Below are 112,877 nucleotides of genomic sequence, written 5' to 3' on the forward strand. Positions count from 1 at the left end.
TCTGGCATCGGTTTTGCTGTACTTGAGGCCGGGTTCATGGCCGGCCCTCGAGTGATTCGGAATAGAGCGTCTTCACTCTGGCCGGCAGCGGACCGTCCTTGCCCGGTGGCGGTAGCGGCTGCACACGCAGGAACATCACGGCGTGTACCGGTCGTTCGGCTGCTGTAGTCATCTCGCGGACGACCCAGTGCACGAGGCCTGCCCGAGGTTCGGGTGAGCGGATGACCTGCTCTTTGAGTTTCTGCCATCGGTACCAGGAGAACGGACCCAGGACCTTGTCGCCGGGCTGCCATCTCCAGACGCGGTCGGATGCGTCGGCCATGCGGATTCTGATCTGGATGTCTTCGAGACCGGCGATCGGTTCCGGCGCATACATCTGCCAGTTCTGCTGCATGCCGGCGGCCGCGGCTACGGGTCGCAACGCGGGGGTCATCGCCCGCTTCAGCTCGGAGTTCGGCAGGTTCCACAGCACACCGATGAGGACGACGACGGTGACCAGTGCGCTGATGGCGACCTCGCCGGCGAAGGAGCGCTCGAATCGTCTGCCCAGGGCCGAAAGTCGAGCGTGCACCGAGCGGCGCTTACCGCTCGGTGCACGATGCTTCAGAACCACCAGCCACCGTCGCGGCGCGACAGGCCGAACAGACCGAGGAAGGTGCTGAACAGGCCGGCGAGGAAGGTGACAGTCCGTGAGAACAGGTCACTGAAGATCTCGAAGATCGCGCCGACTGCACCCGTCGAGCCTTCGCCGCTCGTGCCGGACGTGCCGGAGGTACCCGTCGTGCCGGACGTACCGGAGGTGCCAGTCGTGCCGGTCGTGCCCGAGGTGCCGGACGTGCCGGTCGTGCCAGACGTACCTGAAGTCCCTGACGTTCCGCTCGTGCCAGACGTACCTGACGTGCCGCTCGTTCCCGAAGTGCCCGACGTGCCGCTGGTGCCCGAGGTGCCGGATGTACCCGAAGTGCCAGTCGTACCGGAGGTTCCGCTGGTGCCCGATGTACCCGACGTACCGCTCGTGCCGGAGGTCCCTGATGTACCAGAGGTTCCGCTCGTACCGGACGTCCCTGAAGTACCGCTTGTGCCGGACGTACCCGAAGTGCCACTCGTGCCGGAGGTTCCGCTGGTGCCCGATGTACCCGACGTACCGCTGGTACCCGATGTACCGGACGTACCCGAAGTTCCACTCGTACCCGACGTACCGCTGGTACCCGACGTCCCAGACGTGCCGCTGGTGCCGGAGGTCCCGGATGTACCAGAGGTGCCGCTCGTACCGGACGTACCAGACGTGCCGCTCGTACCGGACGTCCCTGATGTACCAGAGGTTCCGCTCGTACCCGAAGTGCCAGACGTACCCGAAGTGCCGGACGTACCGCTGGTACCGGACGTGCCGGAGGTCCCTGATGTACCAGAGGTTCCGCTCGTGCCACCACCGTCGGTGGGGTCCGTACCTACATAGACTTCTTCGCCATCGGAGACCCCGTCGCCATCGCTATCCGGGTTGGCCGGGTCGGTCCCGTAGAAGCCGGACTCGTCATCGTCGTAGAGTCCGTCGCCATCGCTGTCCACTCGACCATCTGACGGATCAGTGGGGTCGTTGTCGTTGAAGACTTCGGCGCCGTCACTGATGCCGTCGCCATCGCTGTCCGGGTTGTCCGGGTCGGTCCCGTATACGTCTGTCTCGTCATCGTCGTAAAGACCGTCGCCGTCACGATCTGGCCGATCCTCACCGCTCGAGCCACTCGACTGACCGCTACTACCACTTGTTCCCGACGTACCGCTCGTTCCCGACGTCCCGCTCGTACCCGACGACGTGCCCGAGGTACCCGACGTACCGCTCGTGCCCGACGACGTGCCGGACGACGTGCTCGAGGTTCCGCTCGACCCACCGTCGGTGGGATCGGACCCTACGAAAACCTCTTCACCGTCGCTTATCCCGTCACCATCACTGTCGGGACTATCGGGATCGGTTCCATAAACATCGGTCTCGTCATCGTCATACAACCCGTCGCCGTCGCGGTCCGGGCGGACCTCGCCGCTTGAACCACTCGACTGCCCACTCGTGCCACTGGTCCCACTACTGGTCCCACTCGAGCCACTCGACTGGCCGCTCGAGCCGCTACTGGTTCCGCTAGAACCTCCACTGCTCGTCCCGCTCGAACCACTACTGGTTCCACTTGAGCCGCCGCTGGAGGTCCCACCATCAGTGGGATCGGACCCTACGAAAACCTCTTCACCGTCGCTGATCCCGTCACCATCACTGTCGGGACTATCGGGATCGGTTCCATAAACATCGGTCTCGTCATCGTCATACAACCCGTCGCCGTCGCGGTCCGGGCGGACCTCGCCGCTTGAACCACTCGACTGCCCACTCGTGCCACTGGTCCCACTACTGGTCCCACTCGAGCCACTCGACTGGCCGCTCGAGCCGCTACTGGTTCCGCTAGAACCTCCACTGCTCGTCCCGCTCGAACCACTACTGGTTCCACTTGAGCCGCCGCTGGAGGTCCCACCATCAGTGGGATCGGACCCTACGAAAACCTCTTCACCGTCGCTGATCCCGTCACCATCGCTGTCGGGGCTATCGGGATCGGTTCCATAAACATCGGTCTCGTCATCGTCATACAACCCGTCGCCGTCGCGGTCCGGGCGGACCTCGCCGCTTGAACCACTCGACTGCCCACTCGTGCCACTGGTCCCACTACTGGTCCCACTCGAGCCACTCGACTGGCCGCTCGAGCCGCTACTGGTTCCGCTGGAACCGCTACTCGTCCCGCTTGAACCACTCGTGCCACCCGACGTGTTCCCACTTGTGCCACCGGAAGTGTTCCCGCTCGAACCCGTCGACCCACTCGACTGCCCGCTCGAGCCCGTCGAACCATCACCAGTCGTCCCACCCGAGGTGTCACCACTCGTGCCGCCCGAGGTGTTCCCGCTCGTCCCACCCGACGTGTTGCCGCTCGTCCCACCTGACGTGTTGCCACTTGTGCCGCCAGACGTGTTCCCGCTCGAACCCGTCGACCCACTCGACTGCCCGCTCGAGCCCGTCGAACCATCACCAGTCGTCCCACCCGAGGTGTTTCCGCTCGTGCCGCCCGAGGTGTTCCCGCTTGTGCCGCCCGAGGTGTTCCCGCTTGTGCCGCCGGACGTGTTGCCGCTCGAACCCGTCGACCCACTCGACTGTCCACTCGAACCGGTCGAACCCGTCGAACCCCCGCTCGAACCTGTCGGCCCAGAGGTGTCACCACTCGACCCGCTCGACGCATCCCCGGTCGTTGCGTTGGCAAGCGCCACCGGCGACGGCGGGTCGGCCGGCTGATAAAGCGTCAGGCCGCACACGGCGAGGCCGCCGGCGAACAACACCGCGCTGCCTTTACGACGCGTGCCCTCCCAATCGCGCTTGGACTCAAGAACCCGTCCATAGGGATCAAGACCTGACACATTGCGGATAGGCATCGTCATCCCCCGATGAACGCTCGGAATCCTGCGGGTTGACGCTAGTGACAGTTCAGATCGCTTGAATCGGGTGTTTCCCTATGTTTCGGACCAGAACTGCGCCTCAGCCGCGGCAGTCACCCGCTGCGCCGGGCATCCTGCCATCTGGCAAACATCGAGCACACCACGCTCCGACGACGATCCGAAGACCGCAAAGACCACCTCGTCGGTCGGGACCGACAACGTCGCCAACAGGGTCACGGGCGCACCCGCCGACGACACCGACGTCGCGCAGTCCTTCAATCTTGCGACGACGCGGTCGAGCGGCTCGTCAGCGATCGCAGGCCGGAACCACTCGACGAGGTAGCGGCCGACCGTGTTCCCGGTCTCCATGGCGTCACCTTAAGGCGGTGATCCTCACCGCGAATCGGGTGTTTCCCTATTCCTCGCCGCCAACATCGGCGTCACGCATCGCTCGGCCCAGCTCCGCTCGCGACCGGATATTGAGCTTCCGGTAGATGCGAGAAAGGTTCGCCTCCACGGTCTTCGGGCTGATGAACAACGCGGCGGCCATCTCCCGGTTCGTGCTTCCGGTTGCGGCGAGCTCCGCTACCCGACGCTCGGAGGCCGTCAATTCGAGTCGGGCCCGGACGCCGCTGGCGCGCTGCAGTTCGGCTCGCACGCGCTCGGCCCACAACGGCGTCCCGATCGCCTCGAACGCCGCCATCGCTGTACGCAATGTCTCAGATGCCAGCTCCCGTCGACGCTGCCGGCGCTGCAGCTGGCCGAGGACAAGCTGCGTACGTGCGAGTTCGAATGGCATAGGAACTCGCGCATGCACGTCGATGGCCTGTTCTGCCTTCTGCAACGCACGAGTGACATCACCCTGCGCTGCCAAAAGCATTGCCCGACAACGCGCTGCGACGGCCACCATCCACGGACGATCGAGCCGCTCTCCGTTTGTCTCCAGCGCCGCCACCATCGGCTCGGCCTCGTCGACACGTCCCAGTGCGATGAGCGCCTCGACCGCATCGGGGATGAACGACGCAGCCGGGATCTCGGTCGCCCTAGGTGCCATTTCGAGGCTGAGCCGCAGGGGCGCGAGCGCCGACAGCGCCGCCTCGTAATTACCCAGCGATACCTCGAGGAAACCGAGCGTCGTAATAGGCCATACCACCAGGAGATTCGCTCCGCACCGCTGGCTCGCATCGAGTGCTGATGCCACAGCGCTGCGCGCACTGTCCTCATGCCCACGATGAGCTTCCACCGTTGCGTGCAGTGTCATCGCGACGAACTCCGGGACGTTGCCGCCGAGCTGTAGTGCCCGCTCCATGGTGTCGTCCGCGATGCGCCGCGCCTCCCCGAGATCCGCTCGCCAGATTTCGACAAGCACGCTGTGCACGGCGACGAACATCAGCTCGTTCTCCTCGCCACGCTCGATGCAGCGGTGACGGATCTGTGCGAGCTCAACGTGCGCGCGATCGAGAGTTCCTGCCCACCCGAGAAGCATCGCGTTCTGCATCCGGGGCCTGAAGCCCATCGGCATTTCGGCGTCGGGATCGTCCAATTCGACTGCTCGCCGCATGCTTTCGTCGTCGAGACCGTCACCCTTCAAGAAGCGCAGCGTCGTCCTCATGCTCAGCGCCTGGCTGATCGGTGAGGCTGATCCCAGCCGCTCCGCGCAGGTGACTGCCTCCTCGATGCTGCGGGTGGCGGAACCGAATTGCCCCGCGTTGTAGCGCGCATACGACAGCGAGATGAGGAGCGTGGTGCGCAGTGCGAGGTCGTCGGCGGCCTCCTCGATCGCCGCCGCCAGGACATCGGCAGCTTCGAGGAAACCGTCGTCGAAGAGATGAACGAAGCCCAATAGACTCGCAGCTTCGGCGCGCAATCGCCCGGGTTCGAGCTCCGCGATGATGTTACGCAACAACTCTCGGGCGTGTGCCGTGTCGCCGGCGGCGAAGTGGTGGCCCGCCGATCGTATGCGACGTTGCGCCGTTTCGCCGCCGAGGCCGATCGCCAACTCGCACAGCTCGGCCGCCGCGGCGGGCGCTCCGCGTGCCCGTGCCGACTCCGCGGCGGAGTCGAGCGCCGCCAAGGTTTGCGCATCCGCGGTGACAGCGGCCAGAGCGAGGTGGCGCGCCTTCAGTTCGGGCTCATCGATGATGCGCGCCAACCGCCGGTGCATACCCCGCCGGTGTGCATTCGACGCGTCGGCGTAGACACCTTTGGTCAACAGTGGATGACTGAACCTCACTGTGTCACCGACAAGTTCGGTGATGCCCTTCTCGTTGGTTTCTTCGAGCAAATGCCGTACCCGGGATTCCGGCATCTCGGTCGCGTCCGCTACCAGTGTCACCGTGGGCTCGGGAAGGCACGCAGCGGCCAGCAGCACCTCGCGGGTGTCTGCGGGTAGGGATTCAATCCTGGTTCGCACGAGCTGGGTGAGGTTGGTGGGCAGTCGTGTCGCCGATGTCGACTGTTGGTCGCCCATCGCTCGGGCCAACTCGATGGCGTAGAACGGGTTTCCGGCAGAGACAGTGAAGATCTCGGTCATTTTCGGCCGCGAGAACGAACGGCCCAGGCGGTCCTGCAGAAGGCGATGGAGCGCACCGATGCTCATCGGCTCCACGTCAACACGAAACAGTCTGTCCGACCGACGCAACGGCAGGTCGACCGCATCGGATCGCATGTCGGGCGATGTCCTCAGGGTCGCCAGGAATCCGACCGCACCGGTCACCCGGCGGGCAGCCGATGCGATGATCCGGGCGCTCGGCGGGTCCAGCCACTGAAGATCGTCGATCGCCACCAGCACTCCGGTCTGTCCCGCGAGGTGCTCCAGCACCGAGACGAAACCCGCGGCGACGGCGCGCTGATCCGTTCCGGGTCCGTCATCTTCGGCCCGTAATAACACCCGGTCAAGGGCCACTGTCTGCGGCACCGGCAGACCCGCGAACACGTCCTTGCCCAGCTTTTCCATCAGAACGCTCAGCGCTGAGTACGCCAGGACGGATTCGGCGGCCGCGGCGCGCGCCGAGAGAACCTCGAACCCGAGCGAAGCGGCCTTTTCCAACGCCGCTCGCCACAGCGTGGTCTTACCGATTCCGGCCTCTCCCTGCAGCACCAGGGCACACGGTTCCTCGCGGACGGCAGCAAGGAACCGGTCGACCGAAGGCGACGCCTGGTGTGGGATCACCTACTGTCCGCTTTCGCCCATCACCCGTCCCAGCTCCGCGCGGGATCGGATGTTGAGTTTGCGGTAGACCCTGGCGAGGTTGGCCTCAACCGTCTTCGGGCTGATGAACAACGCCGCGGCCATCTCCCGGTTGGTGATGCCGGTGATGGCGAGTTCGGCGACGCGGCGCTCCGAAGCGGTGAGTTCCGCCCGCGTGCGGGTACCGCTTGCGCGGGCCAGTTCCGCGCGGGCTCGGTCGGCCCACACCTGCGTGCCGAGGCGTTCGAAGGTGGCCAGCGCATCTTTCATGGTCGCCGATCCGGATTCGCGATGGCGCTGTCTACGTTGCAGTTGCCCGTGGACCAGTTGCGTGCGGGCGAGTTCGAACGGCATCGGCAACCGAGCGTGTTCGGCCAATGCCCGCTCCGCCTCGACGTTCGCTGTTTCCAGGTCGCCTTGCGCAGCATGCAGCAGTGCCCGGCACCTGGCGCCGGTGGCCAGCATCCATGGTCGGTCGAGGCGTCGGCCGTTGCTCTCGAAGATGTCGAGCAGCTCGCCAGCCTCGGCGAAAAGGGCAAGCTGGACCAGCGATTCGACCGCATCGGGTAGGAACGGGGCGATGAAGATCTCGGTGGCGCTCGGCCGCCTCCGAACCTCTGCCAGCCATGGCTTCAGAGCGTCGAGCGCGGCTGCATAGTGACCCAGCGATAAGTCGAGAAAGCCGAGAATGGTGTCGGGCCAGACCGTCACCAAGTCGGGTGAGTCGCATCGCCGGCAGATCTCGGCTGCCTCCTTGGCGTCGTGACGGGCGTCGTCTTCATGGCCCGCGTAGGCAGCGACCGCGGCCCGAAGCATCAGTGCGACCGACAACGGCAGGTCGCGGTCGAGTTGCACTGCTCGCTCCATGGCGTCTTCGGAGGTGGCTTTCGCCGACGTGAAGTCGGCCCGCCAGATCTCGTTCAGTCCGCTGTGGAACGCGAGAATCATCAACTCGCTCTCTTCACCGCGTTCCAGGTAGCCACGCCGGATGCGTTCGAATCGCGTCCGTGCCTCGTCTAGATTGCCCGTAGCAGAGAGTATTTCGGCATTGTGGATACTCGGGCTGAGGAGCGCGGGTAGCGGGCTTGCAGTGTCCTCAACCTCGAGTGCCCGTGCCAGCACCTGCTCATCCAGCCCGTCCCCGAGGAGGAAGTGCACGAGGGCCTGCATACTCAGGGCTTGGCTCAGCACCTGGTGCCGGTCGACGTTTTCGGCGGCGCTGACGGCTTCGTCCGCGCTACGCGCCGCGTCGGCAGGATGCCGCGCGTTGACCTCGGCGAAGGCCAGCGGGATCAAGATGCCCGCCCGCAACGCGTCATCGTCACCGACGTGCTCCAGTGCGTCGGTGAGAAGCTCAGCGGCTTCCCGCGAACTCCCGTCGAGCAGACTCCACAACCCGAGCAGCCGCAGCGCCTCAGCCTTCAGCCGCGTGGGTCCGCTTCCCGCGATGACCGTCTCGAGGATGGTGCGTGCCCGCCCGGCGTCACCGGAGTTGAAATGGTATGAGGCGGAGAGCAACTGACGTTGGGGCGTGTCGCCGCCAAGGTCGATGGCCATGTCGAGCAGTTCAGCCGCGCCGGCCGGTGCGCCCCGGATTCGGAGCGTGCCGGCCGCTTCGTCGAGCGCACGCAGGGTCTGTTCGTCCCCACGTTCCGCCGCCAGCGCGAGATGTCGTGCTTTCAACTCCTGCTCCTCGACGAGCGCGGCGAGGCGCTGATGCATGCCGCGGCGCCGGCCGGCGGCGGCGGCACTGTAGACGCCGTGCGCCAGGATCGGATGAGTGAAAGCGACGCGACCGCCGGAGATTTCGATGATTCCATCGTCGACGGCCGAATCCAGTGCGGCGACGATGGCGTCGGTATCGACACCACAGGCTCGTGACGCCATCTCGATGGTGGGCTGAGCCAGGCAGGCGACGGCCAGCAGAGCTTGTTGGGCATCTTCTGCCAGGTTGGCCAGCCGCGCTCGAACCAGTTCGGTCAGGGATCTCGGCAGGATCGATGGGTCGCGGGCGCCGTCCCCCGTCGCTCGTGCCAGTTCGAGTGCGTAGAACGGGTTTCCACCGGATATCTGGTGAATGCGCAGCAGCCGTGGCCGGGCGAATGACCGGCCGAGTCGCTGTGAAATGACGGCGTGCAGGGCCCCCGGGCTCAACGGTGGAAGATGGATGTTGCGCAGTTCGTCCGGTTCCTGCAACCGCAGCAGATCGGGTTCGGCCTCGGCCTGGGGGTCCGTTCGTACTGTGGCGAGAAAGCCGATCGGACCGACGACGCGGCGCACCGCCGACGACACGATGAGCCTGCTCGGTTGGTCGAGCCACTGGAGGTCGTCGATCGCGAGCAGGACGGGTCTGCGCTGCGCCAGGTATTCGGTCACCGCGACGAACGCGGCGGCGACCGCCCGCTGGTCGGACACGGGCCCCCGGGGCGTCGCCCGGGACAGCACCCGGTCGATCGCCAGGCGTTGCGGCGACGGCAGACCGGCGAAGGCGTCATCGTCGACACCATCGAGCAGCGCGGCGAGTGCGCCGTAGGTCAGCACCGAGTCCGCCGACGAGGCGCGTGCCGACAGCACCTGGAAGCCGGCCTCCCGCGCCTGCTGCAGCGCCGCGAGCCACACCGTGGTCTTTCCGATGCCCGCCTCGCCCCGCAGCACCAGTGCTGCGGGTTTGATGGCCGCGGCAGCAAGAAAGTCCGCGACCGCCCGCACTTCCCCCGCGCGGCTCACCACGTGGGTGGCCATCCGTCAATACTCGCAGTCAGCTAAGCGTTGCGCGACTCGATTGCCTCGACTGCACGGTCAAAATGTGCCAAACGACAGAATTGGCAACGTCTACACCGTCTCCTGCTCGCCGTAGCGACCGGGGTTGAACAGGGAGGCGACCGCGCCGACAGCCATCATGGCCGCGGCGGCGACGAACACCACCACCAGACCGGAGTGAAACGGCTCGGTGATCAGATGGGGGAAGAACGTCTGGCCGGTGAGCGCCTCGGCGTTGACTCCGGGTTGCTGCAGCGCATGGGACGGCTCCAGTAATTCGGCCATCGGGTTGTAACCGAGGAAGGCGGCGAACAGGCTACCGACCGGCGGCAGGTTCGCGACGTCGTGGGCCACCGACGCCGATACACCCTGCGCTTGCAAACCGGCGCTCATGGCGGTCGGCAAGGTGTTGGCCAACCCGACGATCATCAACGAGAAGAAGATGCCGATCGACAGCGAGGATCCGGCGTTGAAGAACGTCGCCCGCACGCCCGAGGCGGCACCGCGTTCGGCCGCGGGGACACTCGACATGATGGCGGCGGTGTTGGGTGCGGTGAAGATGCCGCCGCCGAGTCCGTTGAGGAAGACCAGCACCGCGAACACCCAGTAGTTGAAGTCGACCGGGATCATCACCAGCGCGATGAAGGTGAGTCCCATCAGCAGCATCCCGCCGACGGTGAAGGCCCGCGCGCCGAAGCGGTCGGCCAGCGATCCCGCCAGCGGCGCGGACGCGAGGAACCCGAACGTCATCGGCAGCAGATAGATGCCCGCCCACAATGGTGTCGACTCGAAGCTGTAGCCGTGCAACGGAAGCCAGATGCCCTGCAGCCAGATGATGAGCATGAACTGCAGCCCGCCTCGGCCCACCGACGACATCAGTCCGGCGAGGTTGCCCATGCCGAACGACGCCGACCGGAACAGTCGGATGTTGACCATCGGCTGGGCCACCCGCAGTTCAATGATGCAGAACCCAACCAACAACAGCAGCCCGCCGACGATGCCCCCGAGCACCCACGGGTTCGTCCACCCCGTCGTCGAATTCCCGTACGGCTGAATGCCGTAGGTGATGCCGGTCAGCAGGGCGGTCAGCCCGATGCCGAAGGTGAGAGTGCCCGCCCAGTCCAGCTTGCCCGGAGTGCGCACGCCGACTTCCCGCAGCGACCGGTAGCTCCAGATTGTGCCGAGCACCCCGATCGGCACCCCGACCCAGAAGATGGCCTGCCAGTGGATCTCGGACAGCACGCCGCCGATGAGCAGGCCGAGGAACGAGCCTGCCACCGCGGCGACCATGTTGACGCCCAACGCCATTCCGCGCTGGTTCGACGGGAACGCATCGGTCAGGATGGCCCCCGACGACGCCATCAGCATCGCCCCGCCGACCCCTTGCACCACGCGCCAGCCGATCAGCCACAGCGCGCCGGCGTCGAGGTGGAACGGGTCGACCGACAGGGCGATCGCCGCGACCGTGAACACCACGAAGCCGAGGTTGTAGATGCGCACCCGGCCGAACATGTCGCCGAGCCGGCCGAAGAACACCACGAGCACAGCGGTCACCACGAGGTAGCCCATCAGCATCCACAGCAGATAGCTGACGTTCGCCGGGGCCAGTGGGTTCAGCCCGATGCCGCGGAAGATGGCCGGCAGCGAGATCAACACGATCGAGGCGTTGATCGACGCCAGCAGCATGCCCAGCGTCGTGTTCGACAGCGCGACCCACTTGTATCGCGGATGGTCGTGGTCGATGCGCATGCGGCGGCGCGCAGTTGTGGCGAGTGCCGTGTCCGCCGCAGTGGCGGGAATGCCCGTATCGAGTTCAGCCATTTGCCTTATCTGCCCTATGCCAATCGGAGCGCCCCGGAGGGCACAAAACACATATATTACCTATGTAAACCTTGGACGGGCAATTCGTGTTCGGCCTCCCCATCAGGGGTCTGCTGCGCTAACGTGACCAACGTCCACACACGGGAGCGCGCACCAGTGCGCTGAGAGGACGGGTGGGCCCGTCGACCGTACGAACCTGACCGGGTAATGCCGGCGTAGGGAGATGCTCGAATGACCGATGTTGTCGTCAATCCGTCTGTGACCACCGGCCCCGTCGAGGGCAGCGTCAAGCACTACCGCGACCTCGACGGCGTGCCCGGCGCGAAGGTGCCGTTCCGGCGGGTGAACCTGTCGAACGGCGAACACCTCGACCTGTACGACACCTCGGGGCCGTACACCGATTCGACGGCCCACTTCGACCTGCACGCCGGCCTGCCGCCGCGCCCGGGCGTGGTGCGCGAGCGCGGCACCCAGTTGCAGCGGGCGCGCGCCGGCGAGATCACCGCCGAGATGGCGTTCATCGCCGCGCGCGAGGGCGTGCCTGCGGAACTGGTCCGCGACGAGGTGGCCCGCGGCCGTGCGGTCATCCCCGCCAACCACAACCATCCCGAGTCCGAGCCGATGATCATCGGCAAGGCGTTCGCGGTGAAAGTCAATGCCAATATCGGCAATTCGGCCGTCACCAGTTCGATCGCCGAAGAGGTGGACAAGATGGTCTGGGCGACGCGCTGGGGTGCCGACACGATCATGGACCTGTCCACCGGCCGCGACATCCACACCACCCGGGAGTGGATATTGCGCAACTCCCCGGTTCCCGTCGGAACCGTGCCGATCTACCAGGCCCTGGAGAAGGTCAACGGCGATCCCGTCGCGCTGACGTGGGAGCTGTACCGCGACACCGTGATCGAGCAGTGTGAGCAGGGCGTCGACTACATGACCGTGCACGCCGGGGTGCTGCTGCGCTATGTGCCGCTGACCGCCAAGCGCGTCACCGGCATCGTCAGTCGCGGCGGGTCGATCATGGCGGCGTGGTGCCTGGCGCATCACCGTGAATCGTTCCTCTACACGCACTTCGACGAGCTGTGCGAGATCCTGCAGCGCTACGACGTGACGTTCTCACTCGGCGACGGCCTGCGGCCGGGTTCGATCGCCGACGCCAACGATGCCGCCCAGTTCGCGGAGTTGAGAACGTTGGGCGAATTGACGAAGGTCGCGAAATCCCATGGCGTGCAGGTGATGATCGAGGGACCGGGTCACGTCCCGATGCACAAGATCGTCGAGAACGTCCGCCTCGAAGAAGAGCTGTGCGAAGAGGCCCCGTTCTACACCCTGGGCCCGCTGACCACCGACATAGCGCCGGCCTATGACCACATCACCAGCGCCATCGGCGCGGCGATCATCGCGCAGGCCGGCACCGCGATGCTCTGTTACGTCACGCCCAAGGAGCATCTGGGCCTGCCCGACCGCAAGGACGTCAAGGAAGGGGTGATCGCCTACAAGATCGCCGCGCACGCCGCAGATCTGGCCAAGGGACACCCCCGAGCGCAGGAACGCGACGACGCATTGTCGCGGGCGCGCTTCGAGTTCCGGTGGAACGACCAGTTCGCTCTGTCGCTCGACCCCGACACCGCACGGGACTTCCACGACGAGACTCTGCCCGCCGCGCCGGCCAAGACCGCGCACTTCTGCTCGATGTGCGGCCCGAAGTTCTGCTCCATGCGCATCACGCAGGATGTCCGGGACTACGCCGCCAAGCACGGCCTCGACAGTGAGGAGGCGATCGAAGCCGCGATGGAACAGGGAATGGTCGAGAAGTCCCGGGAGTTCGCCGAACACGGCAACCGCGTCTATCTTCCAATGGCATGAGCTACCTGCCACTGCCCGAACCCGGCAGCACACCGGTGCGCGTCATGACCATCGCCGGCTCCGACTCCGGCGGCGGCGCAGGCATCCAGGCCGACATGCGCACCTTTGCGCTGCTCGGGGTGCACAGCTTGGTCGCGGTGACGGCGGTGACCGTACAGAACTCGATGGGCGTCAAGGGGTTCCATGAGATCCCGGTCGACGTGATCGCCGGACAGATCGAGGCCGTCGCCTCCGACATCGGTGTGCAGGCCGCCAAGACCGGGATGCTGGCGTCCTCGGAGATCATCGACACCATCGCCCGGACGTGGCGCGGGCATGGTCTGGCGGGCACCGTCCCCCTGGTCGTCGATCCGGTGTGCGCGTCCATGCACGGCGACCCGCTGCTGCATCCCAGCGCGCTCGATTCGCTGCGCACGCAACTGTTCCCGCTGGCCACACTGGTGACGCCGAACCTCGACGAGGTGCGCCTGCTCACCGGCATAGAGGTCGTCGATTCGTCATCCCAGCGCGACGCGGCGCGCGCACTGCATGCGCTCGGGCCGCAGTGGGCGCTGGTCAAGGGCGGGCACCTGCGGGCATCACCGCACAGCCCGGACCTGTTGTTCGACGGCACCGACTTCCACGAGTTCGACGCCACCCGCATCGACACCGGACACGACCACGGCGCCGGCGACACCTTGGCGGCGGCGACCGCCAGCGCGCTGGCTCACGGCTACACCGTGCCCGACGCCGTCGCGTTCGGGAAGCGATGGGTCACCGAATGTCTGCGCGCCGCATACCCATTGGGTCACGGCCACGGTCCGGTGTCGGCGCTGTTCCGGCTCGCCGAATGAACCTCGAGCAGATCGCGGGTATCGCCCACCGCCCCGATGCCGCACCAGCCGGTGTCGTCGTGCTGACGCACGGCGCGGGTGGCAGCCGAGACGCGCCGCTCCTCACCCGGATCTGCGACGAGTGGGCCCGCCGCGGTTGGCTCGCGGTGCGCTACAACCTCCCGTACCGGCGGCGCCGGCCCAAAGGCCCGCCGTCCGGCTCGGCGGCCGCGGACCAGGCCGGCGTCGCCGAAGTGATTGCCGTCGCCAAGACGCTGGCCGACGGGCCCGTCGTCGCCGGCGGGCATTCCTACGGCGGCCGGATGACCTCGATGGTCGCCGCCGGGGAGAATCCGGGCATCGACGTGCTCACGCTGTTCTCCTATCCCCTGCACCCGCCCGGCAAGCCGGAACGCGCCCGCACCGAGCACCTGCCGCAGATCGCGGCGCCGACCGTGTTCACTCACGGCACCGCCGACCCGTTCGGCACGATCGACGAGCTGCGGGCGGCCGCCACGCTGCTCACCGTGCCTACCGAGATCGTCGAAATCACCGGCGCGCGACACGATCTGGGCTCCAAGAAGCTCGACGTGCCCGCCCTCGCGGTGGATGCAGCGCTACGGCTGCTCGACGAGCGCTGACAGATTGGTCAGCTAACCGGCATTCGCCGCGATACGGTGACTCGCGTGACCACTCCGCCGGGCCCGCCACCACCGCCGCCACCACCGCCGGGGTCCTACCCCGGGCCGCCGCAGGGCTCCTACCCGCCCCCACCGCAGGGCTCTTACCCGCCCCCACCGCCCCCGCCGCCCGCGCCGTACTCCGACCCCTCGGCCGCCTACTACGCACCGCCGCCGAAAAAGTCCCGCAAGGCTCTCTACACCGTGCTCGGCGTAGTGGCCGCGCTCGTCCTGGTCCTCGTCGGCGGCGGGACACTGCTGTACCTCCTCGTCGGCAAGGGCACCGTCACCGCGACCGATGTCAAGGTGGGCGACTGCCTGCGCGACATCCCGGGCGACACCAAGGTGCTGACCGTGCAGACCGTCGCATGCGACCAGACGCACGCGGGCGAGGTGTTCGCCGTGCTGCTGATGCCCGAAGGCGACTTCCCCGGCCAGCCCGCGATCGACGACTACGCCGACAAGTGCAGTCCCGAACTGGCCGCGTACTCCCCCGAGGCGATGCTCGATGACTCGGTGCAGATGTACGTGCTCTACCCCACCGCCGAGACGTGGGCGGAGGGCGACCGGGCCGTGACCTGCATCGCGACGCTCGACCCGCCGCGCAGCGGGTCGCTCAAAGGGTGACGCCGCGACCGGAGCCGTGCGGGCCCTAACCGGTACCTGAGGTACCGTTTCGGCATGACTTCGGAACAATTCGACGCCGTCATCGTGGGCGCCGGTTTCGGGGGGATCGGCGCCGCCATCCAGCTCAAACGGATGGGGTACGAGAACTTCGTCATTCTCGACCGCGAGGACGACCTGGGCGGGACCTGGCACGTCAACCACTACCCCGGCCTGGCGGTCGACGTGCCCACCACCACCTACTCCTACTTCTTCGAGCCGAACCCGAACTGGTCGCGGCTGTTCTCCACCGGCAACGAGATCAAGCAGTACGCCGGCGACGTCGCCGACAAGTACGACGTGCGCAGGCACATGCGGTTCAACACGTCGGTCGAAAGCGCTCGCTGGGACGAGGAGTCCGAGGTCTGGCGGGTGACCCTGGCCAACGGTGACACGCTGAGCACCCGCTACCTGATCACCGCGACGGGCTTCCTGTCGCAGCCGCACATGCCCGACATCCCGGGGATCACCGGCTTCGCCGGCAAGATCATCCACACCACCGACTGGGACGACTCCTACGATCCGCAGGGGCGCCGCGTGGCGATCATCGGCACCGGCGCGACGGCGGTGCAGCTGATCCCCGAACTGGCGAAGAAGGCCGCCGACCTGACGGTCTACCAGCGCACGCCGATCTGGGTGGTGCCGAAGCTGGACTTCCGGTTCTCCGCGCGCGCCAAGCGGCTCTTCGCTCGGATCCCGTTGACGCAGCGGGTGGTTCGTGCCGTCACCGACATGCTGTATGAGTTCTTCGTCTACGTCGGCCTGCACCACCGGCAGACCCTGTTCCGCCGGCTCAACATCGCGGCGTCGGACCTGGCGAAGATGCACCGGTTCTTCTCGATACGCGATCCCGAGTTGCGCAGAAAACTCACCCCGGACTACGACTTCGGCTGCAAGCGCCCGACGTTCTCCAACAGCTATTACCGCGTCTTCACCAAACCCCATGTGCACCTGCAGAGCTCGGGTATCCAGCGTGTCGATGCAGACGGCATCGTCAACAACGACGGCACCAAGACCGAGATCGACACGCTGGTGCTGGCGACCGGCTTCGACCTGTGGGAGGCGAACTTCCCCGCGATCGAGATCATCGGCCGCGACGGGCGCAACCTCGGAAAGTGGTGGCGCGAGACGCGGTTCCAGGCCTACCAGGGCATCACCGTGCCGTACTTCCCGAACTACCTCAGTCTGGCCAGCCCCTACGCCTTCCTCGGGTTGAACTTCTTCAACACGATGGAGTACCAGATGCGCCACATGGAGCGGCTCTTCGGCGAGGTGAAGCGGCGCGGCGCGGCCACGTTCGAGATCACCGAGGAAGCCAACACCCGCTACCTGGACCGGATGACGGAGTTGATCGGCGACTCGGTGTTCACCGTGGGCAACTGCGCGACATCGCGGTCGTACTATTTCAACCCGAGCGGCGAGGCCACTCTGCTGCGGCCGATGTCCACGCGCACCGCCATCAAAGAAGCCTCGCAGTACCCGTTGAGCGACTATCGCATTGCGTGATCAGAAGGGAACATCAGTGTCATCTCAGGAATCGGGCGGCGGTTCGCGAATTGCCACGCTGGCGGGTCTGGGCGTCGCCGGCGTCGGCCTGTCGCATTTCGTCAAGCCGGAACTGTTCGAATCGGTGACCGCGCAGCCCTTTCCACGCAACACCCGCCAGTTCATCTACGTCAACGGCGGCATCGAGACCGCACTCGGTCTCGGGCTGGCCGCCCGCAAGACCCGCAAGCTCGCACTGCTGGGGACCGTCGGGTACCTGGCCTACTTGGCGGGCAACGCGGCACGCAACCGGTAACGGCCCAACAGCGTCACGTCGAGTATCCGCTGCAGCACCGCACGGTTCTGCGGCGAGTTCGTGTACCGCATCAGCCGACCGAGGTCGATCACCAGCGACATCGCGGCATGCACGGCGAAACGTGCTTGTGCGGGCGTCCATTCGGGTCGCACGGCGACGACCAGATCGACGATGGACTCGACGGTCGAGCGCTGCATGTTGCGCAGGATCTTCTGATCCGTCGGCGACATGTTGAGCCGCTCGGTGTAGTAGACGTAATCGAGTTCCGGTTGGGCGAACGACCGCGCCACGTACGCGTCGATGACGGCGGTCAGCGCGTCCTCGCTGTCGGGGATCGCGGTGGTGATCGCGGTCAGTTCGTCTGAGAGGCGGTCGGCTGCGCGCCGGAACGCGGCGGCGAGGATGTCACTCTTGCCGGCGAAGTACCGGTAGATCCCTGAGGCGGGCATGCCGACCGCGGCGGCGATGTCCTCCATACCGGTGTCCCGGTAGCCCTTGTTGTTGAACAGCCGCATCGACTCGGTGAGCAGCGCCTCGTACTTCGACGACTCGACACTCGCCGTCGACACCGGCGCGGCCGGCTCGCCGACGGTGTCAGTGCTGCCCGGCAGTTCGGTGGCCATCAACGCCGTCGCCAGCTCGGCGAGCAGCGCCCGCACCTGAACGGCCGGCAGCTTGGCGCGATGGTCGACGATGCTGCCGATCACCGAGAGCACCGAGATCGACAGCGTCCACCGCTGCCGCGACGTCAGGTCCGGGCGCAGCGCGCGAAGCGGGCGTTGCAGCCGGTGGTTGACCGTGCGCATCTGCGCGATGAGCGACGCCTGGTCGTCGCCGCGCAGATACCGGCCCTCCCAGCGGTACAGGCCGCCGGATTCCCGGTTGGCCATCGCGGTGTCGATGAGTCCCGACACCAGCCGGCGCAGCTCGTCGTGCGGATCGTCGAACTCGGTGCCGTCGGCGAACGCGGTGCAGTCCACCAGCTGTTGGCCCAGGTTCAGCACCGCGTCGCGAAAGAGGTCGTACTTGCTGGCGTAGTGCCGGTACAGCGCGGCCGCTGAGATCCCCACCCTCGAGGCGATGGCCTCCATGCTCACGCCGTGAAAGCCCAGCGCACTGAACGCCTCGGCCGATGCCCGGGCGATCTGCGCTTTGCGGTCCTTCGGCCGGCGCCGAACCGCGTCACCACTCGCCGGCCGGGTGCGCGACATGGCAACACGATAACGGACCGGGCCGCCGCACAACGGCCGGCTGCGGTTGCCGATAATCGTCAAACCCGTCACACTCGACGGAATCACTATTAACATATTGTCGTGTCCGGCACGTTGAGGAAGGTCCTGAGCTTTCAGGTCGCGATCGGCGAGTTGATCGCGGTGGCGCTCATCGTCGGCACCCCGTATCTGCTCGTCGGAGTCTTCTGGTCGACGACACACACCGACCACCTACGCGACATGGACGGCGCTGACCTGGTTGTTTCGTACCTCGGGTCGATCGTGTCGTGGCCCGTGCTGCTGGTTGCGGACGTTTGTATGACATGAATGGGGGTCTGTCTTGTCCCAACGCCACCACCGCCTCGCCTACACCGGGATCATCGCCGCCGTCGTCCTGATCATCGGGCTGCTCGCCATGAACTTCCCGGTCTTCCTCGACAGCTATGACCAGTACGGCTGGCAGATCAGGTGCGGGACCGGCTATCTCACCGATCTCACGCAGGCCGCCGCCGCGGTCGGCGACGCCGACTACGTCGATCAGTGCGAAAGCGCGTTGCTCATCCGCCGGATGTGGACGATGCCGATGACCGTCATCGGCGGCACCGTACTGCTCGCGGTGCTCGTCGCCTCCGCGACCACGTCGGCCCGTGATTCCTTGATGCCGCACCACGACGACGCCCCGCACCACCACAACGCCTGAAATACGATTCCGGCGTGAGCACGCCGGACGGCCCCGCCCTGAACCGGCGGCTCGGCACCGTCGACGCGGTCGTCATCGGTCTGGGTTCGATGATCGGCGCGGGCATCTTCGTCGCGCTTCCGCCCGCTGCGGCGGCGGCCGGTTCGGGTCTGCTCCTCGGACTGGCGGTCGCAGCCGTCGTCGCCTACTGCAACGCAACCTCGTCGGCGCGGCTGGCGGCGCGCTACCCGCAGTCCGGCGGCACCTACGTCTACGGGCGTGAACGCCTCGGCGCGTTCTGGGGACACACGGCGGGCTGGAGCTTCATCGTCGGCAAAACCGCCTCGTGCGCAGCGATGGCACTCACAGTCGGCTACTACCTGTGGCCCGAGTGGGCGCGCGGAATCGCCGTGGCGGCGGTGGTACTGCTGACCGCCGTCAACTACGCCGGGATCCAGAAGTCGGCCGTGTTGACGCGCGCCATCGTCGCCGTCGTCCTCGCCGTCCTGGCGGGCGTCGTGGTGACGGTGCTGGGATTCGGCGACGTCGACCCCGAACGGCTGTCGTTGAGTTCGGACACCACCGTCGGCGGAGTCCTGCAGGCCGCCGGGTTACTGTTCTTCGCCTTCGCCGGCTATGCGCGCATCGCGACGCTCGGCGAGGAGGTCCGCGACCCCGCCCGCACGATTCCGCGGGCCATACCGATCGCTCTGGCCATCGCGCTGGCGGTGTACGCCGTGGTCGCGCTGGCCGTGTTGAGCGAATTGGGAAGCGCTGCACTGGCTTCGGCGACCGCGCCGCTGGCCGACGCCGTCACCGCGGCCGGTGTCCCCGACATGGCGCCGGTGGTGCGGGTGGGTGCGGCGGTGGCCGCGCTGGGATCGCTGCTCGCGCTCATCCTCGGGGTGTCGCGCACGACGCTCGCGATGGCCCGCGACCGGCACCTGCCCCACGCGCTGGCGGCCGTGCATCCGCGGTTCGGCAGCCCGCACCGAGCCGAGGTCGCGGTCGGGGTGGTGGTCGCGGCGGTGGCCGCGCTGGTCGACGTGCGGGGCGCCATCGGGTTCTCGTCGTTCGCGGTGTTGCTCTACTACGCGATCGCCAACGCGTCGGCGTGGACGCTGGGGCGGCGCACGGTGCCGACGCTCGGGTTCATCGGATGCCTGCTGCTGGCGGCGCTGCTGCCGCCGGCGTCGGTGGTGGCCGGCGCCTGCGTGGTGCTGGTGGGCGCTCTGGCATACCGTCTAACACCGTGATCGAGCTGACCTGGCGGCGCGTCGACGCCCGACCCGATGAAGATTTCGTCGTCGCCCCTGACGAACGGCTCGGCTGGGGCCGCACCATCGGGCTCGGCGCCCAGCACGTGGTGGCGATGTTCGGGGCCACCTTCCTGGTGCCGGTACTCACCGGGTTCCCGCCGGCGACGACGTTGTTGTTCTCCGGGATCGGGACGGTGCTGTTCCTGCTCATCACCGGCAACCGGCTGCCCAGCTATCTGGGCTCGAGCTTCTCGGTGATCGCACCGGTGACCGCCGCGGTGGCGTCGCAGGGCACCGGCAGCGCACTGGGCGGGCTGGTGGCGGTGGGGCTCGCGTTGATCGTCATCGGCGCCGTCGTGCACCTGGTCGGCACCCACTGGATCGACGTGACACTGCCGCCGGTGGTCACCGGGGCGATCGTCGCGCTGATCGGGTTCAACCTGGCGCCGGCGGCCAAGGCGAACTTCGAGGAGGGCCCGCTGGTCGGGCTGGTGACGCTCGTGCTGCTGGTGGCGACGCTGGCGTTCTTCCGCGGGATCATCGGCCGGTTGGCCATCTTCCTCGCGGTGGTCGTCGGATACGTGTTGGCGTTGATCATCGGCGACGTCGACACGTCGGCGATCGCCGAGGCGCCGTGGCTCGGCCTGCCGGAGTTCCAGACCCCGACGTTCACGCTCGCGGTGCTGCCGATGTTCCTGCCCGCCGTGATCGCGCTGGTGGCCGAGAACATCGGCCATGTGAAGTCGGTCGGACAGATGACCAACACCGACGTCGATCCCGTGATGGGCCGGGCGCTGGCCGCCGACGGTGTGGCCACCACCCTGGCCGGATTCGGCGGCGGCTCGGCGACCACGACCTACGCCGAGAACATCGGTGTGATGGCCGCGACGCGGGTGTATTCGACTGCGGCGTATTGGGTTGCGGCCGCGGTGGCCATCGCGCTGTCGTTGTGCCCGAAGGTCGGTGCGGTGATTTCCGCGGTGCCCGCCGGCGTGCTGGGCGGCGCCACGGTCGTGCTCTACGGCCTCGTCGGCGTGCTCGGCATCCGGATCTGGCTGACCAACCGCGTCGACTTTTCCAAGCCGGTGAACCAGATGACCGCGGCGATCCCATTGATCATCGGGATCGCCGACTTCACCTGGAACGCAGGAAGTCTGACGTTCACCGGGATCGCGTTGGGCTCGATTGCGGCGCTGGCCGTCTATCACGGCATGCGGCTGCTCGGGTTTCGGTCGGCTACGGAGCGGTCCGATGCCGTTGATCCCGAACCGGAACACCGTTGACCCCGTCGACGGCCTGCGCATACGCGGCCACGGCGTAGGCAGCGGCCGATCCGAGGGTGGACAGCGCGTCCCGGTTGACCGCGTCGATCTTGTCCCGCGCAGTGCGGTAGTTCGGGTCGTACGGGATCCCGGCGCGACCGCCCCAAAGCCGTGCCTGCACTTCGCTTTTGCGTTGTGACGAACCCGCGGTCAGGCCGCCGACGGGAACACCGGCCGCCAGGAACGGGTAGTAGTCGGTGAACCGGGTCAGCGGCATGTCGGCCGGTCGGACTCCGGCGGTGTTCAGGTATCCGGCCAGTGTCCGCTCGATGCCCGCGGAGCCGTCGGGCACCGACTGCAACGGGATGTCGGGGTTGGGCTGAGCCGACTGGTCACCGTCGTAGGTGAAGTACCCGGCGTTGGGCGAGCCGAGCATGTCGAAGCCCAGATACAGTGCGATGTCGGCGAGTTCCTCCCGCGACAGCCCCTGCACATAGCGTGTCGGCCCGGCGGGCCCGTTCTCCTCGGACGCCCAGAACGCGAAGCGGACCGCGTTGGCGACCTGGGGTTCGGACCCGAGCGCGGCCGCGGTCTCCAGCAGCGCGGCGACACCGGTGCCGTCGTCGTTGATTCCCGGACTGCCCCGCGAGCTGTCCAGATGTGCGCCGGCCACCACGACGTTGCGGGTGTCCCCGGTCTTGGTTTGCGCTAGCACGTTTCGCGTCTTGCGCATGACCGGCTTGCTGTCGAGGACCAGGCGCACGGAGGCGCTGGTGCGTCGCAGCGCGGCGTCGGCGGCGCTGTCGATGACGGCCACCGGAACGGTCAACCCGCGGTAGTACCCCGGGGTGAACAGCCCGGGCGGGGCCCCGGTGTTGCCGGGGTTGCTGACGACGAGGAGCCCGACGGCGCCCTGATTCACGGCCGCGTTCTGCTTGTCGACGACCGAGCATCCGGTGTCGTCGACGATCGCGATCGCGCCGCGCATCGACCTGCCGCCGTAGTCGGCGGTACGGCAGCCGGCGGCCCGCTGCGGCCGCAGCGTGACGGCGTTCAGCCCGCCCCGAGGCGTGGTGATCAGCAGGGACGCCTGATCGACCGGGAAGTCGCGGCCGCCGACCCGCAGCGTGGGTTTACCACCCTCGGTGCGGTCGAGCAATTCGAATTCCGGCGTGGTCACGTCGAAACCCTTGTCGCGCAGGAACTGCGCCACGTAGTCGATGGAGGCGTCGTATCCGCGGGTGCCGTCGGCGCGGCTACCGGCGTTGGTGTCGGCGATGTCCTGCAACTTCTGCAGGTGGGTGTACATCCCGTCGGCGGTGACCGAGTCGGCGATGTGCTGCGCCTGGTCCGCCGGCGGCGCCTGCTCCGACGAACACGACGTCAAGCCGGCGAGGACACCGAGGACGCCGATGAGGGCCGCCCACCTGGTCATGATGCGAGCGGGTGGCGGGTGCGGAGGTCGCGGGCGGGCACACCGTTCTGGCCGCCCTGGTCCTGCGAGTAGATCCCGATGGCGTATGCGACGCCCGCGCCGTGGATTCCGAGGGCGGTGCGGTCGATGTTGTCCACCGTGTCGGAGGCCTTGTGGTAGTTGGGGTCGTGCGGCTCACCGGCCCGGCCGCCCCATCGGTCGGCCTCCTCGGAAGTCATGTCGGAGTCCGCTCCGGCGAAGGTTCCGCCGGCCGGAATGCCGGCGAGGGTGAAGCCGTCGTAGTCGGAGCGGCCATCGAAAGTGGTGTCCTGCGCGGGCTTTCCGGCGGCGTCGAGATACGCCGCCAGGGTGCGCTCGACACCGGCGGACCCTTCGGGGATGCGGCGGACCACGCCGTTGCGGTCGGGCGGCAGCGACTGGTCGCCGTCATAGGTGAAGTAGCCGGGGTTCGGCGAGGCCACCATGTCGTAGTTCAGGTACAGCGAGATGTCCTTGAGTCCTTCGGTGTCGAGGGACTGCACGTAGTTGTTGGACCCGTACAACCCGACCTCCTCTGCGCCCCAGAAGCCGAAGCGCACCGCGTAGTTCACCTCAGGGGAAGCTCCCAGTTGCAGCGCCGTCTCGAGGATGGCGGCGACGCCGGATCCATTGTCGTTGATGCCGGGGCCTTCCGGAACACTGTCGAGGTGCGCGCCGGCCATCACGACGTTGTGGGTGTCGCCGGTCTTGGTCTGGGCGATGACGTTGCGGGCCTTCTCGGTGCGCACGCCGGCGTTGAGTTTGATGGCGGTGTCGCCGGGTTCGGCGCGCAGCCGTTCGCCGTCGGCCTTGTTGACACTGATGACCGGTATCCGCACGGCGGTGTTCTCGCCGAGCGTTCCGCCCATCTCGTCGTTGTCCTCGTTGTTGGCGACGATCAGGGCGACGGCGCCGCGGTCGGCGGCGGCCTTCTCTTTCTCCGAGAACGGGCACTTACCGCGATCGACGAGCACCACCGCTCCGTCGACGGGCAGACCGTCATAGTCGGCGGCGGTGCAGCCCGGGGTGTCCTCGACGCGGGCGGGCACCAACGGACCCGACACCCCGTCGGGCGGGGTGCCGATGGTGAAGTTCAGCGGACGGGCCTCGACCGAGGTGCCGTCGACCGTCAACGACGGTTCCTCAGCGAACGGCAGGCGCACCTCGAACTCCGGCGTCTGGACGTCGAAACCCTTGTCACGCAGTGTGTTCGCTACGTAGTCGACGCTGGCGTCGTAACCGGGCGTGCCGAGAGCGCGATTACCGCCGTGCTCGTCGGCAATCTCCTGCAGCCGCGACAGATGCGCGTACATCGCGTCGGCGGTGGTGCGCCGGGCCAGCGAGCCGGCGAACTCGGTGGCGGCCGGCGCGACGCCGGGCTGGGTGGACGGCGGCTGCACGGTGGGCTGCGGCTGGGTGTCGCTGCCGCAACCGGCAAGCACGACGACGATCGTGGCCAGCAGCCCAACAGCTCTCGACATCGAAGTGAGGGTCATCGCCCACTACGTTAGCGCCGACTGGCCGGCACTCAGTTCCTGTGGCCGGTGAGCTCCCCGTTTCGGCGGGCATGGCGACCCGCTGGAGCGTCGGACAAGTGCTCGGCCCCGGGGATGGGAAGCGGTATCGACAACGCGTCCGGGTTGCGGCGACCGCCGGGGATCGGACTGCTGATGTCGGTGTGACCGTTACCGTTGCGGGCCCGTCCGGCCTCGACGATCCGTTGCTGACGCGGGTCCCCGTGACGGTCGACGAAGATCTCGGTCGGCAACTTGACCCGCAGCGGGCGCTGCGGCGGGCGGTGCCCGTTGGTTGCGGCGGGGCGCGACGCAGTAACCGGAACGTCGTCGCGGTCGGGTGACTCGGTGTGGTCTGCCGGACTGGGCTCCTCACGCGGCGCCGCGGGTACGAACGCGGCCTCGTCGTCTTCCTCGTCGTCGTCCTCGTCGGAGAACCTGTCGAGGACGCGCGCCTTGAGCGCGGCGAGTCGGGTTTGCGTGCCTTTCGCGAGTGCTTCGGCCCGCTCGGGCGGAATGAACGCGAGGTAGAGCACGAACATGGCGCAGGAGAAGAAGCCGACCTCCAGGAACAGGCTGATGGACAGGTGCAGGACCACGCCGCCGGCCAGCACCCAGGGCCGCCATGACCGCTTCCAGACCAGGATTCCGATCGCCAGTTCGATGACGAGCGTGCCCCATGTCAGGGCGTTGGAGAACAGCAGATTGTGTGACAGCCAGTCCGGGGTGGGGACGATGAGCAGGTCCCGTTGGCGCAGCGAGTATCCGACCGCGGTGCCGTTCTGCCAGGTTTCGCCGGCCAGCTTGTGGATGACCGTCGTCACGTAGATGATCGTCAGCTGGATCTGGAGCAGGCGCAGCGCCCACGGGCGGATGTCGCGGGCCGAGAAGAACGACCCGGTCCGCCGGCGTTGATCCATCGACAGGGCGGCACCGCACGGCGCCAGGGCGAGATAGAGCGCCGTGATGCGGATGACGGTGTCGCCGGAGTTGAAGATCACCGGATTACGTCGCTCGAAGGACATGATCAGGACGAACACGACGATCGCTGCGATTCGGCTCTGCCATCCCACGGTCAGCGCGATCGCGGCGATCAGCAGGACGAGCCACCCGATGAGGACTGCGCTCTCGCTGGCGTAGACATGAAAGACACCCCAGGTGAAGGTCCTCGACGGCGGACGCGGAACGACGCCGTCGGTACCGAACGCGACGTTGAGGTCGGACGCCAGCAGCAGCGTCCAGCCGATCATCAGCAGTCCGAACACCATTCGCACGATGCCGAGGGTGTAGCCGGGTTCCTTGCCGAACCAGAAAGACTGCCAGGCGTTCACCGCGCGCCGGCCGCGGTCCTGGACGGCGGACATGGCTTTCACTTCGGCGCTCCCGGGTTGATGGTCTGCTGCGGATCGCGCTTCGGCTGGGGAATGCGCACGTCGTAGATGATGTTCTTCGCCCGCTTGGGTTCGCCCTTGAACGGGAGTGTTTCGGTCTTCACGACCATCGCGACGCGTGCCGGGCGCTCACCTTTGTCGGTCATCTTGCGCACGACCCAGGCGGCCAACCCGTCCCGGAACTCCTTGTGCTTGATGACTTCCTCTTTGATCTTGCGCCAGTACAACCCGGGCATCGACGGGTCGTCACTGATGAGCCAGACGCGGTCCTGCCCGTCGCGCATGACCACGTGCACCTCGAGCACGGAGAACGTGCGGGGCGGGTTAGGGGCGAACATGCCCCAGTTCTGGTCGAGCCCGGTGGCCCGGGCCACCGGTGTAAGTATCGGAGCGGCAGTCTGTTTGAGCACCGAGTTGGGTAGCGATGACAGCAGTGCGGTAGCGAGTATCCCGATGATCAGCAGGCTGACGCCGATGTCGCGGACCCGCCGGAACAGCACCAACGATTTCTTCGCGCGGACTTTCTTCGCGCGGCGACTCTTTGCGTGCGACGTTCGCGCGGGCTGCGAGTTCTCCTGCTTGGTGACCGTGCTCATGTCTACAGCTCCCACCATCCGTTGCCGCCACTGGTCCCGAACGGCGGTTGTCCGAAGACGAGTTCGACGGCCGTGCGGATGAGCTGAACGAAGAAGTTGATGACCCCTTGGATCAGACCGCCGAGCCAGTGGAAGAAGCTGGCGAGCGCATCCGGCCGGCCCGGGTTGCCGTCGGTGGAATCGGTGGCGCCGTCGAGTCCGCCGGTGACGTCGCCCGTGACGTCGCCGAGTGTGTCGGTCAAGTTGCCGGTCACGTCGCCGAGCGTGTCGGTGACATCGCCCAGCGTGTCGGTCAAGCCGTTGGTGATGCCGCCGAGCGTGTCGGTGACATCACCGAGGGTGTCGGTCACGTTGCCGAGGACATCGCCGACGGTGTCGGTCAGGCCCAGAGTGTTTGTCACATCATTGGTTACATCACCGACGGTGTCGGTGACATCGCCGAGGGTGTTGGTCACGCCGCCGGTCACGTCGCCGACCGTGTCGGTGACATCACCCAGCGTGTCGGTCACGCCGCCGAGCACATCGCCCAGGGTGTCGGTCACATCGCCGACGACGCCGGTGACGTCAGCGGTGGTAAGCCCGTCGGTCACATCGCCGACGGTGTTCGTCACGTCGTTGGTGATCCCACCGACGGTGTCGGTGACGTCGCCCACGGTGTCGGTGACGCCGTCGGTCACGTCGCCGACCGTGTCGGTGACATCACCGAGGGTGTCGGTCACGTTGCCGAGCACGTCGCCGACGGTGTCGGTCAGGCCCAGAGTGTTTGTCACATCATTGGTTACATCACCGACGGTGTCGGTGACATCGCCGAGGGTGTTGGTCACGCCGCCGGTCACGTCGCCGACCGTGTCGGTGACATCACCCAGCGTGTCGGTCACGCCGCCGAGCACATCGCCCAGGGTGTCGGTCACATCGCCGACGACGCCGGTGACGTCAGCGGTGGTAAGCCCGTCGGTCACATCGCCGACGGTGTTCGTCACGTCGTTGGTGATCCCACCGACGGTGTCGGTCACGTCTCCGAGTGTCCCGGTCACGTCGTTGGTGATCCCGCCGACGGTGTCGGTCACGTCGCCCAGGGTGTCGGTGACGTTGCCGAGCGTGTCGGTCAACCCCAGCGTGTTGGTCACATCGCCGACCGTGTCGGTGACATCGCCGACCGTATTCGTCACGTCGTTGGTGATCCCACCAACGGTGTCGGTGACGTCGCCCAGGGTATCGGTCACCCCACCGGTGACATCACCGAGCGTGTCGGTGACGTCGCCCAAAGTGCCTGTCACATCAGCAGTCGTGAGCCCATCGGTCACATCACCGACGGTGTTCGTCACGTCGTTGGTGATCCCGCCGACCGTGTCGGTCACGTCTCCGAGTGTCCCGGTCACGTCGTTGGTGATCCCGCCGACGGTGTCGGTCACGTCGCCCAGGGTGTCGGTGACGTTGCCGAGCGTGTCGGTCAACCCCAGCGTGTTGGTCACATCGCCGACCGTGTCGGTGACATCGCCGACCGTATTCGTCACGTCGTTGGTGATCCCACCAACGGTGTCGGTGACGTCGCCCAGGGTATCGGTCACCCCACCGGTGACATCACCGAGCGTGTCGGTGACGTCGCCCAAAGTGCCTGTCACATCAGCAGTCGTGAGCCCATCGGTCACATCACCGACGGTGTTCGTCACGTCGTTGGTGATCCCGCCGACCGTGTCGGTCACGTCCCCGACAGTGTCGGTGACGCCGTTGGTGATCCCGCCGACAGTGTCGGTCACGTCGCCGAGGGTGTCGGTCACCCCACCCAACGTGTCGGTCAAACCGACGGTGTTGGTCACATCGCCGACCGTGTCGGTGACATCACCGACCGTATTCGTCACGTCGTTGGTGATCCCACCAACGGTGTCGGTGACATCGCCCAGGGTATCGGTCACCCCACCGGTGACATCACCCAAGGTGTCGGTGACATCACCCAAAGTGCCTGTCACATCAGCAGTCGTGAGCCCATCGGTCACATCACCGACGGTGTTCGTCACGTCGTTGGTGATCCCGCCGACAGTGTCGGTCACGTCCCCGACAGTGTCGGTGACGCCGTTGGTGATCCCGCCGACAGTGTCGGTCACGTCGCCGAGGGTGTCGGTCACCCCACCCAACGTGTCGGTCAAACCGACGGTGTTGGTCACATCGCCGACCGTGTCAGTGACATCACCGAGCGTGTCCGTCACTCCACCCGTGACGTCGCCGACCGTGTCGGTGACATCGCCCAGGGTATCGGTCACCCCACCGGTGACATCACCCAAGGTGTCGGTGACATCACCCAAAGTGCCTGTCACATCAGCAGTCGTGAGGCCATCGGTGACACCGCCGACGGTGTTCGTCACATCGCTGGTGATCCCGCCGACGGTGTCGGTGACGTCTCCAACGGTGTCGGTGACGCCGTTGGTGATCCCGCCGACCGTGTCGGTCACGTCACCCAAAGTGTCGGTCACCCCACCCAACGTGTCGGTCAAACCGACGGTGTTGGTCACATCGCCGACCGTGTCGGTGACATCACCGAGCGTGTCCGTCACGTCGTTGGTGATCCCACCAACGGTGTCGGTGACATCGCCCAGGGTGTCGGTCACGCCGCCGGTGACATCACCCAAGGTGTCGGTCACGTCGCCCAAAGTGCCTGTCACATCGGCAGTCGTGAGCCCGTCGGTGACATCACCGAGAGTCCCGGTCACGTCGTTGGTGATCCCACCAACAGTGTCGGTCACGTCGCCGAGCGTGTCGGTCACCCCGCCCGTGGCGTCACCGACCGTGTCGGTGACATCGCCGAGGGTGTCCGTCACCCCACCCAACGTGTCGGTCAAACCGACGGTGTTGGTCACATCGCCCACGGTGTCGGTGACATCACCGAGCGTGTCCGTCACTCCACCCGTCACGTTGCCGACTGTGTCCGTGACATCGCCCAGGGTGTCGGTCACGCCGCCGGTGACATCACCCAAGGTGTCGGTGACATCGCCCAAAGTGCCTGTCACATCGGCAGTCGTGAGCCCGTCGGTGACATCGCCGAGAGTCCCGGTCACGTCATTGGTGATCCCGCCGACCGTGTCGGTGACATCGCCGACCGTGCCGGTCACGCCGTTGGTCACGTCGCCGACGGTGTCGGTCACGTCGCCGAGGGTGTCGGTCACCCCACCCAACGTGTCGGTCAAACCGACAGTGTTGGTCACATCGCCGACCGTGTCAGTGACATCACCGAGCGTATCCGTCACTCCACCCGTCAGGTCGTCGACACCGCCGGTGACGTCACCCACGGTGTTGGTGACGCTTCCTGTCACGTCGCCCAGCGTGTCGGTGACACTGCCGAGCGACCCGGTGACATCGGCGGTGGTGAGTCCGTCCGTGACGCCACCGACCGTGTCGGTCAGCCCGTTCGTCACGCCACCGACCGTGTCGGTGAGGCCGTTCGTCACCCCGCCGACCGTGTCCGTGAGTCCGCCGACGAGCCCACCAAGCAGGGCGGTCGGGCCGAACGCCCTCTCCGGGTCCGAGGAGGTTGTCCGGCGACTGGAGTCCGACTCCGACTCCTCCTCGTCGCCGCCAGAAGTCGTGCCGATCGCGCCGCCGGTCGTCGTGCCGGCGCCTACCCGGGTTTTCGGGCGACTGTCGCCGCCGGTGCTTCCGCCGTCGGCACCGCCGTCCGTGTCGCCGCCGCTGCCGGTGTTGCCGTCGTCATCGCTGCCACCTGAAGTGCTGTCGGCGCCGCCGTCGTCATCGGCTGGCGCGAGCGGCACCTGTCCGGACCCGAGCGCGCCGGGGGCATTCACCAGTTGGATCGAGACCGTCGGCGGCGCCTGGTACTGAGCCAGCGTGAGCGCCATACCGCCGGCGAACAGGCTGAAGCCGACCGTGCGGGGCTTGACCAGAGGATTCTGCGTCGCGCGATGGCGGCCGCCCGACATCGACGCTGCCTCGACTTGGCCGCTGCCGCCCGGCTTCCTCTTCGAAGCGCGGTGGCGTCCCCGCGCCGGCGTATCACCCATCGACCCGACCCTTCTCACCGCAGAACCAGGCGGTTCTGCTTCAACCCCGGATGGGGCATATGTCCCAAAAATGGGACTAATGGCCCTTGCGGCGGGATTTTGCCACACCGTCAGCAAAATTCGCTAGCTTCTTTCGCTAAGCGAACTATTTAGCGTCACGAACGGTACGAAGTCCGGTCGGGAACGGTTGCTCCCTCCGTAGCGGGCAACCCCCTCGAGCGCGGCCACGGCGCGCTAGTCGCTTCAAAGGCCCTCGTCAACCCGGTAGTTCGCTGATTGGGATCGGCTACGTGCGGCAGTCGGCCTGATCTAGCCACAGTTGTCACTCAGCGCCCCCCCCGGAAGTCAGCAAACAAATTACACTAGCGCTGATGCTTGGCAGGTAGTTTGCTGGCCGCCCTGACGGATTCCTGCGTTTCCGCCCGTCAAGGGACCTGATACAACACCTCCGGTCATTGCAAAAGCACAGATCAGAGCATCAAGATCGCCGTCGCGGGCACGTTCGACCTCCGAAGAACAGCCCAAGATTTTTGACGTGCGCGTCAACCGCGGGCTTTGCCATGAATTCATCGCACCGACAAGTTGCTGCATCGGTGGCATCGTGACGCCGGGGCTGGGCGCCGCGTTCGATGCCGGGTGTGCCGGGCTCTCAGGCGTCACGCATGTTGACCACCGCGACCGCCCCGGCGAACAGCGCGGCGACCAACGCGACAAAGAACACGAGCGACCCCGCCGGCCCCCACGGCATGTCGTACACCGGATACAACCAGGGCACCTCGGTAACCAGGAAGATGTTGGCGAACGGTAGATACGGGCCGACGCGCGGTCCCACGTCGGGCAGGTTTCCGAGCATGGGCTCCACCACCAGCGGCCACAGCAGCAACACCGCCACCGCACCGGGTCCCGCCCGCAGCAGCGCGCCGACGGCGACCCCGAGCACCGCGGCGAGCGCCGCGTAGAGCCCGACCGCGCCGGCGACCCGCCAGACCGCCGGCGACGACGCCGAAAGCTCCGCTCCCGCGGGCACCGCCGCGACCGCGCGGGCGACCAGGACGGAACAGATGACCAGCACGGCCGCGTATACGGCTGAAAACAGCGCCACCACAAGCGCTTTGCACATCAGCACCAAGCTCCGGTTCGGCGCCGCGATGAACGTCGTGCGGATCATCCCGCTGCGGTATTCGGCTGTGACCGTCATCGACGCGAGCACCGTCAGCACCGGCACACCGAAGACCGCGATTCCCAGGGCGGCCCGTTGCGGTTCCAGCGGCGAGGAGGCCAGGCCCCCCTGCAGGGCGGCCAGCGCCAGGCTCAACGCCGCGACCCCGACGGCGATCCACACCGACGACCGCGTGGTCGCCAGTTTGATCCGCTCGGCGTCGAACACCGCTACCGCGTTCATGCGCCCGACGTCCGATACTCGACGGCTCCGTCGGTGAGCGCCATGTACGCCTCCTCCAGTGAGGCTTGCCGGGCGCTCAATTCGTGCAGCGTGATCCCGTTGCGGGCGGCCAGATCCCCGATCACGTCGGTCGTCGTCCCGGTCACCACAAGGGCCGAGCCCGTGGCATCGGACTGCGCCGCCAGACCGGCCTCGGCCAGCACGCGCTGCAGTGAGCTCGCCTGCGGGCTGCGTACCCGCACCGCCCCTGCGCCGGAGCGCCCGACGAACTCGCTGACCGTCGTCGACGCGATCAGCCGGCCCCGGCCGATCACCACCAGGCGGTCGGCCGTGTTGGCCATCTCGGCCAGTAGGTGGCTGGACACGAACACCGTGCGCCCCTCGGCGGCCAGGCTGCGCATGAGCGTGCGGACCCACCGGATGCCCTCTGGATCCAGGCCGTTGACCGGTTCGTCGAACAACAGCACCGGCGGGTCGCCGAGCAGCGCCGCCGCGATGCCCAACCGCTGACTCATGCCCAGCGACAAAGTGCCGACCCGTTTCCCGGCGACGGTGCCGAGGCCCACCATCTCCAGCACCTCGTCGACCCGCTTGGTCGGAATGCGGTTACTCGCCGCGATCCAGCGCAGGTGGTTGCGCGCCGACCGGTTGGGGTGGGCCTGCCGCGCGTCGAGCAGCGCGCCGACGCTGCGCAGCGGATCGGCCAGCCGACGGTAGGCACGCCCGTTGATCGTCGCGGTGCCCGACGTCGGGTGGTCCAGCCCGAGGATCATCCGCATGGTGGTGGACTTCCCCGCGCCGTTCGGGCCGAGGAAGCCGGTCACCAGCCCTGGTTCGATCGTGCAGGTGAGGTCGTCGACGGCCCGGGTCCGGCCGAACACCTTGGTGAGACCGGCCAATTCGATCATCGGCCCACTATTTCAGCTCACCTGCGCCACAACCAGGTCCGCCACGGCACTCATCCCCGCGGCGTTCGGGTGCAACGGCGCTGGGCGCCCCGGAAGCGGCAGCCCGGTCGTCGTGGTCCAGGGGTCCTGCGACCAGGCGTGGTGCGCACGACTCGGTTCGGCGACCTTCACGACCTGGCAGCCGGTCGCCGCGGCCGCTTCGGCGGTGGCGCGTTCGAGCGCGTCGGCGATGTGCCGGCCGGTGTCGGCGTCGGCGTCGGACAGCGGCGGCGCCGGGGTGCCGGCCGGCGGCAGCAGCGTGAGGTAGTCGACGAAGCACACCCGCGCGTGCGGCGACCGCGCCCGCACCTCCCGTCCGACCGTCTCGAGCGCCGCGCCAACCTGGCGCAGCGCCGCGTCACGGGCACTGCGGTCGACCTGTGCGCGCAGCAGGCCGCCGATCAGCGGCACGGCGCGCAGCATGTGCGGCAGGCCGGCGACCGCCAGCATCGGCACATAGCCGACGTCGTTGCCGCCGATTGTGATCGTCACGAGCTCCTCGGTGCCGTCGAGCGCCGAAATCTGCGGCGGCTCACCGTGTTGCGGTTCGGTCAGTATATGGGCGGTGGTGGCCCCGGAGTACGTGACGTCGACGAGGTCGAGACCCAACCGGGCGGCGACCAGATGGGGGTAGTTGCGCTGCGAGCGACCCGCCCGCCGCGGTGACCCGGTGGCACGCGGCCGGATACCCGGACCGGCGGCCATCGAACTGCCCAGCGCCACATAGCGACTCATAGGGCGGGGCTGGAGGCCTGCGCCCAGAACCGCTTCGGGATGCGGCCCGCCCGCCGTGCGAGGTGCCCGGCGGTGACCGCGGCGGCCATCGCTGCGGCCATGGTCGGCGGGTCCGCGGCCCGCGTGACCGCCGTCGCGAGAAGCACTGCGTCGCAACCCAGTTCCATCGCCATCGCGGCGTCGCTGGCGGTGCCGATGCCCGCGTCGAGGATCACCGGCACCGAGGCGGCGTCGACGATCATCTCGATGTTGTGCGGGTTCGCGATGCCCAACCCGGTGCCGATCGGCGACCCCAACGGCATCACCGCGGCGCACCCGGTGTCCTGAAGACGACGGGCCAGCACCGGATCGTCGTTGGTGTACGGCAGCACGGTGAACCCGTCGTCGACCAATTGCTCTGCGGCCCTGACGAGTTCGACGGCGTCGGGAAGCAGTGTGCGATCGTCGGCGATGACCTCCAGCTTCACCCAGTCGGTGTTCAGCGCCTCGCGGGCGAGCTGTGCGGTCATCACCGCCTCGGCGGCGCCGCGACAGCCCGCCGTGTTGGGCAGCGGGGTGATCCCGAGCCGGTTGAGCAAGTCGAGCACGCCGGTGCCGCCGTCGGCGTCCACCCGTCGCATCGCGACCGTCGTCAACTCGGTGCCGGACGCGACCAGCGCCTCCTCGAGGACGGCCAGGTTGGCCGCGCCGCCGGTGCCCAGGATCAGTCGCGACCCGAACTCGCGCCCGGCGATCGTAAGCTTCGAGTCAGCCACCCTGCACCGCCGTCACGACCTCCACGCGGGCCCCGTCGGCCAGCGCGGTGTGCCACTCCGACTTGGGCAGCACCGACCAGTCGACCGCGACCGCGATGCCCTTCTCCGGAAAGCCGAGCTGTTCCAACAGCCCGGCGACGGTGATGGCGGAATCCACTTCCACCGCTTCATCATTGACGGTGACCTTCATCGACCTACTCCAACTGTCACATCGAGCTCCGCCGCGATCCGCTGCGCGGTCCACGGCGCGAGCAGGAACCCGTTACGTCCATGGCCCGCGGCCACCAGTGTGCGCTCATCGAGCCGCCGGACGATCGGTAACCCGTCCGGCGTCATCGGCCGCAGTCCCGCGGCACACTCGGCGAGTTCGTACTCGCCGAGCGCGGGCAGCACCGCGCACGCGTCGTCGAGCAATTCGCGCACGCCCGTCACCGCCGGCGCGGTGTCGCGGCCGTGTTCGTACTGGGTGGCGCCGACGACGACGCCGTCGGCCCGCGGCACCAGATACACCTGTCTGCCGTGCACGCGTGCGCGGATCACCCGCTGCGGCACCGGCATGCACCCGCGGCGCCACCGCAACCGCAGCACCTCACCCTTGACCGGCCGAATCGGCAGATCCGGCCACAGGGTGGGCGCGTCGATCCCGTTGGCGATCACCACCGTGTCCGCCTCGGCGTCGGCGAGGTCGGCCACCGGCGGCGCCCACTGCACCCCGAGCCGCTCACAGTGCGAGGACAAGGCCTGAACGACCGCGCGATTGTCAACGGCCAGTTCGGTTTCCGCGCGGAACCCATGCCGGATTCCCTGGGCGAGCAGCGGCTCGATGTCGCGCGCGCTGGAGGTCATCGTCACCGGATGCCCTTGCGCGGCGAGCCATTCGCCGACCGTCTTGAGGTCGGCGGCGTCGGCGCGGTCGACCGCGACGACCAGCGACTCGCGCGCGGTGACCACGTCAGCGGGCAGGCCGTCGAGAAACCCGCTGTGCCACAGCCGCAGCGACTCCAGGCCGACGTTCAGCAGCTTTTCCTCGCCCGGCCAGCCCTCGCTGTGCGGGGCGAGCATGCCCCCGGCGACCCACGACGCACCGCGGTCCTCGGTGCGGTGTACACGAACCGTCCAGCCGTCGAGCAGCGCGCGGCGTGCGACCGCGAGCCCGATGACACCACCGCCGATGACGGCGAGACTATTTCCGGTCACCTTCCTCTCCCTTCGCCGGCATGATCCGGATCAGGTGTGACGGTAAGGGCGGCGCGCCCACTCTCAGCCCCCGTCCCGGGACTCCCGTGTCGACGTCCCACGGTAGTCGCTAGCGTCGCGGTGTGCACAAACCTCGGGAACGCCTGGCCTCCGCATCGCTGTACCTGTGCACCGACGCCCGCCGCGAGCGCGGTGACCTGGCTGAATTCGTCGACGCGGCGTTGGCCGGCGGCGTGGACATCGTCCAGCTGCGCGACAAGGGTTCGCCCGGCGAGCAGCGGTTCGGGCCGCTGGAGGCCCGCCAGGAACTCGACGCGCTCGAGGTGCTGGCTGACGCCGCACGACGGCACGGCGCGCTGCTGGCCGTCAACGACCGCGCCGATATCGCGCTGGCCGCCGGCGCCGACGTCCTGCACCTGGGCCAGGACGACCTGCCGCTGTCCGTCGCGCGCGGCATCGTCGGAGCCGAGCCGGTGATCGGCCGGTCCACGCACGACGCCGCGCAGGTGGATGCCGCGGTCGCCGAAGCCGTCGACTATTTCTGTGTCGGTCCGTGCTGGCCGACCCCGACCAAACCGGGCCGCCCCGCTCCCGGCCTCGACCTGGTCCGCTACGCCGCCGGACTGCACACCGACAAGCCGTGGTTCGCGATCGGCGGCGTCGACGCCCAGCGGCTCCCGGAGGTGCTGGCCGCGGGCGCGCGCCGCGTCGTCGTGGTGCGGGCGATCACGGCGGCCGACGATCCGCGGGCGGCCGGGCAGCAGCTGAAGGACGCGCTTACGACTGACGGTTGACCAGCAGCGGGATCGCGGCGGACTCCTGCCGCAACAGCTGCCAGCTCGCGGCGAACCCCGGATGCAGCGGCAGCTCGGCGACCTCGTCGACCGAGACCCAGCGCAGTTCGGCGCTCTCGCGGTTGGGCACGGTGGCCAGCATCTCGGGCGCGTCTGCGATCACGGTCGTGTAGCTCCAGCGCGCGCCGTCGGACGCGACGACCTCCTTGGTCACCACGACTTTGCGGACCGTCACCTGGTCCTCGGCCAGGCCGGCCTCCTCGTGGGCCTCCCGGATCGCGGCCTGTTCGGCCGTCTCGTGGCTGTCCCGCGCGCCGCCCGGCAGTCCCCAGGTGCCGCCCTGATGACTCCACGCCGCCCGGTGCTGCAGCAGCACGGCCGGCGCACCGTTGTGGCCCGGCGCCCGCAACATCAGCCCCGCCGCCCCGAACCGTCCCCAGAAAGCCTGACGGCTGTCGGACACCACCCAGCCGTCACCATCGCCACGCACGCGTCAACAATAGGGCCGCCCGCGCTGCCGGAAGCTCTTAGACTTCTTTCATAGAGTGAGAGCGGTCGGAACAACGAGCCGGAAAGCGATGCTGATGAGGTCCGCGCGCACGTGACTGTGGAGTTGGCGCACCCGTCGACGGAGCCGCTCGCATCGCGGTCACCGAGCACCCCGGCGCACCCGCGCTGGTGGTTCCTGTGGACGACGCCCGGCCGCATCCTGACGATCGGTGTGGTGCTGTCGGCGCTGGTCATTGCCAGCGCGTTCGCCACCTCGACCACGATCAACGACCGCCAGCAGGCGCTGACCACGGTGCTCAACCACACCGAGCCGCTGGCGTTCGCCGCCGGCCAGCTGTACACGACATTGTCGGTCGCCGACGCCGCCGCGGCGACGGCGTTCATCGCCGGCGCCGAACCCCGCGACGTCCGGCAACGCTACGAACAGGCCATCACCGACGCGTCGGTCGCCGTCACCCGCGCGTCCAGCGGACTCACCGACGAGGACCTCGTCCAGTTGCTGGGCCGGGTCAACGCCCAGCTGTCGGTCTACACCGGGTTGGTCGAGACCGCGCGCACCAACAACCGTTCCGGCAACCCTGTCGGTTCGTCGTACCTGTCCGAGGCGTCGGCGTTGATGCAGAGCCAGATCCTGCCCGGCGCACAGCGGCTCTACGAGCTGACCTCCGCGCGGGTGGACGCCGAAACCACGGCGTCGACCCGCATCCCCGGCCCGGTGATCCTGGTCGTGCTGGCGACGCTGTTGTTCGGGGCGTTCGCCAGCCGCTGGCTGGCCCGGCGCACCCGCAGACGGATCAACATCGGTTTCGTCGCCGGTGGGCTGGCGGTGCTGATCATGCTGATCTGGGTCGGCACCGCGCTGATCATCTCGACCGCCGACAGCCGCAGCGCCAAGGGCACCGCCGCCGAATCGCTCAAGACCGTCACCAACCTGGCGATCACCGCGCAGCAGGCGCGCGCCGACGAGACGCTGTCGCTGATCCGCCGCGGTGACGAGACGGTGCGCAAGCAGTCCTACTACCAGCGCATCGACATGATGCAGCAGCAGCTGTCGGACTACCTGGCGCGCGAGGATGCGATCGACAAAACCGACCTCGCCGACGCCGAGGAACTGTTGCGGCGGTGGCGCGCGGCCGACGACCGGATCAACGCCTACATCGGCGTCGGCAACTATCAGGCCGCCACACAGGTGGCGCTGGGCACCGGTGAGGACGACTCCACGCCGGCGTTCAACAAGCTCGACGCGGCGCTGAGCAAGGGTATTGAGGAAAGCCGCACGCAGCTGCGCAACGACATCGTCAATGCGCACCGCGTGCTGTCTGGCGCGACGGTGGGCGCCGCGGTGCTCAGCGTGGTGGCGGCGATCGCGGTGGCGCTGGGGTTGTGGCCGAGGCTGAGTGAGTACAGGTGATGAGGCTTTTCGGGATCCTGCTTACCGCGGCGCTGCTGTTGACCGGGTGCACGCAGGCGGCGTCGATGACGTCGACGCCCGGCGTCACGTTGGCGCCGCCGACCCCGGCGGGGATGGAGGAGATCGCGCCGGAGCCGGTGCGGGTCCCCGAGGAGGCCACCGAGGACTGCAACCGCACGGAGAGCTTGCGCCCGTTCCCGACCAAGGCCCAGGCCGACAGGGCAGTCGAGAACATCCGGACCCGGGGCCGGCTGATCGTCGGGTTGGACATCGGCAGCAACCTGTTCTCGTTCCGCGATCCGATCACCGGTCAGATCACCGGCTTCGACGTCGACATCGCCGGTGAGATCGCCCGCGACATCTTCGGCACCCCGTCGCAGGTCGAGTATCGGATCATGTCGTCGGCCGACCGGATCGCCGCGCTGCAGAACAACCAGGTGGACGTCGTCGTCAAGACCATGACCATCACCTGCGAGCGCAAGAAGCACGTCGGGTTCTCCACGGTGTACCTGACCGCCAATCAACGCATCCTGGCCCAGCGCGACTCGACGATCCGGCAGGCCACCGATCTGTCGGGCCGGCGGGTGTGTGTCGCCAAGGGCACCACGTCGCTGCAGCGGATCCAGCAGATCACCCCGCCGCCGATCATCGTCGGTGTGGTGACGTGGGCCGACTGCCTGGTGGCGTTGCAGCAGCGCCAGGTCGAGGCGGTCAGCACCGACGACTCCATCCTGGCCGGGCTGGTGTCCCAGGATCCGTATCTACACATCGTCGGGCCGAGCCTCAACGAGGAGCCGTACGGCATCGGGGTGAACTTGCAGAACACGGGCCTGGTGCGGTTCGTCAACGGCACGCTCGAGCGGATCCGCCGCGACGGCACGTGGAACACGTTGTACCGCAAGTGGCTCACGGTGCTCGGCCCGGCGCCCGCGCCCCCGGTCGCGAGGTATTCGGACTGATGGCCGGCATCGAAGAATTCGACGACGAGGGCCCGGGCACCCAACCGGCCAGCTTCGACGACATGGGCATGGATTCGGTGTCGACGGTGCGCCCGATGGCGACGCAGGCCGTGTTCCGTCCGCAGTTCGACGATGACGACGACGGCATGTCGGCGGGCACCGGCGACACCGAACCGCAGGACCATTCGACGACGACAAGGGCGCTGTCGCGCACCCGGCGCCTGGGCGGCGGCCTCGTGGAGATCCCGCGCGTGCCCGCCAAGGATCCGCTCGAAGCGTTGATGACCAATCCCGTTGTCGCCGAGTCGAAACGGTTCTGCTGGAACTGCGGCCGCCCGGTCGGCCGGTCACACGGCGGCGCCCCTGCCCAGTCGGAAGGCGAGTGCCCCCACTGCGGTAGCCCGTATTCGTTTCTGCCGCAGCTGAATCCGGGCGACATGGTCGCCGACCAGTACGAGATCAAGGGGTGTATCGCGCACGGCGGCCTGGGTTGGGTCTACCTGGCCTTCGATCACAACGTCAACGAACGTCCGGTCGTGCTCAAGGGTCTGGTGCACTCCGGCGACGCCGAGGCGCAGAAGATCGCGATGGCCGAGCGGCAGTTCCTGGCCGAGGTCACCCATCCCGGCATCGTGAAGATCTACAACTTCGTCGAGCACGCCGACAAGCACGGCAACCCCGTCGGTTACATCGTGATGGAGTACGTCGGCGGCACGTCGCTCAAGCAGGCGAAGGGCGAGAAGCTGCCGGTCGCCCAGGCCATCGGGTACATGCTCGAAATCCTGCCCTCCATGGGGTATCTGCACTCGATCGGGCTCACCTACAACGACCTCAAACCCGAGAACATCATGATCACCGAGGAGCAGCTCAAGCTCATCGACCTCGGCGCGGTGTCGACGATCAACTCGTTCGGCTACCTCTACGGCACGCCGGGCTACCAGGCACCCGAGATCGTGCGCACCGGGCCGACCGTCGCGACCGACATCTACACCGTCGGGCGCACGCTGGCGTCGCTGACGCTGAAGCTGCGCACCCGCAAGGGCCGCTATGTCGACGGCCTACCCGAAGACGATCCGGTGCTCGCCGAGTACGACTCGTTCGGCCGTGTGCTACGCCGGGCGATCGACCCGGACCCGCGGCGCCGGTTCGGCAGCGCTGACGAGATGTCCGGACAGCTACTCGGCGTGCTGCGCGAGGTCGTCGCCAAGGACACCGGATCACCGAAACCCGGTCTGTCGACGGTTTTCTCGCCGACCCGCTCGACGTTCGGCATCGACCTGCTGGTTGCCCACACCGATGTCTATCTCGACGGTCAGGTGCACTCCGAGCGGCTGACCGCGCAGGAGATCGTCAAGGCGCTGCCGGTTCCACTGGTGGACCCCACCGATGTCGGGGCGCCGGTGTTGTCGGCCAGCGTGGTCAGCCAGCCCGTGCAGACGCTCGACCAGTTGCGGGCGGCGCGCCACGGCGCACTGGACTCCGAGGGCATCGACCTGTCGAATTCGGTTGAGCTGCCGCTGATGGAGGTGCGCGCCCTGCTCGACCTCGGCGACGTGGCCAAAGCCACCCGCAAGCTCGAAGACCTCGCGGAACGGGCCGGCTGGGCATGGCGGATGGTCTGGTTCAAGGCCGTCTCCGAGCTCCTGACGGCCGATTATGACTCGGCGACAAAGCATTTCACCGAGGTGCTCGACACCATGCCCGGCGAGCTGGCGCCGAAGCTGGCGCTGGCGGCCACCGCCGAACTGGCCGGAGCCGCTGACGCCGGCAAGTTCTACAACACCGTGTGGTCCACGGACAACGGGGTGATCTCGGCCGGTTTCGGGCTGGCCCGCGCGCAGTCGGCCGCCGGTGAGCGCGACGCCGCCGTGAAGACCCTCGACAAGGTGCCTGCGATGTCGCGGCACTTCACCACCGCCCGGCTCACCAGCGCGGTGACGCTGCTGTCGGGTCGGTCATCGAGCGAGATCACCGAACAGCAGATCCGCGATGCGGCCCGCCGGGTGGAGGCGCTGCCCGACACCGAGCCGCGGGTGCTTCAGATCCGCGCGCTGGTGCTCGGCACCGCGATGGACTGGCTCGCCGACAACTCCGCGAGCACCAACCACATCCTGGGCTTCCCGTTCACCGAGCACGGGTTGCAGCTCGGCGTGGAGGCGTCGCTGCGCGCGCTGGCGAGGGTGGCTCCTACCCAGGCGCACCGCTACGCGCTGGTCGACCTCGCCAACAGCGTCCGGCCGACCAGCACGTTCTGACGCTCAGGCCACGCTCGGCGAGGTGATGTCCGCGCTCAACGGCGCGATCGCCGACAGGATTTCGGCGGTCGTTTCGCCGGGCACGCCGGCCGCGGCCAGACTCGCGGCAAGGTGGCCGGCAACCAGCTCGAAGTGGTGCATGGTGATGCCGCGGCCCTGGTGCACCTGGCGCATCGAGGCACCGGTGTAGGGCAGCGGCCCGCCGAGCGCCGCCGCGAAGAACTCGACCTGCTTGCCCTTCAGCCGCGGCATGTGCGTGCCGCTGAAGAAGCCGCGCAGCTGGTCGTCGTCGAGCACGCGGCGGTAAAAATCGTCGACCACGGTCTCGAGGGCTTCGTGGCCGCCGATCCGGTCGTAGATGGATGTCATCGAATGGTCCCCTCCAGCTCGGATGTTCCCGAGTCAAGGTCACGCCGGTTGCCCCGGCATTTCCCTCCGTTGCCGGTCGGCAAATTCGTGCTCACCGCCGCCCATGCGGGTTTGTGAGGCGGATCGGGGGCTACGAAATCCGCAGCAAACCCCAGCAAACACGGACCTGTCCGGGCCTTCGTTACAGCGTCTGCGCTTGTCGTCACATGGATGGTCAATGATCGGATTTCGTAGTAATCTGCGTCACAGGTTGAGGTCACAGCCGACTGCAGAGGTCATCGATGTAGGGCTGAACCAGCACGATTTCGGCTCGCCCTGACGACTTCGCGGTATCCAGAGCATCTCAACGAGCAGGGAGTGCGCCGTGACTGCTGTAGGCACTTGCCGGGTGTTTCGTCCCGACCCCCGGACGGTCGACCAGTGCGAACGTCATCACCGGGGCAGCTTCTCTGCGACCCGCACGCACAACTGGACCGTGGTCGTCACCGTCGGCGGCGAGGTCGACGCGGCCAACAGCCGGGCCCTCGCGACGTATGTCGAAGGCCAGGTCGCCGGCGCCCGCCGGTTGCTCATCGATCTGCGGTTGGTCGATTTCTTCGGCACGGCCGGATTCGCCGCGCTGCACTACATCAACGTGATCTGCGCGCGCAACGGCATCGACTGGGAGGTGCGGTGCGGCAGGCAGGTTCGGCGATTGCTGGCGATCTGCGACCCGGCCGGCACGCTGCCCCTCGAGAAGACCCGCTCACTGCTCGATGACATCGGCGCAAGCGCGGGCGATCGCAAGCTCCTCGTCAGTCGGAACAACTAGCACCGTCGTCGGCGACGCCTCCGTCGAGATGCGGCGGGCGGCGCGGTCCGGGCTCGAGTTGAGCTGCTCGTCGAGTTCGACGCCCAGCGCGGTCAGGCCGGTCAACGCGTCGCGGCGCACCTCGGCGTCGTTCTCCCCCACCCCCGCGGTGAACGTGATGACGTCGGCACCTCCCAGCAGCGCGAGGTAGGCGCCGATGTACTTGCGCAACCGGTGGATGTACACCTCGTAAGCCTGACGCGCCTGCGCGTCGCCGGCGTCGATGCGCTGATGCAGGATCCGAAAGTCGATCTCGCCGCCCAGCCCGCGGACCCCTGAGCGCCGGTTGAGCATGTCCTCGATGTCCTCGACGCTCATCCCCGCGGTCCGCCAGAGGTAGACGAGCGCACCCGGATCGATGTCGCCCGAGCGGGTGCCCATCACCAGGCCTTCCATCGGGGTCAACCCCATCGACGTGTCCACCGGGCGGCCGCCGGCGATCGCGGACGCGGACGCGCCGTTGCCCAGGTGCAGCACGATCTGGCGCAACGAGTCCAGCGGTGCGCCGAGAAAGCGCGCGGCCTGCTCGCTGACGTACTGGTGCGACGTGCCGTGGAAACCGTAGCGGCGCACATCCCACCGCTCGGCCACCTCCCGGTCGATCGCGTACGTCGCCGCCGCGGCCGGTAGATCGTGGAAGAACGCGGTGTCGAAGACCGCGACGTGCGGCAGCTGCGGCAGCGCCTTGCGCGCCACCTCGATGCCCTGTAATGCAGGCGGATTGTGCAGCGGCGCAAGGGGGGACAGCTGTTCGATCTTGGCGATGAGCGCGTCGTCGACGAGCGTCGGCCGGTAGATGTCCGGACCACCGTGCACCACCCGGTGGCCGACGGCGACGAGGCGGTCCATGTCGTCGGCCAACTCGTCGAAAACGACCTGCAGCGCGGCGGCGTGGTCGGTGACCTCGCTGTCGCCGATGCGTTCGACGATCCCGTCGGCCACCGTGTCGCCCGAATCGGCGTCCACGACGGCGTATTTCAGCGACGACGAGCCGGAGTTCAGCACCAGCACGTTGCGGTTCACAGGCTCTGCGCCTGTATCGCGGTGATGGCCACCGTGTTGACGATGTCTTCGACCAGCGCACCGCGCGACAGGTCGTTGACCGGCTTCTTCAGCCCCTGCAGCACCGGGCCGATCGCGATGGCGCCCGCACTGCGCTGCACCGCCTTGTAGGTGTTGTTGCCGGTGTTGAGGTCCGGGAAGATCAGCACCGTCGCCTGCCCGGCGACCTTCGAGTCCGGCATCTTCGACTTGGCGACCGACGGTTCCACCGCGGCGTCGTACTGGATGGGCCCGTCGACGAGCAGGTCGGGTTCGCGTTGGCGCACCAGATCGGTTGCGGCGCGAACCTTGTCGACATCGGCGCCGGTACCGCTGGTACCCGTCGAGTACGACAGCATCGCCACGCGGGGTTCGATGCCGAAGCGGGCGGCGGTGGCGGCCGAGGAGATCGCGATGTCGGCCAGTTGTTCTGCGGTCGGATCCGGCACGATCGCGCAGTCGCCGTAGGCGAGCACCCGGTCGGCGAGGCACATCAGAAAGATGCTCGACACGGTGGAGACCCCCGACGACGTCCGGATGATCTCGAAGGCGGGCCGCACGGTGTGGGCGGTGGTGTGCCGGGCGCCGGACACCATTCCGTCGACCATGTCGTTGTGCACCAGCATCGTGCCGAAATACGAGACGTCATGGATGATCTCGCGGGCCTGCTCGACCGTGACGCCCTTGTGCTTGCGCAACTCGGCGTACTGTTCGGCGAACTTGTCACACAGATCGCTGGTCTTCGGGTCGATCACCGCGGCGCCGGACAGGTCGACACCCAGTTCGGCTGCGCGCGGCCGGATCTGGGCTTCATCGCCGAGGATGGTCAGGTCGGCGACGCCGCGCTGCAGCAGCCGACCGGCCGCGGTCAGGATTCTGTCATCGTCGCCCTCCGGCAGCACGATGTGCTTGCGGTCCGACCTCGCCCAGTCCAGCAGCTGGTAGGTGAACATCTGCGGGGTGACCACGGACGGAATCGGGATCGACAACCGGTTCAACAGGTCTGCGGTGTCGACGTAGGTGTCCATCAGCGACAGCGCGGTGTCGATCTTGCGCAGCGATGTCGAGGTCACCCGCCCCCGCGCCGCGGCGACCCGGCTGGCGGTCTCGAAGGTGCCGAACGGCGTCGCGATGATCGGCACCCGCAGCCCCAGTCCCGCGACCAGGGTCGCGATCGCCGGGTGCAGTTCGAGCCCGCCGTTGAGGATGAGGCACGACAGCGATGGAAACCCTTCGGCGACATGGGCGCTGAGCACGGCGAGCACGACGTCGGACCGGTCGCCGGGGGTGATCACCGCGACTCCCTCGGTGAGGCGCTCGAGCACGTGTTCGGCGGTCATCCCGGCCACCAGTACGCCCATAGCCTCGCGCGACAACAGCGCGGTGTCGCCGCCGACCACGGTACCCTCGACGGCCTGCTGCAGTTCGGCGACCGACGGCGCCACCAGCAGCGGTTCCTCGGGAAGCGCGTAACAGGTGGGCCCGAAGCCCTTGAGCGCCTCGGCGACCGCGGCCGGTGCCGCGGGGTCGCAGCGGTTGGCGACGACGGCGGCGGTGTGCGCATGCTGGGTGGCGATCTCATCCAGGCAGATGTCGACGATGTGGGCGACCTGCTCGGGACTGCGATCCTTGGCCTTCACCGCCAGCACGATCGGCGCGCCGAGGTTGGCCGCGATGCGGGCATTGGTCGACAGTTCCGACGGCGCGGCGACGTCGGTGTAGTCGCTGCCGACGATCAGCACCGCGTCACACTGGTCGGCCACGCGGTGGTAGCGGTCGACGATGTCGCCGAGCGCGCCGTCGGGATTGTCGTGCAGCTGTTCGTAGCCCACACCCACGCAGTCCTCGTACGGCAGGCCGGCGGTGCTGTGGTCGAGCAGCAGCTCGAGGATGTAGTCGCGGTCCTCGCCGAGGCGGGTGATGGGACGGAACACACCCACTTTGGCGACGGTGGCCGTCAGCCGGTCCAGGACGCCCAGCGCGATCGTCGACTTACCGGTGTCGCCCTCGGGCGATGCGACGTAGATCGCGAAGGCCCCCTCACGCGACGACCACGGACCGTTCTTGGGCGTCTCCGACACGCGTCCCAGCCTGCCAAATCATCCCGCCCCGCGCACCAGCGGATCCCGGAACTCCTCGGTCAACTCGGCGAGGCGGTCGAGGAACCTCAGCGCGGCGCCGCGGTCCTGGCCGGCATCCCGGAAGAACACGCATTCGTCGACGCCGCCTTCGGCGAGCACCGAGAGCTCCCCCGCGCTGAGCGGATCGATCGGCCCCGCGCGCCCGGTGAACCCGCGCCGGTCGGCGCCGATGAGCGTCACGGGGACGTGACCGCGCCCGGCCGCGTCGGCGCGGCGGCGCAGTTCGGCGATGTCGGCGACCAGCGACTCCGGCGGCCCCAACAGGTTGGGCGCCCATCCGTCGCCGTATTCCAGCACCCGGTCGAACACCGTCGGGCCGTTACCGCCGACGAGGACGGGAACATGCGGCTTCTGCGCGGGCTTGGGCCACGAGTAGACCGGGTCGAAGTCGACGAACTGGCCGTGGAACTCGGCGCGCTCCTGCGTCCAGATCTGCTTCATGGCCAGCACCCGTTCCCGCATCAAGGCCATCCTGGTCTTCGGGTCGGTGCCGTGGTTGGCCATCTCCTCACGCAACCACCCCGCGCCCACGCCCAGTCTCAGGCGGCCGCCGGACAGGACGTCGAGGGACGCCACCTGCTTGGCCAGCGTCAGCGGGTCACGCTGCACGACCAGCGCGATACCGGTCCCCAGCGACAGCCGCCGGGTGGCCGCGGCCGCCGCGGTCAACGCGACGAACGGGTCCATCGAGCGCAGATAGTCGCGCGCCGGCATGTCCGTGTCGGGCGGGGCGGGCGCCGCGACGGGATAGTGCGTGTGCTCACTGACGAACAGCGAGTCGAACCCGCGCTGCTCGAGCGCGGCGGCGAGTTCGTCGGGCCGCAGGCCCTCATCGGTGATGAATGTGCACACGCCGAACCGCATGAGCCCCAGCGTGTGGGATCGGCGGTGGTTTCGACAGAGTCGGCTGATGATGGGACCCGCACCACCACCCTGCGGCCTACAGTCGAGGTATGTCCGTAGAGGAGATCCGCCGCGCGCCGCGACGGCCCGAGCTGCGGGACTTCCTGAGGTCACGACGCGCCCGGCTCTCGCCCGCCGATGTCGGGTTGCCTGTCGGCGGCCGGCGCCGCACACCGGGTCTGCGGCGCGAGGAGGTCGCCATGCTCGCCGGGGTCGGGGTGTCCTGGTACACCTGGCTCGAACAGGGCAGGGACATCACCGCTTCGGTCGACGTGCTCGACGCGATCAGCGCGACCCTGCGGCTCGATCCCGCCGAGCGCATGCACCTGCACCGGCTCGCCGGGACCGGCCCGCGCTCATCGGCACCACGCGATACCGGCCCGGTGCCGCCTGAGCTCCTTCGCCTGGTCGAGACGTGGTCGCCGCGCCCGGCGATGCTGCAGGACCGCCACTGGAACCTGCTGGCGATCAACTCCGGCACTCGAGAAGCGTTCGGCTACACCGGATCCGACCACAACTGCTTGATCAGTTTCTTCACCAACGCCCGCTACCGGGAGATGTATGTGGAGTGGGCCGCGGCCGCGCCCGGCGTCGTCGCGGCGTTCCGGTCCGATGCGGGCCGCTACCCGGACGACCCGGAGTTCGGTCGGATCGCCGGTGAATTAGCCTCGCGCAGCGTTGATTTCGCCGAGCTGTGGGCACGCAACGACGTCGGCCCGCACCGGCAGGCGGTCAAGGCGGTCCGCCACCCGCAGGCCGGCGAGCTCGTGTTCGACAAGACGACGCTGACCGTGACCGACCATCCCGACTGGCACCTGGTGCTCTACAACCCGCGGCCGGGCACGCCGACGCAGCAGCGGCTGGCCGCGGCCGTGCCCGATCAGGGGTAGCTGGCGGTGGGGTCCACCGGGATCTCGACGGTGGTCGCCAGCCCTCGGTGATCCGAACCGGGCACCACGAACGTCTCCGCCGCGGTGGCGGTGCTGTTGCGCACCAGCACATGGTCGATGCCGACGACAGGTGGGCGCCAAGGCTTGCTGGGATAACTGCGGGCCAGACCGGCCCCGGCCTGCTCGACGGCGTCGCGGTACCCCTCGTCGAGTAGCCGCCGGAACGGGCGCATGTCGTAGGTGGCATTGAGGTCGCCTGCCACGATCACCGCGTCGGAGCCGGCGTCGCGGGCGATGGCGCGCAGCGTCTCCGGCAGTTGCGCGATGTCGTCGCCGAACCACTCCAGGGGCTGCACCCACGGTGCGGCCAGATGCACCGCGAGTACCGAGACCTCCCCGCGCACACCGGGCGGCCGGATCCGGGTGCGCAGCATCGGCATCTGGTACCCGGCCACGGCCGTCGATGCCGTGATCGGGTGGCGGCTCCAGACGCCGATGCCCGCGGCCATCGGGCGCGGGTCGATGACCCGGTGCGGAAACGCCCGGTCGAGTCCCGCGGCCGACATCGCGACGGCCACCTCGGGCGTCATCTCCTGCACGACGAGCACATCGGCTGCGGCGTCGGCGATCTGGACGAGCGCCCGCGCATCGGCGCGGCCCAGCCCGAGATTCGCGGTGACGACGCGCAGCGCGACCGACGGCACCGTCGGCCGCTCCGGCCCGAGGTACCTCGGCGCCAGCACCGCCAGCATCGCGATGCACAGCAGCGCGGCCACGATCGTCGCCACCCAGCGCCGCGCGAGGCCGAACAGCGCCATCGACGCGACCGCCGCGGCGGTCAGGTAGGGCGAGGCCGCGGCCAGCACCAGCACCAGCTCGTGACTGACCGGCAGATAGCGCGACAGCAGCGCAGCCAGCGCCACCACGAACGCGAGCCCACCCAGCACCGTCGCCGACAATCGAATCATGCTGTGCCGGTGCGGTTGACGGGGTCAGCCGAGGCGGCGCAGCCGGGGCTCCAGGTCGCGCTGGAACAGTTCGAGGAACCGGCGCTGATCGTGCCCGGGGGCGTGGAACACCAGGTGGTTGAGTCCCCAGTCGACGTAGTCCTTGACCTTCTCGACCGCCTCGTCGGGATCCGAGGCGACGATCCAGCGCTTGGCGACCTGCTCGATGGGCAGCGCATCCGCGGCCTTCTCCATCTCGATCGGGTCGTCGATGGAGTGCTTCTGCTCGGCGGTCAGCGACAGCGGCGCCCAGAACCGGGTGTTCTCCAGGGCGAGCTCGGGATCGGTGTCGTAGGAGATCTTGATCTCGATCATCCGGTCCACGTCGTCGGGATTCTTGCCCGCCGCCTCGGCGCCCTCGCGCATCGCCGGGATCAGCTTCTCCTTGTAGAGTTCCTCGCCCTTGCCCGAGGTGCAGATGAAACCGTCGCCGGCCCGGCCGGCGTACTTGGCGACCTGCGGGCCGCCCGCGGCGATGTAGATCGGGATGCCGCCCTCGGGCACGTCGTAGATCGAGGCGCCCTTGGTCTTGTAGTAGTCGCCCTCGAAATCGACGCGGTCGCCGAGCCACAGCTCCCGCATCAGCCGCACCGATTCCCGCAGCCGCGCGTAGCGCTCCTTGAACTCCGGCCACTCCCCCTCGTACCCGGTGGCGATCTCGTTGAGCGCCTCGCCGGTTCCGACGCCGAGGAAGATGCGATCCGGGTACAGGCATCCCATCGTCGCGAACGCCTGGGCGATGACGGCGGGGTTGTAGCGGAAGGTCGGGGTGAGCACCGAGGTCCCCAGGACGAGGTTCTTGGTGCGTTCGCCGACGGCCGCCATCCAGGCCAGCGACCACGGCGCGTGGCCGCCCTCATGTCGCCAAGGCTGGAAGTGGTCGCTGACCGTCGCGCTGTCCATGCCGTGCTCTTCGGCCGCCACGGCCAACTCGACGAGTTCGCGCGGCGCGAACTGCTCGGCCGACGCCTTGTATCCAAGTCTTATTTGTGCCACGACTACTTTCTACTCCGCTGCCTACACTCGCGGCATGGCAGTAGCCCTGAGCAAGGTCACCGACACTGTCCACTTCGCCCACACCGACCTCGTCAATTGGGCGCTGGTCACCGACGGCAGCGGAGTGCTGTTGATCGATGCGGGCTTTCCCGGGCATCGCGCCGACGTGCTCGCATCGTTGCGTCAGCTCGGCTTCGGAATCGACGACCTGCGCGCGATCCTGCTGACCCATGCCCACGTCGACCATTTCGGTTCGGCCATCTGGTTCGCCAAAACCCATGGCACGCCGGTGTATTGCCACGCCGCCGAGGTGGGACACGCCAAGCGTGAGTACCTCGAGCAGGTGTCGGTGCTCGACGTCGGCAAGCGGATCTGGCAGCCGAGCTTTCTGACGTGGACGGTCGCGATCACCCGCAAGGGCGGCCTGGTGCGCGACGGGATCCCGTCCGCGCAGCCCTACACCGAGGAAGTGGCGGCGCGACTGCCGGGCACGCCGACGGCGATCCCGACACCTGGGCACACCGGCGGGCACTGCTCGTTCATCGTCGACGGAGTCCTGATCAGTGGCGATGCGTTGGTCACCGGGCACCCGGTGTCACCGCGAGGCGGACCGCAGCTGCTGCCCAGCCTGTTCAATCACGACGAGCGGGCCTGCGTGCGCAGTCTGGCGGCGCTGGGCCTGCTCGACGGCGAGGTGTTGTTGCCCGGCCACGGCCCGCTGTGGCGCGGGTCGATCCGCGAGGCGGCCGAGCAGGCCGCCGCTCGCTGAGTCGAACGGTTTGGCGACGTTCGTCGTCGTTGCATAGAGAGCCCCCACCGCCGTCGGCTCCTCTGGTGCGAAATTGTGGTTCAATAGATGAACCGGTTTAATAAATGAACCGCCTGTCGGTTCGATATTTCTGATTAGCGAGGATCGCGATGACGTTTACCCATGCAGCGGTGCTGTCGACGAACGGCGTCGAACACCTGCACTCCACCGCCAAGCGGATCGGCGACATGGCGGCCGGCATGGCCGCCGACATCGACGCACACCGGCGGCTGCCGGACAAGGTGCTGACCGAGCTCGCCATCTCGAAGCTGCTGCGCGCCGGCGCGCCGGTGGAGACCGACGGGCTCGAACTCGACCCGGCCACATCCCTGCGCTGCGCTGAAACGGTGGCCCGCGGCAACGCTTCGGCGGGATGGTGCGTGTCGATCGCGACGACCGCCGGCCTGCTGCAGGCCTACATGCCCGAGAGCAGCCGGATGACGTTCTTCGGCAACGGGATCGGGGTCGCTGCGGGCGTCTGGGCGCCGCGCGGCAGGGCACGGCGCGTCCCCGGGGGAGTCAAGGTCAGCGGGCGGTGGCAGTTCTGCAGCGGAATCAACCACTCGGACATGTTCTTCGGCGGCTGCATCATCGGCGACGCCTCCGAGCACGTGGTCGTCGCCATTCCCGTCGCGGATCTGCAGATCCTCGACACCTGGCACACGCTGGGACTGCGCGGCACCGGTAGCCACGACGGCGTGGCCGAGGAGGTGTTCGTCCCCGACGACCGCGTGTTGTCGTTGACCGACGGACCGCTGATCAACCGCGCGTTGTACCGATTCCCGATCTTCGGCTACTTCGCGTGCAGCATCGCCGCCGCGGCGCTGGGCAACGCACGCGCGGCGGTCGACACGTTCATCGACCTGGCCGCGACGAAGAAGGCTGCCGGATCGTCGCGCACCCTGGCCGAGCGGCCGACAGTGCAGAGCACCGTCGCCGGCGCCGAGGCCGCACTGCGCTCGGCACGTGCACTCTACTATCACGCGATCGAAAAAGCCTGGACAGCAAGCCAACTCGACGTGATCACCGCCGACGATCGGCTGCAGCTGCGACTGGCCGCCACCCACGCCGCCCGGACCTCAGTCGACGTCGTACGCACGGTCTACGACCTGGCCGGGGGCAGCGCGATCTACGACGACGCGCCGCTGCAACGCCACCTGCGCGATGCGTTCACGGCCTCGGCACACTTCCAGGTCAGCGAAGCCTCGCTCGAGATCAGCGGTCGCCTTCTGACGCATCAGCCGACGAACGTGGCGACATTGTGAACCGCCGGATCGAGGCGGCACTGCCCTTCTGGCTCGACCGCCCCGACACCGAGGCTCTCGACGTGGCCTACGAGGCGTGGCGGTCCGGGCTGCGCGGCCTGTGGGTTGGCGAGATGGCGACGTACGACGCGTTCGGGTTGGCCACCGCCATCGCCCTGCGCGCACCCGGGATGCGGTTGAACATCGGCCCGCTACCGGTCAGCGTGCGGGCCCCGCCGGAATCGCCCTCGGGGTGAGTACGGTCGCGTCGCTGACCGGCTCGCAGGTGAGCGTTGCGCTCGGCGCATCCAGTCCGATGATCGTGACCGGATGGCACGGCCGCGACTGGGGCCGCAGCGTGGCACGTATGCGCGACACCATCGAGGTGCTGCGCCAGCTGCTGCCCGGACAGCGCAGCGGCTATAGCGGGGATGTGTTGTCGAGCCGGGGTTTTCGACTCCGACACCCGGTACCGTCGGCGCGGATCGCCGTCGGCGCTTTCGGCGAGGGCATGATCCGGCTGGCCGCCGTCCATGCCGACGAGCTGGTGCTGAACCTGGCCACCCCGGAGCGGGTGGCGCAGGTTCGGCAACGCGTCGACGGGTACGCGCGGGCGGCGGACCGCCAACCACCGCATCTGACCGTCTGGGTACCGGCCGCGGTGGATCCGAGCGAGGAGACCTGGCGACAGGTTGCCGGTCAGATCGCGGTGTACCTGCGACCACCCGGTTACGGCGAGATGTTCAGCGAACTCGGCTTCGGATCGCTGGTCACCGCCACCCGCCGCGGCACTCCGCGTGCCCAGTTGGCGTCGGCTGTGCCCGTCGAGCTGCCGCGGCTCCTCGGCGCGTTCGGCACTGCCGAGGAAGTCAGTGACCGGCTGACCGCGTTCCTGGCCGCAGGCGCCGACACCGTCGCCGTCGTCCCCGCCACCGCGACCGACCCGGGAGGGCGGGAGACGCTGCGCTGCGGGGCCGGCTGCCTCGAATCAATCAGCGCAGCAATGTGACTCAGTCCTGCGCGCCCCCGAATCCGGGACCGGGTTCGGGGGTTACATTGCGAGCGTTGAGTTCCTGATTGCAGTTGCTGCAGAGCAGGCGAGCTTCGACGATCTGCCCGCATGACTGATGCCGCAACACCAATGGCGGGCCCTCCGGAACCGGCAGATGTTTGTCGCCCCACTGCATCAGTGTCACGACCGCTGGGAACAGGTCGCGTCCCGAGTCCGTGAGTCGGTATTCGAAGCGCTCCGGATCCTGTGCGTAAGGCACCCGGACCAGCAAGCCGTTGTCGACCAGTGACCGCAGTCGCGCCGCCAGGGTCGGCCGGGGGATGTTGAGGTTGCGCACGAGCTGACCGAATCGTCGCACTCCCAGGAAGATCTCGCGAAGAATCACGAAGGTCCACCGCTCCCCGACCAGCGCCAGCGTGCGCTCGACGGATTCCACCTCGAAGCGGTGGGACAGATCTTCGGGACCGGTCATGACCCCACCACTGTATCGGTTCACTCAATGAACCAGAACGCTGCCTGCGGCGCCTCACGCCACGACGCGGCGCGGCGGTGACCCCTGGGCGGCAGACAATCTCTGCAGCGCCGAGCACGATGACGTACCCGGCCGCGCGTGATAGATCACCAGCGCAAGTCCGTGGGCGCCGGCGATGTGCAGTTTCTCCGCGAACAGCTCGAGCAGCCCGATCTCGGGGTGACGCAACCGGATCGGACTCATCGGCGCCGGTTCGACCTCGGCGCGCGACCACAGCTGACGGAACTTCTCACTGCTGTCCATCAGCTCGCGGATGAGTTGCGCCGGCCGCTCGGCGGTGACGTCACCCCCGATCGAGAGGCGAAGCTGCGCAACACAATTGGCGGTCGCGCGGTCCCAGTCGACGAACATCGCCCGGTCGTACGGGTGAGTGAAGATCGCGCGGATACGGTTCTCACCCACCCGCAGATTCGGCGAGAGCTTGCCGGCGAGTCGATTCGCCGCCAGCACGTCGGTGTACCTGTTCTGGATGATCGCGGGCACGCTGAGAGTGTCGATCAGGAGCCGACTGCCGTCCGGGACGCACGGACTGCCCTCGCCGGGGCGCGATCTCCTCGGATTGGCCAGATCGAGCAGATGACAGGTTTCCAGCTCGTCGAGGCCGAGCGCGCGGGCGAGGGCTTCGCATACGGCGGGCGACGGCGTGCGGACCCGGCCCTGTTCGAGGCGGCTGTAGTACTCGACGCTGATATTGGCGCGGGCGGCCACCTCCTCGCGGCGCAGGCCGGGAACGCGGCGCTGTCCGGCGCCCAGGAGTCCGATCTCCTCGGGCCGGCGCCGAGCGCGCTGGTGGCGAAGGAACTGGGCGAGCGGGCTTGTAGACACGGGCGACACGCCTACTTCAACGTTTCCTCGACGGATAGGGTTCAATTTTCTTACTTGCACCCTGCGCCGCCGGGCGGCTGGGGTGTCCGCCAGGGTCGCGTGACCACATCGCACGCGTACCGGTACTCGCACATCACCTGGGTGGCGTGGCGGTCATCGGCCTCCGACCCCTCCGCTGATCCGGCGGGCAGGGCGAGCACCGCGACGCTGTGCGCGATCGATGCGCGCTCGGCGCGATGCGCGGTCGCGGCCGCGCAGAGGCTGATCTCGCGCAGCCATCGACTGAATCTCTCGAGCGTGAGGGCCGTGGCGTCGGCGCCCGTTCTGGCCAGCGAACGCATCAGTTCCGCGACAGCGGCGTCATAGTCGTCGGCCACACTCGCCATCTCGTCGGCGATCAGGTCCCACGCCGCGCAGGCCCTGGCGAGCGATCCCGGGCCCTGCCCTCGGGTGAGATCGCGGACCACCTGGCTGCACCTCACTTTCACCGCTCCTCAACACCCATGGCGCGCAGTGCAGAAGCGAGCAGCCGGATCTCGTCGGCACCGCGGTCCACCGACCGAATGAACTCCTCGGCCCTGCGATTCAGGGCGCCGGCGACCCGACGGGAAACGTCGTCGCCACCGGCCGCCGAGACCGACAGGTTGGCGTCCTCGCGTCGCATCAGAGACACGATGCGTTCCGCAATCGCCTCGAGTTGCACAGCGACGGCGGCGGAATCACTGCTCACGAGAGCTGCCCGATCTCACGACCGGCCGATTGCCCTGCCGGTGCGCACCCGAAAGACCGCCGCTGCAACAGATCACGCATCCGGCGGCGGGCACGGTGCAGACGCGATGCCACGGTCCCGACCGGGATGCCGAGGATCGCGGCGATCTCCACGTTGCGGTACTCCAAGACGTGCGCATAGAACACGGTCAACTTGAGATCCTCCGGAAGCGACCGCACCGCGTTGGACACGTCGCCGGGCAGCGACTCAAGTGCATGCGTCTCCGCCGACCTCGCCTCAGGTCGAGAGGCTGCGGTTTCCGACTGGGTGACCATGAGCGCGACGTCGCCGGTCAGCCGAGTCGGCGGTCGCCGCTGTGCGCTGCGGTAATTGTCGACGAAGACGTTGGACATGATGCGGTGCAACCAGGCTCGGATGTTGCCGCCCGGCTCGAATGTCCGCAGCCCGACGTAGGCCTTGAGCATGGTCTCCTGCACCAGGTCCTCGGCGTCGGCGCGGCAGCCCGTCATCACGTACGCGTTGGTGCGCAGGTACTCGAAATGGGGCATCACGTCGCGCACGAATTGTGCTTTGGCGTCCTCGCGGTGGGTCGGTTTCATCGGAAGTCCTCGGTTCGGGCATGCGACGTGATTTACGCCTGCTCGGATGAACACCGCCGAAATCCAATATATTGCACGTTGCGCTGCGGCGCCGGCAATGGATCGCCGGCGGGCCACCCGGTTCATGGCTCGATCGTCACGGTTCGGAACCAGCCCAACCAGGTTCTCTGAGTGCCTGGACTGTGAGGAACGCCAGGTCAGACGGCCGCACTGTGAAATCGGTCACCCGACTGAAGCCGCCGAGCGCGTGGACCGTCTTCGTACGTGTAACAAGAATTTAACGCCCTGGAGACACCATGACTTATCCGTCCGGTACGGCGAATCCGACCGTCGGCGCGCAGGTGGCGGCCCGGTTGTTCACCGGCCGCCTCGACCAACACCTCGCGGTAGGGGTGATTCCCCGCGCCGGCAGTGCGCTCGCCGTACACGCGCAGCGCCTGCAGTCCGATCGCGAGCGTCAAGCAGTCGCCCGGACGCTTCGCGCCGCTGTCGAGCAGGCCCGGTCGGGTCGTGCACCGGGTGGTTCGGTGGTGCCGGTGCACCGCCGCAACGTGAGGGCCGCGGCGGACGTGATCGAGGCGATCGCCCGGGTTCTACAGTCACCGCGACGCGTCAACGTCATGGGCATGGCTCGGCTGCGCCGGGTGTTGTCCGACGGCCAGGGCCCGATGTATGACGGCAACCCGGGCGATCTCGTCGGCCGGCTCTCAGCAGCACTGGCGGCCCTGTGATGGTCGCCGTCCATCCCGGCACGGGGTTGATCCTGTTGCTGCGGCGCCGGTTTCGCAGACCCCGCGTGGACTGGCAGTCCGATCCCGTGGTCGATCCGATTCGACTGCGCTTTGCGCGCCGGCCCGTCTGGCCCTCACCGGGAGTGCTCGGCGACCGGCGCTGAGCCGGTCAGTGCGAGGGGACCTCGACGTCGGACATCAGCACGCGCACGCCGCCGGTGGACAACCGGGCCATGGCTTCGAAGAACGCGCCCGCTTCGGGAGTGGACACGGCGTCGACGGCGGTGGCGTAGTCCGGGTAGTACAGGTCGATCATCCGGTATGCCGGCGTGGGGCTGCCATCCTCTTTCGGCCAGACCTTCGACGCCTCCAGCCGCAGATATCCCGGAATGCGTCGCGCGGCCTCCAATTGCTCGGCCTCGTAGGCGGATTCGAACGCCGCGGGATCGGTCGGATTGTCATAGATGACGGTGATCTTCGTTTCGGACATGAGCTTCCTTACTTCTCGAATTCGACCAGAGACGACAGTGTCTCCCAGTTCTGTTGTGTCGCTTCTGCTGCCGCGTCGGCATCGCCGCGACGGCAGCAGTCGATGATCTGTTTGTGCTGCGCGATCGATTGCCGGCCGGACAGCGACGAGAAGCGCAGGAACTCGAGCCTGCGCAGCACGGGGGTGACCTGCTCGAGCACGGTGCGGATGGTTTCGTTGCGACTGGCCTCGACGGCCACACCGTGGAATTCGTCGTCGCTGCGCAGCGCGGCCTCGGCGTCACCGTCGGCGAACGCGGCGGCAAACTCCTTGTTGGCCTTCGTCATCGCCTTGATCTCGGCACTGCCCATCAGCGGCACCGCCGTGCGCACCGCGAGCGCGTGCATCGCGGCGGCCACCGCCTGGGCGTCGAGCACCGTCTTGCGCTCGATCGTCGACACCACTGTCGACCGGCCGGGGGTGGTGTGTACCAGCCCTGCCGCTTCGAGCCTTCCGATCGCCTCGCGGATGGGCGTGCGGCTGACGCCGAGCCACTGCTCGAGCTCGGCGTCGCGCAGCTTCTCGCCCGGTAGGAAAGTTCCGTTGATGATGGCGTCGCGCAGGGACAGGTAGGCCTGCTCGCGCAGCAGCGATCGCTTGTGTCTACCGCTCTCCGTCGGAACCGGCATGCAAAATATCGTATCTTACAGTTAGCGCCGTTATGTAAGTTTCTGGTAACCAAGCAGGAAGACCGCGGTCAAACACAGGCCGCACGCGATCACCACCGTCGGCATCAGGATCATCGCGTCGAGTTCGTCGTCGTCGAGCACGTCGCTGTCGAAACGGCCGAACAACACGCGGGCCACGCCGGTCCGGCGGAAGGTGTGCACCATGACGCGCACCGCCTTGGTCCCGCGCCGACGACCGATCAGGACACGGGAGGCCACGCCGACCAGAAAGGTCAGCACGCCGGCGGCCACCAGCAACCAGCCGACCGCGGTCTGCGATAACGCCACGTCCACCCCCGGTGGTCCTGCCCGACTCCGGACGCCAGCCTATAGGCGGAGGTGTTCTCTGAGCGTGTGGCCGGTGTACTCGGTGCGGAAACTGCCACGCTCCTGCAGCAGGGGCACCACCTGGTCGACGAATTCGTCGAGCCCCCGCGGGGTGAGATGCGGAACAAGGATCAAACCGTCACACGCATCGGCCTGCACGTGCAGGTCGATCTCGTCGGCGACCTCGGCCGCGGTGCCGACGAACTGCTGTCTGCTGGTCACCGCGATGACCAGTTCACGGATGCTGAGGCGCTCAGCCTGTGCGCGTTCCCGCCACGCCGTCGCGAGTGCTTTGGGATCGCCGTGCCGGACGCGTCCCTGCGTCACCGTCGGGTCCTCGGCAGGCTCGACGTCGGGCAACGGTCCGTCGGGGTCGTATGCGGACAGATCACGCTGCCAGACCTGCTCGAGCATGGTGATCGCAGTCGGACCGCTGACCTGCTGCAGGCGGATGTGACGCGCCCGGTCGACTGCCTCGGCGTGATTGTCGCCCAGCACGAAGGTGGCGGCCGGGAAGACCTTCAGCCGGTTAGGGTCCCGACCGAACGCCGCGGCGCGAGCCTTGACGTCCGCGTAGTACTGCTGGCCGGCTTCCAAGGCAGAGTGCAGGGTGAACAGTGCGTCGGCGTGCTCGGCGCCGAATGTCCGACCGTCGGCGGAGTCACCGGCCTGCAGCAGTACCGGGTGCCCCTGCGGTGCCGCCGGCAGTGTCGCCACGCCGCGCACGTCGAACTGCGGGCCGGTGTGCGCAACACTGCGGATCCGGTCCGGGTCGACGTAGACTCCGCGGGCCGGGTCGGCGATCACAGCTCCGGGAGCCCAGCTGTCCCAGAATTCGCGTGCAACCGTGATGAACTCCGCAGCACGGCGATAACGGTCCGCGTGATCCAGGAAGCCGCCGCGGCGGAAGTTTTCACCGGTGAATGAGTCCGATGACGTCACCATGTTCCAGCCGGCGCGCCCGTCGGACAGGTGGTCGAGGGTCGCGAATTGCCTTGCCACTTCGAATGGTTCGTTGAAGGTGGTGTTGATGGTGCCGACCAGTCCCAGCCGGTCGGTGACCGCCGCCAGCGCGGCCAGGACCGTGAAAGTGTCCGGCCGGCCTACTACGTCGAGGTCGTGGACTCGGCCGAGGTGTTCGCGCAACCGCAAGCCTTCGGCGAGGAAGAAGAAGTCAAACTTTCCGCGCTCGGCGGATTCGGCGAGGTGTCGAAACGAGGCGAACTCGATCTGGCTGCCCGAGTCCGGGTCCGACCACACCGTGGTGTTGTTGACCCCCGGAAAGTGCGCGGCGAGGTGTATCTGTTTGCGTTCTCGTCCTTCTCGAACCCGCACCGTCACAATCCCCACCTCTTGGCGATCAGTTCGTGCGAGCGCAGCCGGTCAACGTGCCGGTGACACACCGAGGTGATCACCAGCTCGTCGGCTGCGGTTGCCCTCTGCAGCGTCTGCAGCTTGTCCGCGACTTCCTCGGCATCGCCGACGAACTGGGTCGCGATGCGGTCGCGGACGACATCGAGCTGCGGCTCGGACAACGGCACCACGGCGTCCGGATCCGGATACGGCGCCGCACCGTCGCCGGCCCGGATCGAGTACACCCAGTGGCCGTAGCTGGAAGCGAGATGATGTGCGGTCGCGCTGTCGTCGGCGACCACGACGTCCGCCGACACCACGACGTAGGGTTCGGCGAGCATCGCCGACGGCCGAAAAGCCGCGCGGTAGGCGTCGACCGCGTCCAGCGCGGTGGCGGGCGTGATGTGATAGCTCGCCACGAACGGCAGACCCCGGGCGCCGGCGACCTGCGCGCTCTGGCCACGGCTGCTGCCGAAGATCCACGGCGTCAGCCCGCTGCCCTCGCCAGGCACCGCCCGCACGGGCACGCCGTCGACATGGTGTCGGCCGTTGACCAACTGCAGGATGTCGTCCACCTGCCGGTCGAAGTCCGGCGCGACGGCGTCCGGTTGCTGCAATACCGACGTCCGGGCGCGCAGTCGCGGATTGCGCATCAGCGCGCCGACGTCGAAAGCCGGCGGGATGACCACGCCGTCGCGGTCGCCCCACCGCGCCTCGGCCGTCGGCTCAGGCGGGGCGGTCCGCTCGGTGCCCTGCTGTGCGTCGCGGCGGCGCTGACCGGACCGACCGACCCCGAGGTCGATGCGGCCTGGATGCAGCGCCTCAAGTGTGCCGAAGCCTTCTGTAGCCGCGATCGCGGTGGTGAAGCCGAGCTGTACCGCCGCGGCGCCCACACGGATGCGTTCGGTGGCAGCGGCGATCTGGCCGATGAGCACAGCGGGTTGCGAACTTGCCACCGCAACGGAGTGGTGTTCGGCCACCCAGTACCGCTTGAAGCCCCACCGTTCGGCGTGCTGCGCCAGGTCGATGGTATTGCGCAATGCCGTTGCAGCATCAGAACCTGCGCTGATCGGCGACAGGTCGAGTATCGACAGGGGGACGGTCATGATGGTCCCGCTTTCGCGTACCGGTTCACCGCGACCGGAAGGTCAAGCCGGGCCCGCAGCGTCTCGCCGGCGCGGTAGGCGGTGCGAAACACGCCCTTGCCCTGCAATATCGGCACCACCTCGTCGGCGATGACGGGAAGGTCGGTGGCGTGGACGGCCGGCCGCAACCGCACCCCGTCGACACCGTCGTCGTGCCAGCGCAAGATCAGGTCGACGAGCTCGGTCGCGGTTCCCTCGAAAATCGCTGCGTCCGAACGCGGGTCGACGTTGCCGGAGAACGACACGTAGACGTCGGCGTAGATCTTCGGAGCCGCTCCTCCAGCCACTTCCCCGGCCGCGGCGACCTGATCGATCAGCGTGTCGAGGTCATCGTCGCTGCGCGGGGTGATGAACACCAAATCTGCACTGCGCGTAGCGAATTGGTAAGCAGCAAGGGTATGGGCGAGTGCGGCGACGACGGGTTGTCCCTGCGGTGGCCGCGGGGTGATGGACGGCCCCTTGACCGAGAAGTGCTCACCGACGAAGTCGATGTAGTGCAGCTTGTCCCGGTCGACGAATCGGCCGGAAGCGACGTCGCGGATGACCGCGTCGTCCTCCCAGCTGTCCCAGAGCCGGCGGGCGACCTCGACGGCGTCGCTCGCCTCGCCGAAAAGGTCGGCACCTCGCACATCCCGACGGCCGAACAACTCTGCCTCGTGCGCGGTGCCGCTGACCCTGACCTGCCACCCGGCCCGGCCGCGTGAGATGAAGTCCAGTGTGGCAACGGCTTTGGAGACGTGGAACGGTTCGGTGTGCGTGACGGTCGCGACAGGCATCAGGCCGATGTGCCGGGTCAGCGGAGCGACCCGGGCCGCGACGAGCACGGCGTCCGGCCGGCCGGCGGGCCATCGCGGTTCGATATCGGGACGGCGGCGTCGCTGCGGGGTCAGCGCGTCGTCAAACGTCACGAAATCGAGCAGGCCGCGTTCGGCGGTGAGTACGGTGTCGACCCAGTACCTGCCACTGGTGACCGGTAGCGGGTCGGGGGTGTGCCGCCAGGCCTCCGGGTGCCAGCCGTAACCGTCGAGCGCGACACCGACGTGCACATGTCCGGTCATCGCAGCGCCTTGACGAACGCAATCGGGAAGACATCGCCGTCGGCGGGCAGCGGCTCGGTGAGCCTCTCGTACCCTGCCGCCAGGTAGAGCGCCTCAGCTTCGGGTTGGCGGTCGCCGGTGGTCAGGTAGACCCGTCGATAGCCCCGCTGGACGATCCGGGTCTCGAGTTCGGCGAGCAGCGCCTTCGCCAGACCCTGTCTCCGGTGCCGACTGTCTGTCCAGATCCGCTTCAGTTCGGCGGTGGTGTCGTCGAACCGGCAGAACGCGCCGCCCGTCACGGGCCGGCCATCGCGCAACCCGAGCACCAGGGCGCCGTCCGGCGGTGCGAACTCCGCGGCGGGATGGTCGCGCAGCCACTTCAGCACGGCGCTCTCGGTAGGCCCATAGCGCTGTGAGTACTCGACTGCCAATTCAGCCAGCAGCGGCTCGACCAGGGGGTCGTCCTGGCTGACGGCGACGAAGCTCAACTGGCTGGACACGGACATCACTCAACTGTCCAACGCGGAGTGGGCACGTGCATTCCGGTGCGGTACATCTACTCAGGCTGATCGAAAAAACGCGCACTTCCGCCGAAAACTTGACACGTGTAAAGTTTGGCGCCATGGACAACATCAGGGGTAAGACCATCGCGATCACCGGTGCCGCCCGCGGCATCGGGTTCGCGACCGCGAAGGCGCTGCTGGCCCGCGGCGCCCGGGTCGTGATCGGCGACCGTGACGTGGCGCTGCAGGAGTCGGCGGTCGCGCAGTTGACCAAGCTTGGCTCGGTGTCGGGCTATCCGCTCGACGTGACCGACCGCGAGTCGTTCGCCACCTTCCTCGACAAGGCCCGCACCGACGGCGGCGGCCGCATCGACGTGCTGATCAACAACGCCGGCGTGATGCCGATCGGACCGTTCGTCGACGAGTCCGAGCAGTCGATCCGCTCGTCGCTGGAGGTGAATCTCTACGGGGTGATCACCGGCTGCCAGCTCGTGCTGCCGGACATGATCGCGCGCCGCAGCGGTCACATCATCAACATCGCGTCGCTGTCCGGGCTCATCCCGGTCCCCGGTCAGGTGGTCTACGTCGGCGCCAAGTTCGGTGTGGTGGGACTGACGGCCGCGCTGGCCGACGAGGTCGCGCCGCACAACGTCGACGTCTCGGTCATCATGCCGCCGTTCACCAACACCGAATTGATCTCGGGCACCAAGAGCGGCGGCGCGATCAAGCCGGTCGAGCCGGAGGAGATCGCCGCCGCGATCATCAAGACGCTCGAGAAGCCGAAAACCCATGTGGCCGTGCCGACTCCGCTGCGTTTCACCGCGCAGGCCGCGCAGATGCTCGGCCCCCGCGGCCGTCGCTGGCTCAACAACAAGCTGGGGCTGGACCGGGTGTTCCTCGACTTCGACAGCTCCGCGCGCAAGGGTTACGAGGACCGGGCCCGCGCCGCGCAGGGCGTCGTCGAAGACTAAGTCCGTTCCCCCGCGAGCGCTAGAACGTCGGTGCGGGGTCGCCGAGCCGGTAGGCCTCGATGACGTCGAGGCTGGCGAACAACTCGTCGAAGTCGAACTGGTAGTCGTCGGCGGTGCCGACGAACACGACGTGGGCGATGTCGGCGGCCTCCTCCGCGGTCAGCACGATCGTCGTCACCGTCACGAGTTCCTCGTCGGGCACCTCGGCGTGCGACGGCGGAAAGAACCACAGCGCCGACTCCTCGTCGGACACCTCGTCGTCGAATACCCACCCGCGCTCGGTGATTCGCTCGTCGAACGCCTCCAGCACCGCTGCGGTCGTGGTCTGCTCGGCCACGGCGTCCATCACGCCGGCCGGCAGCCACCGCTCGTCGCGGGCGGCCTGGCGCTTGCGGCGACGAGCCTTCTTGCGTTCGCTGTTGCGGGACACCTAGGCCAGCGCCTGATCGAGGTCGTTGAGCAGGTCGTCGGCGCCCTCCAGCCCCACCGAGATGCGCACCACGCCGTCGCCGAGGCCGATCGCCGCCCGCCCCTCGGGTCCCATCGCCCGGTGGGTGGTGGTCGCCGGATGGGTGATCAACGACTTCGAGTCGCCGAGGTTGTTCGAGATGTCGATGATGTTCAGCTTGTCGAGCACCTCGAACGCGCGCTCCTTCGTCCCACCCGCGAGCTCGAACGTGACAACCGTTCCGCCCCCGGTCATCTGGCGCTTGGCCAAGTCGTACTGCGGGTGCGACTCCAGGAACGGGTAGCGGACCCAGCTGACCGCGGGATGGCCCTGCAGGAACTCGGCGATCCGCTGCGCCGACGCGTTCTGGTGCTCCACCCGGACCGCCAGCGTCTCCAGACCCTTGAGCAGCGTCCACGCGTTGAACGGGCTCAGCGCGGGTCCGGTGTGGCGCATCAACTTCTGCACCGGCTCGTCGATGTACTGCTGATCGCCGAGAATGGCCCCGCCGAGCACCCGGCCCTGGCCGTCGATGTGCTTGGTGCCCGAGTAGACCACGACGTCGACGCCGAGCGGGAAGCCCTGCTGCAGGATCGGTGTCGCGAACACGTTGTCCAACACGACTTTTGCGCCGGCGGCGTGCGCCATTTCGGACACCGCCGCGATGTCGACCAGCGACTGCATCGGGTTCGACGGCGTCTCGAAGAACACCGCCTGAGTGGGCACCGACAGGGCCTGCTCCCACTGCGAGAGGTCGTCACCGTCGACGAACACCGTCTCCACACCCCAGCGGGGCAGGATCTCGTTGCACACCACAAAGCACGAGCCGAACAGGCTGCGCGCCGCGACCAGCCGGTCTCCCGCGGCCAGCAGTGCACCCAGCGAGGTGAACACCGCGGCCATGCCCGTCGCGGTGGCGAAACACGCCGGCGCGCCCTCGATCAGCCGCAGCCGCTCCTCGAACATCGAGATCGTCGGATTGCCGTAGCGCGAGTAGACATACCGGTCCACCTCACCGGTGAACGCCTTCTCCGCTTCCGCCGCGGACGAGTACACGTATCCGGAGGTGAGGAACAGGCCCTCGGCGGTCTCCTCGAAACCCGACCGCAGCAACCCGCCGCGCACGCCGATCGTGGCCTGGCTGACCCCCTCGGGCAGTTCGGCGGGCCTGCGCACCGACGGCACCTGGTCGGTCATGACTGCTTCCAGGGCAGCCCGACGGCCTTCCAGCCGGTGCCGCCGCGGTGCTGGTGCTCGTCGAGGTTGCCCTCGAAACCGTCGAGCACGTTGTAGGACGGGCCGATCCCGGCTTCGGTGGCCGCCTCGGCAGCCCCGATCGACCGGTTTCCGGAGCGACACAAGAACACCACGGGCCTTTCCCCTGGCGTGACGCCCGCGCTCTTGAGGTCCTCGACGAACGCCTCGTTGCGGGTGCCGTCGACGCGGTTCCACTCGATGAACAGCACGTCGCGGTCCAGAGTCGACAGATCGGGCACCCCGACGAACCGCCACTCGGCGTCGCTGCGACAGTCCACCAGCACGGCATCCGGGGTCTCGGTCAGCAGCGTCCAAGCCTCCTCGGGCGTGATGTCTCCGGCGTATGTCACGGTCGTTGAGTCTCCCACAGCTACCTGGGTCCGGGGGAACAGACCTTCCAGGCCTCACCCTCGCGGACGAACGTCATTTCGACGGTGTTCTTAGCGTCGGGCGCCTTGTCGAAATGGTAGGTCACCTTGGCGGTGGCCCGGTCACCGTCGATCGCGATGTCGGTGACGTCGTCGACGAATCGCTCGCCGTGCTGACCGACCGAATCTCGTTGCGCGGCAAGTACATCTGCCTCCGACCCCTGCTGCCCGGCGCATGTGTAGGTGCGGAAGTCGGCATAGCTCTGCCGTTGCAGCGCATCATTCTGGCCGACCGCGGCCAACGCCACCTGCTGATCGGGTGGAGGTGCGTCGTCGCCGAAGAAATTCAGCAGCCCGATTGCGATCACCACGAGCACAAAGATCACCAGCCCGGCCATAAACGGCGCCGCGGTCGAGCGGTCCCGGGAGGTCCCGTCGGCTCCGGACACCGGCGTCACCACAGCCCGCGCAGGGTCGCCGTCACGCGCCGGGCACGGTCCCGCGCGACGATCGGATCCGGTGCGGTCGCCAGCGCCACCGCCAGCCGGCGGGCCTCGGTCTCGTCGGGGCGGTCGAACAACCGCAGATCGCTCTCGGCGACCTCGAGCGCCTCGGCGAGCACGGTCTGCCGGTCGGCGCCTGCCGTCGGCTTCATCTCCGCGCCCGCATAGGTGACCTCGGCCGCGGCCGGCGAGATCATGATGGTGTCGACGGGCAGGCCGAGGATCGCCCTGGCGTGCAGTTCGAACTCGGACAGCCGCTGCGAGCGCAGCGTGACCAGGCCGCTGTCGTGCGGACGCGGCCGCACGGTGTCGAAGTAGACCTCGTCACCGCGGACCAGCAGTTCGACGCCGAACACACCGCGCCCGCCCAGCGAGTTGACGATGCGGGCGCCGATCGACTTCGCGGAGTCCAGCGCGGTCGGCGACAACGCTTGCGGCTGCCAGGTTTCCAGCACGTCGCCGTCGCGCAGCCGGTGTCCGATCGGCTCACAGAAGTGCACCGCCGGACCGGTCGGGCCGATCGTGCGCACGGTCAGCAGCGTGACCTCGACGTCGACGTCGACCACCGACTCGACCATCACCCGGTTGTGCGGGATGCGGCCCGCCGCGATCGCGCGGTGCCACGCCGGTTCGACGTCCTCGGGGCGCACCAGCACCGACTCCCCTTCGCCGGGCGCCGACGCGATCGGCTTGACCACCAGCGGGAACCCGGCGTGCTGCGCGACGGCCGCCAACTCCTCCGTCGACCCGGCGAACCAGAACGGCGCGGTCGGCAGCCCCAACTCGTCGGAGGCAAGCCTGCGCAGGCCCTCGCGGTCCAGCGACAGCCGGGTGCTGCGCGGGGTCGGAAACACCTCGACGGCGCCGCGCTCGGCGACCGCGATGAGCGCGTCGGTGGCGATCACGCCCGCCTCGGCCACCACGTAGCGCGGCTGCTCCTTCTCGATGAGCGCCGTGAGCGCCTCCGCGTCGTTCATCTTGACGACGGCGGAGCGGTCCGCGACACCGTGGGCGGGCGCGTCGGCGTAGCGGTCCACCGCGATGACCTCGGTGCCGAGCCGCTGAAACGCCAGCGCCAACTCGCGGCTGAGCTCGCTGGCGCCGAGCAGCATCACCGCCGGCGCCTCGTTCTCGGTCCCGTCACTCATAGCCATCCGCGCGTCCAGGCTGCCAGCATGCTGACCAAGATACGACCGAGCAGGGTAAGTCGGTAAAGCGCGCACAGCTCATGGAAGGTTGGTGTCTCGTGGGTGCCCCACTGCTTGCGGCTCTGGTGGCCGCGGTCCTGTTGGCCGCGCTGGCCCGCCGGTTCGACGTGTCGGCGCCGCTGGCGCTGGTGGTCGCCGGGTTGGCGGGGAGCCTGATCCCGGGCCTGGGCGCCGTCGAGCTCGATCCCGACCTGGTGCTGTTCGTGCTGCTGCCGCCGCTGCTGTGGTCGGCCGGCTTGGAGAGCAGCTACCTGGCGCTGCGGCGCAACATCCGGCCGATCTCGCTGCTGGCGGTCGGGCTGCCGCTGGTCACGACGTTCGCGGTCGGGATCGTCGCGTTCCACACCGTGCCGGAGCTGACCGTGGCCGCCGCGCTGGTGCTGGGCGCGATCGTCGCGCCCCCGGACGCGGTGTCGGCGACAGCGATCGGCCGACGCGTCGGCCTGCCGCGCCGGCTGATGACCCTGCTGGGCGGGGAGAGCCTGCTCAACGACGCCACCGCGCTGACCGCCTACAAGGTGACGCTGGCCGCGGCGATCGGCACCGCGACCAGTTGGACCGGAGGGCTCGCCACGTTCGGGTTCGCGGCCGCCGGCGGGGTGGCGGTCGGCGCGGTGCTGGGGGCGGTGCTCTCGTGGCTGCGGTGGCGGCTGCGCGATCCCCTGATCGAGAGCGCCCTCGGGCTCGTCGCGCCGTTCCTCATCTACCTGGCCGCCGAGACCATCGACGGCTCCGGCGTGCTGGCCGTCGTCGTGGCCGCGCTGATCCTCGGGCAGCGGTCCACTCGGGCCAGCTACCAGACCCGGTTGCAGGACTTCGCGCTGTGGAAGGCCGTGCAGCTGCTGCTGGAGTCGTTCGTGTTCCTGATGATCGGCCTGCAGCTGCCCAAGGTGATCGACGAGTTGACCGGCATCCGCGCGGCGACGCTCATCGTGGCGTCGGTCTCTGTGCTGGCGACGGTGATCGGCGTGCGGATCGCGTGGATGTACCTGTTCGCCTACGTCCCGCGGCTGCTGTCGCCACGCATCCGGCGCAACGAGAAGGCCCCCACCCCCGCGCAGGTGTTCGTGCTGGGGTGGGCAGGCATGCGCGGGGTGGTGTCACTGGCAGCGGCGTTCGGCGTGCCGGCCGCGACGCTGTCCGGCGACCCGTTCCCGGGGCGACCCCAGCTGGTGTTCCTCACGTTCGTCGTCGTGGTGGGGACCCTGCTGCTGCACGGGCTCACCCTGCCGTGGCTGATCCGCCGGCTCGGGGTCTGCGGTGACGACGCCGACGCCGACGCGGTCGCCGAGGCGGCCGCACAGGACAAGGCGTCGCGCGCGGCGGCCGACCGCCTCGAGGAGCTCCTGGCCGACGCGGACCCCGGCGGCGTGCAGGCCCGGGCCGCCGATGTGTTGCGCGCGTGGAACACCCGGCGCCGCGATTCGGCGTGGGAGCGGCTGGGCCGCGGCCGGCCGCCGGCTTCAGGTGATGAGACCCCGATGGCCGCGTTTCGCCGGCTGCGGCTGGAGATGCTGGCCGCCGAACGGGCCGCCTTCATCGCCGAGCGCGACAGCGGCCGCATCGACGACGAGGTGCTGCGATCGGTGCTGCACAACCTCGATCTCGAGGAGGCGACCCTCAACGCGCGATGACCGTCACCCCGAGACCACGGTGTCGTCGAGCTCACCGCGGAACTCGCGCATCGCCTCGATGAGCGCGGTGAACGTGCGGTGCGCGGCGGCCAAGTCGGCGTCCGACAGCCCCTCCAGCGCGCCGCGGGTGCGCTGCCCGAGCGGCGTGAAAAACCCGCGCGCGACCGCCATTCCGTGCTCGGCCACCCGCAGGATCACCTTACGGCGGTCCTTCGGATCGGACTCGCGACGAAAGTGCCCGGAGGCGATCATCCGCTCGACGAGATAGGTGATCGCCGCGCCCGACATGCCCATGCGCCTGCGCAGGTCACCCGCCGTCAGCGGCGTGCCCGCGGTCTCGGCCACCATCACGTAGAGCAGTGCGCGAAAGTCGTTGGCGGCCACGTCGTGTCGGCTCGCGAACAGCCTGCCTATCTCGTCGGACTCGGCGTTCATCGCCCGCACGTCGGCGGCGATCATCGCCTCCAGTGCGTCACGGTCGGCGGCCACGCCGAAAGCATAGGGCCGTCCGACCGCATTTGATTAATCGTTAAGAATCTGAAATATTTGTGGTATGTCCCGGCGCTTATCCTGGGTCCTCGCTGTCCTGGTCGTCCTGCTCTCCGGTGCCCTGATGGGCATCGTCGGAAGCGACGACTCGAGCTCGCAGTCCCCAGTACCCGTTCCCGAATCGGCCGAATCCGCGCGCGTCGACGCGCTGCGCGCCCAGTTCCCCGGCGGTGAGGTGGTGCCCGCGATCGTCGTGGTCACCCGCCAGGACGGCGCACCGCTGTCCGGCGCGGACACCGCCGCGGTCTCCGGGAAGTGGCCCGGCGCCCAGGTTTCCGAGGACCGTGCCGCGGCGTTGGCAGTGGTGCCGTTGAACGGCGAGCTGTCCGGTTTCGCCCTCACCGACGAGGTGGAGAAGGTCCGTGCGCAGGCCACCGACGGCCTGCCCGCAGACCTGCGCGCGGAGGTCACCGGCGGCCCCGCGTTCGGCGCGGACATCGCGGACTCCTTCTCCGGGGCCAACTTCACTCTGCTGGCGGTCACCGCGACGGTGGTGGCGCTGCTGCTGATCATCACCTACCGGTCGCCGGTGCTGTGGCTGGTGCCACTGCTGGTGATCGCGTTCGCCGACCGGGTCGCCGCGGTGCTGGGCACCGCCGTCGCGCAGACATTTGGGATGACGCCGGACGGCTCGACCTCCGGGATCACCAGCGTGCTGGTGTTCGGCGCGGGCACCAACTACGCGCTGCTGCTCATCTCGCGCTACCGCGAGGAACTCGCCCGCACCGAGAGCCACCACGACGCGCTGGACACCGCGCTGCGCCGGGCGGCTCCGGCGATCGTGGCCAGCAACGCCACCGTCGTGCTGGCCCTGCTGACCCTGGTGTTCGCCACGTCGCCCAGCGTGCGCAGCCTCGGCGTGCAGGCCGCCGCGGGGCTCATCGTGGCCGCGGTGTTCGTGCTGCTGGTGTTGCCGCCGCTGCTCGGGCTGTTCGGCAAGCGCCTGTTCTGGCCGTTCGTCCCGAAGGTGGGTGACCGCTCGCTGACCGACACCGGCATCTGGCACCGCATCGCCGAGGGGGTGGCCCGCAGGCCGGGTCGCGTCGCGGTCGTCGCGATCGCCGGCCTCGCGCTGCTGTGCACCGGGCTGATCACCACGCCGATCGGGTTGTCGCAGACCGAGCAGTTCCGTGTTCAGGCCGAGTCGGTCAGCGGATACGAGCACCTGGCCGAGCACTTCCCCAGCGGCCTGACCGATCCGACCCGGGTCATCGCGGCCACGGACCGCGCCGCCGACGTCCAGCGCGCGATCACCGACACCCCGGGTGTGGTGTCGGCCGATCCGGCGGGCGAGAGTCCCGACGGTCTGACCCAGTGGTCGGTTGTGCTCGACGCCGAACCCGCCTCCGACAAGGCATTCGAAACCGTTGACGCGCTGCGGGATTCCGTGCGCAATGCCGATCCGGGTGCGCTGGTCGGCGGGTCCGACGCGACCGCGCGCGACGCCGGCGCCGCCGCCTCGCGGGACCGGATGGTGGTGATCCCGGCGATCCTGCTCGTCGTTCTGGCGGTGCTGTACGTCCTGCTGCGGGCCGCGCTGGCGCCGCTGGTGCTGGTCGCGGTGACCGTGCTGAGTTCGGTTGCCGCGCTCGGCCTCGGCGGCTGGGCCAGTGTGCACCTGTTCGGCTTCCCCGCACTCGACAACACCACCCCGCTGTTCGCGTTCCTGTTCCTGGTCGCGCTCGGCGTGGACTACACGATCTTCCTGGTCACCCGCGCCCGCGAGGAGACCTCCGAGCACGGCACCCGCGGCGGCATCGTTCGCGCGGTGTCGGCCACCGGCGCGGTCATCACCAGCGCCGGCATCGTGCTGGCGGCGGTGTTCTGTGTGCTCGGCGTGCTGCCGCTGATCGTGCTGACGCAGATCGGCATCATCGTCGGCCTGGGCATCCTGCTCGACACGTTCGTCGTGCGCACGGGGATCATTCCCGCCCTGTTCACGCTCATAGGCCCGCGGATCTGGTGGCCGGCGCTCAAGGGGCAGCACGTCGAAAGGGACGTTTTGGTCGATCAGCGTGAGTGAAAACGACCAAAACGTCGGTCTCGAGACCTTTTGCGTTCCGCGGGTAACGTCGTGTCATGACGCGAGCCGCAGCGCAGCCACCGGTCCACATGCGTCGGGACGCGTTCAGCCCGACCCCGGAACTCGCCGACATCCGCGAGCACGCCGGCGTGAGTACCGTGACCAACGCGTTCGGCATGACGGTGTACCTGGTCGCTCGCCACGACGATGTCAAAGAGGTACTCTCCGACCATCAGCGGTTCTCCAACGGCCGGCCGCCGGGGTTCGTGATGCCCGGCGCGCCAACACTTTCCGATGAGGAGCTGGCCAGCTCGCGGGCGGGCAACCTACTCGGCCTCGACCCGCCGGAACATCAGCGGCTGCGCCGGATGCTCACCCCGGAGTTCACCATCCGGCGCATGCGACGGCTGGAGCCGCGCATCGTCGAGATCGTCGACGCCCAGCTGGACCGGATGCAGAACGCCGGAGCGCCAGTCGATCTCGTTGAGCATTTCGCGTTGCCCATCCCCTCGCTGGTGATCTGCGAGCTGCTCGGTGTGCCCTACGAGGACCGCGCCGACTTCCAGCACCGCAGCGCGCGTCAGCTCGACCTGTCGCTGCCGTTCGACGAGCGGCTGGACCTGCAGCGGGCCGGGCGTGCCTACATGCAGTCGCTGGTCGAGCGGGCGCGCCGGCAGCCCGGGGAAGACATCCTCGGCATGCTGATCCGCGAGCACGGCGCGGAGCTCTCCGACGACGAGCTCGTCGGCGTCGCCGGACTGCTGCTGCTCGCCGGCCACGAGACCACGTCGAACATGCTGGGTCTGGGCACCCTGGCGCTGCTGCGTCACCCCGATCAGCTCGCGGCGGTCCGCGACGATCCCGACGCCGTCGGGCCTGCCGTCGAGGAGCTGCTGCGCTGGCTGTCGATCGTGCACACCGCGATACCGCGCATCACGACCACCGATGTCGAGCTCGCCGGAGTGAAGATCCCGGCGGGGCAACTGGTGTTCGCGTCGCTGCCGTCGGCCAACCGCGACCCGGATTTCCTCGACTCCCCCGACGTGCTCGACATCGCGCGCGGCGCCGCCGGTCATCTCGCGTTCGGCCACGGCGTGCACCACTGCCTGGGCGCGCCGCTGGCCCGCATGGAGATGCGCATCGCGTTTCCCGCTCTGCTGCAACGATTTCCGACGTTGCAGCTGGCCGAGGACTTCACCGACGTGCAGTTCCGGTCGTTTCATTTCATCTATGGGCTGAAATCGCTGCAGGTGACCTGGAGGTGAGGACGTGAAAGTGCAGGCCGACCGCGACGTGTGCATCCAGGCGGGCAACTGCGTGATGTCGGCGGACGCCGTGTTCGATCAGGATGACGACGGGATCGTCGTGGTGCTGGTCGACGAGGTGCCCGACGACGAACTCGACCACGCCCGCGAGGCTGTGAAGCTCTGTCCCGCGCAGGCGTTGCGGCTCGTCGACTAGGCGGCGGTCACGGCTGGCCGGCGAGCAGCTGGATCATCAGGCCGTTGGCCTCGGCCAGCAGGTTGTCCTCCGGATCGCGCAGTTCGGCGTTGACAAACGCCTTGCGGCCCTGCGCTTCCCGCATCCACCCGCGGGCGGTCAGGTCGGTGTCGATCGGCGTCACCTTGCGGTAGTCCACGTGCAGGAAGCCGGTGCGGCTGATCGGTCTGCCGACCGCGTGGATCACCATCCCGAACACCGAGTCGAACAGCAGCGGCAGCACCCCGCCGTGTACGGCGCTGTTACCGCCGACGTGGAACCGGCTGAACCTCACCGTGAGGTCGACCCCCTCCGGGTGCAGCCGGACGCCGGTATAGGGCGGCATCAGCAGGCTGCCCGCACCGGGCAGCGACGGCACCCGGTTGGCGGGGCCGACGCCCTCGGCGGCCTCGAACGGGTCGAGCAGCGCGACCAGCGCCTCGGCGTGGTCGGCGGCGCGGTCCCAGGTGCCGCCGTCGGGGTCGGCCGACACGGCGAGGTCCTGCGCCCGGCGCATCGCCGTCAGGAACCGCCCGAAACCCGGCCCGGGTTCGGCGCGCTGGTAGTTCGGGAAGCCGCCGTGCTTGTCGTAGTCCGGATCGACGAGGTGTGGGTCGTCGGTCACGACGGAGCCAGGATGTCGCGGCGCACGATCGTCTGATCGCGGCCGGGACCGACGCCGATGCACGAAACATGGGCTCCGGCAAGCTCTTCCACCCGCAGCACATAGTCGCGCGCCCGGACGGGCAGGTCCTCGAACTCGCGGGCCCCGGAGATGTCCTCCCACCAGCCGGGCAGCTCCTCGTAGATCGGCTCGGCCAGCCCGATGTCGGTCTGGGTCACCGGCATGTCGTCGACGCGCTTGCCGTTGACCCGGTATCCCACGCACACCGGCACCGTCTCCAGGCTGGACAGCACGTCGAGCTTGGTCAGGAAGTAGTCGGTGATGCCGTTGACCCGGGTGGCATAGCGGGCGATCACCGCGTCGAACCAGCCGCAGCGACGGCGCCGGCCCGTGGTGACACCGAACTCGCCGCCGGTCTTGGACAGGTACTCGCCCTTCTCGTCGAACAGCTCGGTCGGGAACGGACCGGACCCGACACGCGTGGTGTACGCCTTGAGGATGCCCAGCACCGTGGTGATCCGGGTCGGCCCGATGCCGGACCCGACGGCGGCACCACCCGCGGTCGGATTCGACGACGTGACAAAGGGATACGTGCCGTGGTCAACATCGAGCAGGGTGCCCTGGGAACCTTCGAGCAGCACGGTCTCGCCGCTTTCCAGCGCGGTGTTGAGCAGGTACCGGGTGTCGGCGATGCGGTGTTTGAAACCCTCGGCCTGGCTGAGCAGGTTGTCGACCACCTCCGCCGAGTCCAGCGCCTTGCGGTTGTAGATCTTGACCAGCACCTGGTTCTTGAAGTCCAGTGCGGCGTCGATCTTTTCGGCCAGGAGCACCGGATCGAGGACGTCGGCGACACGGATACCGATGCGGGCGATCTTGTCCTGGTAGCACGGGCCGATACCGCGGCCGGTGGTGCCGATCTTCTTGCTGCCCGCGTACCGCTCCACGACCTTGTCGATCGCGACGTGATACGGCATCAGCAGATGGGCGTCGGCCGAGATCAGCAACCGCTCGGTGTCGACTCCCCGGTCGGTGAGGCCCTGCAGCTCGGTGAGCAGCACCCCGGGGTCGACCACCACACCGTTGCCGATGACATTGGTGACCCCCGGCGTCAGGATTCCCGACGGAATGAGGTGTAGGGCGAAGTTCTCGCCCGTCGGGAGTACGACGGTGTGGCCGGCATTGTTGCCGCCCTGGTATCGCACGACCCACTGAACGCGGCCGCCGAGTAGGTCGGTGGCCTTTCCTTTGCCCTCGTCACCCCACTGAGCGCCGATGAGCACGATTGCCGGCATGGCGTAGTCTCCCGCTAAATCTGCACCGACGCTCAGTTGCATCGACGCTTGCAGCCGGTGAGCTACCTTATCCCAGCCGCGTGTGAGGAGTTGGCATGAGCACCGCCGACGTCGTGGTGTTGCTGTTCGGAGGCCGCAGATCGCCCCGCCCGTTGCGGGGCCTACCCGTGGTCGACGACCCCGATGCCGACTGCCGGCGGCTGGTCGTCGTCGGCACCGACAGCGACCTCGCGTCGGTGCTCACCCGGCTGATGCGCACCGACCGGCTCCACATCGAGGTCGCGCACGTGCGCCGTTCGTGGCAGGCACGACGGGCCCTGAGCGGGAGCGCGACCCGGGTTCCCCTCATCCGTGACGACACCGGCACCGTGATCGTCGGCGCGGCCGAATGGCGGGGCGCCGAGACCGGGCGGCCGGTGCACGGCGAAGCCGTCGTCGACGACACCGTGCTGTTCGACGGTGAGGTGCCCGGCGTGCGGATCGAGCCGACGACCGCCATGCCCGGCCTGCGCGCGACCGTGCTCGGCACGCGGCCGCGGCGCTGGGTGGCCGGACGCGCCGCGCAGCTGGGCACCACCGGCGCGGTCCTGGTCCGCGACGGCGCGCCGCACCCCCGCGTGGTCACGCGATCGACGCTCTACCGGCACACCGAGGGTTGGCTGCGGGTGCGCTGACCTGGCGGTAGCGTCGACGCGTGAGTGTTCGCCCGCTGCACCAGTCGGTGCGGCCCAGTCCGATCTTCCTGCTCATCGTGGCGGTCACGGTCGTCGGCGGCGTGCTGGCGTGGATGTGTGCGACCGACGCCCGGCGGCCGCTGGCCTACGTCGCGGTGTTCACGTTCGTGATCGCGGGCTGGCTGGTGTCGCTGTGCGTGCACGAGTTCGCGCACGCGTACACCGCATGGCGGTTCGGCGACCGCGATGTCGAGGTGCGCGGCTACCTGACGCTCAACCCGCTGAAGTACTCCAATCCGCTGCTCTCGATCGGGCTGCCGGTGCTGGTCATCGCGATCGGCGGCATCGGGCTGCCCGGCGGGGCGGTGTATGTGCGCACGTCCTGGATGACGCCGCGGCAGCGCTCGCAGGTCAGCCTCGCCGGCCCGGCCACCAACCTGGTGTTCGCCGCCGCGCTGCTGGTGCTGACCAACCTGCTCTACGACCCGGCGCACGGCGTGTTCTGGGCCGGCGTGGCGTTCCTCGGGTTCCTGCAGGTGACCGCGTTCGTGTTGAACATGCTGCCGGTGCCCGGGCTGGACGGCTACGGCGCGCTCGAACCGCATCTGAGCCCGCAGACCCAGCGGGCGGTGGCCCCGGCCAAACAGTGGGGGCTGCTGATCCTGTTGCTGTTGCTGTTCACCCCCGCGCTCAACCAGTGGTTCTGGCAGCTGGTGCTGTGGTTCTTCGACTTCTCCGGGGTGCCGCAGCCCCTGGTGTGGAGCGGCAGCGGCCTCACCCGATTCTGGTCGGCCTGGTTCTAGACACGGCCAGGATGGGCATCCCGCCCGGGTGAAACTCTCCCAGCCGTTCACCTACGACGACGTCGGCGCCACCGCCCGGGAACTGCCGCCGGGCTACGACCACTACCGCGAGTCGGCCGTGATCGGCCGCGGCCGGGACCGTTTCGAGGCGGCCGCCGAGGCGGTGATGGGGTGGGCCATGCAGCGCGGCACCGGCCTCGGCGTCACCGCCGACACCCCGCGCGCCGAGATCAGCGCGACCGTCGTCGTCGGGCGCTGGCCGCTGAAGGCGCCGTGCCGGGTGGTCTACCTCGTCGACGAACCGGACCGCCGCGGTTTCGCCTACGGCACACTGCCCGGGCACCCGGAGTCCGGCGAGGAACTGTTCACCGTGCGCATCGATCCCGCCACCGACGAGGTGCGCGCGGAGGTCGTCGCGTTCTCCCGCCCGGGCACCTGGTGGAGCAGGGCGGCGGCGCCGCTGACGCGAGTGTTCGCCCGCCTGATGATCAAGCGGTACCTGCGCGCGGTCTGAGCCTCCGGCGTTTCACCGGGTCTGCCCCGGGTACGCCGCGCCGATGCCTGCGTCAAAACCCTCGTCCCACACCGTCCTGATCACCGGCGCCTCCAGCGGCATCGGCCGCAGCGCCGCGCTGCGGTTCGCGGCGCGGGGATGCCGCCTCGTGCTGGCCGCCCGCGGCGCCGAGAACCTCGAGAAGGTCGCCGCCGAGTGCTCGGCCGCCGGCGCCGCCGATGTGCTGGCCCGGCCGACCGACATCGCCGAGCGGGACGGGGTCGATGCGCTGTTCGCCGCGGCCGTCGAGCGGTTCGGCGGGGTCGACGTCGTCGTGCAGAACGCCTCGGTCGCGGCGTTCGGCCGCTTCAGCGACGTGCCCAGCGAAATCTTCGAGGCGGTGATCCGGATCAACGTGCTCGGCGCGGCGAACGTCGCCCGCGCGGCCCAGCACCGGTTCCGCGAGCAGGACGGCGGCAGGCTGATCGTCGTCGGATCGCTGCTGGGGCATGCGGCGGTGCCGTACATGGGCGCCTACGTGATGAGCAAGTTCGCGGTGACCGCGCTCGTCCGGATGCTGCGCCAGGAGAGCCGCGAGACGCCGGGGATCACCGTGCACGGCGTCTACCCGGGAGCGGTCGACACGTCGATCTACCCGCTGTCGGCCAACTACTTCGGCCGCGTCGCGCATGTGCTGCCGTTCAACGACACCCCCGACAAGGTCGCGCGCGCGATCGTCGCCGCCGCCGACGCCGAGCGCAGCAGCGAACGCCAGGTCGGCCTGGCGAACTGGCCGATGATCGCCGGCTACCGGCTGCTGCCGCGGGTGTTCGACGCGCTGGTCGGCCCGCTGATGCGGGTCGGTAGCTTCACCCGCGAACAGTTCGAGGCCGCCCCCGGTAATGCGCTGACCCGCGTCGCGGCCAACTCGCCGTCCGACTAGGCCCCTTGCAACATATGCGTGTTTGCGCATAGATTGCTGGCATGGGTGCCGGCCACGACCACAGTCACGGAGCGGACGCCCGGGTCAGCCGCATGGTCATCGCCGCGGCGATCCTGACCGCGTTCTTCGTCGTCGAGCTCGTCACCGCGCTGCTGATCAACTCGATCGCCCTGCTCGCCGACGCCGGCCACATGCTCACCGACCTGGTGGCGATGTTCATGGGTCTGACCGCCGTGCTGCTCGCCCGGCACGGCAGCGCCTCGCCCGCCCGGACGTACGGCTGGCACCGCGCCGAGGTGTTCACCGCGGTCGCCAACGCCGCGCTGCTGCTCGGGGTCGCGGCGTTCATCCTGTACGAGGCGATCGAGCGGCTCGGCGACGCGCCCGAGGTGCCCGGTGTCCCGATGATCGTGGTCGCGCTGGCGGGACTGCTGGCCAACGCCGTCGTCGTGCTGCTGCTGCGGTCGCACTCGGAGAGCAGCCTGGCGGTCAAGGGCGCCTACATGGAGGTCGTCGCCGACACCGTCGGCAGCATCGGCGTGCTGATCGCCGGCATCGTCACCGTCACGACGCGGTGGCCGTACGCCGATGTCGTGGTCGCGGTGTTCGTCGCGCTGTGGGTGTTACCGCGGGCGTTCTCTCTGGCCCGCGCGGCGCTGCGGATCCTGTCGGAGTCCTCGCCCGCCCACATCGACGTCGAGGAGCTGCGCTCGGCGCTGTGCGCGGTCAAGGGCGTCACCGACGTGCACGACCTGCACGTGTGGACGCTGGTGCCCGGCAAGGACATGGTCACCGCGCACCTGACCAGCAACCGGGACTCCGCGCAGGTGCTCGACGACGCGCGCGCGGTGCTGACCGCCCGCGGGCTGGACCATTCGACGGTTCAGGTCGAACCGGGCGAAGGTAGCGGCGACTGCACCTGCGAGGCCGAGTAGTCAGGCCAGCCCGAGCTCGGCCCGCGCCGCCGGATCGCAGTCGTCGAGCAGATCGAGGCACCGCTGGATCTCGTCGGTCTCCCCGATCGCGTCGGCGGCCCGCGCCAGCGCCGCGACACAGCGCAGGAACCCGCGGTTGGGCTCGTGGCGGTACGGGACCGGCCCGAAGCCCTTCCAGCCGTTGCGCCGCAACTGGTCGAGCCCGCGGTGATAACCGGTGCGCGCGTAGGCGTAGGCGGTGATCGCCTTGTCGTCGGCCAGCGCCTGCTCCGCCAGCGCGGCCCACGCGACCGACGCCGACGGGTGCGCCGCCGCGACGATCGCCGGGTTCTCCCCGGCGTCGAGTTCGTCTTCGGCTTCGGTGTCGCCGGGCAGCAGCACCGGATCCGGTCCGAGCAAATCACCCATCCGTGTCATGGCTTCATTGTGCCGTGCCCGCCGATGACTAAGCTTCCGGCGGTAGCGCCATTAGGAGGAAACCGCAGGCATGTCGAACCCATCAGGGCCTGACCGACCCGAAGACGACGCGAACGTCGCCGACGATTCCGGCGCTCCTGACGACTCCGCCGCGGACACCGGCGAGACGCCGGAGCCGGTCACCGAAGTGATCGAGCACGACGGCGACCACGAACCGGCGACCGAGATCATGTCCGCGGCCCCGCAGGACACCGGCGGCGGCTCCGAGCCCGACGCGGGCGAGCGACGGTTCACCGCGCCGTCCGGCTTCGATGCGGGCACCACGCAGCGCATCGACACCCCGGTGGAACCCGCCACCGAGGTGTTCGCCTCCCCCACCGCACCGGCACCCGTTGCGCCGCAGGTGATTCCGCCGCGCGGCGAGGTGCCCCCGCCGAAACCGCCTACTCAGCGCCGCAGCTGGGGGTGGGTCGTGGCGGTCGTGCTCGTCATCGCCGCGCTGGTGGCGATCGCCGTGCTGGGCACCGTGCTGCTGACCCGCGACTCGAAACCCAAAGTGTCGCAAGAGGAAATGGTCCGCATGACCATCGAGGAGTTCGACGCCGCGATCCAGAGCGGCGACCTGGCCAAGCTGCGCGGCATCACGTGCGGCAGCAAGCGCGACAGCTACGTCAAGTACGACGAGAAGACCTGGGCGGAGATCCACGAACGGGTCGCCGCCGCCAAGCAGTACCCGGTGGTGGCCAGCATCGACCAGGTGATCATCAACGGCGACCACGCCGAGGCCAATGTCACCGCGTTCATGGCCTATGCACCGCAGACCCGGTCGACCCGCAGCTTCGACCTGGAGTTCCGCGATGATCAGTGGAAGATCTGCCAGGCCCCGGTCAACTAGCGAGTTTCAGGCGCCCGCCGACACGGACCGCCCGGCGCTGTGCAGGTCGCGGCACGCCTCGACGACGCGTTCGGTCATCGACGCCTCCGCCTTCTTCAGGTAGCTGCGCGGGTCGTAGGCCTTCTTGTTGCCCACCTCGCCGTCGATCTTGAGCACCCCGTCGTAGTTGGTGAACATGTGGGCCGCGATGGGCCGGGTGAACGCGTACTGGGTGTCGGTGTCGACGTTCATCTTGACCACGCCGTATTTGAGGGAATCCTCGATCTCGGATTTCAGCGAACCGGAGCCGCCGTGGAAGACGTAGTCGAAAGGTTGTGCATCCGAGGGTAATCCGAGTTTGGCGGCCGCGACCTTCTGCCCCTCGTCGAGGATGTCTGGACGCAGTTTGACGTTGCCGGGCTTGTATACGCCGTGCACGTTGCCGAATGTCGCGGCCAGCAGGTAGCGGCCGTGTTCGCCCGCGCCCAGCGCCTCCACGGTCTTCTCGAAGTCGGCTGCGGTGGTGTAGAGCTTGTCGTTGATCTCGTGCGCGACGCCGTCCTCTTCGCCGCCGACCACGCCGATCTCGATCTCGAGGACGATCTTGGCGGCGGCGGCCTTGGCGAGCAATTCCCGTGCGATGGAGAGGTTCTCGTCAATCGGCACCGCCGACCCGTCCCACATGTGCGACTGGAACAGCGGCGGCCGACCGTTGCCGACCCGCTCGGCCGAGATCGCCAGCAGCGGTCGCACATAGGTGTCCAGCTTGTCCTTCGGGCAGTGGTCGGTGTGCAGCGCCACGGTGACGGGGTACTTCGCGGCGATGACGTGGGCGAACTCGGCCAGCGCGACCGCACCGGTGACCATCTCCTTGATGCCCAGACCTGACGCGAATTCGGCTCCGCCGGTCGAGAATTGGATGATCCCGTCGCTGCCCGCGTCGGCGAAGCCCTTGATCGCGGCGTTGATGCTCTCCGAGGAGGTGCAGTTGATCGCGGGGAACGCGAAGGCGTGCTCCTTGGCCCGGTCGAGCATCTCCGCGTAGACCTCGGGCGTGGCGATCGGCATGAGCAGTCCTTCCCGCGCGGGTTCGGTTCGCGACCGATTGTCTCAGGGATCGGGCGTACTCACATGGTCAAGACCATGCGGTAGCGGGCCCGGCCCTCGTCCATCGCCGCGTACGCCTCGGCGGCCTCGGCCAGTGGTCGTTCCTCGATGCGGGCCCGCACCCCGCTCTGCAGCGCGAAGTGCATCGTCTCCTCGACGTCGCGTGAGGTGCCGGACGGGTGCCCGCTCACGCTGATACCGGCCTGGATCAGGTCGGCCGGGGAGATCGGCAGCGGGTCGGCGGTCACGCCGACGATGACGAGTTCACCCTCGGGCCCCAGCCCGCCGACGGTCGCGCCCATCGCCGCGGAGTTGGCCGCGGTCGCCAGCACGACGGCCGCGCCGCCGAGATCCTGCAGTGCACCGGCGACGTCCTCGGCGCTCGAGTTGATGTAGTGGTGCGCGCCGAGTTCCTTGGCGTCGTGCGCCTTCTCTCCGCCGCGCGCGATCGCGACGGTCTCGAAGCCCATCGCTCGCGCCCACTGCACGCCGAGGTGGCCGAGCCCGCCGATACCGAGCACGGCGACCAGATCGCCGGCCACCGCCTTGGTCCTGCGCAGCGCGTTGTACGTCGTCACCCCGGCACACCCCATCGGTGCGGCGTCGGCGAACGACAGCCCGTCCGGGATCCGGGCCAGCGCGGTCGCCGGCACGGTGACGGACTCGGCGTAGCCGCCGGGATACGCCAGGCTGGGCACCTGGAACTCCACACACTGCATGAACTTGCCCTTGCGGCAGGGCAGGCACCGGTTGCAGTTGCCGCCGAACCAGCCGACCGCAACCCGGTCGCCGGCCGCGAAGCCCTCCACGCCGTCGCCGAGCTCCGCGACGGTCCCGGCGATCTCGTGACCCGGTGTCACCGGCCAGCTCACCGGGAACGCGCCGTTGATCACGCCGTGGTCGGTGCCGCACACCCCGCAGGCCGCGACCGCGATGCGGACGTGCCCGCGCGGTGGTGGCGCGGTTTCGACGTCTGTGAGGGTCAACGCGCCACCGAGAGATTCGACCTGCACGGCCTTGTGAGTCGCCATTTCGTGAGCGTATCGGCGCAGCCGCGCGTCCGCCCGCCATCGACGTTTCCGGGCGTCCGCGGGGCGCCCGGTATCTTGGGGCACTGTGACGACGACGATCCTGGCGGCGACCGACCAGCTGGCGCTGATGCCGGACTTCCTCGACCCGATGACGCTGCTCGGGTACTTCGGCACCTGGGCGCTGGTGGGTCTGCTGGTCGTGATCTTCGTCGAGTCCGGCGTGCTGTTCCCGATCCTGCCCGGCGACTCGCTGCTGTTCGTCGCCGGCATGCTGGCCGCGGGCACCGCCGCGCTGGCCGAGGGCGGCGGCGAGGTGATCAACTTCCAGCTCTGGCAGCTGCTGGTGTTCATCCCGATCGCCGCGGTGCTCGGCGGCCAGGCCGGCTACTGGATCGGCCGCAACCTGGGCACGGCGATGTTCAAGCCCGATGCCCGGTTCCTCAAGCAGAAGTACCTCGAGGAAGCGCACCTGTTCTTCGAGCAGCGCGGTCCGTTCGCGATCGTCATCGCCCGGTTCGTGCCGATCGTGCGCACGCTGGCCCCGCTGACGGCCGGCGCCGCCCGGATGAACTACGGCGTGTTCACGCTGTTCAACGTCATCGGCGCCGTGGTGTGGGGCGTCGGGCTGACGCTGCTCGGGTACTGGCTGGGCCGGTTCGAGGTCGTCCAGAAGCTGCTCGAGCCGATCGTCATCGCGATCGTCGTGGTGTCGGTGCTGCCGATGCTCATCGAGTGGTACAAGCGGCGTCGCGCGGCCAAGCGGGCGGGGATTCCCGCGCCGCCGATCGAGTCCGGCGAACAGCCGGGCTAACGGCCCTCCTCCAGCGCGCGGATCAGGCTGGCCGCGTCCCACGGGCCCTTGTGCCGTTTGCCGTTGACGAAGAACGTCGGCGTCGAGTTCAGGTCCATCACCTCGGCGTCCTGCGCGTCGTCCTGGACGTGGTGCAGCACCTTCGAGGCGTGCACCCGCACATCCTGGTCGAACCGCTCGATGTCACATCCGGCCGCCACCGCGTAGCGGTAGATGTCGGACCATTCGAGGTCATCCTGGTGGCCGAACAGTTCGCGGGCCATCTCCCAGAACCGGCCCTGCAGCGCGGCGGCCTCGCTGGCGCGGGCCGCGTCGAACGCCCGCGGGTGGGCCCGCTCCAACGGCATGTGCCGCCACACGTAGCGCAGTTCGGCGCCGAAGTGCTCGCGCACCTCGTCGATCGCGCCGGTGGCCCGGCTGCAGAAGGGGCATTCGAAGTCGCCGTACTCGACCAGCGTCAGCGGTGCGCCGGGATCGCCCTTGATGTGGTCGCGGTCCGGGTCGATGGGCCGCACCAGTTTCAGGCCGATGGGTTCGGGCGGGCTCAACCAGTCGGTGAGTCGGAAGATCGCCCAGCCGACGAAGAAGGCCACCACCGAGGCGATCAGCACGCCGATGATCGCCTGCTCCTTGCGGCTCGCGTCGTCGATCGCGATGTCGACGATGAACAGCGAGATCGTGAACCCGATACCCGACAGCGCCGCGCCGCCGGCCACCCGCCGCAGCGACATGCCCGGCGCGAGTTCGCCCCAGCCGGTGCGCGCCATCACCCATGTCGCGGTCGTGATGCCGACGAATTTGCCGACCACCAGGCCCGCGACGATGCCCCACGTCAGCGGTGAACGCAGCGCGGCGGTCACGCTTTCCGCGTCGAGCATCACTCCGGCGTTGACCAACGCGAACAGCGGCAGCACCAGGAACGACACGTACGGCCCGACGCTCATCTGCAGCCGCTCGTTGATCGAGATCGAGTCGCGCAGGCCGCGGGTCACTTCACGGGCGTAGCGCGAGTTCGGCGACTGCCGGAACGCGCGGATCCGTTGCACGACTTCTTCGACCTGGCTGCGTTCCGGGGAGAACACCGGGATCAGCAGGGCGACCGCGACACCGGCCAGCGTCGGGTGGATGCCCGCCATGAACAGCGCCACCCACAACGCGAACCCGAGCACGGCGTAGGCGGGTCCGCGGCCGGCGGGCAGCAGCCGCACCGCCGCGATGGCCGCGATCAGCACCAGCGAAACCATCAGTGGCGCAACGTTGATGCGTTCGGAGTAGAACAGCGCGATCACCAGCAGCGCGCCGACGTCGTCGACCACGGCCAAGGTGAGCAGGAAGATCCGCAGCCGCGCGGGGAACTTCGGTTTGATGATCGCCAGCGCACCGATCAGGAACGCGGTGTCGGTGGAGATCACCACCCCCCACGCTTGCGCGTTGTCGCCGGAAGGGTTGAACAACAGGAATATTGCGGCCGGTACCGCGAGCCCGGCCAACGCCGCCACCACCGGCACCGCCGCGCGGGCCCGCTCGGTGAGTTCGCCGATCGCGAACTCGTGTTTGACCTCGAGGCCGACGATGAAGAAGAAGAACGCCATCAGGCCGTCGTTGACCAGATGCTTGACGGTCAGCTCGAAGCGGTGCTCGGCGAAGGTGAATCCGACGTGGGTGTCCAGCAGCGTCCAATAGCTGTCGGCCCACGGCGAATTCGCCCACAGCAGTGCGGCGACGGTGAACAGCAGCAGCAGCCCGGCGGCGGTGTTCTCACTGGTTTTCGTCGCCTTGGCGTCGCGACTGAACCGTGCCGGCAGCATGCGGACGAGCCGCGGTATCGACTCGGTGGTCATGCGTCCGGTTGTCCGTCTGTCACCGCGTGCGCGGCCTCCATCAGCATCCACCCCGACAGCTGCACCGACAGGTCCCGTTCGGGCACCTCCGACGCGTTGACCGCGCCCTCCACGAATTGCGCCTGTGCGCCTGCGGCAGTGGGGATTTCGGCGACCCGGTCCCAGAAGGCACTGAACAGCGGCAGCCCGTCGACGCTCTGGTGGTTCTGCCAGGCCGCCTCCGCGGATGTGAGCACCAGCCTGCGGGCGGTGTCGCGTGCCGCGGTGTCGGCGTCGGTGCGCTGCGGCAACTCGGTGGCGACCAGGGCGAGGTAGCGCGCGAGGATGCCGTTGAACAGTCCGCCGTCGCCGCCGCCCGCACCCTTGATGACGCCGTCGGGTGCCATGTGCTCGGCCACCGCGGCGACCAGGCGGTGCACCCGGGCGGCGTGGTCGCCGTCGTCGGTGCGCGCGGCGAGCTCGGTCTCCACGCCCAGCACCACGCCCTGGCAGTAGGTGTACTGCGCGCGCACCAGCGAGCCGCCTTTGATGCCGTCGAACACCAGGTGGGTGTCGGGGTCGATCAGCGTCTCGTCGATCCAGTCGGCCATCTGCTGCGCGCGCCGCAACCGGTCGTAGCGGGCCAGGAAGATCGCGGCGGGCCCGTTGGCCGGGGCGTTGAAGAACTGGTCCTGTTTGCGCCATGGGATCCCGCCGCCGTCCTCGGGCACCCAGCTGTCGAGGAACTGCTCGGCCAGCTTCTTGAGCGCACCCGGGCGCGGCACGTCGGCGAGCCGCCCGGCGCGCTCCAGCGCGAGCGCCAGCCAGGCCATGTCGTCGTAGTAGTCGTTGACCCAGGACAGGTTGTTGCGCAACCGATGTGCGCGGATCTGGCGCGCGATGCGGGTCTGCCGTTCCGGCTGCGGGTCGCGCAGCTGGGCGTCGACCAGGTTGTCCAGCAGATGCGCCTGCCACCAGTAGTGCCAGGTGCCGTACCACCGGTGCCGGCGGGTGGCGGGCCAGGCGACCACGCCCAACTGGGTGCCGGGCAGCCCCCACAGCCGCCGCAGGTGCCGGGTGGTGACTGCGGCCTCGGCGCTGGCGGCGCGGTTGGCCCAGAGCTGATCCATGTACCCGATCCTGCCCTACCACCCGGGCTCCGGTGGGCCGGCTTCGACGACCGCAATGAGACGTTTTTGTCTCATATGCGCTACTGTTGTTTCATGCGTGATCGCGAGCAGCTCCTGCGCGCCGCCGCCGACTTCCTCGGCAGGCGGCCGAACGCCACGCAGGACGAGATCGCCGCCGCCGTCGGCGTCAGCCGGGCCACGCTGCACCGACACTTCGCCGGCAAGCCGTCGCTGCTGGCGGCGCTCGACGAACTCGCCATCGCGGAGATGCGTCGCGCGTTGACCAGCGCCGAACTGCACGCGGGCACGGCGACCGAGGCGCTGCACCGGCTGGTGTCGGCGTTCGAACCCGTATCGCCGTATCTGGCGCTGCTGTACAGCCAGAGCCAGGACGTCGATCAGGACACCTCGCTGCAGGCGTGGGCCGAGGTCGACGCACAGATCATCGACCTGTTCGAACGGGGCCAGCGCGCAGGTGAATTCCGGCCCGACCAGACCGCCGCCTGGCTGACCGAGGCCCTCTTCAGCCTGGTCGCGGGGGCCGGATGGGCCATCCAGGTCGGCCGCGTCGCCGGCCGCGACTTCCACCGGATGATCGTCGACCTGCTGCTGGACGGGGTACGAACCGCATGACGCGGCGTTGGTTCGCCCTGGTCATCCTGACGCTGGCCGTGCTGCTGATCGGCATCGACGGCACGGTCCTGGCGTTGGCGACCCCGTTCATCAGCCGCGACCTCGGCGCCTCAGGCACCGAGATCCTCTGGATCGGTGACATCTACTCGTTCGTCCTGGCCAGCCTGCTGATCAGCATGGGCAGCCTCGGAGACCGGATCGGGCACCGCAGGCTGCTCCTCACCGGCGCCGTCGGCTTCGCGGCCGTGTCCGCGTTGACCGCCTACGCGCCGAACGCCGAACTGCTGATCGCCGGACGCGCCCTGCAGGGCGTCGCGGGCGCCACCCTGACCCCGGCCACGTTGGCGCTGATCCGCGGGATCTTCACCGACTCACGGGAACGGTCGCTGGCAGTGGGCATCTGGGCGTCCGCGTTCTCAGCAGGCGCCGCGCTCGGCCCCATCCTCGGCGGTGTGCTGCTCGAGCACTTCTGGTGGGGATCGGTCTTCCTCATCAACGTGCCGGTGATGGTGGTACTGCTCGTCGGCGGACTGCTCCTGTTGCCCGAGCACCGCAACCCCGAACCGGGTCCGTGGGACCTCGCCTCGGTCGCGCTGTCGATGGCCGGCGTGCTCGGCGTGGTCTATGCGGTCAAAGAGGTTGCCGCGCAAGGCGTTCACGCCGGTGCGCTGGGTGCGGGGGCTGCGGGCGCGGTGGCGTTGGTCTGGTTCGTCCGGCGCCAGCTGCGGCTGCCCGATCCGCTGATCGACGTGCGGCTGTTCGGCAACCGGGCGTTCTCGGGTGTGGTGGCGGCGAATCTGCTGTCCGTGCTCGGCCTTTCGGGGCTGGTGTTCTTCCTGTCGCAGTACTTCCAGCTGGTCAAGGGCTTCGGTCCGCTGCAGGCCGGGCTCGCCGAACTGCCCGCGGCGCTGACCGCCACGGTGTTCGGGGTGCTCGCCGGTGTCGTGGTGCGCTGGTGGAGCCAACGCGCAGTGCTGACCGCCGGGCTGGCCCTGGTTGGGGTGGCGATGGCGACGCTGGTGTCGATCCGGCCGCACACCTCGTATCTGCCGCTGGGCTTCGCGCTGTTCGTGGTCGGCGTGGGACTGGGCCTGGCGTTCACCGTCGCCAGCGACGTGATCCTGGCCAGTGTGCCGCCCGAGCGCGCCGGATCCGCCGCCGCGGTGTCGGAGACGGCCTACGAACTGGGGATGGCACTAGGCATTGCGACGCTGGGATCGATCGTCACCGGCGTCTACCGCGGCTTCGCGACGCCGGCCGGCATTCCGTCGCGCGCGGCGACGAGCGCACACGATTCCCTGGCCGCCGCCACCGAGCAGGCCGCACAGCTCCCGGCCCGACAGGGCGCGGCGCTGCTGGCGGCGGCGCAGGAGGCCTTCACCGCCGGCTTGGCGATCGCGGCGGGCGTCGGGGCTGTGCTCATGCTGGTGTCGGCGCTGGCGGTGTGGCTGCTGCTGCGCAGCGCGCCGCTACCAGGCCAGTCCGAGATCGGCGTGCTGGACGATCCAGGCGTGCATGGCGATCCCGGCGGCCACGCCGGCGTTGATGCTGCGGGTGGACCCGAACTGTGCGATCGAAACCACTGACACCGCACCGGCTTTCGCGTCGGGTGTGATGCCGGGACCTTCCTGGCCGAAGATCAACAGGCAGTTTTTCGGCAGCGGGGTGGTCTCGATGCGCGTCGCGCCGGGGATGTTGTCGACGGCGACGACGGTGAGGTCCTCGGCGGCCGCGAAGGCCAGCAGGTCGGCGGTGGTGTCGTGGTGGCGCAGCCGCTGGTAGCGGTCGGTGACCATGGCGCCGCGCCGGTTCCAGCGCCGCCTGCCGACGATGTGCACGGTGTCGACGGCGAACGCGTTCGCGGTGCGCACCACGGCGCCGATGTTGGCGTCGTTGCCGAAGTTCTCGATCGCGATGTGCAGCGGATGCCTGCGCCGGTCGATGTCGGCGATGATCGCTTCACGCGTCCAATAGCGGTACGGGTCAACGACATTGCGGGTGTCACCGTCGCGCAGCAGCGCCTCATCGTAGCGCGGGTCGTCGGGCAGGGGACCCTCCCAGGGGCCGACGCCGGGCCCCTCACCCCACTCGGTGGGGCCGGGATGCTCAGTCACCCTTGGTCCACACTGCGGCGTGGGTGCCGACGAGCGAGACGGTCGCGTACAGCAGCGCATTGTTGATCTCGCCCTGGGTGCACAGCGACGCGCGGACCTGAACGGCGTCGCGGGATTCGTGCGGCAGCACGAGCACCGATGCGCCGTAGATGTCGCAGGCGTGGCTCAGACCGGGCGGCGGCAGCGTCGGCGACACCAGCACCATCGCGGGCCCGCCCCGCTGCTCGGACACTTCGCGGTATTGCTCTGCGAGCCCGTCGATCTGGAGCCCGATCAGCATGTAGCCGTTGCCGGTGAACGCGTCGGGCTCACCGAGCGCCGTGGGGTCGAGCATCGCACCGTCGGCACGGAACGCGTCGAGGCTGGTGGTGCTCAGCGACAGCCCGGTGTCCTGGTCCCGCGTCGCGGGCAGGCCGACGGGGAAGGCCGCGGGGTAGGCGGTCGTCGTACCGTCCATCCGGTCGCGCGGCGAGTAGACGTACACCCCGCGGACCTGCACCTGGTCCCGGGCGGGCCCGATGCACACGGTGCCGGTGAGCCGGTCCGGCGTCGGCGCCGAAACCGGTTGGACGCCAAGGTTGGTGACGTCGCGACAGCCGCCGATCGCGTTGGCCTCGACCGGGTGGGCCAGCGCCCCGGACAGCCCGAAGCGGATGTCCTCGGGTTTGGCGCGCGGTTTGTCGGGATCCGACGGGGAGGCGTCGATGTCGACAAGCACATGGTCGCCCTCGAAGCGCAGGTTGGTCAGCGACATGTTCCAGCCCAGCACCGCAAGGGATTCGCCGATCGTCGCGGTCTGGGCGGCGTACGGTGAGGCGTCGCCGTCGTCGTTCGAGCATGCCGAGGCCACCAGGACGACGACCGCGGTCAGCGTCGCGATCAGCGCGCGCACGTAAGTGTTGCTCTACGTCCGGCCACGGCCCCTGCCCACGACTTTGGTCATGGCGCGCACCAGGTTTCGCGGTACCACGCGTCCGCCGGTGGTGAGCGCCTTGTACTGCAGTCCCGGCACGATCACGACCTTGCCCTTGGCGACGTCGGCCAGCGTCTCGCCGACCACGTCGTCGACCTCGAGCCAGAACCACGACGGGGTGCCGTCCATGTCGATGCCCGCCCGCTGGTGAAACTCGGTGCGCACGAAGCCCGGGCACAGCGCGTGCACGCCGACGCCGGTGCCGCCCAACCCGTTCGCCAGGCCTTCGGAGAACGCGATCACCCACGCCTTGGACGCCGAGTACGTCGACCCGCGACCGGGCAGCAGCCCCGCGACGCTGGCGACGTTGATCACCGTGCCGCGGCCGGCGGCCAGCATCGGGGGCAGCACCGCGTGGGTGAGCTGCATGACCGCGGTGACGTTGACGTCGAGCTGCGACTGCAGTTTCGCGAAGTCAGAGCTCCAGAACTCGCCGGACGTGCCGAACCCGGCGTTGTTGACCAGGACCTGCACCCCGGCGGTCAGCCGGTCGGCCACCTTGGCGCGGTCGGCGGCGTCGGCCAGGTCGGCGACGAGCACCTCGACGTTCGCGCCGACCTCGTCGTGCAGTTCGGCGGCCAGGCTTTCGAGCCGTGCGCCGTCACGGGCCACCAGCACCAGGTCGTGGCCGTCGCGGGCGTACCGGCGGGCGAAGCCGGCACCGATCCCCGACGTCGGACCGGTGATCAGGGCGACAGGGCGAGCCATGGGTCAAGGCTACTTCCCGTAGCCGGAGGGTTTTCCTACCGCTGGTAGTGCGGTGACTGGCGTCCGTTGCGCGCCGGCGGCTGGCGGCGGGCGGCGTCGGGACGGCCGGGCGGCTGCTGGTAGCGCGCTGCCTCGGGACGCGGCGCCTCGGGACGGCCGGGCGGCACCTCGGCGCGGCCGGGGGACGGGGTCAGCGGACGGCTCGGCGACCCGCTGCGCCGCGCCAGGGCGCCCTGGCTGGACTGTCCGGCCAGCGCCTGCGGTGTCGGCGGCAGCACCCGCAGCAGGTCGTTGAACTGGCGAACGGTGCGCAGCCCCTCGTCCCACTGTGCCCGGGTGCTGGTGACCGGCATCGACACCAGCGTCCAGTGCTCCTCGTTCCACATAATCTCGGCGCAGTCCGGCGCGGTGTGGGCGAACGTCACCATCCGCCGGTCGCACGCGCGGCGCGCGGCGTCGAGGTTGGTGGAGTAGACCATCCGCGGGCCGATCGCGCCGAGCAGCCAGATGTCGTTCTCGCGCGGTTCTTTGATGCCCTTGAGCCGCAGGTCGACGACGACGTTGGTGCCCACCTTGCGGTGCAGCGCGATCACCGTCGCGACGTCCTCGAGGTCGAAGATGAAGACTGCCTCGCCGCGGATCTGGCCGAGCACGACGTTCTTGGCGCTGATGTCGCCGACGGTCGACATCACGCCGCGCTTCCAGCGCTTGACGATGTCGTGGGATTCGTGTTCATAGTCGAAGCCGTGCGACTTCGCCCAGGATTTGCGTCGGCGCCCCAGCCCGCGTCGCCGGTCGATGTCGACGTACAGCAACACGCCCGCACCCACGAAGCAGAGTGCGGACAGCGTGAACCAAAGCGGAACCATTGCGTTCAGCGTACTTGCACCGGCCGCCAAATCCCGAACTTGATTTGGTCACAGGCTCATCTCGGCTGCTCTCAGCTGCCGAGTGGGAAGTTAATCAGCGTTTGTTGGTCGAACTCGCGTCATAACTGGCCACTCGGCAGCCAAGCGCTCAGCCCAGGACGAGGGAGTCCCCGTCGGGACTGACGTTGACCGGCACGATGTCGCCGTCGTGCACGTCGCCGGCCAGCAGCATCTTGGCGAGCTGGTCGCCGATGGCCTGCTGGAGCAGCCTGCGCAGCGGGCGGGCACCGTAGAGCGGGTCGAATCCGCGCTGGGCGAGCCACTTCTTGGCGGGCAGCGACACCTCGAGGGTGAGTCGGCGCTGCGCCAACCGCTTGGCCAGCTGCTCGAGCTGGATGTCGACGATGTGCACCAGCTCCTCGGGGTTGAGCCCGTCGAACACGATCACGTCGTCGAGCCGGTTGATGAACTCCGGCTTGAACGCGCCCCGCACCGCGGCCATCACCTGCTCCTCGGTGCCGCCGGCGCCCAGGTTGGACGTCAGGATCAGGATCGTGTTGCGGAAGTCGACGGTGCGGCCCTGTCCGTCGGTGAGCCTGCCCTCGTCGAGCACCTGCAGCAGCACGTCGAAGACGTCCGGGTGGGCCTTTTCGATCTCGTCGAACAGGATCACCGTGTACGGACGGCGGCGCACCGCCTCGGTCAGCTGACCGCCCTGGTCATAGCCGATGTAGCCGGGAGGCGCACCGACCAGGCGGGCCACCGAGTGCTTCTCGCCGTACTCGCTCATGTCGATGCGGACCATCGCCCGCTCGTCGTCGAAGAGGAACTCCGCCAGCGCCTTGGCCAGCTCGGTCTTGCCGACGCCGGTCGGCCCCAGGAACATGAACGAACCCGTCGGCCGGTTGGGGTCTGCCACACCGGCGCGGCTGCGGCGCACCGCATCGGAGACCGCCTGCACCGCCTTGCGCTGGCCGACGACCCGCTTGCCCAGCTCGTCTTCCATCCGCAGCAGCTTGGCCGTCTCGCCCTCGAGCATCCGGCCGGCCGGGATACCGGTCCACGCCGACACCACCTCGGCGATGTCGTCGGGGCCGACCTCCTCCTTGAGCATCACGTCCTCACGCGCCTCCGCCTGAGGCAGCGCTGCGTCGAGCTTCTTCTCGACCTCGGGGATGCGGCCGTACCGCAGCTCGGCGGCACGCTCGAGGTTGCCGTCACGCTCGGCCCGGTCGGCCTCACCGCGCAGCGTCTCGAGCTGCTCCTTGAGCTCGCGGACGATGTCGATGGCGTTTTTCTCGTTCTGCCAACGAGTGGTCAGCTCGGCCAGCTTCTCCTTGTGGTCGGCCAGTTCGGCGCGCAGCTTCTCGAGGCGCTCCTTGGAGGCGGCGTCCTCTTCCTTGGACAGCGCCATCTCCTCGATCTCGAGGCGACGCACCAATCGCTCGACCTCGTCGATCTCGACGGGCCGGGAGTCGATCTCCATCCGCAACCGCGACGCGGCCTCGTCGACCAGGTCGATGGCCTTGTCCGGCAGGAACCGCGACGTGATGTAGCGGTCCGACAGCGTCGCCGCCGACACCAACGCGGAGTCGGTGATGCGCACCCCGTGGTGCACCTCGTAGCGCTCCTTGAGTCCACGCAGGATGCCGACGGTGTCCTCGACCGACGGCTCGCCGACGTAGACCTGCTGGAAGCGGCGCTCCAGCGCGGCGTCCTTCTCGATGTACTTGCGGTACTCGTCGAGCGTGGTGGCGCCGACCAGCCGCAGCTCACCGCGGGCCAGCATCGGCTTGATCATGTTGCCCGCGTCCATCGAACCGTCGCCGGTCGCGCCGGCGCCGACGATGGTGTGCAGCTCATCGATGAACGTGATGATCTGGCCGGCCGAGTTCTTGATGTCGACGAGGACGGCCTTGAGCCGTTCCTCGAACTCGCCGCGGTACTTCGAGCCGGCGACCATCGAGCCGAGATCAAGGCTGACGACGGTCTTGTCGCGCAGGCTCTCCGGCACGTCGCCGGCGATGATGCGCTGGGCCAGACCCTCGACGATCGCGGTCTTGCCGACACCGGGCTCGCCGATGAGCACCGGGTTGTTCTTGGTGCGACGGCTCAGTACCTGCACGACGCGACGGATCTCGTTGTCGCGCCCGATAACCGGGTCGAGCTTGCCCTCGCGGGCGCGCGCGGTCAGATCGGTCGAGTACTTCTCCAGGGCCTGATAGGTGCCCTCGGGGTCGGGGCTGGTGACGCGGGCGCTGCCGCGCACCTTGACGAACGCCTCACGCAGCGCCTGCGGCGACGCGCCGTGGCCGGTCAGCAGCTTGGCCACCTCGGTGTCGTTGCTGGCCAGGCCGACCAGCAGGTGTTCGGTCGAGACGTACTCGTCGTCCATCTCGGTCGCGAGGTTCTGCGCCGCGGTGATCGCCGCGAGGGCCTCCCTGCTCAGTTGCGGCTGCGAGGCCGCGCCGCTGGCGCTGGGCAGCCGGTCGAGGATCCGCTGCGTCTCGGTCCGGATGGTGGCGGGTTCGACGCCGACGGCCTCGAGCAGCGGCGCGGCGATGCCGTCGTTCTGCGTCAGCAGTGCCATCAGCAGATGGGCAGGCGTGATCTGCGGGTTGCCCGCGGCCGTCGCCGCCTGCAACGACGCGGTGAGCGCCGCCTGAGTCTTGGTCGTCGGGTTGAACGAGTCCACGAAACCTTCCCTTTCCTAGGTACGTGAGCTTGGCGAAAATGCTTCTCGCGTTGTTCAACGCAGTCAAGGTTGAGTGTGTTCCGCTCAAGTCTGGAAATTTTTGACGACAGCTCCGTGCGTCCGCCCGTCGATCCATGCGATCGCGCGATCCGCGGGTTAGCTTCGCTGTATGTCCGATACCGGCGACTTCGAGTTCGAGCGCAAGTTCGTGGTCCGCGACATGCCCGCCGTGGTGGACTCCGATCCGAGCCCGGTGCTGATCGCGCAGGCGTATCTGTTCGCCGCGGACGGCTACGCGGTACGCGTCCGCGTGCAGGGGCCGGCGCCTGCCGAGCTGCGGGGAACCCCCGCCGAGCTGGTGTCCGCGCTCGACGACGAGGCGATCGGCACCATGACCGCGAAGGGCCCGGCGGTCGGCGGCACCCGCTACGAGGCCGAGCGCGAACTCGATCCGCTGGTCGCCGGCGCCATCGTGGCACGCGCCGAGCACGTCGTCCTCAAGATCCGCTCCTCGGTCTGGCTCGGCGAGGACGGCTGGATCTTTGACCGGTTCCTGGCGGGCAACGCTCCCCTGATCCTGGCCGAGGTCGAGCGCAACCAGCCCGTGGTCGACCTGACGATCCCGTCGTTCTGCGCCACCGAGGTGTCCGAGGACGACCGGTTTCGCAACGAGTACCTGGCGCGCGACCCGTTCGGCGCCTGGGCCGAAGACTTTCGGCGTGACCTCGACCGCGTCGGGCCGCGGTTTGTCGAAACCCTCGGCGAGAACCGGTTCGTCGACACATGGGGCTCGGCCGCACTTTAGGCCGGCCCGGCGCGTCATACCCCGAGCGCACGCGGACACCCGCGATCCTGTGTGTATGCGCTTCAACGCACTCGCCGGCGGCGCGGTGGTCGCGGTCGCGGTCAGCGCGCTGCTCCCGGTTCGGGCGGCCGCCGACTCCGGCGAGCACGAGATCCGCGCGGTGCTGGACACGATGAACTCCTCCTACAACCGCGCCGACTTCACCACGTTCGCCGCCCACGTCTGCGCCGACGTGCTGCAGGGCGCGCAGTTCGAGGCGGGCTGGTACGCGAGCCGCAAGGCCGACGGGCCCACCCGCATCACCGTGGAGTCGGTGAGCACCCGCGGCGACGACGCCGTCGCGCACGTCCGGTTCGAGGCCGACGAGCACAGCCGCACCTTCGACGTCGACTTCCTGCGCGAAGGCGACCAGTGGAAGGCGTGCCAGTACCACCCGACGCAGAGCGCCTGACACATACAGAGCGCATAGTCATACCGTGCTGACCGAACTGATACCGCTGGCGCTGGTGATCGCGCTGTCACCGCTGTCGATCATCCCCGCGGTGCTCGCGCTGCGCACCCCGCGACCGCGGCCGACCGGCCTGGCGTTCCTGGCGGGCTGGGTGCTCGGTCTCGCCGCCCTCACGATTCTTTTCCTGCAGGTGTCAGGGCTGCTCGGCGGGCGCGAGGGCCGGCCGCCGGGCTGGGCGTCATGGTTGCGCATCGTCGTCGGCGCGGGGCTCGTCCTGTTCGGCTGTTACCGGTATTTCACCCGCGGACAGTCGACGCATACGCCGCGGTGGATGCAAAGCATGAGCAAGCTGACCCCGGCGCGCGCCGGTGTCACCGCGCTGATGCTCACGGTCGTCAATCCGAAGGTCCTGTTCATGTGCGCCGCAGCGGGTTTGGCGATCGGCTCGTCGGGCGCACACCGCCACGAGTGGGCGGGCGTGCTGTGGTTCGTCGCGGTGGCCGCCTCGACGGCGGCCCTGCCGATCCTGGCCTACGCGGTCTCCGGCCACCGCCTCGACGACGCGCTCACCCGGCTCAAGGAGTGGATGGAGCGCCAGCATGCCGCCCTGGTGGCGGCGATCCTCGTCGTCATCGGGATCATGATGTTGTACAAGGGTTTTCACGGACTCTGAGGAAGGCCGAGCTCGGCGGCATCGGCGGTCAGGTACCGCGTGATGGTCGGCGCGATCAACCGCACCAGGTCCTCGCCGGCCAGCGTCGCCAGCGGCGCGATCTTCATGACATATCGCAGCATCGCGGTACCCACCAACTGGCTGGCGGCCAGCAGCGCGCGTAGCCGGGCCTGTTCCCCGCCGCCGAGTTCGGCCGACACCGCGGTCAGCACATAGCCCTGCATGAAACCGCGAAAGGCTTCGTGCGCATCGCTGTTCGACGTGGCGGACTGCAGCATCGCGACCATCGTCGGCCCGGTGTCCTCGGACTCCCAGATCCGCAGGTAGGTGCGCACCATCCGGACACCGATGTCGGGATCCTCGTCGGGCCCGCCGGAGAGCGCCGACACCAACGCCTCGGGGCCGACGATCACCCGCAGCGCCTCGCGGAACAGTTCGGATTTCGACCCGAACAGATACAGCACCATCGACGCGTCGACGCCCGCATCGGCGGCGATCGAGCGCAGCGTCGTCTTCTCGTAGCCCTCGGTGGCGAACCGGGCGCGGGCCGCAACCAGCACCGCATCCCGAGACACGGGCGCGCCTTGGCGCCGTCCGCGTCGCTTCGTGGCTGGTGAGGGCATGTTTCGACGATAGCATTTCAATGACTGTTGAAATCGTGGCGCGGCCGCGTTACGCTCCCGGTAGCCCAGAATTCAACATTCGATGAAAAGGCTTCGTCATGACCACTGACACCGCCAGCAGGCCCACCCACCACGGCTCACCCGTCCACGAACCGCCCGCGGCGATCCGCGCGACGGCCGTCGTCGTCGTGCTGACCGTCGCGCTCGCCATCGTCGCGCTCGCCTTCGCGCTGCCCGCCGCCCGCACCGCGCCGCACAACGTGCCGATCGGAGCGGCCGGACCGCAGGCCGCCGGTGGACAGCTGACCGCGATGCTGGAGCAGCAGGCGCCCGGCGCGTTCACGGTCACCTACTACCCCGGCGAGGGCGCGTTGCGTGAGGCGATCGAAAACCGCGACGTCTACGGCGGTTTCGCGCTCACCCCTGAGGGTCCCGCCGCGCTGGTCGCCACCGGGGCCAGCCCGATGATCGCCCAGATGCTGACCCAGATCGGCGGCGGCATCGCCCAGCACACCGGCGCAGAGCTGCGCGTCGAGGACCTGGCCCCGCCGACCGCCGACGACCCGCGCGGCGCCGGGCTGGCCGCCTCGGCGCTGCCGGTGACCCTGGCCGGGCTGCTGCCGGCGATCGCCCTGGTGTTCGCGCTCAAGCGCGAGGTGTGGAGCCGGCTGGCGGCGATGACGGTGTTCGCCGGGGTGGCCGGCCTGTCGATCGCCGCCCTGCTGCGCTGGGTGCTCGGCTCGATCGACTCGAACTTCTGGGGTGTCACCGGCGCGCTGACACTGGGCGTGCTGGCCACCGGGCTCACGGTATTGGGCCTGGGCTCGCTGTTCGGCCGGGTCGGACTGGCGCTGGGCTCGGTGGCCGCGGTGCTCGTCGGGAACCCGCTGTCCGGGCTGACCAGCGCCCCGGAGCTGCTGCCGAGCGGCTGGGGCCAGTTCGGCCAGTTCCTGCCCCAAGGCGCCAACGCCACGCTGCTGCGGTCCGCGGCGTTCTTCGACGGCGCCGGCGCGATGGTGCCGGTCGCGGTGCTGACCTGCTGGGTGGTCGTCGGCGTGGCGCTGACCGTCACCGCAGCCGTGCGCGCACGCCGAACCGCCGCCGCCTGACCGGCCCTTACACTCGGGCGGCGTGGGACTCGACGACCGTGACGCGCTGCAACAACTGCGCGATGCGGCCGATCCCACGCTCGGGTCCGACGAGCTGATTCGCACGTTCTACACCCACTGGTTCGCGATCGACACCTCGGTGCGCGATTTGTTTCCCCCCGATATGGCCGCCCAGCGCCAGCGGTTCGCCCACGCGATCACCTGGGTGCTGGGCGAGCTGGTCGCCCAGCGGGCACAGGAGCCGGTGGCGTTCCTCGCGCAGCTCGGCCGCGACCACCGCAAATACGGTGTCACACAACATCATTACGAGAGCATGCAGACCGCGCTGTACAGCTCGTTCCGCACGCATCTGAGCGAGAGCTGGACCGACCAGCTCGCCGAGGCCGCCCACGACGCGGTCGCGTTGATGATCGGCCTGATGCGTGGCGCCGCCGATGCCGAGAAGGGTCCGCCGTTCTGCGACGGCACCGTCATCGAGCACATGCGGATGACACGCGACGTGTCGGTCGTGCGGCTGCAACTGGACCAGCCGCTGTTCTACCACCCCGGCCAGTACGTCACGGTGCAAGTGCCGCAGTGGCCCCGGCGCTGGCGCTATCTGAGCCCGTCCATCCCGGCCGACCGGGGCGGGGGCATCGAATTCCACATCCGGTCGGTGACCGGCGGGATGGTCAGCACCGCGATCGTCGCCGAGACCCGGCCCGGCGACCGGTGGCGGATCTCCAACCCGCACGGCGGCCTGCACGTCGACCGTGACGCCGGCGATGTCCTGATGGTTGCGGGCAGCACCGGCCTGGCCCCGCTGCGGACGCTGATCATGGACCTGACCCGCTGGGCCGACAACCCGCGGGTGCACCTGTTCTTCGGCGGGCGCTATCCCTGCGACCTATACGACCTGCGCACGCTGTGGCAGATCGCGTCGCATAACCCCTGGCTGTCGGTGACGCCGGTGTCGGAGTTCAACGTCGACCCGCCGTGGGCCCCCGACTATCCCGACGTGCAACCGCCCCGCGGGCTGCACGTCCGCCAGACCGGCCGCCTACCCGACGTGGTGACCCGCTACGGCAATTGGGGTGACCGCCAGATCCTGATCTGCGGAGGCCCGCAGATGGTGACGGCGACCAAGGACGCGCTGCTCGCCAAAGGCACGCCCGTCGAACGCATTCAGCACGATCCGACCGCCGGGTAGAAACGGGCGCGCGCCCGGCCGCAGGCCCGTAGACTCCGATCAAGATCAACCACCGGGGAGTGCCGATGACAACGATGCGGGCCGCACGCATGCACGGATACAAGCAGCCGCTTCGGCTCGAAGAGATCCCCATCCCCGACATCGGCCCCAGCGAGGTGCTCATCAAGGTTGGCGGAGCGGGCATGTGTCGCACCGACTTTCAGCTCGTCGACGGTTACTTCAGCCTGCCGATGGACTTCCCGGTGACACCCGGGCACGAGGTCGCGGGAACGATCGACCGGATCGGCGCCGAGGTGCCGGCGTCGGCGGGACTTGCCGAGGGCGGGCAGGCGGTGGTGTTCGGACCGCTCGGCGACGGCTCGTGCCGCCAGTGTCACCGCGGCAACGAGCAGATCTGCAATCAGGGCCACTGGGTCGGATTCGGCCCGCACGGCGGGTACGCCGAATACGTGCCAGTGGCCTACCAGCAGGTAATCCCGGTCAGCGGGCGACTGACACCGGTTTCCCTGGCGCCGCTGACCGACGCCGGGCTGACCCCGTACCGCGGCCTCAAGAAGCTCCGTGCCGCAGGGGTTCTCGGGCCGGGCACGACGCTGGCCGTGATGGGCGTCGGCGGCCTCGGCGCGTATGCGGTCCAGTACGCCAAGCTGCTGGGGGCCGGCGCCACCGTCGTGGCGTTCGCGCGCAGCGACGAGAAGCTGACGCTGGCCGCAGACAACGGTGCCGACCACACCATCAACTTCCGCGACAAGTCCGACGACCAGGTGCGCGACGCGCTCGAAGCGGCGACCGGCAGGCGCGAGGTCGACGCGGTCATCGAATGCGTCGGCGCCGAGCAGAGCGTGCGGCTGGCGTTCGCACTGCTGGCGACCGAGGGCGCGGTGGCGTCGGTAGGACTGGTCGGCAACCGCATCGACATCCCGCTGTTTCCGTTGGTGGGCCGGGAGTACACGTTCTTCGGATCGTTCTGGGGCAACTACAACGACCTGACCGAAGTCGTCGCGCTGGCCGAGGCCGGCAAGATCAAGGACTCGGTGACCGAGGTGCGGTTCGAAGACGTCAACGAGCACATCGACGCGCTGGGCCGCGGCGACTTCGTCGGACGCGCCGTGATCGTCTACGACTGAACCGTGCGACGATCGTCAGGTGCTTGACTTCGAGACCGTGACGCTGACCGATCCGGCGTCGTCGCTGACCGCGACGTTCGTGCCGGGCGCCGGCATGGTGGGCACCTCACTTACCGACGGAGCCGACGAGTTTCTCGGCCAGCGCCGCGGACTGGAGGCCTACGTGGCCCGCGGCAAGACGATGGGCATCCCGATCCTGTACCCGTGGGCGAACCGGTTGAGCGCCAACCACTATGAGGTCGATGGGGCCGTCGTCACCCTCACCTCCGGCGCCGGGGGCGTGCGCACCGACGATCACGGCGCCCCGATGCACGGCGTGCTCGCCGCCTATCCCGGCTGGCTGGTGACCGACCGCACGGCCAACAGCGTGACCGCGGCGCTCGACTTCGGCAAACCGCAACTGCTGGCGTCGTTTCCGTTCCCGCACGTGCTCACCCAACGCGTCACGCTGGAGAACCGGCGGCTGACGATCGAGACGACGGTGCGGCCCACCGCTGCGGCGTCGGTACCGCTGTGTTTCGGCTATCACCCGTATCTGACGATCCCCGGCGTCCCTCGCGGACAGTGGACACTGACCACCCCCGCGATGCGCCACCTGCCGGTCGACGCCACCGGCATTCCCACCGGCACGCACGAACAGCGGTCCGCGTCGAGCGAACAACTCGGCGACACCGCCTACGACGACGGGTTCGACCAGGTGCCCGACGGCGCGGTGTTCACGCTCGTCGCCGCCGACCGGCGTATCGACGTGACCTTCGAAACGGGTTATCCCGCAGCACAATTGTTCGCGCCGCCGGGAGACGACCTGATCGGCATCGAGCCGATGGCCGCGCCGACCGACAGCTTGCGCCGGGGCGGATACCGGACGGCGGCCCCCGGCAAGCCGGAGACCGCCCGGTTCTCGATCACCGTGTCTTAGCGCTTGTTACTCCGCCTGACGTCGCCGCCGAGCGGCTCCAGGTTGCCAGACCACGACGGCCGTGCTCTTCGGCAGCACCGCCAGATCGCGGCGCGGCGTCCCGCGCAGCGCCTCCACCTCTGCGGTGAGTTCGCGCACGCGCGCCTGCAGCGCCTCGACCTGGTTGGTCAGCTCGATGATGCGTTTGATGCCGGCGAGGTTCACACCCTCGTCCTGGGAGAGCCGCTGCACCTCGCGCAGCAGTTCGACGTCGTGCTGCGAATAACGCCGCCCGCCACCGGAAGTCCGCTGAGGGCGGACCAGGCCGAGCCGGTCGTAGGTGCGCAGGGTCTGCGCGTGCATGCCCGCCAGTTCGGCGGCCACCGAGATCAGGAACGTCCGCGCCTCGTCGTTCGACCGTTTACTCATCAGGCACCCGCCCATCCGGCCCGCGGGTCGAATCCGCCGGCCCGCTCCGCCTTCGCGTAAGCCTCCAACGCCTCGGCCGCCTCACCTTCGAGGTTCGGCGGCACCGCCACCTTCACGGTGACGAGCAGATCACCATGACCGCCAGAGCGTTTCGGCACACCACGCCCGCGCACCCGCAGGATCCGGCCGTCGGAGGTGCCCTTGGGCACCCGAACCCCGACCTTGCCCTCGAGCGTCGGGATCGACAGCGTCGTGCCCAGCGCGAGTTCGTGGAAGCTGACCGGAACGGTGACGGTCAGGTCGTCGCCGTCACGGCCGAACACCTTGTCCGGGCGCACATGCACGGTCACGTACAGGTCACCCGACGGCGCTCCGCGCAGCCCCGCCTCGCCCTGTCCGGCCAGCCGGATCCGCTGACCGTCCTCCACACCCGGGGGGATCCGCACGTTGATGGTGCGCGTGCGGGTGGTGACGCCGGTGCCCTTGCACTCCTCGCAGGGGTGCTCGATGATCGACCCGCTGCCGCGGCACTCGGTGCACGGTTCGGAGAACCCGAACGCGCCCTGGTTGCGGTTGATCACGCCGGAGCCGTTGCAGTTCGGGCACACCTTGGGGCTGGTGCCCGGGCGCGCGCCGCTGCCATGGCAATTCGTGCACGGGGCGGGGCTGGTGAGCCGCAACGGCATCGCCACGCCCTTGGTCGCCTCGAGGAACGACAGCTCGGTCTCGGTCTCGAGGTCGTTGCCCCGGCGCGGCCTGCTGGGCCGCGGCTGCTGGGCACCGCGCCCGAACAAGCCGCCGAACAGGTCGCCGATGTTCGCGCCGCCGGTCTGGCCGGCCGCGTCGAACAGGTCGTTGAGGTTGAATTCGACGCCATCGGAGCCGAACCCGCCGAAACCGCCGCCGCCACCGCCGAACCGGCCGCGGCCGAAACCTCCGTTGGCGAACAGCCGCCGGGTCTCGTCGTACTCCTTGCGCTTGGCCGGGTCGGTGAGGACCTCCTTGGCCTCCGACACGGCCTTGTACCGGTCTTCGGCCGCCTGGTTGCCCGGGTTTCGGTCGGGGTGGTTCTCCGCGAGCAGCTTTCGCGCCGCCCGCTTGATCTCTTGTTCGCTGGCGTCAGAGGAGACGCCGAGCTCTTTGTAGAAGTCTTTCTCAACCCATTCACGCTGGGCCATGCCGCGTCACCTCCTTCCGCGCTTCTCGGTTCAACGCTTTCGCTATCTGATTCTGCTGGTTGCCGACGAATCTCGTCGGATTCTCGTCGGCGGGCCGAGCCACAGGTGGCGCAGGCAGCCGATTCGTCGGCCGTCCTGCGCCACCTCGTCGCTCATTGGGCCCCGGTCTCACTCGCCGGCCGGAGCCGCGTCGTCGTCGGGGACGGTGTCGACCACCCCGACCATCGCGTGGCGCACCACATGCTCGCCGACCTTGTATCCGCGCCGCATGACGGTCCCGATGATCGGGTGAGTGCCCTCACCCTCATGCTGGACCGCCTCGTGCAACTCGGGATCGAAGTCGTCGCCCTCAGCGCCGAAGCCCGAAAGCCCCAGCCCCTCAAGCACACCGACAAGTTTGTCGGCGACCGCCTTGAGCGGTCCGCCTTCCAGGTCCCCGTGGCTGCGGGCGCGGTCGAGGTCGTCGAGCACCGGCAGCAGCTCGGTGAGCACCGAGGCCTTGGCGCGATCGGCCGCGGCCTGCTGCTCGCGCAGCGCCCGTTTGCGGTAGTTGGCGAACTCGGCCTGCACGCGCTGCAGATCGGCGAGCAGCTCGGCGGCCCGTTCGGCCTCCTCACCGCCACCGGTCTGCGCCGCGGCGGGTTCCTCCGGGGCCGGCTCGGCCGCTGCCGGAGCCGGCCCGGAGCCCGAGTCTCGGACTTCGCCGGTGACCGGATCGATGCGCCGTTTGTCGGTGACGGTCACCGGCTCGTGCGGATCGTTTCCTGTCACTTGTTCTCCTTGGAGTCGTCATCGACAACCTCGGCGTCGACCACGTTGTCGTCGGCCGGTGCGCCGGCGTCAGCGCCGCCCGCACCCTGCTCGGCCTGGGTGGCCTCGTAGATGGCCTGGCCCAGCGCCTGCGATTCGACGCCCAGCTTCTCCATCGCGGACTTGATCTCCGCGATGTCGGTGCCCTCGAGCGCCTTCTTGGCGTCGGCGATCGCGGCGTCGACCTTGCTCAGCGTGTCCTCGGGCACCTTCGAACCGCCCTCGGCCTCACGCTGTTCGGAGACGAACTTCTCCGTCTGATAGACCAGCGACTCCGCCTGGTTGCGGACGTCGGCTTCCTCGCGCCGCTTGCGGTCCTCCTCGGCGTGCGCCTCGGCGTCCTTGATCATCCGGTCGATCTCCTCCTTGGACAGGCCGGAGCCTTCCTGGATCTTGATCGTGTTCTCCTTGCCGGTGCCCTTGTCCTTGGCGGTGACGTGCACGATGCCGTTGGCGTCGATGTCGAAGGTGACCTCGATCTGGGGCACGCCGCGCGGGGCCGGCGGAATGCCGGTCAGCTCGAAGCTGCCGAGCAGCTTGTTGTGCGCGGCGATCTCGCGCTCACCCTGATAGACCTGGATCTGCACCGACGGCTGGTTGTCGTCGGCGGTGGTGAAGGTCTCCGAACGCTTGGTCGGGATCGTGGTGTTGCGCTCGATCAGCTTGGTCATCACGCCACCCTTGGTTTCGATACCCAGGGACAGCGGCGTGACGTCCAGCAGCAGAACGTCTTTCACCTCACCCTTGAGCACGCCGGCCTGCAGCGCGGCGCCCACGGCGACGACCTCGTCGGGGTTGACGCCCTTGTTGGGCTCCTTGCCGCCGGTCATCTCCTTGACCAGTTCCGACACCGCGGGCATGCGGGTCGAACCACCGACGAGCACCACGTGGTCGATGTCGGAGACCGAGATGCCGGCGTCCTTGACCACCTGCTGGAACGGCTGGCGCGTGCGGTCCAGCAGATCCTGGGTGATGCGCTGGAACTCGGCGCGGGTCAGCTGCTCGTCGAGGAACAGCGGGTTCTTGTCCGCGTCGACGGTGATGTAGGGCAGGTTGATCGAGGTGCTCTGGCTCGAGCTGAGCTCGATCTTGGCCTTCTCGGCCGCTTCGCGCAGCCGCTGCATCGCCATCTTGTCCTTGGTCAGGTCGATACCCGACGTGCCCTTGAACTTGTCGACGAGCCACTCGACGATCCGGTCGTCCCAGTCGTCGCCGCCGAGGTGGTTGTCACCGGAGGTCGCGCGGACCTCGACGACGCCCTCGCCGATCTCGAGCAGCGAGACGTCGAACGTGCCGCCGCCGAGGTCGAAGACCAGGATGGTCTGTTCCTTCTCGCCCTTGTCCAGGCCGTAGGCCAGCGCGGCCGCGGTCGGCTCGTTGACGATGCGCAACACGTTGAGCCCGGCGATCTGGCCGGCCTCCTTGGTGGCCTGCCGCTGGGCGTCGTTGAAGTAGGCGGGCACCGTGATGACGGCGTCGGTGATGTCCTCACCGAGGTACGCCTCGGCGTCGCGCTTCAGCTTCATCAGCGTGCGGGCGCTGATCTCCTGCGACGTGTACTTCTTGCCGTCGATCTCCACCGACCAGTCCGTGCCGATATGACGCTTGACCGAGCGGATCGTCCGGTCGACGTTGGTCACCGCCTGGTTCTTGGCGGGCTGACCGACCAGCACCTCACCGTTGCGCGCGAAGGCGACGACGGACGGCGTGGTGCGGGAGCCCTCGGAGTTGGCGACGACGACGGGGTCGCCACCCTCCAGAACTGCGACGACGGAGTTGGTGGTCCCGAGGTCGATTCCGACCGCACGAGCCATGGTTGTTTCCTCCTGGATAGTCCTTCTAAGGGTCTGAGTGCACCACACTCAAGACTGCGCCGACGGACTATAGCCTGTCAACCCAGACTTGAGTCTGGATCACTCAAGTGTCGTTAGGCTCAACGGGGCGTCGCGGTGATTTGTTCCCGGCCACCGCGGCAGAAGCAAATGGGGTACCGCCTTACCCCAGTCACCGGCCACCACCGTGCCGACACTCGATGCGAATGCACGATCGGCTACGGAGGATGCAATGTCCCGACATCACCAGGCGGCCCGCAGGACGAACCGGCCCCTGCTCACCTACATCGGCAGCGCAGGCGTCATGGCGGCGGCCCCGGCCGTGGCCATCTTCCTCGCACCGAGCGCGACCGCGGAGCCCCAATCATCCTGCAGTGCACCACTTCTGATGACCGGCTGCGCGCCGGCGGCGAGCGGTCCGATCCCCGGACTCGGCGCGCGGGGCTCGGCGGACCCGTTCGCCTCGCTGCTCAACAGCCCGCTGATGGACATCGCCGGCACCGTCCCCGTGCTCAACGTGTTCATCGGCAACGGGATGGACGGCACCGCCCTGCACCCCAACGGCTTCAACGGCGGGATGTTCATCGGCAGCGGCGGGGACGGCTGGAACTCCACCACCCCGGGGGTCGCCGGTGGCGACGGCGGCAATGGCCGGCTGTTCGGCAGCGGAGGCAAGGGCGGCAGCGGATACTCCGACATCCGGACCTCGGGCGACGCGACCGGCACCAACGGCGGCAAGGGCGGCAACGGCGGCGTCCTCCGCGGCAGCGGCGGGGCGGGCGGTGACGGTGGCGATGCGGTCACCTACGGCGCCACCGCGACGGCAGGCCACGGCGGCTCCGGCGGCTTCACCACGAACGGCAGCGGCGGCGACGGCGGTGACGGCGGATACGCCTGGGGCGGCTCGCTCGCCACCACCGATCCCGACACCGGGCTGACCACCGTCCAGGCCGGCACCGCCGTCGGTGGCAACGGTGGAGTCGGGCGCGGCTCCGGGCCGACGTTCCCCAACGCGAGCACCGGCGACGGCGGTGACGGCGGTGACGGCGGTTACGCCATCGCGTACGGCGGGGACGCAACCGGCGGTAAAGGCGGCGGCGGCGGCAACGCGACCAGCACCGGCGACGGCGGCCAGGGCGGGCACGGCGGCTACGCCATCGCCGTCGACGAGCTCAGCGTCACCGGCATCACGACGCGGACCTTCCCGGGCGTCCCGGGTCCCGTCACCGTCACCACCGGTGAAGTGATCGGCGGCGATGCCGTGGGCGGGACCGGTGGGCCTGGCGGTGCCTCGTTCGAGGGCACCGGCGGCGACGGCGGCCAAGGTGGCAGCGCGACGGCAGCGGCGGGTAGTGCGACCGGCGGCAATGGCGGCAGCGGCGGAAACAACTGGGAAGGCAACATCAACGGGCACGGCGGCGACGGCGGCAACGGGGGTGGCGCGTCGGCGACGCCGGGCGGGCAGTACACCATCGTCTCCACCCCGACCGGCACCGAGATCAGTTCGACGCTCACTCCCACAGCGGGCGAGGGCGACGCAACCGGCGGCCGTGGCGGCGCGGCCGGCAATGCCGGCCATGCCGGCGGCGGCTTCGGCAGCGGCGACGGCGGCGACGGTGGCAACGGCGGCAACGCGGTGAGCGACTACAAGAACGCCACCGGCGGTAACGGCGGACCCGGCGGGCACGGCTCGCTGGGCGGCACCGGCGCCGGCCAACCGCAGGACGACGCCAACGGCGGCGACGGGGGTGACGGCGGGGACGCGCAGGTGCGCAACACATCCGACTTCGACAGCACCGTCACCGGCAGCGCCGAAGGCGGCAACGGCGGCAAGGGCGGTGCACCGGGCAGTCAGGGCGCCAGCGGCTCCGGCGGTGAGGGCGGCACCGCGACCGGCGGGGTGACCAATGACGCGGGAATCGACGGTTAGAGACCGCATCGGCACGGGCGCGTCCAATCCGCCACGGCGCTACGGACTTCGGCGCACCATCGAACGATGGAGACCACCGTCGAGGAGATCGCACCCGACATCTACCGGTTGTCGACCTTCGTACCGGACATCACCGAACACGGCTTCACGTTCAACCAGTTCCTGCTGACCGGCGATGAACCGTTCCTCTTCCACTGCGGACACCGCCAGTTCTTCGGTTCGGCGTCCGCGGCCGTCAACCGGGTCATCCCGCTGGAGAAGCTGCGCTGGATCTCCTTCGGCCACCTGGAGGCCGACGAGTGCGGCGCGGTCAATCTGCTGCTCGAGGCGGCGCCCGACGCCGAGGTCATCCACAGCGGGCTGGCCTGCATGCTGTCGCTGACCGATCTGTGCGACCGACCGCCGGTCGCCGCACCCGAGGACGGCGTGCACGACATCGGCGGCCACCGGTTGCGGTTCCTGCCCACGCCGCACGTCCCGCACAACTGGGAAGCCGGCCTGTGGTTCGACGAGACGACGTCGACACTGCTCGCGGGAGACCTCTTCACCCATGTCGGCGCCGGACCCCCGGTCACCGACAGCGACGTCGTCGAACCGGCACTGGCCGCCGAGCAGTTCTTCCGCGCCACCGGCCTGACCACCAACCTGCAGCCGACCCTGCACACGCTCGCCGACCTGGCGCCGACCACGTTGGCCCTGATGCACGGCTCCTCCTACTCCGGTGACGGCGCCCGCCAATTGCGCGCACTGGCCGACGGTTACGCACAGATGGCGGAAGCGCCCTAGCCGACACGCGATTTGCGCGAGTCACTCACGCCTCATCCGTCACCGCGTGCGTACCGTCGGAGCGTGCGAAGGATTTCCGCGACGGTCTGCGCGATCCTGGCCGTCGCGACCGCCGGCTGCACGAGCAGCACGCTCGGGCGGCCCGTGGCCGTCCCTGCGGACGGCATCGAGCCGACGTTCCCCGCGCCGCGGCCTCCTCGCACCACACCGGCACCGCCACCCTCGGCTGCGCCCGCCCCCGCCCCCGGCCCCGCGCCGGGTGCCGACGTGCTGACCCCGGAGAACGGCTACGTCTTCATCGAGACCAAGTCCGGGCGGACCCGCTGTCAGCTGACCGCGGCCGAGGTCGGATGCGAGACACAGTTCGTCGACCCGCCCGACGTCGCGGGCCTGCCGGCCACCGGAGTCCGCCTCAGCGCCGACGGCGAACTGTCTTGGGTGGTAGGCAATCTCGGTGCGATCCCCGCGGTCACCCTGGATTACCGCACCTACCGAGCCGAGGGCTGGACGATCGAGGCCGGCGAGAGCGGGACGCGCTTCACCAACGACGAGACCGGACGAGGCATGGTCGTCGCCGTCGAGGGCGTCGAAACGTTCTAGGGTGAATCATGACCGCAGCACAACGGGAACGCGCCGCACTAGTCGCCACCATGCACGAGGTCGGGCCCGACGCCCCCACGCTGTGCGGGGACTGGACCACCCGTGACCTGGCCGCGCATCTGGTCGTGCGCGAGCGCAGGCTCGACGCGACCCCGGGGATCATGATCCCTGTGCTGGCGGGATACACCGACAGAGTGCAGCGGCAGACAGCCCAAACCGACTGGGCGGAACTGCTCGACAAGGTCGCCTCGGGCCCGCCGCTGTACTCGCCGTTCAAACTGCTCGACCCGGTGGCCAACATGGGCGAGATGTACATCCACCATGAAGATGTGCGGCGTGCGCAATCCGATTGGGAGCCAAGGCCTCTCGACGACAGCACGGTCAGTGCGCTGACGCGTTCACTGCCGCTGATGGCGCGGATGACCCTGGCCAAGGCGCCGGCTCGGATCACGCTGAAGACCCCGCAGGGCAGAGTGCTGGCGACCGTCGGGAGTGGGCCGGCCCTGACGATCACCGGCGAAGCCCAGGAACTGCTGCTGTTCATCTCGGGCCGCGACGCGGTGCGCCTCGACTTCGACGGCGACGCGGCGACCGTCGACGCGGTCCGCGGTAACCGCAAGGGGCTGTAGCGCCCGTTCGCGCCTAAGCTGGCGGCCGTGACAGATTTCCGCGTCTTCGTCGAACCGCAGCAGGGTGCCACGTACGCCGATCAGTTGGCCGTCGCCAAGGCCGCCGAGCAGCTCGGGTACTCGGCGTTCTTCCGCTCCGACCACTACCTCGCGATGAGCGGCGACGGGCTGCCCGGGCCCACCGACTCCTGGGTCACGCTGGCCGGCATCGCCCGCGAGACGACGTCGATCCGGCTCGGCACGATGGTCACCTCGGCGACCTTCCGCCATCCCGGCCCGCTGGCCATCTCCGTCGCACAGGTCGACGAAATGAGCGGCGGCCGAGTCGAATTCGGCATCGGCGCGGGCTGGTTCGAAGCCGAGCATCAGGCGTACGCGATTCCGTTCCCGCCGCTGGGCGAGCGGTTCGACCGGCTCACCGAACAGCTGGAGATCATCACCGGGCTGTGGACGGCGCCGCCGGGCCAGACCTTCGACTTCTCCGGAACCCACTACAGCGTCGTCGACTCGCCCGGACTGCCCAAACCGGCGCAGCGCCCGCACCCGCCGGTCATCATCGGCGGCCAGGGCGCCAATCGCACACCGGCGCTGGCCGCCACATACGCCGCCGAGTTCAACGTCCCGTTCGTCCCGCTGGACACGGTCAAGACCCAGTTCGACCGGGTCGCCGCCGCGGTCGCCGACGCCGGCCGGCCCGCCGACTCGATGACGTACTCCGCGGCGTTCGTGCTGTGCGCCGGCCGCGACGATGCCGAGATCGCCCGGCGCGCCGCGGCGATCGGGCGCGAGGTCGACGAGCTGCGCAGCAACTCCCCGACCGTCGGCACCCCTGCCGAGATCGCCGACAAGCTGGCCGCCTTCACCGAGGCCGGTGTGCAACGGGTGTACCTGCAGGTTCTCGACATGTCGGATCTCGAACACGTCGAGTTCTTCGCCCGCGAGGTGATCCCCCAGCTCGGCTGAACAGGCGGCGGCGAGCAAGCCGCCGTTACTATCAGTGGCCGTGGCCAGGGTCGATCGTGACGACGGGCGCGATCCGGAATCGCAGCCCTGGTACAACCGCACACCCGAAGTGATCGGCGCGAGCCTGGTGGCCCTGGTCGCGATCGGGCTGCTGGTGTTCGCCGGCACGTACGTGTCGCGACAGTTCAACGAGCCGCAGCAGGCCCCGCTCAACTTCGTCGAGCCCAGCTTCGCCCCGGCTCAGTCGCGCACGCCGACGACCACCGCGACCACGCAGACGATCACCAGCACCAGCCCGCCGCAGACCACCGAGATCAACGAGCCGACGACACCGTCGGAGTCGACGACCTCGGAGAGCGAGACCACCAGCGAGCGTCCCCGGGTCCGTGACACCGAGGACGACGACGAGGAATCGACGCCGCGCACGACACGCCGCGGACCTCGGACGAATGTGACACGCACCCTCAATCCGTTCCCCTGAGCGCCTACTATCGGCGCGTGGCGCGATACGGCTCTCCCGACGACCCGAACTACTCCGACGACGACCCGACCGTCTACGCCAACTACGGCGATGACGGCGGTTACGGTGAGCCGCCCCAGGAGGAAGTCCCCTGGTACCGCAAGCCCGCCGCGCTGGTGGGGTTCGGGGCGGCCGGCGCCCTGCTGGTCGCGCTGATCGTGTGGCTGCTGGTCAGCCTGATCACCGGCGGTGACGAACCGCCGGAGTCCACTCCGCTGACGCCGCTGACCACCACCTCCCGCTCGGTCACGACCGCACCGACGACCACCACGGCGGTCACCGAGACGACCACGGTGCCGACGACCACGACGGAGCCGACCACCACCACGACGACCACGACCGAGCCGACCACGACCACCACCACGACGACGACCACCACGACGGAGCCGACGACCAGCGTCAGCACCAGCACCGAGACGAGCACGGAGACCAGCACGGTCACCGAGACGGTGACCGCTCCGCCGTCCCCCTAGTAGTTGCGCGCCGCGTACTCGGCCACCAGTGCCTCGGCGCTGCGCACCGCCGCCCGGCACGCGCGCGTGGTGAACGGGTCGTTGAGCGGATGATCGGCGCGCCTGCGCCAGCGCTGGGCGGCGGCGAAGGCCGCCCGCGGACCGTCATAGGGATTGTCGGGTTGCAGCCCCAGCCTGCTCGCCGCGTCGGTCCCCGAACCGCCGATGATCCGTCGCAGCGAGGCGATCTCGTCCTCGTTCAAAGTCGTTGGCCGCGAACGGAGTTGGCTGAGCAGCCGCAGCTCCTCGAACGCGTGCGTGTCGGCGAGCAGCGGGTCGATGTCGGCGATGATGTACGGGCTGGCGTAGATCGGGTTGTTCTGCACGAACCGCCGCAGCGACAGCAACGCGGTGTGCGCCTTGAGCAGATCCGACCGCTGCGCGAACTGCTGGTCGATGACGTCGCGCAGCGCGACCAGACCGCTGCGCTCGAGCAGTTCGTCGGCCAGGGCCACCGAATCGCTGACCCCGGCCCGCAGCACCGCGATCGAGATCCGGATCCCGAACATCCCGAACCGGTCCAGCAGCGCTGCCCGGGTGGCCGCGTCGACGGGCAGCGAGTCGTCCTCCCGCACGAAGCGGTCCACCGACAGCATCGCCTTGGTCAACTCCGCCGCGTCGACCGCGGCCAGTTTCTCCAACGCGACGAACTCGCTCTGCCGCAACGTGCGCGCCGTCAACGCCAACAGCCCGGACACCGGCACCACCGCCTGACAGATGCCGGTGCGATCCATTTCCGCGGTGAACCGGCTCGCGACGTCCTTGGCCGACAGCATCGCGTCGATCCGGCCCGCGCCGATCTCGTCGGCACGCGAGGCCACGCCGATGACACCGAGCGCGCCGTTCGACCCGCCGACCAGTTCACCGATCTGCTTGAGCAACGCGATGTCGGCCGCGTTCAGTGTGCGCAACAGGAAGACCACCGCGTCGATGCGCGGCACCCCGTCGTCGGGCACCAACAGCCGCAACGTGCGCTGGGAGACATCCGGCGACAGGGACGAGGTGCCGGGGGTGTCGATGATCGTGGTGTCGATCAGTTCGGCCGCCGGCCACTCCACATCGAGGTCGACGATGTCCTCGGCGTCGAGCGAGGCGAAATCGAACGTGAGCCCGCCTGCGGTCGTGTCGCGTCCGATCGGCACGTTCGACCGCCGGCCGCCGCGGTGGTTGGCGGTGACCTTCGGGGTGGGACCGTGCCGGAACCACGTCACGATGCGCGTGGCCTCGGTGGCGTCGGTCGGCGCAATGTCCTCGCCCACAAGGGCATTCACCAGCGTCGACTTGCCCGCCTTCAACGTGCCCGCCAGCGCGATGCGGATCGGCTGGTTGAGCCGGCTGCCGATGCGATCCAGCTCGTTGTGCACGTCGGGCCGCTGGCGGTATGCGGGGTCGGCCTGGTACGCCTGGATGGTTCCACCCAGGATCGCGCGCACCTGATCGCTCGTGCTCATCTCGCGCTACTCACCAACGCTCCCCGCTCGGTATTGCCGGGGATCCAGCTTAGGCACCGATCCGGCTAGGTGGTCCCCACGGGTTCGCGCATCAGTTTGACCGCATGTTCGGTCACCTGGTTGAGAATGTTGAGCGCACGCTCCAATTCCTTGATCCGGCCGTTGCGTTCGGTCTCCTGCAGCTGCGCGGCGGCGAGCGTCGCCTGCAACGACTCGTTCAGTGAGCGGGTGGTCTGGTTCGCGATCTCGCGGTAGTGATCGCGCAACTGGCGCTGCACGGCTTTGAGGCGGTCCCGCGACTCCTTGGAGACGGCGAACTGGGTGTCGTCGATGAACCGGCGGGTGTTGGTCTTGGCCTCGTTGCGGACCCGCAGCATGCGGTTCTCGACGTTCTCCTTGTAGGCGGTGCGGCCCATCAGCAGGCCGGCGCCCAGCGAGATCGGGTTGAACATGCCCAGTCCCGCGAACGAGGTCATCATCCCGAACATCAGCACCCCGCCGTAGGAACCCTGCATGCCCATCGTCAGCTTGCGGCCCTTGCTCAGCTGTTTGGCCTCGAGGTTCGACAGCGACTTCATCTCACCGAGATTGGCGCCCATACGGCTGGGGTCGATGTGCGGCATGTTGACCGCGTCGAGGCCGGCGTCGACGAACGTGCGGGCCACCTCGGCGGCCAGCGCCTCGGCCCGCTGATACGCCCAGACGAAGTTGTCGCCCACCGCGGTCGCCACCGCGTTCTCCAGCTCCGCCCCGATCTCGGCCCAGTGCTGGGTCGGGTCGCAGGAGTCGATGACCTTCTCGATGTGCTGGCTGATCACCCGGAACCGGCCGCGCAGATCGTGATCGACGTCGGCGGTCAGATCGGCGATCCCGTCGTTGAGCACCTGCTGCCACAACGCGGTCTGCTGCAACGCATCCTGGGCTTCCTGCTTACGCCGCTCCAGGTCCTCCTTGAGCCGGTCACGGGTCGCCGGATCGTTGAGCGCCGACAACTCGGCGGACACCTTCAGCGTGAGATGCTCTGCAGCCGAGTGGATCTCACTGACCACATGGTCACGGATCCGGTCATTCTGGCGGGCCAGCACCTCCTCGCTGAGGAACTTCACGATGGCCGGGAAATTGGACTCCTCGTTGAGTTCCTTGTCGTTGAGTGCGATCGCGTGGCTGCGCAGCAGCGACGACGCGGGGATCATCGGCACCGACAGCCCGGCCCGCTGCAGGTGGGCCCGGTTGGCCTCCACGATCTGACGCCAGTGCGGGTACAGGTCGGTCTTGGTGGCGACGATCGTTGCGACAGGGCAGATCTCGAAGGCCTGACGCATGAACGTCATCTCCGGCTCGGTGAA

The 112,877-nt window shown here is 68.7% G+C and carries 111 protein-coding genes, 2 pseudogenes and 2 riboswitches (2 of these 115 only partly in view); of the genes and pseudogenes, 50 read left to right on the plus strand and 63 right to left on the minus strand.

Features of this window, described 5'->3' with window-relative positions:
* Both BLW81_RS03060 and BLW81_RS29200 read right to left on the minus strand, forming a co-directional pair.
* Positions 1-8: the beginning of an HTTM domain-containing protein gene (locus BLW81_RS03060; protein WP_157897560.1), read on the minus strand. Its footprint begins 943 nt before the window's first position; only the first 8 of its 951 coding nucleotides appear in the window; the start codon lies at positions 6-8; its stop codon lies off the left edge, out of view.
* A 26-nt stretch (positions 9-34) separates the two neighbouring features.
* The gene (locus BLW81_RS29200) at positions 35-613 is read right to left on the minus strand and encodes a hypothetical protein (RefSeq protein WP_157897561.1); all 579 of its coding nucleotides are present in this window, start codon (positions 611-613) and stop codon (positions 35-37) included.
* 42 nt (positions 614-655) lie between these two features.
* Between BLW81_RS29200 and BLW81_RS29820 the strand changes: the two genes are divergently transcribed.
* Complete coding sequence (locus tag BLW81_RS29820; protein ID WP_157897562.1) at positions 656-1,456, plus strand: hypothetical protein; 801 nt, start codon at positions 656-658, stop codon at positions 1,454-1,456.
* Between the two features lie 2 nt (positions 1,457-1,458).
* On the opposite strand, the pseudogene BLW81_RS30250 reads toward BLW81_RS29820, so the two are convergent.
* Positions 1,459-2,625: pseudogene (locus BLW81_RS30250) on the minus strand (hypothetical protein); the annotation flags it as partial.
* A gap of 58 nt (positions 2,626-2,683) precedes the next feature.
* Between BLW81_RS30250 and BLW81_RS03070 the strand changes: the two are divergent.
* On the plus strand, positions 2,684-3,316 hold the full coding sequence (locus tag BLW81_RS03070) for a hypothetical protein (protein ID WP_083405930.1): 633 nt from the start codon (positions 2,684-2,686) through the stop codon (positions 3,314-3,316).
* A gap of 215 nt (positions 3,317-3,531) precedes the next feature.
* Here BLW81_RS03070 and BLW81_RS03075 read toward each other — a convergent pair whose 3' ends face one another.
* The 4 genes from BLW81_RS03075 to BLW81_RS03090 form a co-directional block, all read right to left on the minus strand.
* The gene (locus tag BLW81_RS03075; RefSeq protein WP_083405931.1) at positions 3,532-3,825 is read right to left on the minus strand and encodes a hypothetical protein; all 294 of its coding nucleotides are present in this window, start codon (positions 3,823-3,825) and stop codon (positions 3,532-3,534) included.
* Positions 3,826-3,871: 46 nt separating this feature from the next.
* Positions 3,872-6,628, minus strand: a complete 2,757-nt coding sequence (locus BLW81_RS03080; protein WP_083405932.1) for a LuxR C-terminal-related transcriptional regulator — start codon at positions 6,626-6,628, stop codon at positions 3,872-3,874.
* Entirely contained in the window at positions 6,629-9,388 is a 2,760-nt protein-coding gene (locus BLW81_RS03085; RefSeq protein WP_083405933.1) for a helix-turn-helix transcriptional regulator, read from the minus strand.
* Positions 9,389-9,478: 90 nt separating this feature from the next.
* Positions 9,479-11,227: an MFS transporter gene (locus BLW81_RS03090; RefSeq protein ID WP_083405934.1), complete on the minus strand. Its 1,749-nt coding sequence runs from the start codon at positions 11,225-11,227 to the stop codon at positions 9,479-9,481.
* 130 nt (positions 11,228-11,357) lie between these two features.
* Positions 11,358-11,467, plus strand: a riboswitch (TPP riboswitch).
* On the opposite strand from BLW81_RS03090, the gene thiC reads away from it, so the two are divergent.
* From thiC to BLW81_RS03120, 6 genes are all read left to right on the plus strand, one after another.
* Positions 11,459-13,093, plus strand: a complete 1,635-nt coding sequence (gene thiC, locus BLW81_RS03095) for a phosphomethylpyrimidine synthase ThiC (protein ID WP_083405935.1) — start codon at positions 11,459-11,461, stop codon at positions 13,091-13,093. Its footprint overlaps the riboswitch before it by 9 nt.
* Positions 13,090-13,926 carry a bifunctional hydroxymethylpyrimidine kinase/phosphomethylpyrimidine kinase gene (gene thiD, locus BLW81_RS03100; protein ID WP_083405936.1) on the plus strand — a complete coding sequence of 279 codons (837 nt, stop codon included), beginning with the start codon at positions 13,090-13,092 and terminating at the stop codon, positions 13,924-13,926. The genes thiC and thiD overlap by 4 nt, the downstream gene beginning before the upstream one ends.
* Positions 13,923-14,546: an alpha/beta hydrolase family protein gene (locus BLW81_RS03105; protein WP_083405937.1), complete on the plus strand. Its 624-nt coding sequence runs from the start codon at positions 13,923-13,925 to the stop codon at positions 14,544-14,546. The genes thiD and BLW81_RS03105 overlap by 4 nt, the downstream gene beginning before the upstream one ends.
* 45 nt (positions 14,547-14,591) lie before the next feature.
* Complete coding sequence (locus BLW81_RS03110) at positions 14,592-15,212, plus strand: septum formation family protein (RefSeq protein WP_083405938.1); 621 nt, start codon at positions 14,592-14,594, stop codon at positions 15,210-15,212.
* A 54-nt stretch (positions 15,213-15,266) separates the two neighbouring features.
* Positions 15,267-16,754 (plus strand): flavin-containing monooxygenase, encoded by a 1,488-nt coding sequence (locus BLW81_RS03115; protein ID WP_083405939.1) that lies wholly within the window; start codon positions 15,267-15,269, stop codon positions 16,752-16,754.
* A gap of 16 nt (positions 16,755-16,770) precedes the next feature.
* Positions 16,771-17,049, plus strand: coding sequence for a DoxX-related protein (locus BLW81_RS03120; RefSeq protein ID WP_083405940.1), 279 nt, complete (start codon positions 16,771-16,773; stop codon positions 17,047-17,049).
* Here the strand turns inward: BLW81_RS03120 and BLW81_RS03125 are convergent.
* Complete coding sequence (locus tag BLW81_RS03125; RefSeq protein ID WP_157897563.1) at positions 17,016-18,260, minus strand: TetR/AcrR family transcriptional regulator; 1,245 nt, start codon at positions 18,258-18,260, stop codon at positions 17,016-17,018. The genes BLW81_RS03120 and BLW81_RS03125 overlap by 34 nt on opposite strands.
* 102 nt (positions 18,261-18,362) lie before the next feature.
* Between BLW81_RS03125 and BLW81_RS03130 the strand changes: the two genes are divergently transcribed.
* The 4 genes from BLW81_RS03130 to BLW81_RS03145 are packed head-to-tail and all read left to right on the plus strand — an operon-like array spanning position 18,363 to position 21,481.
* Entirely contained in the window at positions 18,363-18,587 is a 225-nt protein-coding gene (locus tag BLW81_RS03130; RefSeq protein WP_083405942.1) for a hypothetical protein, read from the plus strand.
* 13 nt (positions 18,588-18,600) lie between these two features.
* The gene (locus tag BLW81_RS03135) at positions 18,601-18,960 is read left to right on the plus strand and encodes a hypothetical protein (protein ID WP_083405943.1); all 360 of its coding nucleotides are present in this window, start codon (positions 18,601-18,603) and stop codon (positions 18,958-18,960) included.
* A gap of 14 nt (positions 18,961-18,974) precedes the next feature.
* Positions 18,975-20,195, plus strand: a complete 1,221-nt coding sequence (locus BLW81_RS03140) for an APC family permease (RefSeq protein WP_173839571.1) — start codon at positions 18,975-18,977, stop codon at positions 20,193-20,195.
* Positions 20,192-21,481 carry a uracil-xanthine permease family protein gene (locus BLW81_RS03145; protein WP_083405944.1) on the plus strand — a complete coding sequence of 430 codons (1,290 nt, stop codon included), beginning with the start codon at positions 20,192-20,194 and terminating at the stop codon, positions 21,479-21,481. The genes BLW81_RS03140 and BLW81_RS03145 overlap by 4 nt, the downstream gene beginning before the upstream one ends.
* On the opposite strand, the gene BLW81_RS03150 is transcribed toward BLW81_RS03145, so the two are convergent.
* The 11 genes from BLW81_RS03150 to thiO all read right to left on the minus strand — a co-directional run bounded on the left by BLW81_RS03150 (position 21,435) and on the right by thiO (position 35,460).
* Positions 21,435-22,895 (minus strand): M28 family peptidase, encoded by a 1,461-nt coding sequence (locus BLW81_RS03150; RefSeq protein ID WP_083405945.1) that lies wholly within the window; start codon positions 22,893-22,895, stop codon positions 21,435-21,437. The two genes, BLW81_RS03145 and BLW81_RS03150, sit on opposite strands and share 47 nt — an antisense overlap.
* Positions 22,892-24,394 carry a M28 family metallopeptidase gene (locus BLW81_RS03155; protein ID WP_083410288.1) on the minus strand — a complete coding sequence of 501 codons (1,503 nt, stop codon included), beginning with the start codon at positions 24,392-24,394 and terminating at the stop codon, positions 22,892-22,894. Before BLW81_RS03155 ends, BLW81_RS03150 begins: the two co-directional genes overlap by 4 nt.
* A 47-nt stretch (positions 24,395-24,441) precedes the next feature.
* The gene (locus BLW81_RS03160) at positions 24,442-25,791 is read right to left on the minus strand and encodes an HTTM domain-containing protein (protein WP_083410289.1); all 1,350 of its coding nucleotides are present in this window, start codon (positions 25,789-25,791) and stop codon (positions 24,442-24,444) included.
* A 5-nt stretch (positions 25,792-25,796) separates the two neighbouring features.
* Positions 25,797-26,414, minus strand: coding sequence for a hypothetical protein (locus tag BLW81_RS03165; RefSeq protein ID WP_083405946.1), 618 nt, complete (start codon positions 26,412-26,414; stop codon positions 25,797-25,799).
* 2 nt (positions 26,415-26,416) lie between these two features.
* Entirely contained in the window at positions 26,417-30,343 is a 3,927-nt protein-coding gene (locus BLW81_RS03170) for a beta strand repeat-containing protein (protein WP_083405947.1), read from the minus strand.
* 730 nt (positions 30,344-31,073) lie between these two features.
* Positions 31,074-31,826 (minus strand): ABC transporter permease, encoded by a 753-nt coding sequence (locus BLW81_RS03175; RefSeq protein ID WP_083405948.1) that lies wholly within the window; start codon positions 31,824-31,826, stop codon positions 31,074-31,076.
* Entirely contained in the window at positions 31,823-32,734 is a 912-nt protein-coding gene (locus BLW81_RS03180; RefSeq protein WP_083405949.1) for an ABC transporter ATP-binding protein, read from the minus strand. Before BLW81_RS03180 ends, BLW81_RS03175 begins: the two co-directional genes overlap by 4 nt.
* Positions 32,735-32,746: 12 nt before the next feature.
* Positions 32,747-33,508, minus strand: coding sequence for an SGNH/GDSL hydrolase family protein (locus BLW81_RS03185; RefSeq protein WP_157897564.1), 762 nt, complete (start codon positions 33,506-33,508; stop codon positions 32,747-32,749).
* Positions 33,505-34,263, minus strand: coding sequence for a thiazole synthase (gene thiG / locus BLW81_RS03190; protein WP_083405951.1), 759 nt, complete (start codon positions 34,261-34,263; stop codon positions 33,505-33,507). Before thiG ends, BLW81_RS03185 begins: the two co-directional genes overlap by 4 nt.
* Positions 34,256-34,453: a sulfur carrier protein ThiS gene (thiS, locus tag BLW81_RS03195; RefSeq protein WP_083405952.1), complete on the minus strand. Its 198-nt coding sequence runs from the start codon at positions 34,451-34,453 to the stop codon at positions 34,256-34,258. Before thiS ends, thiG begins: the two co-directional genes overlap by 8 nt.
* Positions 34,450-35,460: a glycine oxidase ThiO gene (gene thiO / locus BLW81_RS03200; RefSeq protein ID WP_083410290.1), complete on the minus strand. Its 1,011-nt coding sequence runs from the start codon at positions 35,458-35,460 to the stop codon at positions 34,450-34,452. The genes thiS and thiO overlap by 4 nt, the downstream gene beginning before the upstream one ends.
* Positions 35,451-35,558: riboswitch (TPP riboswitch) on the minus strand. It overlaps the preceding gene by 10 nt.
* Before the next feature lie 24 nt (positions 35,559-35,582).
* Between thiO and thiE the strand changes: the two genes are divergently transcribed.
* Complete coding sequence (gene thiE, locus BLW81_RS03205) at positions 35,583-36,254, plus strand: thiamine phosphate synthase (RefSeq protein ID WP_083405953.1); 672 nt, start codon at positions 35,583-35,585, stop codon at positions 36,252-36,254.
* Here thiE and BLW81_RS03210 read toward each other — a convergent pair.
* Entirely contained in the window at positions 36,238-36,744 is a 507-nt protein-coding gene (locus tag BLW81_RS03210) for an NUDIX hydrolase (protein WP_083405954.1), read from the minus strand. The genes thiE and BLW81_RS03210 overlap by 17 nt on opposite strands.
* A gap of 111 nt (positions 36,745-36,855) precedes the next feature.
* Between BLW81_RS03210 and glnX the strand changes: the two genes are divergently transcribed.
* The 3 genes from glnX to BLW81_RS03225 are packed head-to-tail and all read left to right on the plus strand — an operon-like array spanning position 36,856 to position 41,389.
* On the plus strand, positions 36,856-38,175 hold the full coding sequence (glnX, locus tag BLW81_RS03215) for a protein kinase G-activating protein GlnX (RefSeq protein ID WP_083405955.1): 1,320 nt from the start codon (positions 36,856-36,858) through the stop codon (positions 38,173-38,175).
* The gene (locus BLW81_RS03220) at positions 38,175-39,134 is read left to right on the plus strand and encodes a glutamate ABC transporter substrate-binding protein (RefSeq protein ID WP_083405956.1); all 960 of its coding nucleotides are present in this window, start codon (positions 38,175-38,177) and stop codon (positions 39,132-39,134) included. The genes glnX and BLW81_RS03220 overlap by 1 nt, the downstream gene beginning before the upstream one ends.
* Positions 39,134-41,389, plus strand: coding sequence for a serine/threonine-protein kinase PknG (locus BLW81_RS03225; RefSeq protein ID WP_083405957.1), 2,256 nt, complete (start codon positions 39,134-39,136; stop codon positions 41,387-41,389). Before BLW81_RS03220 ends, BLW81_RS03225 begins: the two co-directional genes overlap by 1 nt.
* A 3-nt stretch (positions 41,390-41,392) precedes the next feature.
* Here the strand turns inward: BLW81_RS03225 and BLW81_RS03230 are convergent, their stop codons facing one another.
* Entirely contained in the window at positions 41,393-41,758 is a 366-nt protein-coding gene (locus BLW81_RS03230; RefSeq protein WP_083405958.1) for a group I truncated hemoglobin, read from the minus strand.
* 388 nt (positions 41,759-42,146) lie between these two features.
* Here BLW81_RS03230 and BLW81_RS03235 point away from each other — a divergent pair, with 388 nt between their 5' ends.
* On the plus strand, positions 42,147-42,569 hold the full coding sequence (locus tag BLW81_RS03235; protein WP_173839695.1) for an STAS domain-containing protein: 423 nt from the start codon (positions 42,147-42,149) through the stop codon (positions 42,567-42,569).
* Here the strand turns inward: BLW81_RS03235 and BLW81_RS03240 are convergent.
* Genes BLW81_RS03240 through BLW81_RS03250 form a run of 3 tightly spaced genes read right to left on the minus strand, consistent with a single transcriptional unit; the run spans position 42,504 to position 46,654 of the window.
* Positions 42,504-43,631: an acetate kinase gene (locus tag BLW81_RS03240; protein ID WP_083405960.1), complete on the minus strand. Its 1,128-nt coding sequence runs from the start codon at positions 43,629-43,631 to the stop codon at positions 42,504-42,506. The genes BLW81_RS03235 and BLW81_RS03240 overlap by 66 nt on opposite strands.
* A complete protein-coding gene (gene pta / locus BLW81_RS03245; protein ID WP_083405961.1) occupies positions 43,628-45,730 on the minus strand; it encodes a phosphate acetyltransferase in 2,103 nt (700 codons plus the stop codon). The genes BLW81_RS03240 and pta overlap by 4 nt, the downstream gene beginning before the upstream one ends.
* An 18-nt stretch (positions 45,731-45,748) precedes the next feature.
* Positions 45,749-46,654: an LLM class F420-dependent oxidoreductase gene (locus BLW81_RS03250; protein WP_083405962.1), complete on the minus strand. Its 906-nt coding sequence runs from the start codon at positions 46,652-46,654 to the stop codon at positions 45,749-45,751.
* Positions 46,655-46,743: 89 nt separating this feature from the next.
* Here BLW81_RS03250 and BLW81_RS03255 point away from each other — a divergent pair, with 89 nt between their 5' ends.
* Positions 46,744-47,583, plus strand: coding sequence for a helix-turn-helix transcriptional regulator (locus BLW81_RS03255; RefSeq protein WP_083405963.1), 840 nt, complete (start codon positions 46,744-46,746; stop codon positions 47,581-47,583).
* Here BLW81_RS03255 and BLW81_RS03260 read toward each other — a convergent pair.
* Both BLW81_RS03260 and fgd read right to left on the minus strand, forming a co-directional pair.
* Positions 47,574-48,551 (minus strand): endonuclease/exonuclease/phosphatase family protein, encoded by a 978-nt coding sequence (locus BLW81_RS03260; protein ID WP_083405964.1) that lies wholly within the window; start codon positions 48,549-48,551, stop codon positions 47,574-47,576. The two genes, BLW81_RS03255 and BLW81_RS03260, sit on opposite strands and share 10 nt — an antisense overlap.
* Before the next feature lie 24 nt (positions 48,552-48,575).
* Entirely contained in the window at positions 48,576-49,586 is a 1,011-nt protein-coding gene (gene fgd / locus BLW81_RS03265; protein ID WP_083405965.1) for a glucose-6-phosphate dehydrogenase (coenzyme-F420), read from the minus strand.
* 34 nt (positions 49,587-49,620) lie between these two features.
* Here fgd and BLW81_RS03270 point away from each other — a divergent pair, with 34 nt between their 5' ends.
* The 3 genes and pseudogenes from BLW81_RS03270 (at position 49,621) to BLW81_RS03280 (ending at position 52,647) form a co-directional block, all read left to right on the plus strand.
* Positions 49,621-50,355, plus strand: coding sequence for an MBL fold metallo-hydrolase (locus tag BLW81_RS03270; protein WP_083405966.1), 735 nt, complete (start codon positions 49,621-49,623; stop codon positions 50,353-50,355).
* Positions 50,356-50,504: 149 nt separating this feature from the next.
* On the plus strand, positions 50,505-51,659 hold the full coding sequence (locus BLW81_RS03275) for an acyl-CoA dehydrogenase family protein (protein WP_083405967.1): 1,155 nt from the start codon (positions 50,505-50,507) through the stop codon (positions 51,657-51,659).
* Positions 51,656-52,647: pseudogene (locus tag BLW81_RS03280) on the plus strand (LLM class F420-dependent oxidoreductase). Before BLW81_RS03275 ends, BLW81_RS03280 begins: the two are co-directional and overlap by 4 nt.
* A gap of 1 nt (position 52,648) precedes the next feature.
* Here the strand turns inward: BLW81_RS03280 and BLW81_RS03285 are convergent.
* Genes BLW81_RS03285 through BLW81_RS03305 form a run of 5 tightly spaced genes read right to left on the minus strand, consistent with a single transcriptional unit; the run spans position 52,649 to position 55,336 of the window.
* The gene (locus BLW81_RS03285; RefSeq protein WP_083405968.1) at positions 52,649-53,122 is read right to left on the minus strand and encodes a winged helix-turn-helix transcriptional regulator; all 474 of its coding nucleotides are present in this window, start codon (positions 53,120-53,122) and stop codon (positions 52,649-52,651) included.
* Positions 53,123-53,176: 54 nt separating this feature from the next.
* Positions 53,177-54,007: a helix-turn-helix domain-containing protein gene (locus BLW81_RS03290; RefSeq protein ID WP_235632157.1), complete on the minus strand. Its 831-nt coding sequence runs from the start codon at positions 54,005-54,007 to the stop codon at positions 53,177-53,179.
* A gap of 50 nt (positions 54,008-54,057) precedes the next feature.
* Complete coding sequence (locus BLW81_RS03295) at positions 54,058-54,474, minus strand: PPE domain-containing protein (protein WP_157897565.1); 417 nt, start codon at positions 54,472-54,474, stop codon at positions 54,058-54,060.
* A 17-nt stretch (positions 54,475-54,491) separates the two neighbouring features.
* The gene (locus BLW81_RS03300) at positions 54,492-54,737 is read right to left on the minus strand and encodes a PE domain-containing protein (protein WP_083405971.1); all 246 of its coding nucleotides are present in this window, start codon (positions 54,735-54,737) and stop codon (positions 54,492-54,494) included.
* Entirely contained in the window at positions 54,734-55,336 is a 603-nt protein-coding gene (locus BLW81_RS03305; protein WP_083405972.1) for a sigma-70 family RNA polymerase sigma factor, read from the minus strand. Before BLW81_RS03305 ends, BLW81_RS03300 begins: the two co-directional genes overlap by 4 nt.
* Before the next feature lie 296 nt (positions 55,337-55,632).
* Between BLW81_RS03305 and BLW81_RS03310 the strand changes: the two genes are divergently transcribed.
* Positions 55,633-56,067, plus strand: coding sequence for a hypothetical protein (locus BLW81_RS03310; RefSeq protein ID WP_083405973.1), 435 nt, complete (start codon positions 55,633-55,635; stop codon positions 56,065-56,067).
* 169 nt (positions 56,068-56,236) lie between these two features.
* Here BLW81_RS03310 and BLW81_RS03315 read toward each other — a convergent pair whose 3' ends face one another.
* From BLW81_RS03315 to BLW81_RS03345, 7 genes are read right to left on the minus strand one after another with little or no spacing between them, the layout of a single operon-like run.
* Positions 56,237-56,557, minus strand: a complete 321-nt coding sequence (locus BLW81_RS03315) for an EthD family reductase (RefSeq protein ID WP_083405974.1) — start codon at positions 56,555-56,557, stop codon at positions 56,237-56,239.
* An 8-nt stretch (positions 56,558-56,565) separates the two neighbouring features.
* Positions 56,566-57,225, minus strand: a complete 660-nt coding sequence (locus BLW81_RS03320; protein WP_083405975.1) for a GntR family transcriptional regulator — start codon at positions 57,223-57,225, stop codon at positions 56,566-56,568.
* A 30-nt stretch (positions 57,226-57,255) separates the two neighbouring features.
* Complete coding sequence (locus BLW81_RS03325; protein ID WP_083410291.1) at positions 57,256-57,552, minus strand: hypothetical protein; 297 nt, start codon at positions 57,550-57,552, stop codon at positions 57,256-57,258.
* Between the two features lie 39 nt (positions 57,553-57,591).
* Entirely contained in the window at positions 57,592-58,926 is a 1,335-nt protein-coding gene (locus BLW81_RS03330) for an NtaA/DmoA family FMN-dependent monooxygenase (RefSeq protein ID WP_083410292.1), read from the minus strand.
* Between the two features lie 2 nt (positions 58,927-58,928).
* Positions 58,929-60,050, minus strand: a complete 1,122-nt coding sequence (locus BLW81_RS03335) for an LLM class flavin-dependent oxidoreductase (protein ID WP_083405976.1) — start codon at positions 60,048-60,050, stop codon at positions 58,929-58,931.
* Entirely contained in the window at positions 60,047-61,147 is a 1,101-nt protein-coding gene (locus tag BLW81_RS03340) for an LLM class flavin-dependent oxidoreductase (protein ID WP_083405977.1), read from the minus strand. Before BLW81_RS03340 ends, BLW81_RS03335 begins: the two co-directional genes overlap by 4 nt.
* Positions 61,144-61,632: a GNAT family N-acetyltransferase gene (locus BLW81_RS03345; RefSeq protein ID WP_083405978.1), complete on the minus strand. Its 489-nt coding sequence runs from the start codon at positions 61,630-61,632 to the stop codon at positions 61,144-61,146. The genes BLW81_RS03340 and BLW81_RS03345 overlap by 4 nt, the downstream gene beginning before the upstream one ends.
* 116 nt (positions 61,633-61,748) lie before the next feature.
* Between BLW81_RS03345 and BLW81_RS03350 the strand changes: the two genes are divergently transcribed.
* The gene (locus BLW81_RS03350; protein WP_083405979.1) at positions 61,749-62,600 is read left to right on the plus strand and encodes an SDR family oxidoreductase; all 852 of its coding nucleotides are present in this window, start codon (positions 61,749-61,751) and stop codon (positions 62,598-62,600) included.
* 19 nt (positions 62,601-62,619) lie between these two features.
* Here BLW81_RS03350 and BLW81_RS03355 read toward each other — a convergent pair whose 3' ends face one another.
* The 5 genes from BLW81_RS03355 to purT are packed head-to-tail and all read right to left on the minus strand — an operon-like array spanning position 62,620 to position 66,324.
* Complete coding sequence (locus tag BLW81_RS03355) at positions 62,620-63,030, minus strand: hypothetical protein (RefSeq protein ID WP_083405980.1); 411 nt, start codon at positions 63,028-63,030, stop codon at positions 62,620-62,622.
* Positions 63,031-64,245 (minus strand): O-succinylhomoserine sulfhydrylase, encoded by a 1,215-nt coding sequence (locus BLW81_RS03360; RefSeq protein WP_083405981.1) that lies wholly within the window; start codon positions 64,243-64,245, stop codon positions 63,031-63,033.
* Positions 64,242-64,655 carry a rhodanese-like domain-containing protein gene (locus tag BLW81_RS03365; RefSeq protein WP_083405982.1) on the minus strand — a complete coding sequence of 138 codons (414 nt, stop codon included), beginning with the start codon at positions 64,653-64,655 and terminating at the stop codon, positions 64,242-64,244. The genes BLW81_RS03360 and BLW81_RS03365 overlap by 4 nt, the downstream gene beginning before the upstream one ends.
* Positions 64,656-64,675: 20 nt before the next feature.
* Complete coding sequence (locus BLW81_RS03370; RefSeq protein ID WP_157897876.1) at positions 64,676-65,071, minus strand: Rv0361 family membrane protein; 396 nt, start codon at positions 65,069-65,071, stop codon at positions 64,676-64,678.
* Positions 65,072-65,127: 56 nt separating this feature from the next.
* A complete protein-coding gene (purT, locus tag BLW81_RS03375; RefSeq protein WP_157897566.1) occupies positions 65,128-66,324 on the minus strand; it encodes a formate-dependent phosphoribosylglycinamide formyltransferase in 1,197 nt (398 codons plus the stop codon).
* Positions 66,325-66,422: 98 nt separating this feature from the next.
* Between purT and BLW81_RS03380 the strand changes: the two genes are divergently transcribed.
* A complete protein-coding gene (locus BLW81_RS03380; protein ID WP_083405984.1) occupies positions 66,423-68,018 on the plus strand; it encodes a Na+/H+ antiporter in 1,596 nt (531 codons plus the stop codon).
* A 3-nt stretch (positions 68,019-68,021) separates the two neighbouring features.
* On the opposite strand, the gene BLW81_RS03385 is transcribed toward BLW81_RS03380, so the two are convergent.
* Positions 68,022-68,477, minus strand: a complete 456-nt coding sequence (locus tag BLW81_RS03385; protein ID WP_083410294.1) for a MarR family winged helix-turn-helix transcriptional regulator — start codon at positions 68,475-68,477, stop codon at positions 68,022-68,024.
* A gap of 94 nt (positions 68,478-68,571) precedes the next feature.
* Between BLW81_RS03385 and BLW81_RS03390 the strand changes: the two genes are divergently transcribed.
* Genes BLW81_RS03390 through BLW81_RS03400 form a run of 3 tightly spaced genes read left to right on the plus strand, consistent with a single transcriptional unit; the run spans position 68,572 to position 72,051 of the window.
* Positions 68,572-70,590: an MMPL family transporter gene (locus BLW81_RS03390; RefSeq protein ID WP_083405985.1), complete on the plus strand. Its 2,019-nt coding sequence runs from the start codon at positions 68,572-68,574 to the stop codon at positions 70,588-70,590.
* A 56-nt stretch (positions 70,591-70,646) separates the two neighbouring features.
* Positions 70,647-71,855, plus strand: coding sequence for a cytochrome P450 (locus BLW81_RS03395; RefSeq protein WP_083405986.1), 1,209 nt, complete (start codon positions 70,647-70,649; stop codon positions 71,853-71,855).
* Positions 71,856-71,859: 4 nt separating this feature from the next.
* Positions 71,860-72,051 (plus strand): ferredoxin, encoded by a 192-nt coding sequence (locus BLW81_RS03400; RefSeq protein WP_083405987.1) that lies wholly within the window; start codon positions 71,860-71,862, stop codon positions 72,049-72,051.
* A gap of 7 nt (positions 72,052-72,058) precedes the next feature.
* On the opposite strand, the gene BLW81_RS03405 is transcribed toward BLW81_RS03400, so the two are convergent.
* Both BLW81_RS03405 and BLW81_RS03410 read right to left on the minus strand, forming a co-directional pair.
* Entirely contained in the window at positions 72,059-72,694 is a 636-nt protein-coding gene (locus tag BLW81_RS03405; protein ID WP_083405988.1) for a PaaI family thioesterase, read from the minus strand.
* The gene (locus BLW81_RS03410) at positions 72,691-73,986 is read right to left on the minus strand and encodes an adenylosuccinate synthase (RefSeq protein ID WP_083405989.1); all 1,296 of its coding nucleotides are present in this window, start codon (positions 73,984-73,986) and stop codon (positions 72,691-72,693) included. Before BLW81_RS03410 ends, BLW81_RS03405 begins: the two co-directional genes overlap by 4 nt.
* Before the next feature lie 95 nt (positions 73,987-74,081).
* Between BLW81_RS03410 and BLW81_RS03415 the strand changes: the two genes are divergently transcribed.
* From BLW81_RS03415 to BLW81_RS03435, 5 genes are read left to right on the plus strand one after another with little or no spacing between them, the layout of a single operon-like run.
* Positions 74,082-74,660, plus strand: a complete 579-nt coding sequence (locus BLW81_RS03415) for a peptidase M50 (RefSeq protein WP_083405990.1) — start codon at positions 74,082-74,084, stop codon at positions 74,658-74,660.
* A 20-nt stretch (positions 74,661-74,680) separates the two neighbouring features.
* Positions 74,681-75,463, plus strand: coding sequence for a site-2 protease family protein (locus tag BLW81_RS03420; RefSeq protein WP_083405991.1), 783 nt, complete (start codon positions 74,681-74,683; stop codon positions 75,461-75,463).
* A gap of 28 nt (positions 75,464-75,491) precedes the next feature.
* Entirely contained in the window at positions 75,492-75,977 is a 486-nt protein-coding gene (locus BLW81_RS03425; protein WP_083405992.1) for a DUF1990 domain-containing protein, read from the plus strand.
* 43 nt (positions 75,978-76,020) lie between these two features.
* On the plus strand, positions 76,021-76,899 hold the full coding sequence (locus BLW81_RS03430) for an SDR family NAD(P)-dependent oxidoreductase (protein WP_083405993.1): 879 nt from the start codon (positions 76,021-76,023) through the stop codon (positions 76,897-76,899).
* 41 nt (positions 76,900-76,940) lie between these two features.
* Positions 76,941-77,834, plus strand: coding sequence for a cation diffusion facilitator family transporter (locus tag BLW81_RS03435; protein WP_083405994.1), 894 nt, complete (start codon positions 76,941-76,943; stop codon positions 77,832-77,834).
* Here the strand turns inward: BLW81_RS03435 and BLW81_RS03440 are convergent, their stop codons facing one another.
* Positions 77,835-78,251, minus strand: a complete 417-nt coding sequence (locus BLW81_RS03440; protein WP_083405995.1) for a DUF3151 domain-containing protein — start codon at positions 78,249-78,251, stop codon at positions 77,835-77,837.
* A gap of 70 nt (positions 78,252-78,321) precedes the next feature.
* Between BLW81_RS03440 and BLW81_RS03445 the strand changes: the two genes are divergently transcribed.
* On the plus strand, positions 78,322-79,146 hold the full coding sequence (locus tag BLW81_RS03445; RefSeq protein ID WP_083405996.1) for an Rv0361 family membrane protein: 825 nt from the start codon (positions 78,322-78,324) through the stop codon (positions 79,144-79,146).
* A 6-nt stretch (positions 79,147-79,152) separates the two neighbouring features.
* Here BLW81_RS03445 and fbaA read toward each other — a convergent pair whose 3' ends face one another.
* Positions 79,153-80,193, minus strand: coding sequence for a class II fructose-bisphosphate aldolase (gene fbaA / locus BLW81_RS03450; RefSeq protein WP_083405997.1), 1,041 nt, complete (start codon positions 80,191-80,193; stop codon positions 79,153-79,155).
* A gap of 59 nt (positions 80,194-80,252) precedes the next feature.
* Complete coding sequence (locus tag BLW81_RS03455; RefSeq protein WP_083405998.1) at positions 80,253-81,263, minus strand: alcohol dehydrogenase catalytic domain-containing protein; 1,011 nt, start codon at positions 81,261-81,263, stop codon at positions 80,253-80,255.
* Positions 81,264-81,390: 127 nt separating this feature from the next.
* On the opposite strand from BLW81_RS03455, the gene BLW81_RS03460 reads away from it, so the two are divergent.
* The gene (locus BLW81_RS03460; protein ID WP_083410295.1) at positions 81,391-82,074 is read left to right on the plus strand and encodes a DedA family protein; all 684 of its coding nucleotides are present in this window, start codon (positions 81,391-81,393) and stop codon (positions 82,072-82,074) included.
* On the opposite strand, the gene nhaA is transcribed toward BLW81_RS03460, so the two are convergent.
* Both nhaA and BLW81_RS03470 read right to left on the minus strand, forming a co-directional pair.
* Positions 82,071-83,915, minus strand: coding sequence for a Na+/H+ antiporter NhaA (nhaA, locus tag BLW81_RS03465; protein ID WP_083405999.1), 1,845 nt, complete (start codon positions 83,913-83,915; stop codon positions 82,071-82,073). The genes BLW81_RS03460 and nhaA overlap by 4 nt on opposite strands.
* Positions 83,912-85,024 carry a glycoside hydrolase family 76 protein gene (locus BLW81_RS03470; RefSeq protein ID WP_083406000.1) on the minus strand — a complete coding sequence of 371 codons (1,113 nt, stop codon included), beginning with the start codon at positions 85,022-85,024 and terminating at the stop codon, positions 83,912-83,914. Before BLW81_RS03470 ends, nhaA begins: the two co-directional genes overlap by 4 nt.
* 93 nt (positions 85,025-85,117) lie before the next feature.
* Here BLW81_RS03470 and BLW81_RS03475 point away from each other — a divergent pair, with 93 nt between their 5' ends.
* Positions 85,118-85,657: a TetR/AcrR family transcriptional regulator gene (locus BLW81_RS03475; RefSeq protein WP_220096830.1), complete on the plus strand. Its 540-nt coding sequence runs from the start codon at positions 85,118-85,120 to the stop codon at positions 85,655-85,657.
* The gene (locus tag BLW81_RS03480; protein ID WP_157897567.1) at positions 85,654-87,243 is read left to right on the plus strand and encodes an MFS transporter; all 1,590 of its coding nucleotides are present in this window, start codon (positions 85,654-85,656) and stop codon (positions 87,241-87,243) included. The genes BLW81_RS03475 and BLW81_RS03480 overlap by 4 nt, the downstream gene beginning before the upstream one ends.
* On the opposite strand, the gene BLW81_RS03485 is transcribed toward BLW81_RS03480, so the two are convergent.
* The 5 genes from BLW81_RS03485 to clpB all read right to left on the minus strand — a co-directional run bounded on the left by BLW81_RS03485 (position 87,127) and on the right by clpB (position 93,016).
* Positions 87,127-87,771, minus strand: coding sequence for a TrmH family RNA methyltransferase (locus tag BLW81_RS03485; protein WP_083406002.1), 645 nt, complete (start codon positions 87,769-87,771; stop codon positions 87,127-87,129). The genes BLW81_RS03480 and BLW81_RS03485 overlap by 117 nt on opposite strands.
* On the minus strand, positions 87,764-88,663 hold the full coding sequence (locus BLW81_RS03490; RefSeq protein WP_083406003.1) for a hypothetical protein: 900 nt from the start codon (positions 88,661-88,663) through the stop codon (positions 87,764-87,766). The genes BLW81_RS03485 and BLW81_RS03490 overlap by 8 nt, the downstream gene beginning before the upstream one ends.
* A 12-nt stretch (positions 88,664-88,675) precedes the next feature.
* Positions 88,676-89,452, minus strand: a complete 777-nt coding sequence (locus BLW81_RS03495; protein WP_083406004.1) for an SDR family NAD(P)-dependent oxidoreductase — start codon at positions 89,450-89,452, stop codon at positions 88,676-88,678.
* A 35-nt stretch (positions 89,453-89,487) separates the two neighbouring features.
* Positions 89,488-90,321: a trehalose monomycolate transport factor TtfA gene (gene ttfA / locus BLW81_RS03500; RefSeq protein ID WP_083406005.1), complete on the minus strand. Its 834-nt coding sequence runs from the start codon at positions 90,319-90,321 to the stop codon at positions 89,488-89,490.
* Positions 90,322-90,469: 148 nt separating this feature from the next.
* On the minus strand, positions 90,470-93,016 hold the full coding sequence (clpB, locus tag BLW81_RS03505) for an ATP-dependent chaperone ClpB (RefSeq protein WP_083406006.1): 2,547 nt from the start codon (positions 93,014-93,016) through the stop codon (positions 90,470-90,472).
* 169 nt (positions 93,017-93,185) lie between these two features.
* Between clpB and BLW81_RS03510 the strand changes: the two genes are divergently transcribed.
* From BLW81_RS03510 to BLW81_RS03520, 3 genes are read left to right on the plus strand one after another with little or no spacing between them, the layout of a single operon-like run.
* Positions 93,186-93,821, plus strand: a complete 636-nt coding sequence (locus BLW81_RS03510; RefSeq protein WP_083406007.1) for a CYTH domain-containing protein — start codon at positions 93,186-93,188, stop codon at positions 93,819-93,821.
* Between the two features lie 55 nt (positions 93,822-93,876).
* Positions 93,877-94,272, plus strand: coding sequence for an Rv0361 family membrane protein (locus tag BLW81_RS03515; RefSeq protein WP_083406008.1), 396 nt, complete (start codon positions 93,877-93,879; stop codon positions 94,270-94,272).
* 25 nt (positions 94,273-94,297) lie between these two features.
* Complete coding sequence (locus tag BLW81_RS03520) at positions 94,298-94,945, plus strand: GAP family protein (protein WP_083406009.1); 648 nt, start codon at positions 94,298-94,300, stop codon at positions 94,943-94,945.
* Here BLW81_RS03520 and BLW81_RS03525 read toward each other — a convergent pair.
* Positions 94,933-95,568 (minus strand): TetR/AcrR family transcriptional regulator, encoded by a 636-nt coding sequence (locus BLW81_RS03525; RefSeq protein WP_083406010.1) that lies wholly within the window; start codon positions 95,566-95,568, stop codon positions 94,933-94,935. The genes BLW81_RS03520 and BLW81_RS03525 overlap by 13 nt on opposite strands.
* 98 nt (positions 95,569-95,666) lie before the next feature.
* Between BLW81_RS03525 and BLW81_RS03530 the strand changes: the two genes are divergently transcribed.
* The 4 genes from BLW81_RS03530 (at position 95,667) to BLW81_RS03545 (ending at position 99,912) form a co-directional block, all read left to right on the plus strand.
* The gene (locus BLW81_RS03530; RefSeq protein ID WP_083406011.1) at positions 95,667-96,677 is read left to right on the plus strand and encodes a hypothetical protein; all 1,011 of its coding nucleotides are present in this window, start codon (positions 95,667-95,669) and stop codon (positions 96,675-96,677) included.
* A 22-nt stretch (positions 96,678-96,699) separates the two neighbouring features.
* A complete protein-coding gene (locus BLW81_RS03535; RefSeq protein ID WP_083406012.1) occupies positions 96,700-97,866 on the plus strand; it encodes an FAD-binding oxidoreductase in 1,167 nt (388 codons plus the stop codon).
* 65 nt (positions 97,867-97,931) lie between these two features.
* Positions 97,932-98,993 (plus strand): NAD(P)-dependent alcohol dehydrogenase, encoded by a 1,062-nt coding sequence (locus BLW81_RS03540; RefSeq protein WP_235632158.1) that lies wholly within the window; start codon positions 97,932-97,934, stop codon positions 98,991-98,993.
* A 19-nt stretch (positions 98,994-99,012) separates the two neighbouring features.
* Complete coding sequence (locus BLW81_RS03545) at positions 99,013-99,912, plus strand: aldose 1-epimerase (protein WP_083406013.1); 900 nt, start codon at positions 99,013-99,015, stop codon at positions 99,910-99,912.
* Positions 99,913-99,918: 6 nt separating this feature from the next.
* Here the strand turns inward: BLW81_RS03545 and BLW81_RS03550 are convergent, their stop codons facing one another.
* The 4 genes from BLW81_RS03550 to dnaK all read right to left on the minus strand — a co-directional run bounded on the left by BLW81_RS03550 (position 99,919) and on the right by dnaK (position 104,122).
* Positions 99,919-100,320 carry a heat shock protein transcriptional repressor HspR gene (locus BLW81_RS03550; RefSeq protein WP_083410297.1) on the minus strand — a complete coding sequence of 134 codons (402 nt, stop codon included), beginning with the start codon at positions 100,318-100,320 and terminating at the stop codon, positions 99,919-99,921.
* A complete protein-coding gene (gene dnaJ / locus BLW81_RS03555) occupies positions 100,320-101,498 on the minus strand; it encodes a molecular chaperone DnaJ (RefSeq protein ID WP_083406014.1) in 1,179 nt (392 codons plus the stop codon). Before dnaJ ends, BLW81_RS03550 begins: the two co-directional genes overlap by 1 nt.
* A gap of 168 nt (positions 101,499-101,666) precedes the next feature.
* On the minus strand, positions 101,667-102,269 hold the full coding sequence (gene grpE / locus BLW81_RS03560; protein ID WP_083406015.1) for a nucleotide exchange factor GrpE: 603 nt from the start codon (positions 102,267-102,269) through the stop codon (positions 101,667-101,669).
* A complete protein-coding gene (gene dnaK / locus BLW81_RS03565) occupies positions 102,266-104,122 on the minus strand; it encodes a molecular chaperone DnaK (protein WP_083406016.1) in 1,857 nt (618 codons plus the stop codon). The genes grpE and dnaK overlap by 4 nt, the downstream gene beginning before the upstream one ends.
* A 250-nt stretch (positions 104,123-104,372) precedes the next feature.
* On the opposite strand from dnaK, the gene BLW81_RS29210 reads away from it, so the two are divergent.
* From BLW81_RS29210 to BLW81_RS03600, 7 genes are all read left to right on the plus strand, one after another.
* Positions 104,373-106,070 carry a PGRS repeat-containing protein gene (locus tag BLW81_RS29210; RefSeq protein WP_157897568.1) on the plus strand — a complete coding sequence of 566 codons (1,698 nt, stop codon included), beginning with the start codon at positions 104,373-104,375 and terminating at the stop codon, positions 106,068-106,070.
* 66 nt (positions 106,071-106,136) lie between these two features.
* Positions 106,137-106,856, plus strand: a complete 720-nt coding sequence (locus BLW81_RS03575; RefSeq protein WP_083406017.1) for an oxygen-binding di-iron domain-containing protein — start codon at positions 106,137-106,139, stop codon at positions 106,854-106,856.
* Positions 106,857-106,919: 63 nt separating this feature from the next.
* Positions 106,920-107,456 (plus strand): hypothetical protein, encoded by a 537-nt coding sequence (locus BLW81_RS03580; RefSeq protein WP_235632159.1) that lies wholly within the window; start codon positions 106,920-106,922, stop codon positions 107,454-107,456.
* Between the two features lie 8 nt (positions 107,457-107,464).
* A complete protein-coding gene (locus BLW81_RS03585; protein WP_083406018.1) occupies positions 107,465-108,085 on the plus strand; it encodes a TIGR03085 family metal-binding protein in 621 nt (206 codons plus the stop codon).
* Positions 108,086-108,112: 27 nt separating this feature from the next.
* Entirely contained in the window at positions 108,113-109,048 is a 936-nt protein-coding gene (locus tag BLW81_RS03590) for an LLM class F420-dependent oxidoreductase (protein ID WP_157897569.1), read from the plus strand.
* Between the two features lie 40 nt (positions 109,049-109,088).
* Complete coding sequence (locus tag BLW81_RS03595) at positions 109,089-109,529, plus strand: hypothetical protein (protein ID WP_322788815.1); 441 nt, start codon at positions 109,089-109,091, stop codon at positions 109,527-109,529.
* 17 nt (positions 109,530-109,546) lie between these two features.
* On the plus strand, positions 109,547-110,041 hold the full coding sequence (locus BLW81_RS03600) for a hypothetical protein (RefSeq protein WP_083406021.1): 495 nt from the start codon (positions 109,547-109,549) through the stop codon (positions 110,039-110,041).
* Here the strand turns inward: BLW81_RS03600 and BLW81_RS03605 are convergent.
* Positions 110,038-111,531: a dynamin family protein gene (locus BLW81_RS03605; RefSeq protein WP_083406022.1), complete on the minus strand. Its 1,494-nt coding sequence runs from the start codon at positions 111,529-111,531 to the stop codon at positions 110,038-110,040. The two genes, BLW81_RS03600 and BLW81_RS03605, sit on opposite strands and share 4 nt — an antisense overlap.
* 65 nt (positions 111,532-111,596) lie before the next feature.
* A protein-coding gene (locus BLW81_RS03610; RefSeq protein ID WP_083406023.1) for a dynamin-like GTPase family protein crosses the window boundary here: on the minus strand, positions 111,597-112,877 show its 3' portion. 576 nt of this gene lie beyond the right edge of the window; the window shows 1,281 of its 1,857 coding nt (coding positions 577-1,857); the start codon falls outside the window, past its right edge — the gene reads right to left on this strand; the stop codon is at positions 111,597-111,599.

This window comes from Mycolicibacterium rutilum, assembly GCF_900108565.1.
Lineage (GTDB): Bacteria > Actinomycetota > Actinomycetes > Mycobacteriales > Mycobacteriaceae > Mycobacterium > Mycobacterium rutilum.

What these genes read in the sequence shown, in the direction of transcription:
- BLW81_RS03075 (WP_083405931.1), bottom strand. Translation starts at nt 3,825, where the DNA reads ATGGAGACCGGGAACACGGTCGGCCGCTACCTCGTCGAGTGGTTCCGG.
- BLW81_RS03335 (WP_083405976.1), bottom strand. Translation starts at nt 60,050, where the DNA reads ATGACCGTCCCCCTGTCGATACTCGACCTGTCGCCGATCAGCGCAGGT.
- ttfA (WP_083406005.1), bottom strand. Translation starts at nt 90,321, where the DNA reads ATGGTTCCGCTTTGGTTCACGCTGTCCGCACTCTGCTTCGTGGGTGCG.
- BLW81_RS03170 (WP_083405947.1), bottom strand. Translation starts at nt 30,343, where the DNA reads ATGTCGGGCGGCCGCCATCGCGCGACGCAGAATCCTCTGGTCAAGCCC.
- BLW81_RS03090 (WP_083405934.1), bottom strand. Translation starts at nt 11,227, where the DNA reads ATGGCTGAACTCGATACGGGCATTCCCGCCACTGCGGCGGACACGGCA.
- thiD (WP_083405936.1), top strand. Translation starts at nt 13,090, where the DNA reads ATGAGCTACCTGCCACTGCCCGAACCCGGCAGCACACCGGTGCGCGTC.
- BLW81_RS03230 (WP_083405958.1), bottom strand. Translation starts at nt 41,758, where the DNA reads ATGACATCCATCTACGACCGGATCGGCGGCCACGAAGCCCTCGAGACC.
- BLW81_RS29210 (WP_157897568.1), top strand. Translation starts at nt 104,373, where the DNA reads ATGTCCCGACATCACCAGGCGGCCCGCAGGACGAACCGGCCCCTGCTC.
- BLW81_RS03270 (WP_083405966.1), top strand. Translation starts at nt 49,621, where the DNA reads ATGGCAGTAGCCCTGAGCAAGGTCACCGACACTGTCCACTTCGCCCAC.
- BLW81_RS03445 (WP_083405996.1), top strand. Translation starts at nt 78,322, where the DNA reads ATGTCGAACCCATCAGGGCCTGACCGACCCGAAGACGACGCGAACGTC.
- BLW81_RS03255 (WP_083405963.1), top strand. Translation starts at nt 46,744, where the DNA reads ATGTCCGTAGAGGAGATCCGCCGCGCGCCGCGACGGCCCGAGCTGCGG.
- BLW81_RS03395 (WP_083405986.1), top strand. Translation starts at nt 70,647, where the DNA reads ATGACGCGAGCCGCAGCGCAGCCACCGGTCCACATGCGTCGGGACGCG.
- BLW81_RS03165 (WP_083405946.1), bottom strand. Translation starts at nt 26,414, where the DNA reads ATGAGCACGGTCACCAAGCAGGAGAACTCGCAGCCCGCGCGAACGTCG.
- BLW81_RS03530 (WP_083406011.1), top strand. Translation starts at nt 95,667, where the DNA reads ATGACCACTGACACCGCCAGCAGGCCCACCCACCACGGCTCACCCGTC.
- BLW81_RS03125 (WP_157897563.1), bottom strand. Translation starts at nt 18,260, where the DNA reads ATGTCGCGCACCCGGCCGGCGAGTGGTGACGCGGTTCGGCGCCGGCCG.
- BLW81_RS03105 (WP_083405937.1), top strand. Translation starts at nt 13,923, where the DNA reads ATGAACCTCGAGCAGATCGCGGGTATCGCCCACCGCCCCGATGCCGCA.
- BLW81_RS03260 (WP_083405964.1), bottom strand. Translation starts at nt 48,551, where the DNA reads ATGATTCGATTGTCGGCGACGGTGCTGGGTGGGCTCGCGTTCGTGGTG.
- BLW81_RS03415 (WP_083405990.1), top strand. Translation starts at nt 74,082, where the DNA reads ATGAGCACCGCCGACGTCGTGGTGTTGCTGTTCGGAGGCCGCAGATCG.
- BLW81_RS03515 (WP_083406008.1), top strand. Translation starts at nt 93,877, where the DNA reads ATGCGCTTCAACGCACTCGCCGGCGGCGCGGTGGTCGCGGTCGCGGTC.
- thiC (WP_083405935.1), top strand. Translation starts at nt 11,459, where the DNA reads ATGACCGATGTTGTCGTCAATCCGTCTGTGACCACCGGCCCCGTCGAG.
- BLW81_RS03475 (WP_220096830.1), top strand. Translation starts at nt 85,118, where the DNA reads ATGCGTGATCGCGAGCAGCTCCTGCGCGCCGCCGCCGACTTCCTCGGC.
- BLW81_RS03275 (WP_083405967.1), top strand. Translation starts at nt 50,505, where the DNA reads ATGACGTTTACCCATGCAGCGGTGCTGTCGACGAACGGCGTCGAACAC.
- BLW81_RS03410 (WP_083405989.1), bottom strand. Translation starts at nt 73,986, where the DNA reads ATGCCGGCAATCGTGCTCATCGGCGCTCAGTGGGGTGACGAGGGCAAA.
- BLW81_RS03320 (WP_083405975.1), bottom strand. Translation starts at nt 57,225, where the DNA reads ATGCCGGTTCCGACGGAGAGCGGTAGACACAAGCGATCGCTGCTGCGC.
- BLW81_RS03155 (WP_083410288.1), bottom strand. Translation starts at nt 24,394, where the DNA reads ATGTCGAGAGCTGTTGGGCTGCTGGCCACGATCGTCGTCGTGCTTGCC.
- BLW81_RS03175 (WP_083405948.1), bottom strand. Translation starts at nt 31,826, where the DNA reads ATGAACGCGGTAGCGGTGTTCGACGCCGAGCGGATCAAACTGGCGACC.
- BLW81_RS03220 (WP_083405956.1), top strand. Translation starts at nt 38,175, where the DNA reads ATGAGGCTTTTCGGGATCCTGCTTACCGCGGCGCTGCTGTTGACCGGG.
- BLW81_RS03390 (WP_083405985.1), top strand. Translation starts at nt 68,572, where the DNA reads ATGTCCCGGCGCTTATCCTGGGTCCTCGCTGTCCTGGTCGTCCTGCTC.
- dnaJ (WP_083406014.1), bottom strand. Translation starts at nt 101,498, where the DNA reads ATGGCCCAGCGTGAATGGGTTGAGAAAGACTTCTACAAAGAGCTCGGC.
- BLW81_RS03480 (WP_157897567.1), top strand. Translation starts at nt 85,654, where the DNA reads ATGACGCGGCGTTGGTTCGCCCTGGTCATCCTGACGCTGGCCGTGCTG.
- BLW81_RS03470 (WP_083406000.1), bottom strand. Translation starts at nt 85,024, where the DNA reads ATGGATCAGCTCTGGGCCAACCGCGCCGCCAGCGCCGAGGCCGCAGTC.
- BLW81_RS03385 (WP_083410294.1), bottom strand. Translation starts at nt 68,477, where the DNA reads ATGATCGCCGCCGACGTGCGGGCGATGAACGCCGAGTCCGACGAGATA.
- BLW81_RS03315 (WP_083405974.1), bottom strand. Translation starts at nt 56,557, where the DNA reads ATGTCCGAAACGAAGATCACCGTCATCTATGACAATCCGACCGATCCC.
- purT (WP_157897566.1), bottom strand. Translation starts at nt 66,324, where the DNA reads ATGAGTGACGGGACCGAGAACGAGGCGCCGGCGGTGATGCTGCTCGGC.
- BLW81_RS03510 (WP_083406007.1), top strand. Translation starts at nt 93,186, where the DNA reads ATGTCCGATACCGGCGACTTCGAGTTCGAGCGCAAGTTCGTGGTCCGC.
- BLW81_RS03460 (WP_083410295.1), top strand. Translation starts at nt 81,391, where the DNA reads ATGCCGGACTTCCTCGACCCGATGACGCTGCTCGGGTACTTCGGCACC.
- BLW81_RS03250 (WP_083405962.1), bottom strand. Translation starts at nt 46,654, where the DNA reads ATGCGGTTCGGCGTGTGCACATTCATCACCGATGAGGGCCTGCGGCCC.
- BLW81_RS03160 (WP_083410289.1), bottom strand. Translation starts at nt 25,791, where the DNA reads ATGTCCGCCGTCCAGGACCGCGGCCGGCGCGCGGTGAACGCCTGGCAG.
- fbaA (WP_083405997.1), bottom strand. Translation starts at nt 80,193, where the DNA reads ATGCCGATCGCCACGCCCGAGGTCTACGCGGAGATGCTCGACCGGGCC.
- nhaA (WP_083405999.1), bottom strand. Translation starts at nt 83,915, where the DNA reads ATGACCACCGAGTCGATACCGCGGCTCGTCCGCATGCTGCCGGCACGG.
- BLW81_RS03285 (WP_083405968.1), bottom strand. Translation starts at nt 53,122, where the DNA reads ATGACCGGTCCCGAAGATCTGTCCCACCGCTTCGAGGTGGAATCCGTC.
- BLW81_RS03115 (WP_083405939.1), top strand. Translation starts at nt 15,267, where the DNA reads ATGACTTCGGAACAATTCGACGCCGTCATCGTGGGCGCCGGTTTCGGG.
- BLW81_RS03150 (WP_083405945.1), bottom strand. Translation starts at nt 22,895, where the DNA reads ATGACCAGGTGGGCGGCCCTCATCGGCGTCCTCGGTGTCCTCGCCGGC.
- BLW81_RS03455 (WP_083405998.1), bottom strand. Translation starts at nt 81,263, where the DNA reads ATGGCGACTCACAAGGCCGTGCAGGTCGAATCTCTCGGTGGCGCGTTG.
- BLW81_RS03525 (WP_083406010.1), bottom strand. Translation starts at nt 95,568, where the DNA reads ATGCCCTCACCAGCCACGAAGCGACGCGGACGGCGCCAAGGCGCGCCC.
- BLW81_RS03370 (WP_157897876.1), bottom strand. Translation starts at nt 65,071, where the DNA reads ATGGCCGGGCTGGTGATCTTTGTGCTCGTGGTGATCGCAATCGGGCTG.
- BLW81_RS03575 (WP_083406017.1), top strand. Translation starts at nt 106,137, where the DNA reads ATGGAGACCACCGTCGAGGAGATCGCACCCGACATCTACCGGTTGTCG.
- BLW81_RS03430 (WP_083405993.1), top strand. Translation starts at nt 76,021, where the DNA reads ATGCCTGCGTCAAAACCCTCGTCCCACACCGTCCTGATCACCGGCGCC.
- BLW81_RS03225 (WP_083405957.1), top strand. Translation starts at nt 39,134, where the DNA reads ATGGCCGGCATCGAAGAATTCGACGACGAGGGCCCGGGCACCCAACCG.
- thiS (WP_083405952.1), bottom strand. Translation starts at nt 34,453, where the DNA reads ATGAAGGTCACCGTCAATGATGAAGCGGTGGAAGTGGATTCCGCCATC.
- BLW81_RS03440 (WP_083405995.1), bottom strand. Translation starts at nt 78,251, where the DNA reads ATGACACGGATGGGTGATTTGCTCGGACCGGATCCGGTGCTGCTGCCC.
- BLW81_RS03495 (WP_083406004.1), bottom strand. Translation starts at nt 89,452, where the DNA reads ATGGCTCGCCCTGTCGCCCTGATCACCGGTCCGACGTCGGGGATCGGT.
- BLW81_RS03185 (WP_157897564.1), bottom strand. Translation starts at nt 33,508, where the DNA reads ATGAGTCGCTATGTGGCGCTGGGCAGTTCGATGGCCGCCGGTCCGGGT.
- BLW81_RS03605 (WP_083406022.1), bottom strand. Translation starts at nt 111,531, where the DNA reads ATGAGCACGAGCGATCAGGTGCGCGCGATCCTGGGTGGAACCATCCAG.
- BLW81_RS03085 (WP_083405933.1), bottom strand. Translation starts at nt 9,388, where the DNA reads ATGGCCACCCACGTGGTGAGCCGCGCGGGGGAAGTGCGGGCGGTCGCG.
- BLW81_RS03435 (WP_083405994.1), top strand. Translation starts at nt 76,941, where the DNA reads ATGGGTGCCGGCCACGACCACAGTCACGGAGCGGACGCCCGGGTCAGC.
- BLW81_RS03340 (WP_083405977.1), bottom strand. Translation starts at nt 61,147, where the DNA reads ATGACCGGACATGTGCACGTCGGTGTCGCGCTCGACGGTTACGGCTGG.
- BLW81_RS03345 (WP_083405978.1), bottom strand. Translation starts at nt 61,632, where the DNA reads ATGTCCGTGTCCAGCCAGTTGAGCTTCGTCGCCGTCAGCCAGGACGAC.
- BLW81_RS03550 (WP_083410297.1), bottom strand. Translation starts at nt 100,320, where the DNA reads ATGAGTAAACGGTCGAACGACGAGGCGCGGACGTTCCTGATCTCGGTG.
- BLW81_RS03350 (WP_083405979.1), top strand. Translation starts at nt 61,749, where the DNA reads ATGGACAACATCAGGGGTAAGACCATCGCGATCACCGGTGCCGCCCGC.
- dnaK (WP_083406016.1), bottom strand. Translation starts at nt 104,122, where the DNA reads ATGGCTCGTGCGGTCGGAATCGACCTCGGGACCACCAACTCCGTCGTC.
- BLW81_RS03180 (WP_083405949.1), bottom strand. Translation starts at nt 32,734, where the DNA reads ATGATCGAATTGGCCGGTCTCACCAAGGTGTTCGGCCGGACCCGGGCC.
- BLW81_RS03310 (WP_083405973.1), top strand. Translation starts at nt 55,633, where the DNA reads ATGACTTATCCGTCCGGTACGGCGAATCCGACCGTCGGCGCGCAGGTG.
- BLW81_RS03540 (WP_235632158.1), top strand. Translation starts at nt 97,932, where the DNA reads ATGACAACGATGCGGGCCGCACGCATGCACGGATACAAGCAGCCGCTT.
- BLW81_RS03585 (WP_083406018.1), top strand. Translation starts at nt 107,465, where the DNA reads ATGACCGCAGCACAACGGGAACGCGCCGCACTAGTCGCCACCATGCAC.
- BLW81_RS03360 (WP_083405981.1), bottom strand. Translation starts at nt 64,245, where the DNA reads ATGACCGACCAGGTGCCGTCGGTGCGCAGGCCCGCCGAACTGCCCGAG.
- BLW81_RS03305 (WP_083405972.1), bottom strand. Translation starts at nt 55,336, where the DNA reads ATGAAACCGACCCACCGCGAGGACGCCAAAGCACAATTCGTGCGCGAC.